Annotated in this window: 91 protein-coding genes (2 of these 91 only partly in view); 52 read left to right on the top strand and 39 right to left on the bottom strand. The window is 37.1% G+C overall.

Translation table 11 applies throughout. From position 1 onward, the window contains the following. Nucleotides 1-181: the beginning of a DUF1599 domain-containing protein gene (locus FB551_RS01210; protein WP_142014204.1), read on the bottom strand. The gene continues 386 nt to the left of window position 1, outside the view; only the first 181 of its 567 coding nucleotides appear in the window; its start codon is at nucleotides 179-181; the stop codon falls past the left edge of the window. Between the two features lie 355 nt (nucleotides 182-536). Here FB551_RS01210 and folP point away from each other — a divergent pair, with 355 nt between their 5' ends. The 7 genes from folP (at nucleotide 537) to ilvA (ending at nucleotide 8903) form a co-directional block, all read left to right on the top strand. After that, a complete protein-coding gene (gene folP / locus FB551_RS01215) occupies nucleotides 537-1403 on the top strand; it encodes a dihydropteroate synthase (RefSeq protein ID WP_445343845.1) in 867 nt (288 codons plus the stop codon). A 370-nt stretch (nucleotides 1404-1773) separates the two neighbouring features. Then, nucleotides 1774-2646 carry a branched-chain-amino-acid transaminase gene (gene ilvE / locus FB551_RS01220; protein ID WP_142014206.1) on the top strand — a complete coding sequence of 291 codons (873 nt, stop codon included), beginning with the start codon at nucleotides 1774-1776 and terminating at the stop codon, nucleotides 2644-2646. A 180-nt stretch (nucleotides 2647-2826) separates the two neighbouring features. After that, nucleotides 2827-4509: a dihydroxy-acid dehydratase gene (gene ilvD, locus FB551_RS01225; RefSeq protein ID WP_142014209.1), complete on the top strand. Its 1683-nt coding sequence runs from the start codon at nucleotides 2827-2829 to the stop codon at nucleotides 4507-4509. 4 nt (nucleotides 4510-4513) lie between these two features. Then, nucleotides 4514-6235, top strand: a complete 1722-nt coding sequence (gene ilvB / locus FB551_RS01230) for a biosynthetic-type acetolactate synthase large subunit (protein ID WP_047432557.1) — start codon at nucleotides 4514-4516, stop codon at nucleotides 6233-6235. Between the two features lie 18 nt (nucleotides 6236-6253). Continuing rightward, nucleotides 6254-6535, top strand: a complete 282-nt coding sequence (locus FB551_RS01235; protein ID WP_052187012.1) for an ACT domain-containing protein — start codon at nucleotides 6254-6256, stop codon at nucleotides 6533-6535. A 47-nt stretch (nucleotides 6536-6582) separates the two neighbouring features. Beyond that, on the top strand, nucleotides 6583-7629 hold the full coding sequence (gene ilvC, locus FB551_RS01240) for a ketol-acid reductoisomerase (RefSeq protein ID WP_047432555.1): 1047 nt from the start codon (nucleotides 6583-6585) through the stop codon (nucleotides 7627-7629). An 11-nt stretch (nucleotides 7630-7640) separates the two neighbouring features. After that, a complete protein-coding gene (ilvA, locus tag FB551_RS01245) occupies nucleotides 7641-8903 on the top strand; it encodes a threonine ammonia-lyase (protein WP_142014212.1) in 1263 nt (420 codons plus the stop codon). A gap of 611 nt (nucleotides 8904-9514) precedes the next feature. On the opposite strand, the gene FB551_RS01250 is transcribed toward ilvA, so the two are convergent. The 4 genes from FB551_RS01250 to alaS form a co-directional block, all read right to left on the bottom strand. Continuing rightward, nucleotides 9515-10984 carry a M20/M25/M40 family metallo-hydrolase gene (locus FB551_RS01250; protein WP_142014215.1) on the bottom strand — a complete coding sequence of 490 codons (1470 nt, stop codon included), beginning with the start codon at nucleotides 10982-10984 and terminating at the stop codon, nucleotides 9515-9517. 8 nt (nucleotides 10985-10992) lie between these two features. Then, the gene (locus FB551_RS01255; protein ID WP_047432550.1) at nucleotides 10993-11229 is read right to left on the bottom strand and encodes a hypothetical protein; all 237 of its coding nucleotides are present in this window, start codon (nucleotides 11227-11229) and stop codon (nucleotides 10993-10995) included. Between the two features lie 75 nt (nucleotides 11230-11304). Then, nucleotides 11305-13632: a hypothetical protein gene (locus tag FB551_RS01260; RefSeq protein ID WP_226798592.1), complete on the bottom strand. Its 2328-nt coding sequence runs from the start codon at nucleotides 13630-13632 to the stop codon at nucleotides 11305-11307. 485 nt (nucleotides 13633-14117) lie between these two features. Continuing rightward, nucleotides 14118-16721, bottom strand: coding sequence for an alanine--tRNA ligase (gene alaS / locus FB551_RS01265; RefSeq protein WP_142014221.1), 2604 nt, complete (start codon nucleotides 16719-16721; stop codon nucleotides 14118-14120). A gap of 254 nt (nucleotides 16722-16975) precedes the next feature. On the opposite strand from alaS, the gene FB551_RS01270 reads away from it, so the two are divergent. From FB551_RS01270 to msrB, 4 genes are all read left to right on the top strand, one after another. Continuing rightward, entirely contained in the window at nucleotides 16976-17530 is a 555-nt protein-coding gene (locus tag FB551_RS01270) for an RNA polymerase sigma factor (RefSeq protein ID WP_142014224.1), read from the top strand. A gap of 5 nt (nucleotides 17531-17535) precedes the next feature. After that, nucleotides 17536-17805: a hypothetical protein gene (locus tag FB551_RS01275; RefSeq protein ID WP_047432542.1), complete on the top strand. Its 270-nt coding sequence runs from the start codon at nucleotides 17536-17538 to the stop codon at nucleotides 17803-17805. Between the two features lie 78 nt (nucleotides 17806-17883). Then, on the top strand, nucleotides 17884-18327 hold the full coding sequence (locus FB551_RS01280; protein WP_142014226.1) for a DUF417 family protein: 444 nt from the start codon (nucleotides 17884-17886) through the stop codon (nucleotides 18325-18327). Nucleotides 18328-18344: 17 nt separating this feature from the next. Continuing rightward, entirely contained in the window at nucleotides 18345-19442 is a 1098-nt protein-coding gene (gene msrB / locus FB551_RS01285) for a peptide-methionine (R)-S-oxide reductase MsrB (RefSeq protein WP_142014229.1), read from the top strand. Nucleotides 19443-19502: 60 nt separating this feature from the next. Here the strand turns inward: msrB and FB551_RS01290 are convergent, their stop codons facing one another. Both FB551_RS01290 and FB551_RS01295 read right to left on the bottom strand, forming a co-directional pair. Next, complete coding sequence (locus FB551_RS01290; protein ID WP_142014232.1) at nucleotides 19503-20348, bottom strand: ABC transporter permease; 846 nt, start codon at nucleotides 20346-20348, stop codon at nucleotides 19503-19505. A 2-nt stretch (nucleotides 20349-20350) separates the two neighbouring features. After that, nucleotides 20351-21253, bottom strand: coding sequence for an ABC transporter ATP-binding protein (locus FB551_RS01295; protein ID WP_142014236.1), 903 nt, complete (start codon nucleotides 21251-21253; stop codon nucleotides 20351-20353). 116 nt (nucleotides 21254-21369) lie between these two features. On the opposite strand from FB551_RS01295, the gene FB551_RS01300 reads away from it, so the two are divergent. From FB551_RS01300 to FB551_RS01310, 3 genes are all read left to right on the top strand, one after another. Further along, complete coding sequence (locus FB551_RS01300; protein ID WP_142014239.1) at nucleotides 21370-22722, top strand: ATP-binding protein; 1353 nt, start codon at nucleotides 21370-21372, stop codon at nucleotides 22720-22722. 85 nt (nucleotides 22723-22807) lie between these two features. Continuing rightward, nucleotides 22808-23911 (top strand): NAD(P)/FAD-dependent oxidoreductase, encoded by a 1104-nt coding sequence (locus FB551_RS01305; protein ID WP_142014241.1) that lies wholly within the window; start codon nucleotides 22808-22810, stop codon nucleotides 23909-23911. 17 nt (nucleotides 23912-23928) lie between these two features. Then, nucleotides 23929-24420 carry a hypothetical protein gene (locus tag FB551_RS01310; RefSeq protein ID WP_142014244.1) on the top strand — a complete coding sequence of 164 codons (492 nt, stop codon included), beginning with the start codon at nucleotides 23929-23931 and terminating at the stop codon, nucleotides 24418-24420. A gap of 1 nt (nucleotide 24421) precedes the next feature. Here the strand turns inward: FB551_RS01310 and FB551_RS01315 are convergent, their stop codons facing one another. Beyond that, a complete protein-coding gene (locus FB551_RS01315; RefSeq protein WP_142014247.1) occupies nucleotides 24422-24694 on the bottom strand; it encodes a hypothetical protein in 273 nt (90 codons plus the stop codon). A 183-nt stretch (nucleotides 24695-24877) separates the two neighbouring features. Between FB551_RS01315 and prfB the strand changes: the two genes are divergently transcribed. Together prfB and FB551_RS01325 are read left to right on the top strand one after the other, a co-directional pair. Continuing rightward, nucleotides 24878-25990, top strand: coding sequence for a peptide chain release factor 2 (prfB, locus tag FB551_RS01320; protein ID WP_142014250.1), 1113 nt, complete (start codon nucleotides 24878-24880; stop codon nucleotides 25988-25990). 86 nt (nucleotides 25991-26076) lie between these two features. Beyond that, entirely contained in the window at nucleotides 26077-26772 is a 696-nt protein-coding gene (locus tag FB551_RS01325) for a DedA family protein (protein WP_047432523.1), read from the top strand. Nucleotides 26773-27109: 337 nt separating this feature from the next. Here the strand turns inward: FB551_RS01325 and FB551_RS01330 are convergent, their stop codons facing one another. From FB551_RS01330 to FB551_RS01340, 3 genes are read right to left on the bottom strand one after another with little or no spacing between them, the layout of a single operon-like run. Beyond that, nucleotides 27110-27979: an alpha/beta hydrolase gene (locus tag FB551_RS01330; RefSeq protein ID WP_142014253.1), complete on the bottom strand. Its 870-nt coding sequence runs from the start codon at nucleotides 27977-27979 to the stop codon at nucleotides 27110-27112. A 50-nt stretch (nucleotides 27980-28029) separates the two neighbouring features. After that, nucleotides 28030-29421 (bottom strand): serine hydrolase, encoded by a 1392-nt coding sequence (locus FB551_RS01335; protein WP_142014256.1) that lies wholly within the window; start codon nucleotides 29419-29421, stop codon nucleotides 28030-28032. Nucleotides 29422-29449: 28 nt separating this feature from the next. Continuing rightward, nucleotides 29450-29932 carry a tetratricopeptide repeat protein gene (locus FB551_RS01340; RefSeq protein WP_142014259.1) on the bottom strand — a complete coding sequence of 161 codons (483 nt, stop codon included), beginning with the start codon at nucleotides 29930-29932 and terminating at the stop codon, nucleotides 29450-29452. Between the two features lie 154 nt (nucleotides 29933-30086). Between FB551_RS01340 and FB551_RS01345 the strand changes: the two genes are divergently transcribed. Beyond that, on the top strand, nucleotides 30087-30971 hold the full coding sequence (locus FB551_RS01345) for a DUF808 domain-containing protein (RefSeq protein ID WP_047432512.1): 885 nt from the start codon (nucleotides 30087-30089) through the stop codon (nucleotides 30969-30971). Nucleotides 30972-31117: 146 nt separating this feature from the next. On the opposite strand, the gene dnaJ is transcribed toward FB551_RS01345, so the two are convergent. The 5 genes from dnaJ to proS form a co-directional block, all read right to left on the bottom strand. Next, nucleotides 31118-32236, bottom strand: coding sequence for a molecular chaperone DnaJ (dnaJ, locus tag FB551_RS01350; RefSeq protein ID WP_047432509.1), 1119 nt, complete (start codon nucleotides 32234-32236; stop codon nucleotides 31118-31120). Between the two features lie 101 nt (nucleotides 32237-32337). After that, nucleotides 32338-32877, bottom strand: coding sequence for a nucleotide exchange factor GrpE (locus FB551_RS01355; protein WP_374709947.1), 540 nt, complete (start codon nucleotides 32875-32877; stop codon nucleotides 32338-32340). Nucleotides 32878-33107: 230 nt separating this feature from the next. After that, entirely contained in the window at nucleotides 33108-34442 is a 1335-nt protein-coding gene (locus FB551_RS01360; protein ID WP_142014262.1) for an Nramp family divalent metal transporter, read from the bottom strand. Nucleotides 34443-34556: 114 nt separating this feature from the next. Then, nucleotides 34557-35888 (bottom strand): OmpA family protein, encoded by a 1332-nt coding sequence (locus FB551_RS01365; RefSeq protein ID WP_047432500.1) that lies wholly within the window; start codon nucleotides 35886-35888, stop codon nucleotides 34557-34559. Between the two features lie 118 nt (nucleotides 35889-36006). Further along, the gene (proS, locus tag FB551_RS01370) at nucleotides 36007-37482 is read right to left on the bottom strand and encodes a proline--tRNA ligase (protein ID WP_047432497.1); all 1476 of its coding nucleotides are present in this window, start codon (nucleotides 37480-37482) and stop codon (nucleotides 36007-36009) included. Between the two features lie 144 nt (nucleotides 37483-37626). On the opposite strand from proS, the gene FB551_RS23145 reads away from it, so the two are divergent. Next, nucleotides 37627-38748: a hypothetical protein gene (locus FB551_RS23145; protein WP_047432495.1), complete on the top strand. Its 1122-nt coding sequence runs from the start codon at nucleotides 37627-37629 to the stop codon at nucleotides 38746-38748. Nucleotides 38749-38802: 54 nt separating this feature from the next. Further along, nucleotides 38803-40188 (top strand): OmpP1/FadL family transporter, encoded by a 1386-nt coding sequence (locus FB551_RS01380; protein ID WP_226798593.1) that lies wholly within the window; start codon nucleotides 38803-38805, stop codon nucleotides 40186-40188. Between the two features lie 118 nt (nucleotides 40189-40306). Here the strand turns inward: FB551_RS01380 and FB551_RS01385 are convergent, their stop codons facing one another. From FB551_RS01385 to FB551_RS01400, 4 genes are all read right to left on the bottom strand, one after another. Then, nucleotides 40307-41959 (bottom strand): RagB/SusD family nutrient uptake outer membrane protein, encoded by a 1653-nt coding sequence (locus tag FB551_RS01385; protein ID WP_142014269.1) that lies wholly within the window; start codon nucleotides 41957-41959, stop codon nucleotides 40307-40309. A 10-nt stretch (nucleotides 41960-41969) separates the two neighbouring features. Next, nucleotides 41970-44708 carry a SusC/RagA family TonB-linked outer membrane protein gene (locus FB551_RS01390; protein ID WP_142014272.1) on the bottom strand — a complete coding sequence of 913 codons (2739 nt, stop codon included), beginning with the start codon at nucleotides 44706-44708 and terminating at the stop codon, nucleotides 41970-41972. A gap of 310 nt (nucleotides 44709-45018) precedes the next feature. Continuing rightward, nucleotides 45019-45747 carry a ZIP family metal transporter gene (locus FB551_RS01395; RefSeq protein ID WP_142014275.1) on the bottom strand — a complete coding sequence of 243 codons (729 nt, stop codon included), beginning with the start codon at nucleotides 45745-45747 and terminating at the stop codon, nucleotides 45019-45021. Next, nucleotides 45747-46472 carry a class I SAM-dependent DNA methyltransferase gene (locus tag FB551_RS01400; protein WP_142014278.1) on the bottom strand — a complete coding sequence of 242 codons (726 nt, stop codon included), beginning with the start codon at nucleotides 46470-46472 and terminating at the stop codon, nucleotides 45747-45749. Before FB551_RS01400 ends, FB551_RS01395 begins: the two co-directional genes overlap by 1 nt. Nucleotides 46473-46609: 137 nt before the next feature. On the opposite strand from FB551_RS01400, the gene FB551_RS01405 reads away from it, so the two are divergent. From FB551_RS01405 to FB551_RS23150, 3 genes are all read left to right on the top strand, one after another. Beyond that, a complete protein-coding gene (locus tag FB551_RS01405) occupies nucleotides 46610-47773 on the top strand; it encodes a THUMP domain-containing class I SAM-dependent RNA methyltransferase (RefSeq protein WP_142014281.1) in 1164 nt (387 codons plus the stop codon). 128 nt (nucleotides 47774-47901) lie between these two features. After that, the gene (locus FB551_RS01410) at nucleotides 47902-49170 is read left to right on the top strand and encodes an NHL domain-containing protein (protein ID WP_142014284.1); all 1269 of its coding nucleotides are present in this window, start codon (nucleotides 47902-47904) and stop codon (nucleotides 49168-49170) included. Nucleotides 49171-49181: 11 nt separating this feature from the next. Beyond that, nucleotides 49182-49349: a hypothetical protein gene (locus FB551_RS23150; protein WP_156121464.1), complete on the top strand. Its 168-nt coding sequence runs from the start codon at nucleotides 49182-49184 to the stop codon at nucleotides 49347-49349. Nucleotides 49350-49418: 69 nt separating this feature from the next. Here the strand turns inward: FB551_RS23150 and FB551_RS01415 are convergent, their stop codons facing one another. Then, nucleotides 49419-50225 carry a helix-turn-helix domain-containing protein gene (locus FB551_RS01415; RefSeq protein WP_142014286.1) on the bottom strand — a complete coding sequence of 269 codons (807 nt, stop codon included), beginning with the start codon at nucleotides 50223-50225 and terminating at the stop codon, nucleotides 49419-49421. A gap of 39 nt (nucleotides 50226-50264) precedes the next feature. After that, nucleotides 50265-51278 (bottom strand): SDR family NAD(P)-dependent oxidoreductase, encoded by a 1014-nt coding sequence (locus tag FB551_RS01420; protein ID WP_142014289.1) that lies wholly within the window; start codon nucleotides 51276-51278, stop codon nucleotides 50265-50267. Nucleotides 51279-51486: 208 nt separating this feature from the next. Here FB551_RS01420 and FB551_RS01425 point away from each other — a divergent pair, with 208 nt between their 5' ends. Then, nucleotides 51487-52491, top strand: coding sequence for a glycosyltransferase (locus FB551_RS01425; protein ID WP_047432473.1), 1005 nt, complete (start codon nucleotides 51487-51489; stop codon nucleotides 52489-52491). A 194-nt stretch (nucleotides 52492-52685) separates the two neighbouring features. Here FB551_RS01425 and FB551_RS01430 read toward each other — a convergent pair whose 3' ends face one another. Further along, nucleotides 52686-53915 (bottom strand): aminotransferase class I/II-fold pyridoxal phosphate-dependent enzyme, encoded by a 1230-nt coding sequence (locus tag FB551_RS01430; protein WP_142014292.1) that lies wholly within the window; start codon nucleotides 53913-53915, stop codon nucleotides 52686-52688. A gap of 157 nt (nucleotides 53916-54072) precedes the next feature. Here FB551_RS01430 and FB551_RS01435 point away from each other — a divergent pair, with 157 nt between their 5' ends. Continuing rightward, nucleotides 54073-54531 carry an Lrp/AsnC family transcriptional regulator gene (locus FB551_RS01435; RefSeq protein WP_142014295.1) on the top strand — a complete coding sequence of 153 codons (459 nt, stop codon included), beginning with the start codon at nucleotides 54073-54075 and terminating at the stop codon, nucleotides 54529-54531. Nucleotides 54532-54568: 37 nt separating this feature from the next. Here FB551_RS01435 and FB551_RS01440 read toward each other — a convergent pair whose 3' ends face one another. The 4 genes from FB551_RS01440 to FB551_RS01455 form a co-directional block, all read right to left on the bottom strand. Then, the gene (locus tag FB551_RS01440; protein WP_142014298.1) at nucleotides 54569-55660 is read right to left on the bottom strand and encodes a serine hydrolase domain-containing protein; all 1092 of its coding nucleotides are present in this window, start codon (nucleotides 55658-55660) and stop codon (nucleotides 54569-54571) included. 189 nt (nucleotides 55661-55849) lie between these two features. Further along, nucleotides 55850-56881 carry a bestrophin family protein gene (locus tag FB551_RS01445; protein ID WP_142014301.1) on the bottom strand — a complete coding sequence of 344 codons (1032 nt, stop codon included), beginning with the start codon at nucleotides 56879-56881 and terminating at the stop codon, nucleotides 55850-55852. A gap of 204 nt (nucleotides 56882-57085) precedes the next feature. Beyond that, nucleotides 57086-59158 (bottom strand): alpha-ketoacid dehydrogenase subunit alpha/beta, encoded by a 2073-nt coding sequence (locus FB551_RS01450; RefSeq protein ID WP_142014304.1) that lies wholly within the window; start codon nucleotides 59156-59158, stop codon nucleotides 57086-57088. Between the two features lie 75 nt (nucleotides 59159-59233). Then, nucleotides 59234-61357 carry a S8 family peptidase gene (locus FB551_RS01455; RefSeq protein WP_142014307.1) on the bottom strand — a complete coding sequence of 708 codons (2124 nt, stop codon included), beginning with the start codon at nucleotides 61355-61357 and terminating at the stop codon, nucleotides 59234-59236. A gap of 264 nt (nucleotides 61358-61621) precedes the next feature. Here FB551_RS01455 and dnaE point away from each other — a divergent pair, with 264 nt between their 5' ends. From dnaE to FB551_RS01470, 3 genes are all read left to right on the top strand, one after another. After that, nucleotides 61622-66289, top strand: coding sequence for a DNA polymerase III subunit alpha (gene dnaE / locus FB551_RS01460; RefSeq protein ID WP_142014310.1), 4668 nt, complete (start codon nucleotides 61622-61624; stop codon nucleotides 66287-66289). A gap of 345 nt (nucleotides 66290-66634) precedes the next feature. Beyond that, the gene (locus FB551_RS01465; RefSeq protein ID WP_142014313.1) at nucleotides 66635-69916 is read left to right on the top strand and encodes a fibronectin type III domain-containing protein; all 3282 of its coding nucleotides are present in this window, start codon (nucleotides 66635-66637) and stop codon (nucleotides 69914-69916) included. 173 nt (nucleotides 69917-70089) lie between these two features. Further along, nucleotides 70090-72414, top strand: a complete 2325-nt coding sequence (locus FB551_RS01470; protein ID WP_142014316.1) for a GEVED domain-containing protein — start codon at nucleotides 70090-70092, stop codon at nucleotides 72412-72414. A gap of 190 nt (nucleotides 72415-72604) precedes the next feature. Here FB551_RS01470 and FB551_RS23155 read toward each other — a convergent pair whose 3' ends face one another. Both FB551_RS23155 and FB551_RS01475 read right to left on the bottom strand, forming a co-directional pair. Continuing rightward, the gene (locus tag FB551_RS23155; RefSeq protein ID WP_156121462.1) at nucleotides 72605-72763 is read right to left on the bottom strand and encodes a hypothetical protein; all 159 of its coding nucleotides are present in this window, start codon (nucleotides 72761-72763) and stop codon (nucleotides 72605-72607) included. 43 nt (nucleotides 72764-72806) lie between these two features. Continuing rightward, complete coding sequence (locus tag FB551_RS01475) at nucleotides 72807-73634, bottom strand: ion transporter (RefSeq protein WP_047432443.1); 828 nt, start codon at nucleotides 73632-73634, stop codon at nucleotides 72807-72809. 250 nt (nucleotides 73635-73884) lie between these two features. Between FB551_RS01475 and FB551_RS01480 the strand changes: the two genes are divergently transcribed. From FB551_RS01480 to FB551_RS01500, 5 genes are all read left to right on the top strand, one after another. After that, complete coding sequence (locus FB551_RS01480; protein ID WP_226798594.1) at nucleotides 73885-74733, top strand: hypothetical protein; 849 nt, start codon at nucleotides 73885-73887, stop codon at nucleotides 74731-74733. Nucleotides 74734-74863: 130 nt separating this feature from the next. Further along, nucleotides 74864-75961, top strand: coding sequence for a Nif3-like dinuclear metal center hexameric protein (locus tag FB551_RS01485; RefSeq protein WP_142014321.1), 1098 nt, complete (start codon nucleotides 74864-74866; stop codon nucleotides 75959-75961). Nucleotides 75962-75963: 2 nt separating this feature from the next. Then, the gene (locus FB551_RS01490; protein ID WP_047432438.1) at nucleotides 75964-76740 is read left to right on the top strand and encodes a zinc ribbon domain-containing protein; all 777 of its coding nucleotides are present in this window, start codon (nucleotides 75964-75966) and stop codon (nucleotides 76738-76740) included. A 393-nt stretch (nucleotides 76741-77133) separates the two neighbouring features. Continuing rightward, the gene (locus FB551_RS01495; RefSeq protein ID WP_142014324.1) at nucleotides 77134-78093 is read left to right on the top strand and encodes a hypothetical protein; all 960 of its coding nucleotides are present in this window, start codon (nucleotides 77134-77136) and stop codon (nucleotides 78091-78093) included. A gap of 505 nt (nucleotides 78094-78598) precedes the next feature. Next, the gene (locus FB551_RS01500) at nucleotides 78599-79558 is read left to right on the top strand and encodes a hypothetical protein (protein WP_142014327.1); all 960 of its coding nucleotides are present in this window, start codon (nucleotides 78599-78601) and stop codon (nucleotides 79556-79558) included. 63 nt (nucleotides 79559-79621) lie between these two features. On the opposite strand, the gene FB551_RS01505 is transcribed toward FB551_RS01500, so the two are convergent. Then, on the bottom strand, nucleotides 79622-81400 hold the full coding sequence (locus FB551_RS01505) for an AMP-dependent synthetase/ligase (RefSeq protein WP_047432429.1): 1779 nt from the start codon (nucleotides 81398-81400) through the stop codon (nucleotides 79622-79624). Between the two features lie 345 nt (nucleotides 81401-81745). Between FB551_RS01505 and FB551_RS01510 the strand changes: the two genes are divergently transcribed. Both FB551_RS01510 and FB551_RS01515 read left to right on the top strand, forming a co-directional pair. Continuing rightward, on the top strand, nucleotides 81746-82885 hold the full coding sequence (locus tag FB551_RS01510; RefSeq protein ID WP_034695304.1) for an acyl-CoA dehydrogenase family protein: 1140 nt from the start codon (nucleotides 81746-81748) through the stop codon (nucleotides 82883-82885). 21 nt (nucleotides 82886-82906) lie between these two features. Further along, entirely contained in the window at nucleotides 82907-83272 is a 366-nt protein-coding gene (locus FB551_RS01515; protein ID WP_034695305.1) for a hypothetical protein, read from the top strand. Nucleotides 83273-83513: 241 nt separating this feature from the next. On the opposite strand, the gene FB551_RS01520 is transcribed toward FB551_RS01515, so the two are convergent. From FB551_RS01520 to FB551_RS01535, 4 genes are all read right to left on the bottom strand, one after another. Beyond that, entirely contained in the window at nucleotides 83514-84458 is a 945-nt protein-coding gene (locus tag FB551_RS01520; protein ID WP_142014330.1) for a DUF4349 domain-containing protein, read from the bottom strand. Nucleotides 84459-84817: 359 nt separating this feature from the next. Next, entirely contained in the window at nucleotides 84818-86413 is a 1596-nt protein-coding gene (locus FB551_RS01525) for a peptide chain release factor 3 (RefSeq protein WP_142014333.1), read from the bottom strand. A gap of 214 nt (nucleotides 86414-86627) precedes the next feature. Continuing rightward, nucleotides 86628-87338 carry a hypothetical protein gene (locus FB551_RS01530; RefSeq protein ID WP_142014336.1) on the bottom strand — a complete coding sequence of 237 codons (711 nt, stop codon included), beginning with the start codon at nucleotides 87336-87338 and terminating at the stop codon, nucleotides 86628-86630. Nucleotide 87339: 1 nt separating this feature from the next. Next, a complete protein-coding gene (locus FB551_RS01535; RefSeq protein ID WP_142014339.1) occupies nucleotides 87340-88044 on the bottom strand; it encodes a hypothetical protein in 705 nt (234 codons plus the stop codon). 108 nt (nucleotides 88045-88152) lie between these two features. Between FB551_RS01535 and FB551_RS01540 the strand changes: the two genes are divergently transcribed. The 8 genes from FB551_RS01540 to FB551_RS01575 all read left to right on the top strand — a co-directional run bounded on the left by FB551_RS01540 (nucleotide 88153) and on the right by FB551_RS01575 (nucleotide 100871). Then, a complete protein-coding gene (locus FB551_RS01540; protein ID WP_142014342.1) occupies nucleotides 88153-88983 on the top strand; it encodes a CPBP family intramembrane glutamic endopeptidase in 831 nt (276 codons plus the stop codon). A 41-nt stretch (nucleotides 88984-89024) separates the two neighbouring features. Beyond that, nucleotides 89025-89600, top strand: coding sequence for an RdgB/HAM1 family non-canonical purine NTP pyrophosphatase (gene rdgB, locus FB551_RS01545; RefSeq protein ID WP_374709945.1), 576 nt, complete (start codon nucleotides 89025-89027; stop codon nucleotides 89598-89600). Nucleotides 89601-89668: 68 nt separating this feature from the next. Beyond that, nucleotides 89669-90583 (top strand): ribonuclease Z, encoded by a 915-nt coding sequence (locus FB551_RS01550; protein WP_047432413.1) that lies wholly within the window; start codon nucleotides 89669-89671, stop codon nucleotides 90581-90583. Nucleotides 90584-90590: 7 nt separating this feature from the next. Then, the gene (locus FB551_RS01555) at nucleotides 90591-91361 is read left to right on the top strand and encodes a TIGR02757 family protein (RefSeq protein WP_374709948.1); all 771 of its coding nucleotides are present in this window, start codon (nucleotides 90591-90593) and stop codon (nucleotides 91359-91361) included. 11 nt (nucleotides 91362-91372) lie between these two features. Further along, nucleotides 91373-91918: a DUF1003 domain-containing protein gene (locus FB551_RS01560; protein ID WP_047432411.1), complete on the top strand. Its 546-nt coding sequence runs from the start codon at nucleotides 91373-91375 to the stop codon at nucleotides 91916-91918. 193 nt (nucleotides 91919-92111) lie between these two features. Then, nucleotides 92112-94472, top strand: a complete 2361-nt coding sequence (locus FB551_RS01565) for a T9SS C-terminal target domain-containing protein (protein ID WP_047432407.1) — start codon at nucleotides 92112-92114, stop codon at nucleotides 94470-94472. 168 nt (nucleotides 94473-94640) lie between these two features. Then, on the top strand, nucleotides 94641-98225 hold the full coding sequence (locus tag FB551_RS01570) for a choice-of-anchor L domain-containing protein (protein WP_142014345.1): 3585 nt from the start codon (nucleotides 94641-94643) through the stop codon (nucleotides 98223-98225). Between the two features lie 288 nt (nucleotides 98226-98513). Then, complete coding sequence (locus FB551_RS01575) at nucleotides 98514-100871, top strand: choice-of-anchor L domain-containing protein (protein ID WP_142014347.1); 2358 nt, start codon at nucleotides 98514-98516, stop codon at nucleotides 100869-100871. Nucleotides 100872-101001: 130 nt separating this feature from the next. On the opposite strand, the gene rsmA is transcribed toward FB551_RS01575, so the two are convergent. Then, a complete protein-coding gene (gene rsmA, locus FB551_RS01580; RefSeq protein WP_142014350.1) occupies nucleotides 101002-101772 on the bottom strand; it encodes a 16S rRNA (adenine(1518)-N(6)/adenine(1519)-N(6))-dimethyltransferase RsmA in 771 nt (256 codons plus the stop codon). A gap of 91 nt (nucleotides 101773-101863) precedes the next feature. On the opposite strand from rsmA, the gene FB551_RS01585 reads away from it, so the two are divergent. The 6 genes from FB551_RS01585 (at nucleotide 101864) to FB551_RS01610 (ending at nucleotide 106843) form a co-directional block, all read left to right on the top strand. Further along, nucleotides 101864-102763, top strand: coding sequence for a cell division protein FtsX (locus tag FB551_RS01585; protein WP_142014352.1), 900 nt, complete (start codon nucleotides 101864-101866; stop codon nucleotides 102761-102763). 2 nt (nucleotides 102764-102765) lie between these two features. Further along, a complete protein-coding gene (locus tag FB551_RS01590; RefSeq protein ID WP_047432399.1) occupies nucleotides 102766-103062 on the top strand; it encodes a DUF3098 domain-containing protein in 297 nt (98 codons plus the stop codon). Between the two features lie 96 nt (nucleotides 103063-103158). Then, complete coding sequence (locus tag FB551_RS01595) at nucleotides 103159-103977, top strand: undecaprenyl-diphosphate phosphatase (RefSeq protein ID WP_142014355.1); 819 nt, start codon at nucleotides 103159-103161, stop codon at nucleotides 103975-103977. A 20-nt stretch (nucleotides 103978-103997) separates the two neighbouring features. Next, on the top strand, nucleotides 103998-104696 hold the full coding sequence (truB, locus tag FB551_RS01600; protein ID WP_129037073.1) for a tRNA pseudouridine(55) synthase TruB: 699 nt from the start codon (nucleotides 103998-104000) through the stop codon (nucleotides 104694-104696). A gap of 33 nt (nucleotides 104697-104729) precedes the next feature. Continuing rightward, on the top strand, nucleotides 104730-105452 hold the full coding sequence (gene rluF, locus FB551_RS01605) for a 23S rRNA pseudouridine(2604) synthase RluF (RefSeq protein ID WP_142014358.1): 723 nt from the start codon (nucleotides 104730-104732) through the stop codon (nucleotides 105450-105452). A 167-nt stretch (nucleotides 105453-105619) separates the two neighbouring features. Further along, nucleotides 105620-106843 carry a YncE family protein gene (locus tag FB551_RS01610; RefSeq protein WP_142014360.1) on the top strand — a complete coding sequence of 408 codons (1224 nt, stop codon included), beginning with the start codon at nucleotides 105620-105622 and terminating at the stop codon, nucleotides 106841-106843. 226 nt (nucleotides 106844-107069) lie between these two features. On the opposite strand, the gene FB551_RS01615 is transcribed toward FB551_RS01610, so the two are convergent. Then, nucleotides 107070-108188 carry a helix-hairpin-helix domain-containing protein gene (locus FB551_RS01615; protein ID WP_226798595.1) on the bottom strand — a complete coding sequence of 373 codons (1119 nt, stop codon included), beginning with the start codon at nucleotides 108186-108188 and terminating at the stop codon, nucleotides 107070-107072. Nucleotides 108189-108604: 416 nt separating this feature from the next. Between FB551_RS01615 and FB551_RS01620 the strand changes: the two genes are divergently transcribed. After that, a complete protein-coding gene (locus FB551_RS01620) occupies nucleotides 108605-108829 on the top strand; it encodes a hypothetical protein (protein ID WP_047432385.1) in 225 nt (74 codons plus the stop codon). Between the two features lie 106 nt (nucleotides 108830-108935). On the opposite strand, the gene FB551_RS01625 is transcribed toward FB551_RS01620, so the two are convergent. Next, nucleotides 108936-109280, bottom strand: coding sequence for a MerR family transcriptional regulator (locus tag FB551_RS01625; RefSeq protein ID WP_142014363.1), 345 nt, complete (start codon nucleotides 109278-109280; stop codon nucleotides 108936-108938). A gap of 209 nt (nucleotides 109281-109489) precedes the next feature. On the opposite strand from FB551_RS01625, the gene FB551_RS01630 reads away from it, so the two are divergent. Beyond that, on the top strand, nucleotides 109490-110371 hold the full coding sequence (locus FB551_RS01630; protein WP_142014366.1) for an AraC family transcriptional regulator: 882 nt from the start codon (nucleotides 109490-109492) through the stop codon (nucleotides 110369-110371). 177 nt (nucleotides 110372-110548) lie between these two features. Here the strand turns inward: FB551_RS01630 and ccoG are convergent, their stop codons facing one another. Continuing rightward, nucleotides 110549-111991 carry a cytochrome c oxidase accessory protein CcoG gene (ccoG, locus tag FB551_RS01635; protein ID WP_052187007.1) on the bottom strand — a complete coding sequence of 481 codons (1443 nt, stop codon included), beginning with the start codon at nucleotides 111989-111991 and terminating at the stop codon, nucleotides 110549-110551. Between the two features lie 253 nt (nucleotides 111992-112244). On the opposite strand from ccoG, the gene FB551_RS01640 reads away from it, so the two are divergent. Then, nucleotides 112245-113138 (top strand): SMP-30/gluconolactonase/LRE family protein, encoded by an 894-nt coding sequence (locus FB551_RS01640; protein ID WP_142014369.1) that lies wholly within the window; start codon nucleotides 112245-112247, stop codon nucleotides 113136-113138. A 78-nt stretch (nucleotides 113139-113216) separates the two neighbouring features. Here the strand turns inward: FB551_RS01640 and FB551_RS01645 are convergent, their stop codons facing one another. After that, nucleotides 113217-114524 (bottom strand): DEAD/DEAH box helicase, encoded by a 1308-nt coding sequence (locus FB551_RS01645; protein WP_142014371.1) that lies wholly within the window; start codon nucleotides 114522-114524, stop codon nucleotides 113217-113219. Between the two features lie 524 nt (nucleotides 114525-115048). Between FB551_RS01645 and rpsA the strand changes: the two genes are divergently transcribed. Continuing rightward, on the top strand, nucleotides 115049-115343 hold the start of the coding sequence (gene rpsA / locus FB551_RS01650; RefSeq protein ID WP_047095475.1) for a 30S ribosomal protein S1. Its footprint extends 1496 nt past the window's final position; the window shows 295 of its 1791 coding nt (coding positions 1-295); its start codon is at nucleotides 115049-115051; the stop codon falls past the right edge of the window.

Consider the following 115343-nt stretch of genomic DNA (forward strand, 5'->3'; position numbering starts at 1 on the left):
CCACCATTTTTTTATCAGTCATCTGCAATGTACGGATCCTGTTGACTTTAATATAAATCTGATCTGTAATGGAACTTGGTCGTAAAACCCTCCATGCCGCACCATAATCCTGCAATTTTTTACCGAAAAGATCACGGCACTGACTGATAATTTTCTCGAACTGTACTGATGTTTTTAGCATAAATTTTCTTAATCTTCCAAATATACGAATTCGGTTTTAGATTTTTGAATTTGACGACGGGAGTTTGTGAGTGAGAGGGTTTGAGGGTGGGAGAGTTTGAGAGTTTCGGGATTCGAGTTGTTGGGTTGGAGGGTTTTAGAGTAAGAGGAGGTTAGGGTTGTAGAGTGGGAGAGTGTGAAAGTGTAGGAGTTAAACTCATAACTTGTAATTCATCATTCATCATTTATTATTAATAACTTCCAGCCTATAATTTCTAATTTCTTCTCATTAAAAACGCATAAATCACTAATTTTGTACTGCAGAAATCAATCATCAATCATCAATCATCAATTATCATTCATCAACTATAAACTCCATGCTCCCCAACCCTCCAACCCTCCAACCCCCAAACTCTGCAGCCTGCTCAATCAACTGCAACGGCCGATTAGTACAGCTGGACACTCCAAAGATCATGGGAATCCTCAATATGACTCCGGATTCTTTCTCTGACGGCGGAAAATTCAATAATGAAAAATCAGCGTTGAATCATGCTGAAAAACTGTTGAAGGACGGAGCCGAAATATTGGATATCGGTCCGCAATCTACACGTCCCAAAGCAGAATTTTTAAACGCTTCTGACGAAATAAACAGGATCGGAAATATCATCTCTCTGATCAAAAAAGAATTTCCGGAAGCCCTCATTTCCTTGGATACTTTTTATGCAGAAACCGTAAGATTCGGGTTTAATGAAGGAATTGATCTGATCAACGATATTTCAGGCGGGCAATATGATGCAGAAATGTTTGATACAGCTGCTGATACCAAGCTTCCTTACATTCTGATGCATGTAAATCCTTCCTACGAAACCATGCATGATAAAATAAAGTTTGAAGATATTACACTGGAAGTAAATCAATATTTTGCTAAAAAAACAAAACAACTTTTAGAAAAAGGAGTGAATGACATTATTCTGGATCCCGGTTTTGGTTTCGGAAAAACTGGAGAAGACCAGATGAAAATGATTAAGGAAGTTGAATATCTCGGGTTTGGAAAATTTCCTCTTTTAATAGGTATTTCCAGAAAGTCATTTATCTACAAACCACTGGGAAAATCACCTTTGGATATCAATGAGGAAACACAGAAACTTCATAGGAAAGTGTTGGAACAGGGGGTAAAGATTTTAAGAGTTCATGATGTGGCTGAAGCAAAGGAAACACTGAACCATTTTTTACGAAAAAAATAAAAAGTGCAAAAAAATTTGTGAGTAATTAAAAAGTTTATACATTTGCAGTATGAATTTTACGAATCAGAAAAATATTATTGTCATTTCTATTATTGCTGTTGTCATTAACAACAGTAAGGAAACGGCATTTTAAATAGATTTTAATTTAAATTATATATAAAACCGTTTCAAATTATGAAACGGTTTTTTTTGTTTTTAATTTTTTATAGTATAAAAATATGTATCAGTTATTATCCGTAATTATTATCGTCATTATTATTCCCTTGCGTTTGTGAGAAGGAACATGTATGACTGTACATATATTGAGCCCTCTCACATTGTGAGAGGGCTTTTTTTATTCCCATTTTTAATTTTTTTAAACCTCTATAACATGTATTACAACGACGACACGACCATCTACTTTGACGGAAAATTTATGAAAGCAAAAGATGCCGGAACAGATCTTTACGGACAATCACTTCACTATGGGTATTCTGTTTTTGAAGGAATTAAATCCTATAGCACAGATCATGGAACTCAAATTTTCAAAGCGAAAGAACATTATGAAAGGTTAAAAAGATCAGCTGAATTAATGCATATTCCCTTCGATTATTCCGTAAACCAGCTTACAGAACTTACCTATGAACTTCTGGACCGTAATGGGTTTACAGATGCTTATATCCGTCCATTGGTTACGTGCTCTCCCAATATGTCACTTTCAAAAGGACAAAAATCTTATCTGTCGCTTCTGGCCTGGGAATGGAACAACGGCTATCTGGCAGATAAAATGAAAATTATGACTTCCCCTTTTCAACGTCCTAATCCTAAGGCTTTCAAGGTTGAAGCCAAAGTAGGAGGACATTATGTAAACTCAATATTAGCCTGTCAGGATGCCAAAGATAAAGGCTATGACGAAGCACTGGTTCTGGACGAAAACGGAAATGTTGCTGAGAGTTCGGGCGCTAATGTGTTCTACGAAAAAGATGGGGTTTTATATACTCCAGCTAAAGGAAGTATCCTTCCGGGAATCACAAGACAAACCGTGATGGAGATTTGTAATGAGCTTAATATCCCTGTGGAAGAAACCTTTTTTAAACCTGAAGAAATGAGGGGTGCTGAAGCTGGTTTTTTCTGTGGTACAGCAGCAGAAATTGTAGCCCTGGATTCACTTGATGATGTTCCCTTTACCAGAAACTGGGAAAATACGGCTAGCAGTAGAGTACAGCAGGCATATTTGAAATTGGTAAGAGTTCTGTCATTGTAGATTTTTAGAATTTAAATATCTGATTATTAAATAAATAGATTCATTCTTTAAACTATTGAATATTGTAATTTTTATAAAAAATGAAAATGAAAAGAATATTACAAAATGTAGTTTTGGATCAAAATTTAGTAAAGAACTCCATTTCAGGAAGAGGAAAAGAATAGAAAATGTAGGAAAAGTATGTTAAATAAATATTCAAAAACATTCACGCAAAACAGTGAACAACCCGCAGCCAAAGCCATGTTGTATGGGATAGGATTTACAGAAGAAGATATGCATAAGGCCCAGGTCGGAATTGCCAGTATGGGCTATGACGGAAATACCTGTAACATGCATTTGAATGATCTGGCTCAGGTGGTAAAAAAAGGAACATGGAATCATGGATTAGCCGGCCTGGTTTTTAATACCATCGGAGTAAGTGACGGAATGAGCAACGGAACAGATGGAATGCGTTACTCTCTGGTAAGCCGTGATGTGATTGCAGACAGCATCGAAGCAATATGCGGAGCGCAATACTATGACGGATTGATTGCGCTGCCAGGCTGCGACAAAAATATGCCGGGAACGATCATCGCAATGGGAAGGCTGAACAGACCCTCAATCATGGTATACGGAGGAACGATAGCTCCGGGATGTTACAAAGGAGAACAGCTTAATATCGTTTCTGCTTTCGAAGCATTAGGGAAAAAGATTGCAGGAGAAATCACAGAAGAAGATTTTGATGGGGTTGTGAAAAACTCTTGTCCCGGCGCTGGCGCATGCGGTGGAATGTATACGGCCAATACAATGGCTTCCGCGATAGAAGCATTAGGAATGAGTCTTCCGTATTCCTCTTCCAATCCGGCTTTAAGCAAGGAAAAACAGGAAGAATGCCTTGAAGCAGGAAAATATTTGAAAGTATTATTAGAAAAAGATATTAAACCTTCGGATATCATGACCCATAAAGCTTTTGAAAATGCACTACGCATGATTGTTATCCTTGGAGGAAGTACCAATGCCGTTCTGCATTTTATTGCCATGGCAAAAAGTGTGGGAGTACCGCTTACTCAGGATGATTTCCAAAAGATGAGTGATAAAACTCCGGTACTGGCAGATTTAAAACCAAGCGGAAAATACCTGATGCAGGATCTGTATGAACACGGAGGAATACCATCCGTAATGAAATACCTGTTACATCAGGGATTATTACATGGCGATTGTTTAACGGTAACCGGAAAAACACTGGCAGAGAATTTAGAAAATGTTCCCGATCTGGATTTTACTACTCAAAAAATTATTAAACCATTATCAGAACCTGTAAAAGAGACCGGACATCTGAGAATATTATACGGAAATCTTGCTGAGAAGGGAAGTGTAGCCAAAATCACAGGAAAAGAAGGGGAACGTTTCGTAGGAAAAGCACGTGTATTTGATGGTGAAAAAAATCTGATCAGAGGAATCCAGGATGGAACTGTGCAGCATGGCGATGTCATTGTTATTCGTCATGAAGGTCCGAAAGGAGCCCCTGGAATGCCGGAAATGCTGAAACCTACAAGTGCTTTGATCGGGGCAGGACTGGGAAGCAGCGTGGCCCTTATTACAGACGGAAGATTTAGCGGCGGAACTCATGGTTTTGTAGTAGGACATATTACCCCTGAAGCTCACGAAGGAGGTCTGATAGCCTTTGTAAACAATGATGACCTGATTGAAATTGATGCCGTAAACAATACCATACAGCTCAAAGTTTCAGAAGAAGAAATTGAAAGAAGAAAAAAAGGATGGCAAAAACCAGCTCTTAAAGTGCAGAAAGGATTGCTTTATAAATATGCATTAACAGTATCATCAGCCGCAGAAGGTTGTGTAACGGACGAAATCACTCAATAAAAATATGGAAAACCCGAATTTATCAACAGAAATACAATTGAGCGGAAGCCGGATCATTCTTGAAGCCTTTCTTCAGGAAGGGGTGAAAACTGTTTTCGGATATCCGGGAGGCGCTATTATTCCTATTTATGATGCTCTTTACGACTATCAGGAAAATCTGAAACATATTCTTGTACGCCACGAGCAGGCAGCAGTACATGCAGCACAAGGTCTGGCAAGAGTCTCAGGAGAAGTAGGGGTTGTACTGGCTACAAGTGGGCCGGGAGCAACCAATCTTGTAACAGGTTTGGCAGACGCCTTATTGGATAATACTCCTTTGGTATGCATTACAGGGCAGGTTTTTGAACACCTTCTCGGAACCGATGCTTTTCAGGAGATAGATGTAATGAATGTCACCAGCCCGGTTACCAAATGGAATTATCAGGTAACCGATGCCAGTGAGCTTCCGGAAGTATTGGCCAAAGCATTTTATATTGCAAAATCCGGTCGTCCCGGTCCTGTACTGATTGATGTGACCAAAAATGCCCAGTTGCAGTCTGTTGATTATAAAGGATATTCTCCATGCCATTCATTGAGAAGTTATAAACCTGATCCTGATCCATGTTTTGATAGCATAGAAAAAGCAGTACAATTGATTAACAATGCGGTAAAACCATTCATCATAGCAGGGCAGGGAATAATGCTTGGGAAAGCAGAAAAAGAATTCTTGCAGTTTGCTGAAAAGTCAGGAATTCCGGTAGCATGGACTGTCTTAGGAATGGGTACTATTCCTACTAACCACCCGCAAGCTGTAGGAATGGTAGGAATGCATGGAAATTATGGTCCCAATATACTAACCAACGAATGTGATGTTTTAATCGCTGTTGGGATGAGGTTCGATGACCGTGTGACCGGAAGGCTGGATCAATATGCAAAACAGGCAAAGATTATTCATCTGGATATTGATAACGCAGAGATCAATAAAAATGTAAAAGTTGATGTTCCTGTTCTTGGAAACTGCAAGCATACGCTCCCTCTCCTTACAGAAAAAATTATAAAAAGAGAATATCATCACTGGCATGAAAGATTTAAAAAATGTCATGAAATTGAAAGCATCAGTCTGATCCATACCGAACTGTATCCTGAGGAAGGAGAGATCACAATGGGGGAAGTTATCCGCCAGTTAAATGAGATGACAGCAGGTGACGCAGTTATTGTAACAGATGTGGGACAGCATCAGATGGCGACATGCCGTTATTCGCAATTTAAACATTCCCGAACCAATGTTACAAGCGGAGGGCTGGGCACCATGGGATTCTGTCTTCCTGCTGCGATAGGAGCTTTTTATGCTGAAACAAACCGTCCTGTTATTGCCGTAATGGGAGACGGAGGAGCTCAGATGAATATTCAGGAACTGGGAACCATTATGCAGTATCATCCGGAGGTGAAGATTTTAATTCTGAATAACTGCTATCTGGGAATGGTAAGGCAATGGCAGGAATTGTTTCACGAAGAAAGGTATTCCTCAGTAGATATCCAAAGCCCTGATTTTGTTCAGGTGGCAAAGGGATACAATATATCTGGAAAAAGAGTATCTGAGAGAGAAGAGCTACAATGGGCACTCCGTGAAATGCTTGATCATAAAGGATCTTTCCTCCTTGAAGTGATGACAGGAAAAGAACATAATGTATTTCCGATGATTCCCCAGGGAAAAAGTGTTTCGGAAATTGTATTAAATAATAAATAAAGTTTAAAAATAAAAAAGATGAAAACAGATCATAAGGAATATACCATTACAGCGTATACAGAAGATTATTTAGGATTGATCAGCCGCATCAATGCTATTTTTTCAAGAAGAAGAATTTCTATGGTGACCTTTAATGTAGGTCCTTCAGAAATGGAAAAAGTAAAAAAGTTTGTTATCGTGATCAGAGAATCTGAAGATTCTGTTCAGAAAATCAGCAAACAAATGGAAAAACAGGTAGATGTTCTGGAAGTACATTACCACAGAAATCCGTACCTGACGGCAGTAGAATATGCCAGTTAAGAACAAGAATTAAACATTACAATCAATAATAAATAAAATCAAGAAAAATGGCAAAATTGAATTTTGGAGGAGTAGAAGAAAATGTAGTAACAAGAGAAGAATTTCCGTTGGAAAAAGCTCAGGAAGCATTAAAAAATGAAGTTGTAGCTGTGATCGGCTATGGAGTACAGGGACCAGGGCAGGCTTTGAATCAGAAAGATAACGGAATTAATGTGATTGTAGGGCAGAGAAAAAACTCCAAATCATGGGATAAAGCAGTTGCAGACGGATTTGTACCGGGAGAAACGTTATTTGAAATCGAAGAAGCATTAGAAAAAGGAACTATTATCTGTTATCTTTTGAGTGATGCCGCACAGATAGAATACTGGCCAAAAGTAAAACAGCATCTTACCCCAGGAAAAGCATTATACTTCTCTCATGGTTTCGGAATTACATTCAGCGAGCGTACAGGAATTGTTCCTCCGGCCGATGTAGATGTATTTCTGGTAGCCCCGAAAGGTTCAGGAACGTCATTGAGAAGAATGTTTTTGCAGAACAGAGGTTTGAATAGCAGTTTTGCCGTATATCAGGATGCTACAGGAAAAGCCAGAGAAAGAGTGACAGCATTAGGTATCGCGATCGGAAGCGGATATCTTTTTGAAACCGATTTTAAAAAAGAAGTATACAGTGATCTTGCCGGAGAACGTGGAACACTGATGGGAGCTGTACAAGGAATATTTGCCGCTCAGTATGATGTATTGAGAAAAAACGGACACAGCCCTTCCGAAGCATTTAACGAAACCGTAGAAGAATTGACCCAGTCGTTAATGCCATTGGTAGCAGAAAACGGAATGGACTGGATGTATGCCAATTGCAGTACAACCGCTCAGAGAGGAGCTTTGGACTGGTGGAAGCGTTTCAGGGATGCTACTTCGCCTTTGTTTGAAGAACTGTATGACAACGTAGCCAAAGGGAACGAAGCACAACGCTCGATTGACAGCAACAGCAAACCGGATTATCGTGAAAAATTGGAAGCCGAACTTACAGAATTAAGAGAAAGCGAAATGTGGAAAGCAGGTAAGACGGTACGAAGCCTGAGACCCGAAAACAATTAATTACCTAACAGATGATGAAAGAGGGAGTAAGTTCCTCCGTTTTAGAGCATGTCTATCAAGCGGAGGAACGATTAAAAGATGTAGTGGTAAAAACACCTTTGGCTGTTAATAATAATCTTTCAGCCATTTATGAGTCGAATATTTTTTTTAAAAGGGAAGACCTTCAAAGGGTAAGATCCTATAAAATAAGGGGAGCCTATAACAAGATGGCAACCATGTCTGAAGAAGAACTCTCAAAAGGTGTTGTGTGTGCCAGTGCCGGAAATCATGCACAGGGAGTCGCATTTGCATGCCAGACTATGAAGGTGAAAGGAACGATTTTCATGCCTTTGCCAACTCCCGGACAAAAACTTGAACAGGTGAAAATGTTCGGAGGAGAATACATAGATGTAATTCTTTACGGAGATACCTTTGATGCAGCAAAAGATGCAGCGATGAGGTTTTGTGAAGACCATAACAGCTCATTTATTCACCCTTTTGATGATCCGGCCATTATTGAAGGGCAGGCCACAACAGCACTGGAGATTCTGGAGCAGGCTGAAGGCGTTGTTGATTATCTTTTTGTCCCGATTGGCGGCGGAGGATTGGCCGCAGGAATTTGTTCCGTATTTCAGCATCTTTCACCACAGACAAAAATCATTGGGGTGGAACCTTCGGCAGCGGCAAGCATGAAAAAGGCCCTTGAAAAGGGAAAACCTGTTCTTCTCGAAAAGATAAGCCGTTTCGTAGATGGTGCCGCCGTACAGCAAGTAGGAGATCTCACTTTCGAATGCTGTAAAAGTATCCTGCACGATATGGCTACAGTAGATGAAGGACTTGTCTGTGAAACCATCCTGTCTTTGTATAATAAAGACGCTATTGTTGTTGAACCAGCGGGAGCGCTTTCAGTAGCAGCATTGGAAAAATACAGAGACGGGATAAAAGGTAAAAATGTTGTATGTATCATCAGCGGAAGTAATAATGATATTACCCGTATGGAAGAAATCAAGGAAAAAGCATTGCTTCATGCAGGATTAAAACATTATTTCCTGGTCAGATTTCCACAGCGCCCCGGAGCATTGAAAACCTTTGTAATGGATGTACTGGGACCTGATGATGACATCACTTATTTTGAATATACCCAGAAAAATTCAAAAGAAAAAGGAATCGCAGTAGTAGGAATTGCTCTGAAACAAAACAAAGATTTTACTCCTTTAATTGATAAAATGAAACAATATGATTTCTTTGTCAACTATCTGAACAATGACCCTTCTCTGATGAATCTGCTTATTTAAAATTTTTAAACCATTAAGAATAATAAAGTTTTTAAGAATAGTGAAGGCAAATATCTTCGGATATTTAATAAGCAAAATACTTCATTCAAATTCATTTGAATCTTAACTTTCCTTATAATCTAAATCCCTCTTAATGGTTTAAAATCATATTCAATATTAAATTATTTCGTACACAAATCAGATTCTAAAAACACAATGATGAAAAAAGCTTCACAATCTGTGAAGCTTTTGTGTTTTGGGTAATATCAAACGACATAAGAAACTGAAGCGTTAAGGAAATGAATTCTGTGAACGTTAAAAAAACTCTACTGTCTGAGTGCGGGACAAAATATGATTCTAAACATAGATTGTTTCCGCACGAGTTTAGAGTTTTTAGAGAACAGATTTCATTTTTAGCGGAAGTTTCTAAGTCTTGAATTTTTGGTTCTTTTGTTTCAAGACAAAAGAAGTATAATGAAAAAAAAGTAAACCATTAAGAGTGATAAAGTTTTTAAGAATAGTGAAGGGAAATATCTTTCGATATTTATTAAGCAAGGCGCTTCATTCAAATGAATTTGAATCTTAACTTTCCTTACAATCTAAATTCCTCTTAATGGTTCAGTTTTTTTATTTTATCTTTCAAGCGAAAAATTAGAAATCACTTTCGGACGTTCTGTTTCATTAGCCACTTTCCAGGATGTTCTGTACATCCATTCCGTCATTTTATACAGCTTTTTATAATTGATATTTTCAGATTCATCCTGTGGGGTATGGTACTGATCATGCAGTACACTGGTGAAAAATATTGCAGGAATACCAATTTTAGCATACGGAAGATGATCACTTCTGAAATAGAAATACTCAGCGTGGCTTGGAGAGTCCCAATCTTTCAGATATTTGAATTTTGTACTTTCATTATTGGCATCTTCAGCCATTTTTACAAGCTCTTCAGAATTTTTATGCGGTGCATTTCCTCCTAATAAAGCGGCTTCATTATTATCATTTCTCCCGATCATATCACCATTCAGAACGGCTACAATTTTTTCTTTTGGGACAACAGGGTGGGCAGCATGCCATCTCGAACCCAGCAAACCTCTTTCTTCAGCACCGTGGAACACAAAAAGAATGCTTCTTTTTCCGGGCTGTTTTTTGTAAGCTCTTGCCATCGCCAGCATCGCAACACAGGTACTTGCATTATCATCAGCACCATTGTAGATGGTATCATTCTTTACAGGATGTCGGATTCCGTCATGATCCTGGTGTCCGCTTAGCAAAACATATTCATTTTTAAGAACAGGATCTGTACCTTCTATTTTTCCGATGATATTCACTGAAGGATATTTGTAAGTTTCAGTGATCAGGTTCAGAGAAGCTTTGGGATTATTTTTTACCCAGCCTGCATTTTCTCTTTTGATCCATAAAACAGGAATATTATTCGTGATTTTTTCTCTTAATCCTTCTACGCCATAACTTCCTCTTGTCATTTGAGGTAGCACTTCTACCCAACTTTGCTCGGAGGTATCATCGGTGATGAAAATAATGGCTTTCGCTCCCAGTTCAGCAGCTTTATTGTAATATTTATTTCTTACGAATCCGGGATATCTTCTTACGAAAAGGGTCATATCCTTAGAAATATTTTTGTCAGATGCGTTTATGGCAAGAACTTTTCCTTTGATATTCAATTTCGCAAGATCTTCAGGCTCTGCATTTCCGGCATATACTATTTCAGCATCTACAGCAGCATTTACAGGTTCAGCAACCAGGAAATCTTTCCATAATTTCAAACTGTTATCTCCAATTTTCAGGCTGCTTTGAGGAATCACCTGATGTCTGTACATATCAAAAAATTGGAAAAATGTTCCGTTATCTCCGGCAGGTTTCATTCCGGCTTCTTTGGCTTTGTCGGCAAGCCACATGGAAACTTTCAGTTCATCCAGAGTTCCGGCTTCTCGTCCCCAGAACTGATCTGCAGCAAGCTGATACATATCGGTACGGAGATCTGCTTCTTTGATGGCAGAAACCAGAGGTTTTTTATAATTCTGAGCATTTCCAATAGTAAAAAGGAAAAGGCTTAACAGAGAAAAAATGTAATTTTTATTCATAACAGTGTTTAATTAAATTCAGCTAATTTTTCTGAAAACTGTTTTGAAAACTCTTTTCTGTCTTCTTCCAGTTTTTCCCTGGTGGAAGGTAGAATATAATTAAAAAGGATCTTGTCTTCGTTGTCTAAAAAGATAATTTCCTTTTCATTTCCATCGATCATCTGTGAGAAAATTTCCCACATCGGAGTGTCTTTTAATTTTAATAATTCAAAAAACTGTTCTGCTTTTATTTCGATTTTCTGCATGTTCTTTTTTATATATTATTGTTGAATATTTCTGAATTCTTATTCAAAAATAAAGATTTTGTATTTTCCGGACGATTAAAACTCCAGAAACTTCAGTTTAAACTGGATGGCAAAATTTTCTCTGAAGTGTGGTGTCGCATAATAACCCACTCTGTAAAATACACCGAGATTGAAATAGCTGGAAAGGAAATTATTCCATTCCACGCCGACTTCCTGATACAGGTGATCCAGTTTTCTGAATTTAAACTGATGGTATTCCGGATGTTTCATATCTCCGATAGTTCCTCTTAAGACAAAATCAAAGCTGGAAACATTGTGTCCGAAACTTTTTAAATACCAGGGAAGTTTGTGTGTGAAGTAATAGGCTACGAATCTGTCATTATAGTATTTTCCTCCCTCCAGTGTTGCAAATCCAAGGTACGATGTAAGGTTAAAATTAAAATCTTTACCTGGCGAAGCCAGTCCGTTCATCGTAAAATTTTTCCAGATCGGCGCTCCACCCAGCACAAGACCTCCATACAATCTGAAACCTGTAGTCCCGATTGGTGTTTTGAAATTATGAACAAACAAGGCGTCAAAGCGGGAATAATTAAAATCTCCCTGCAGGATTTTGTAACTCTGCTCATAATTAAAATAGAGTTCAGGGTATTTCTGATCAATCAGAGATTTTCCCTGTGGAGTCATGATATTGGTAGAATTCGGAGAATATTTTAAGGTGAAAAGAGTATTGAAATTGCGGTATGAAGTACCCCTGTCCCTGAACTGATAGTCAAATTCTGCTTCTTCTGTATTTCTTCTTACAGCAAGAGCAACGGTAAGCCCGTTAGTGACATCGTTGAGGTAAGATAATGACATTCCTTTAAAGTGAAAATACCGGTCGTTATTCAGATTATTCCCGAAGTTCATCATTCTCATCTTGAAATTCCAAAGCTTTCGGTTGAATTCTCCTGAGGCTGTTACATCATCATACACCTCAAATCTGAAAAAGGAGTTCTTTTCCAGAGTGGTTTTCATGTCAAGCCCCATTCCGTACTTCCATTTTCTGTCTTTTACTCCGTAAGCAAAGTAGTAATCCGGTGAAAAGTAAGGGTTGAAATTTTCATTCAGCTTGGCTTTTAAACCTAATCTAAAACCTTCATAAGAGTTATAGTTAACAATTTCATCTACGGCAAAATCCACAGAACCTACTCGGATCTGTCCGTTCAGTAATCCTGATAAAATCTGTGCTTTGCTGTCAATTTTATATTTTTTTCCTAAACTGTCGATCGTTTTATAGGTATTTTGTTCCCTCTCGGTAAGCGGATCCGTTCTATATTGGTCCAGCGAATGGCCGTCAATATTTTTTACAGAAAAAGTATAGCCTTTGAAATCTTTTGGATCTTCTTCAATGGGGGATTCAAAATCAAAATATTTTGAGGTAAGAAAAGCGTAGGTTCCAAAGCTTTTTTTGTCTTTTTTATCATCAGCATGCACTTTGTCATCCATAGCCATTTTACCCATTTTAAGCTTGGCTTTTTCGTGGGCAAGAAACCATTTGTTGTTATAAAACACCCAGGTACTGGTGATAATTCCTTCGTTTTTGTTTTTACTGAAATTTTCAATTTTTTTGACTCCGTAAGTTTCAGTATCTACATAGATTGCACCATTATACTTTCGTTTTCTGTCCGGTTTTTTGTAGTTCACCTCACGGAAACGGATCACAAAGTTTTTTCTTCCATCAAGGCTAATGGTATCCGAAAGGAAGAATCGGTACAGTCCTCTGTTTTCCGGTTTCAACTGCTCGGGAACAACATCCCTGTTACTTTGCTGAAGGGCAATCATTTCGTAGATTGGCTGTTTCAGACCCGAAATCCTGTTGTCCAGAATATTGATTTTCTCCCCATATTTTTTGGAATATAAAAACTCCTGAGCCCTTTCCCACAGGAAGAGTTTGCTTTTTGAAAATATTTTTCTTGCGTTAATATTATTCAGGGAGTCTTTTTCTCTTTTTTTCTTGAAAATGTTTAAATCACTAAAATACTGGTTAAACTGGGAAAGGCTGTCTTCATCAATGTCCAGAGAAATTTTTTCGTAAGATTTATAAGAATAAGAACCTAAGCTTTTCGGGGAATTTTCTTTGTAGAGTTTATTAACTTTTCTAAGAATTTCCAGAGCTCTGGGATCACTTTTATCTTCAATAACAATGGCTTCAATGTTGGTTGTCTTAGATATTTTTTTTAGTAAGGAAACCTCCATACTGCTTTCCACAGTAATGGTTTCTTTCTGATAAGAATCTGCATCAATATCAATGTTTTTACATCCTGTTTTAAACTCCAGAATACCTTGTTCATTGGTGTATCCGATAACTGCATGGTCACAGGATATCTTTGCTTTAAAGACAGGTTTTTGACTGGCGTCATCCACAACCTTAATTTTTGTTTGTGAATACCCCAAAAAGCAGATCATAAAAAATAATAACAGTAAACCCCTTTTCATGTAAAAAAACTACGTCAAAAATAATGATATTTATTATTGTAGAAAAGTTTTTAACAGAGTATAACATTGATTTAATCTAATGTTTTTATGGACTTTTCAAGGGCAAGGTCAAATGAAGAATTGCACCAGATAGTCTTTGTGTATTTTACCGGAATTTCCAAATAAAAACTTCTTAGCAGTTAAGCTTCAGGAGTTTTAATTTGAATGTTTCGAAAAATTGGTGTTTTGTAGTTAGGCATTCTATTCAGTAAAAAATGCAATCATTTCATGGCTGAGTGTAATGTCTTTGCGAACGAAAATATTTATGACGGGTATGTTTTTTTGTGATCATTAGGATTTAATGATTAAAAACGAAAACAGGCTGTCTCAAAATGAAACAGCCTGTTCTAAAATTTATAATAGGTATTCTATTTTTAAATATTTAAAGCTTTTTGGTAAGCATTTTCCAACCCTTCAATGTTTTTACCACCTGCCGTTGCAAAGCCTGGGTTTCCACCGCCGCCACCTTGGATTTCTTTTGCAAGATCCTTTACAATAGCACCAGCCTGATAGTCTGCAGCAAGATCATCAGAAACTCCAACGGTAATCATTGGTTTTCCATCTGCATCAGAAAGGATAATTGTAACTGAAGCCGGGATTTCTCTCTTCAACTGGAATACGATGTCTTTTACAGAACCTGCATCCAGCGACGTTTTCTTTACTAAAAGCTGCTTGTTGCCTTTCTGCTCATAAGCATTCTTCCATTCTCCGATTTCTCCTTTTGCTTTTTCCTTTTTAAGAGCATCTACTTCAGCCTTTAATGAAGTATTTTCTTCGATCAGTTTTTCGATAGATCTTACCACATCTTTAGACTTCAATAATTGAGAAAGTTCAATGATCTGTTTTTCAAGGTTGTTGAAATATTCTTCAGATTTATCTCCTGAAATCGCTTCAATCCTTCTGATTCCCGCAGCAGCAGAACCTTCAGAAGTGATCTTGAAATGACCAATTTCGCTGGTGTTTTTTACGTGAGTTCCTCCGCAAAGTTCTTTTGAACTTCCAAACTGGATCATTCTCACACTGTCACCATATTTTTCACCAAATAAAGCCATTGCCCCTTTCTCCAGAGCTTCCTGGATCGGAATGTTTCTGAATTCCTGTAAAGCAATACTTTCTTTGATCTTTTTATTTACTTTTTCTTCAATTAATGCCAGTTCTTCCTCAGTCATTTTGTTGAAATGAGAGAAGTCGAAACGCAGATAATCAGGACCTACATAAGAACCTTTCTGTTCTACGTGAGTTCCTAAAACATCTCTTAAAGCTTCGTGCAGAAGGTGAGTCACCGAGTGGTTGGCCTGAGAATTTTTTCTCTCTGAAGCGTTTACTTTAGCATAGAAAACAGCACCTGCATCTTTAGGAAGACCGTTGATCAGTGAAATGATCAATCCGTTTTCTTTTTTAGTTTCCAGTACTTCGAAGCTCTCAACTGCATTTTCAAGAACACCTTTGTCTCCAACCTGTCCACCTCCTTCAGGATAGAAAGGAGAACTGCTTAATACCACCTGGTAAAATTCTCCGTCTTTGTTTTCTACCTTTCTGTATCTTGTAATATAGGTTTCGGATTCAATCTGATCGTATCCTACAAAGTTTTCATCTCTTTCCTCTAAAGTAACCCAGTCGTAAACTTTCTGGGCAGAATCAGCTTTTGAACGAAGTTTCTGCTTCTCCATTTCAGCTTTGAATCCTGTTTCATCAATCGTTAACCCTTTTTCTTCAGCAATAATCCTTGTCAAATCATCTGGGAAACCATAGGTATCATACAATTCAAAAACTTCTTCGCTTGGTAATACTTGCTGGTTATTGGCAATAGTCTGCTGGATCAGTTTTTCTACTCTGATCAAACCGTTTTCAATGGTTTTTAAGAATGAATCTTCTTCACTTTTGATCACTTCAGCAACCAGTTTTCCTTGTTTTTCAAGTTCAGGAAAGAAAGCTCCCATTTGTTCCTGAAGTACAGCAACCAGCTTGTAAAGGAAAGGCTCTTTCATATCCAGGAATCGGTAAGAATAAGAAATTCCTCTTCTTAAAATTCTTCTGATAACATAGCCTGCACCACCATTAGAAGGTAACTGTCCGTCTGCAATAGCAAATGAAACGGCTCTGATGTGGTCTACCACAACACGGATTGCAATGTCCTTTTCATCTTCTAGAATCCCGGTGTATTTTTTACCTGAAAGTTCCTCAACTTTAGCAATAAGAGGCGTGAAAACATCCGTATCATAGTTGGAAGACTTCCCTTGCAGCGCCATACAAAGACGTTCAAAGCCCATTCCCGTATCTACGTGCTGAGCAGGAAGCTTTTCTAAAGATTTATCTGCTTTTCTGTTGAATTCCATGAAAACCAGGTTCCATACTTCCACAACTTGTGGATGATCCTGATTCACAAGGGAAATTCCGGGAACGGCTACTTTTTCTGCAGGAGTTCTCAGGTCAATATGGATCTCCGAACACGGTCCGCACGGTCCGCTTTCACCCATTTCCCAGAAGTTATCTTTTTTATTTCCGTTGATGATTCTGTCTTCTGAAATATGAGATTTCCAGAAATCATAAGCATCCTGGTCTCTGTCCAGATTTTCTGAAGCATCACCTTCAAAAATCGTTACGTATAAATTTTCTTTTGGAATTCCGTATACTTCAGTCAGTAATTCCCAGGCAAAAGCAATAGCCTCTTTTTTGAAGTAATCCCCGAAAGACCAGTTTCCCAACATCTCAAACATGGTATGGTGGTAAGTATCTCTACCTACATCATCCAGGTCATTGTGCTTCCCTGAAACTCTCAGACACTTTTGTGTATCGGCAATTCTAGGGGCGGTAGGGGTTTTATAACCAAGGAAAAAATCCTTGAACTGGGTCATTCCTGAGTTGGAAAACATAAGGGTAGGATCGTCTTTCAGCACAATAGGAGCTGAAGGAACAATAAGGTGCCCTTTACTTTTAAAATAGTCTAAAAATTTTTGACGTATTTCTTGTGATGTCATAGTATTGCTTTTGCTTTTTTAAATATCAAATTTTTGATAAGATGCAAATTTAAGATTTTTAAGCGATTTGTAATAATTTTATGCTATGTTTTGAATGGTGCCGGATTTGGGTAATGGATGTGTCGTAAACCTTGTAGGTTTTCAAAACCTATAAGGTTTGAGATGGTTATAATTAATAATAATCTATCTGGTTTTGCAATTTCCGTTTAACTTACTACCTTCGTTGTAATTTGAAATAAGACAAAAATCCTTCAATGACAAAAGATGAAGAGCTGAAAAGCTGGATAGAACAGTATTCAGGGCCGCTTTTGAAGCGGGCGCTGTATGTACTTTCCAATAAAGAGGATGCACAGGATGTGGTTCAGGAAGTTTTTCTTGCTGCCTATACGGGATATGATTCCTTTGAAGGAAAAAGCCAGCCTCTGACATGGCTGATGTCTGTTCTGAACAGGAAAGTGGCAGATTTCTACCGGAAAAAATACAAATCGGAACCCAATATAAGATTGGATCATTTTTTTGATGAAACAGGATCATGGAAAAATAATGATGTTTTGAATGACTGGAACATTTCAGGGGAAGGAGATGAACTTTTAGACAGTACGGATTTTAATAAAACATTGGAAGAATGCATTGAGGAATTACCCTCCAAATGGAAGATTCTGCTGAAAATGTATTATATAGAAGAAAAAAAAGCACCGGAAGTAAGTCAGGAATTGAATGTTTCTACGACTAATCTATGGAAGATTTTGCAGAGAAGCCGGATGCAGCTCAGAGAATGTCTTGAGTTTAACTGGTTTTCAAAATCATAAGGATCATGATACGAAGAATACTACATATATTATTTTTACCATGCAGTGAAGCAACTTTACTGATGGAAAAAAGGAATGCCCAATCTATTTCTGCCAAAGAAAACAGGATGCTGAGCATGCACCTGATGATCTGTAAATGGTGCAGAATGTACAATGAAAAGCTGGCACTTCTGGATAAAGCGTTTAAAAAGACTTTTTCTGAAAAAGAAACTGAAATTAATGATTCTGAAATTCAGGACTTTAAAAATAAAATGATCGATAAATTAAATTTCTGAGAAAATTTTTGTCAGGATTGTAAAATTGCTCCGACTATACTTTTGAAAACGATAAAGTATTAACTAAAATCTTAAAATATGGTCGGAACAGTACAGGAATCAAAAAATCAATTAACCCGAACCGGGTATTATATCTCCCTTTTCGGAGCAGCTCTTATTTTGCTGTGGATTGGCATCTTCAAATTTACCCCTACAGAAGCGGCCGCAATAAAACCCTTGGTGGAAAACCATTTCTTAACTTTTTTCGTATATAAGATTATGAGTGTCCAGGCAGTGTCAAATCTTATCGGAACGATAGAAATTATCATTGCATTACTCCTCATATTTAGTGCGAAATTTGCTGTATTGAAAAAATATGCAGGGATAGGAATGGTCGTAACTTTTCTGGTAACATTAAGCTATTTATTGACAACACCGGGAATGTGGAAAATAGTGGACGGAGTGCCTGTGACAGATTTCTTTATTCTGAAAGACCTTATGTTTTTAGGATTTGGATTAATGATCATTCAAAATAATAAGTAATGAATAAAAAAGTAAAAATGAAGAATATATTAATTGTACTCGGAATCATTCTGGGTATAGCAGTATTTGCTGCTGAATCGGGGCTTTTCAAGAAAACGAGGTCCAATGTAGTGGAAATAAAAAAAGAAAATGAGGAAATTATGGATAACAAAAACGTTAGAGAGATTTACTTTGCAGGTGGATGTTTCTGGGGAACAGAACATTTTTTTCAACAGATTCGTGGAGTTGTAGGAACAGAAGTAGGGTATGCCAACGGAAATACCCAAAACCCTACTTATGAAGAGGTGGTAAGTCATACAACAGGTTTCGCAGAAACCGTAAAAGTAAAATATGATCCTGAACAGGTAGATTTGAAACTGTTGATAGATTTATATTTTAAAACTATTGATCCTACAAGTAAAGATCAGCAGGGAAATGACAGAGGAAATCAATACAGAACAGGAATCTATTTCACCAATAAAACAGATGAAGCTTTGGTAAAAGATGAAGTTCAGAAGCTTGCAAAGAATTATAATAAACCAGTAGTCGTAGAAACGATTCCATTGAAAAATTTTTATAAAGCAGAAGATTATCATCAGGATTATCTGGATAAAAATCCAGGCGGTTACTGTCATATTGAACCGGGACTTTTTGAAATGGCTAAAAAAGCCAATCCACTTCCAAAACCGACTTATCAGAAACAGGATAAAAAAGTTTTAAAAGAAAAACTGACCGCAGAACAATATAATGTTACCCAGGAAAATGGCACGGAAAGACCTTTCCAAAATGAATACTGGAATGAAACCCGCGAAGGAATTTATGTAGATATTACAACAGGAGAACCATTGTTTATCTCTACCGATAAATTTGAATCCGGGTGTGGATGGCCAAGTTTCTCAAAACCTATTACCAAAGGTTTGATTGATGAAAAGCTGGATCGTTCCATTGGTATGGATAGAGTGGAAGTAAGAAGTAAAACGGGGGATGCCCACTTGGGACACGTCTTCACAGACGGACCGCAGGATAAAGGAGGACTTCGTTACTGTATCAACAGTGCTTCTCTGAAATTTATTCCAAAAGCTGAAATGGAAACAAAAGGATACGGAAAATATCTTCCGTTGTTAGATAAAAAGTAATATGAAAGAAGGCTGCCATCTGGCAGCCTTTTTATTTTGAATTAATAGTGAAATTAAATTCTACCAATCTCTTTTTCTCAGAATCCAATATGATCCGAAGATGAAAACAGCACACCATAACAGACAGGCAATAAGACTTTCCGTAGGGTAGTGGAATTCATATTTTAAGCCCATCATTTTAGCCATATTTAATCTCATCATCGGGTTAGGAATCAGGCTGGACATACTTTCCAGCGGTAAAAGATGAGAGATAAAAAAGTCATTCTGAAGAACCTCGTTTCTTTGAGGCCCCTGCATTCCTTTTACTTTTGAATACGTTTCAAGAGCTGTTAAAATTCCTTCGCCAATCCAGAATACGAAAAGAGCAAGAAATACAAAAACAGATTTTCTCAGTAAAATAGAAAGGAACATTAAGAAGCAAAAGAACGTAAATAGCTTCACGAAGTAATTTCCAATGAAGAATATCTCAGCAAAAACCTTTGTAGATTCCGTTGTATTTGAGTATTGATATCCGAGGAAAATAGTAATCCCGAATACAATTGCGGTAGAAACAATAGTGAAAATACTTATCGTCAGCAATTTTGAAGTGATGAACTCTTTTCTGCTCAGTCCGTCGATCGTATTCTGCTTGAACATTCTGTTACTGAATTCCTGAGAAATAGAGAAAACAATGATAAGCCCCAGGAAAATCTTCAATAAGGCAACAATCCATGTGGTGAAATTCCAGATTTCAGGGAAATTATAAATCCCCTGTTCCTTTAAGTTGATTGTTCCTCCAAAAACATCAAAGTCAACCAATCCAATGAAAAGCAAAGCAATAAGAATGGCAAAATATAATATCGTAAAAACTTTGAACGGCTTATAGTTCAGGTTTTTGTAGTATTCAAGTTTTAATAATTTTATCATGATTAATTGGTGTTTTTTACAAGTTCAAGGAATTGAGATTCAAGAGATAGTTTTTTCCTGGTCAAATGGGAAAGATAGATTCCTTTCTCTGCCAGTTTCTGATTCATTGCTGAAGCTGAAATGGAAGCGTCATCACGGATCTGAGCTTTGATGAGATCACCTTCCTGATTGATGGATGAGAACCACTGAAGCTCGTGTAATGCGTTTAATAATAGTGTATTGTTATCGGCTTTCAGTTCAAAATATCCATTGTTGGAAGTCATTTCATCCACTCTTCCACAGTAAATGGAATTTCCTTCCTTTAAAACAATCACGTGACTGCAGATTTTTTCAATTTCATCCAGAAGATGGCTGGCAATGATAATGGTGATTCCCTGCTTGGCAATATCGCTGATAATTTCCCTGATCTGAATAATTCCCTCAGGATCCAATCCATTGGTGGGTTCATCCAATATCATTACTTCAGGGTTGTTCAACATCGCAGAAGCAATGGCAAGACGCTGTTTCATTCCCAAAGAAAAAGTTTTGAACGTATCTTTTCTTCTTTCATACAGATTCACTGTTTTCAGAACTTCATCAATTCTTGAATAGGGTGCATTTTTAATTTCTGCGACAATCTTAAGGTTGGTTTCTGCACTGAGGTAAGGATAAAAGTTAGGCTGTTCGATAATCGCTCCTATTTTTTTTAATGTTTCCGGATCAGTTCCCTTCTTCCCAAACCAAAACCAGTCTCCACTGGTAGGATTGATGGTTGAAAGCAACATTCCGAAAGTTGTAGACTTTCCGCTTCCGTTCGGACCTAAAAGGCCATAAACATTTCCTCTTTCGACATCAAAAGAAATATTGTTGACCACAACTCTTTTGAATTTTTTTGTCAAATTTTTTACTGATAAAATCTTTTCCATGTAATTTGTTTTACATAGTAGTAGTCTATATAAATTAGAGAATGTTACAGAATTATCATAAATCAATATTAATTTATGGACAAATACATTAAATTTGATAGAATTAATCAACAGTTATGAAGCTAATTGAACTGGCAGAAGAATTAAACGTATCTGCAGAAGCCATCAAACAGTTTATTCAGGATTTTGATCTTGAACTGGTAGACTGTGTCAGTACGAATTTTGAGGTAAAAGAAGATTTTGAAAAGTTTGCCCGCGAAAACGTAGATTTTTTAAGGCTATATGAAAAAGATCTAGATAAAAATAAAACTCTGGAGCAGATTGCTGAAGTCATTAAGCAGCCAAAAGATAAGGTTGAAAAAGTGATTAAAGACAATAATCTTAATATTTTCGATAACGGTTTTTTCAAATCTTCCATATCAAGCTATGGAATTGATAATAAACTGGGAGGGAATTACCAGTTTGTATATGATTATTTCGGACATAAAACCAGCCTGCAGCAAAGAGATTTTATAGGATACAGAGACCTGTTCTTTTATACATCCACAGTTCTGGAACCCTTCCTGAATCCACAGCAGATCAAAGACTGGGGCATCAACAAGCCTGCAGGAATTATTCTGTACGGACCTCCCGGAAGCGGTAAGATATTCTGGGCCAACAAAATTGCTGAAATTATCGGATATCAGTTTAAAGAAGTCAAAAAACATTATCTGGGAACTTCGCTCATAGATGGCAATGAGATCAATTTCAGTGATTTTTTGCTGAGCATGATGAAGGAAAACAAAATGCTTCTTTTTATGGATGATTTCGATGAAATTATGATGCAGAGAAGGGCGGAAACAGATGTTGCTTCCTGTAATCTTGAAGCACAGGAACTGATTCTTCATTACATCGGAAAATTTGAAAAAGAAGGCGTTTTGATGGTTGGTTCTGCTAATTCTGTTTCAGAAATTGACGAAGAAATTCTTGCTCCGGGAAGATTTGATGTGATGATTCCAATATTTCCACCCAATGCTTCCGAGCGTTCAGAAATCATTCTGTATGCCATGACCAGAGGATTGGAAGAAGATTCTTTACTCTACAAAATACTTAAAAATAACAAGGCTGATAAAGTTCCTTTCTGGCATGAAATATCTTCAAAGATGAAAGCATTCAGCAATACAATGCTGATAGACTTTACCCAAAGCCTGAAGAAAAGAATCAAAAACCTTTATCAAAGAACCAGAAACGAAAAGCTGAAAATTGATCAGAAACTGTTAGACAGCGCATTGAGAGATGCAGGATCAAAACTTACTGAAGAATACCTTGACCAGGTGGCAAGATTTCTTACAGATGCTATTATCAATAATTTTGATGACTTTCAGTTCAGAATCCAGGCATTGAAAAATGAACTTGAAACCTACAGAGTTGTTGAGGAACCACAAAGAGCCATCGGATTCCAGCATAATGATGAAGGGGATAAGGGATAAACCGTTTAAAGTTCAAGGTTTAAAGTTTAAAGTTTAAAGTCTAAGGTTTTATAAAAAATTACTTATTACTCATTACTCATTATTTATGAACAGCGTCTGGGAACTGGATACTTTCTACAGAAAGCGTGACATTATCATAATCGGTGCCGGATTTTCGGGACTGTGGACCGCTATATCTGTCAAAGAGAAATATCCTGAAAAATCTGTTCTCATTATTGAACGAAACGCAATCCCATTGGGTGCTTCTACGAGAAATGCCGGCTTTGCCTGTTTTGGAAGTCTTACCGAAGTTATTGCAGATTCTGAAAAAATGGGCTGGGAAAAAACACTGGAACTCGTTACAATGAGATATAATGGACTTCAGAAAATCCAACATTATTTCAAAAATAGTGAAATTGATTTCGAACTTAACGGAGGCTATGAAATCGTAAATAATGAAGAACCTTTATCCCGGATTGAAGCAGTCAATGAAAAACTGAAACCAATAACCGGGCTGGATCAGACTTATACTTTAAAACAGAATAAAATACAGGAATTCGGACTTGGGAAATCTGAATTCCTGATTGAAAATCCCTGTGAAGGAAGTCTGCATTCAGGAAAATTATTACAAAAGCTTTTAGAAAAGTGTCATGAACTGAAAATTGAATTTTTATTTGGTACAGAAGTTCAGCATATTAACGAAACAAACCAAGTTGAGGTTCAGCTTTCAACGGATCTTTCTGTAACAGCAGACCAGCTCATCTATTGCACCAATGCATTCACTTCAAAGTTTCTGAAAGAAGAAAATATCGTTCCCGCCCGCGGACAGATTCTCCTGACTGAGCCGATAGAAGGATTGAAGCTTAAAGGTACATTTCATTATGACAAAGGTTACTACTATTTCAGAAATGTAGGAAACCGGATATTGCTCGGTGGCGGAAGAAATCAGGATTTTAAAACCGAAGAAACCACGGCTTTTGAAACCACAGAATTTCTGCAGAATCACTTGGAAAACTTTTTAAGAGAGGTCATCCTTCCTTATAAAGACTTTAAAATTGCCCTTCGTTGGTCAGGAATAATGGCTATGGGCGAAGAAAAGTCACCTATTGTGAAGCAGGTTTCAAAGAGACAGTTTTGTGCCGTAAGACTTTCTGGAATGGGAGTTGCTCTGGCTCCGAAGATAGGGGAAATGGTGGCAGAAATGATATAATTATAACGTTGATAAACATGAAATACTTGCCCTTTGAACGTATTACTTACAAAACAAACTTGTCTGAACAGGAAGTTTTAACAAGACTTTCCGGTTTTGTAGAGCCTAAAAAATTCGGTTTAGGGAGAAATTATATAAAAGAATATGAAGGATCTATCCATAATAATAGCTTTGAAATAAGTAAAGTTATTCAGTACAGAAACTCTTTCCTTCCTCAGATAAACGGTAGAATTCAAAATGAAAATAATGGAGCACAAATACAGGTGACCATGTCCCTACATGCATTTGTCTTCTTTTTTTTAATAGTCTGGTGTTCATTTGCCGTGATTTTCTTCATAGGCGTTTCCATAAGAGCTATAAGAGAAAAAGAAATATCGGTAGAGCTTTTTCTTCCTTTAGGTATGCTTTTGTTTGTCTACGCTTTAACTATGATAGGGTTCAAATCGGAAAGCAAACAAGCAAAAGAATATCTTAAAAGAAGTTTTGACGCTGAAATTATCAACGAGTGATTTAACTGTTTTCCCACCACTTTAAAATATCTCTTGCAATATCTTCAGCAATAAACTCAGATCTGTAAAGACCATAACTGACTCCCAACTCGGTTTCTATAATATTTTCAAGCTTTTCCTGATCAGCCCCTTTTTCCAGCTGTTGAAGAAGTTTTTCTGTTAAGTGATCAAAACTGTTTTTAGAAAGACCGGGCATTAAATTCATTGAAATGATAAGCTTCTTTAACTGAGCAAAATTTCCATTACGCTCATTAATCCAATCATTGATATCCATTTGAACCTGTTTTAAAATATAAATATAAAGGAAAATTTAAATTCCAAAAATTCAAACCTGAACTCTGCACCCTGGAACCCGAATCTCGGATTCAAAACTTTACCCCAAAACTTTAATCCCGAACTTTAAACCCGTATCTCTCCACTCTAAAAGAATTCCTTATTTTTGTAAAAAGAAATATTCGTGATAAACAACGATCAGATAAAAGAAGTTCAATCCAGAATTGAAGACTTACACAGATACCTTCAGATTGAAAAAAAGAAGATTGAAATCGCCAATGATAATGAAAAAACTGCGGCACCCGAATTTTGGGATAACCCGAAAACTGCTGAAGCATTTCTAAAACAGCTTCGTTCCAAGAAAAAATGGGTAGAGGGCTATGACGAAATTCAGACACAGTTTGAAGATCTGCAGGTATTGGCTGATTTTGCTAAAGAAGATCCGGATTCTGAAAAAGAACTGGACGAAACTTTCCCGCAATTGGTGGAGAAAATTGAAGATTTGGAATTCAAAAATATGCTTTCTAACGAAGGTGATGAGCTTTCTGCAGTGCTGCAGATTACCGCAGGAGCCGGAGGAACAGAAAGTTGCGACTGGGCAGCTATGCTGATGAGAATGTATACGATGTGGGCAGAAAAACAAGGATATAAAATCCGTGAACTGAACTACCAGGAAGGTGATGTAGCCGGGGTGAAGACCGTTACGCTGGAAATTGAAGGGGAATTTGCTTTTGGATATTTGAGAGGTGAAAACGGAGTACACAGACTTGTAAGGATTTCCCCTTTTGACAGTAATGCAAAACGCCATACCAGTTTCGTTTCGGTATATGTATATCCTTTGGTGGATGATACTATTGAAATCAACATCAACCCTGCCGATATCAGCTTTGAAACAATGAGAGCTTCCGGAGCAGGAGGACAGAACGTCAACAAGGTAGAAACCGCTGTACGTCTTCGTCACGCTCCTACAGGAATTATCATTGAAAACTCAGAATCCCGTTCTCAGCTTCAGAATAAAGAAAAAGCAATGCAGCTCCTTCGTTCAAGACTCTATGAAATGGAATTGGAAGAACGTATGAAAGCCAGAAATGAGATAGAAGCTAACAAAATGAAAATCGAGTGGGGAAGCCAGATCAGAAACTACGTCATGCATCCATACAAATTGGTAAAAGATGTACGCTCCGGTCATGAAACTTCAGATGTGGATGCTGTAATGAACGGAAATATTACTCCTTTCCTGAAAGCATTCTTAATGGCTGATGGAACTGCGATTTCTGATGATGATATGGACATATAAAAATCATGTTTGAATTTTAGTTAAAATCTTATAATTAATTTTTGTTTCAGACATTTTAGACTTACTTTTGTTGTTCATCGATATTTATGGAAGATTTCAATAGCTGGAAGGATTTATTAAACCCGGAGTTTTATATAAAAATGGGAGGGTTTTGGCTGATTTTGTTTATTGTTTTTGCTGAAACAGGTCTTTTTGTAGGATTTTTTCTACCTGGGGATTCACTACTGTTCGTTTCAGGAATTTATGCTGTTGAAATCATCAAAGAGACTTTTGGATCTACAGGAAGCGATTTCTTAGATACCACATTACTTGCCTCGGGAGTAGCTCTGGCGGCTATTATTGGAAATGAAGTAGGCTACTATTTCGGAAGAAAAGCAGGACCTGCTTTGTATAAACGACCGGATTCAATGCTTTTCAAGAAAAAATACCTTTATCAGGCACACGATTTCTTTGAAAAACATGGAGCATTAGCTGTTATTATGGCAAGATTCTTACCTGTTGTAAGAACTTTTACTCCCATTGTAGCTGGAATTGTAAAGATGGATAAGAAAGAGTTTTTAAGAGATAATATCATTGGCGCGGTATTATGGTCATTCATTTTGATCTTTGCGGGCCATTATCTGGACAAACTTTTCATGGAGCAGTTTGGAATCAACCTAAAGCAAAAGCTGGAATACATCATTATCGTCATTGTATTGGTAACTACACTTCCGGTGATCATCAAGTTTGTTTTTGGGAAAAAAGAAGATCTTTCCAAATATGAAGATCAGGACTTTGAATAAATAAGAATTTCAATCAAAAATATAGAGCCGTCTCAACACTGAGATGGCTTTTTTATATATAGGAGATGTTTTTTACCACGCAAAGCTCGCAAGGTTACTATTATGATCTGTTACTTTTCGTTCTTAGAGACGTTTCACTTAGCTAAGTAACCTGCCTCGCTGAACGAAGTGCCTTTGCGATCGATAGAATATAAGCTTTACAATTTCTTTGCGGACATAGCGTTTTAAATAGATCTATAAGGCAAAAATTGTTTTTGTACTAGATGTTTAAAAGATTCTTAAAAATGATTGTTTAAAATAGTTGTCTAATTATTTATTCTTTGCATTAAAGAGGTAACTATTCTTTAATCCATTCCAGAATATTTGGATAGATAATGCTGTCTCTTTTTCTTTTACTGAAGAATCTTGGGGCATGTCCGGCACCTTTCATGAAAATGAATTTGTGTGGAATGTTCATCTTGGTAAGCGCAGAGTCCATCGCAATTCCCTGATGCTGGTTGACCAGTACATCATTGTTTCCCTGAAACAGCAAGGTAGGAACATTCGTAATATTAGCAATAGGACTGGCTTCTTTGAAGGCTTCAGAAACATTTTTCCGTTCAAACTTAGTTCCTACTACTTTTTGAAAAGTTGGAGAAGTATATTTTGAATAAAAGGATTTAAGATATTCAGAGCTGTAAAAATCTGTCGGTCCACTTAAAGAGATGATTTTTTTGATGTGCTCAGGATGCTGGTATCCGTAAAGTAAGGCGAGATGTCCACCGGCACTTTCTCCCAGAAGAATATAATTGTTGGGTTGAAGCTCTGCTTTTTCCGCCAGGGAATTGAATTTTTCAATGGCGAGCGCAATATCTTCAAGCTGTTGTTTATACGTGATTTTTTTCTTGGAAGAAACCAATCTATAGTTCATATTGATACTTGGAATCTTGTTTTCAAAAAGCATTTTCTGAACCTGGATCATATGTTCCTTTTTGCCTAAAGTCCATGCTCCACCATGAACGATAAGTACTACAGGAGAATCTTCAGCATAATCTTTGGGAAGAAAAACATCCATTTTCTGCCTTTTATGCTCGCCATATTTTAAATTATAGATCTTCTGCTGTCCTCCGGGACCTACCCAAACTCTGAATTTCGTATTACACGACTGCAAAAGGAAACCAATGCATCCCATGACGAAAAAATGATACCGGAGAATGAGTTTTTTCATTATTTAAATTTACGGAAAATTCTATTGATTATGACGTAATCAATGCTTAATTAGAGCTTTTCTGCTGTTTTTGATGAAAGTCCTTTTTTGATGGTAATAACACCCTTTTCACCTTCTTTGAAAATAAAAGAGATCTCAGTGTCATCATCCTGCACAAAAAATGTATCCTCTTTTTCAGCCAGTATTCTTACTTTAGGATCTTTGTTGTTCTGCATAAAAAGCTGTCCGTTTTCGTACAGAATATGGATAATGCTTTCCTCTGAAAGCTGATAATCACCCATGTATTTTTTTAGGATACCGGCACTTAATATGGCTTCTTTCTTCGGTTGTGGAAGACTGTAAGGTTGTTCTAAAAGCGCTGCTAAAATAGTATTTCCCGCTTTCTCAAGTTTTTTACTGGTGATATTGTTCAGAAGAATAATGCAGAGATCATCCTGTGGAAGCATCGCAAAATAACTTGTGGAGCCCTCTATATTTCCGCCATGGTTAATCAGTTTTTTCCCATAAAGATCATCAATGAACCAGCCATAGCCGTAGCCGCTAAGATAAGGAGTGGTTGCTTTTTTAAATGCTTCTTTGGAAACAATTTTATAATCTCTTAATCCGACATAGTAATTGTAAAGATCTTCAACGGTACTGTAAATTTGCCCGGCAGGGCCGGTTAATGTAGAATTCCAGACTTCTGTTTTTTCCTGTTTTGTGTTTGAAATATAGGAATAAGGAACTGTTTTGTAAGGACTTTTCACAGCCATATAGTTAAACCCGGTATGGGTCATTTTTAAAGGAGTTAAAATTTTTTTTTGTATCGCATCCTCATAGGAAAGCCCTGTGATTTTTTCAATGATGATTCCCAATACAATATATCCTGAATTGGTATATGAAAACTGAGTGCCGGGTTCAAAAGCCAGAGGTTCATTTTTAAAAAATGAAAGCTCTTTATCTTTGCTAATACTTTTTCCGGTGTAAAGCAGGCCGAAGTATTCTTTATTTTGTAGTACTTCATAGATTCCTGAAGTGTGGGTAAGAAGATGTTCGATTGTAATTTCATTTCCTCTTGGATAATCAGAAATAAATTTTGAAACAGGATCTTTAACCGAAAGTTTCCCTTCTTCATTTAGCTTTACAATCATCAAGGCTGTGAAAGATTTGGTTAAAGATGCAATCTGATATATACTTTTATCCTGATTGGGTATCTTTTTTTCCGCATCTTGCCAGCCATATGATTTTTCGAAAATGTTTTTATTCTGATAATGGATCAAAGCAGTTCCATTAAATTTATTAATACCAGCAAATGCCTTTATAATCCTGTCTATTTCTTCTTTTTTCTTTTCCTGGTTAATCGTGTTGAAATGATTTTCTGTCTGAGCTTTTAGAGTAGAACAGAATGAACAGAACAGAGAAAACAAACATCCTAAAGCTAAAATATGAAATTGACGTTGCATAGGTATCAGATTTTAAAAACGGTTAAAATTACAGGTTTTCAGCGTAGCAGGATAGAGAATTATTGTATCTGGGTAAATGTTTGGAAAGGGCTTTCAATGCTAAAGACAGCGCCTCTTTGTGCTTTCCCGCTGAAGAAAGGGACAGTGCTAAAAAAGAATCTACCGCATCATCCAGTTCATCAGAATAAGTAGATCTCTCTTCCCTTAAAATCTGAATGCTTTCCTCTATTTTCCCATTATTTCTTAAGGTGCTTGCCAGCTGAATTCTTGCTCTTCTTCTTCGTAAGCCTGTTAATCCTTTATCTAATGCTGACCTGTACAAAGGTTCTGCTTCTTTTTCATGTCCTGTGGAATCAAAAGCACAGGCTCTTTCAAAATCAGCAATAGCCTGGGAATCCGTAATTGTAAGTAATTCTACATGATTTTTGATGAGCAGGATAAACGCTTCATTGCTTATTGTTCCCAGTTTCAGCCATATACTTTGTAATTGGGCTTCCCAGTTTTGATCCATTGAATAGATTTAAGCAAAGATATAAAATATTGAAACTGAAGGACTGTTTAACGATTCTTATAATTTTCAAAATTATTGTTAGATTATGAATCCAAAAACGGAATTAAATAATTATTTTTGCTGAACTTAACAAAGATTAAAAAATTATTAAAATATGGCATCAGGCTTTTTTGCAATTTTGGATGATATTGCAGCATTGATGGATGATGTAGCAGTTACCAGTAAGGTCGCTACACAAAAGACAGCAGGAATTTTAGGAGATGACCTGGCTGTAAATGCAGAAAAAGCTACTGGCTTTCTTTCTTCAAGGGAAATTCCTGTTTTATGGGCAATTACGAAAGGTTCTTTTATCAACAAACTGATCATTCTGCCTATTGTTTTTTTACTCAATTGGTTGTATGCTCCGGCTATTAATTATGTATTGATCCTTGGAGGATTCTATCTGGCTTTTGAAGGCGTTGAAAAAGTAATAGAATTTCTTTTTCACCGTGACAAAAAGGGTCATGAAGTGATAGAGGAAATTGAAGAAGACCAGAAAAGTTCTGAAGAAATTGAAAAAGAGAAAGTAAAATCTGCAATTACAACTGATTTTATTTTATCCATCGAGATCGTTATTATTGCTTTAGGAACGGTATTGGAAGAAAGCCATCCTTTCATTACGCAGATTTTAGTAACGAGCCTGGTTGCATTTATCGCTACTGTTGGAGTTTATGGAATTGTAGCTTTGATTGTAAGAATGGATGATGCAGGGTTTAAATTAATAAAGAAAAGTAAGGATAAAGGCTTTTTCGGAGGTCTTGGACATCTATTAGTGAAGGCTTTACCTATTGTTATTAAAATATTAGGAGTAGTAGGAACCATTGCTTTAATAATGGTTGCTGGTGGAATTTTTCTACATAGAATTGAATTTTTCCATGGGATACTACCAACCTGGCCGGATGTTTTGAAAGAGCTTACACTTGGTGTTGTTGGGGGATTGGTAGCCGTTGCGGTATTTACTTTAGGAAAAGGAATCTATTCCTTAGCCACCAGAAAATAAAACAGAATTAGAATTAAATAACCAAAAGATCCTGTATTCGAGAGAGTGCAGGATTTTTTATGATCAGGTTTAAGATTTAAACCTTGAATTTAAAACTTTGAACTTTAAACAAAAAAAGAGACTTGTAAAAAGTCTCTTTTTTTATATTAATTGAATAAATCTTTTACTTTATCAAAAAAAGTTTTTTCCTTTCCGGAGGGTTCTGCAACCATTTCTCCGCTGGACATTTGCTTTTCAAAGAAGTCTTTCTGATCCTTCGTAAGCTTTTGTGGAGTCCATACATTGATGTGAATAAACATGTCTCCTTTACCATAACTGTCGATGCTTGGAAGCCCTTTTCCAGCCAATCTCAAGATCTTTCCGGATTGAGTTCCCGGATCAACGGTAATTTTTACTTTTCCGCCAACGGTAGGAATTTCTTTTTTCGTTCCTAAAGCAGCTTCAGCAAACGAAACATATAACTCCTGGTGAAGATTATCTCCTTCTCTCTTGATTACCTGATCTATTTCCTCTTCAATGATCACCAATAAATCTCCCGGAACACCTCCAAATGGGGCATCATTTCCTTTTCCTCTTACATTAAGCTGGATACCGTCTCTTGCTCCTGCCGGAATGTTGATCGTGATTTCCTCTTCATCTTTAATAAGACCTTGTGCGTTAGCTCCTGCAGGAATTTTGTCAGCAACTTTTCCTATTCCCTGACAGGTACCGCAGGTAGTTTGCGTCTGCATTTGACCGAACATGGTATTCATTACTTTTAACTGAACACCAGAACCGTTACAGGTAGGACATGTTTTTGAAGTGGCACCTTCCGCCATCTTCATTTTCTTTACTTTGATGGTTTTCTGAGTACCATTTACCATTTCCTCAAGGTTCAGCTTGATTCTGATTCTTAAATTAGAACCTTTCACCTGCTGACGGCCTCCACCGCCACCACCGAATCCTCCGAAACCGCCACCGAAAATATCTCCAAACTGGCTGAAAATATCTTCCATGTTCATTCCGCCTCCGAAGCCTCCGCCTCCAAAACCACCATTTCCACCTACTCCGGCATGACCAAACTGGTCATATCTGGCACGTTTCTGATCGTCGCTCAGAACTTCATAAGCTTCAGCTGCTTCTTTAAACTTTTCTTCAGCCTCTTTATCCCCTGGATTTTTATCCGGGTGAAATTTGATGGCCATTTTACGGTATGCTTTTTTTATTTCGTCGGCAGATGCAGATTTGCTGATCTCAAGAACCTCGTAATAATCTCTTTTTGACATGACAATTTTATAATTGATTGTTGATAAATGATAAAAGATATTGTAAAGCTAATAAGTGAAACATTCATCAATTATCACTCACCATTTATCATTTATGAATTTTAATTTCCTGTTACTACTTTTGCAAAACGGATCACTTTATCATTTAAAGTATATCCTGTTTCAATAACGTCTACGATTTTTCCTTTCAATTCTTCCGATGGAGCAGGAATCTGAGTAATCGCTTCATGGAAATCAACATTAAAGCTGTCACCAGCCTTTACTTCCATTGTTTTTAGTCCTTTTTCGGTAAGTTTATTCTTGAATTTCTGATAGATAAGCTCTACACCCTGCAGGTCTGCTGGATTTCCGTTTTTAGCGATTTCTTTTAAAGCTCTTTCAAAATCATCCAAAACGCCTAACATTGAAACCATCATTTCCTGGTTAGCATACTGGAAGAATTCTATCTTTTCCTTGCTTGTTCTTTTTTTATAATTTTCGAATTCAGCATACAATCTGATGTAACGGTCTTTTTCTTCTGCCAAAAGTTCCTCCGGAGAAGGTGTAGCTGTCACATTGTCCTGAGATGTTGCGTCATTCTGAACATTGTTTTCTTCCTGATTATTGATGCTTTCTTCGTTAATATCCTGGTTTTCCATAATTCAATATTTATTTACTGATTGTTTGACAAAGAGTCTGCCAAATCCAAAATCTGGACATTAAGGCAGAAAAAGAAGTAACGGTGAATCGTGAATACGTCAATGCGCTTCGCATGTGAATTATGAACATGAGTGTAGCTTCAAAAAATTGACTTTACGAAGCAAAAATTGACTATTGACCATTCACTTTAATAATGCCCAATAGTCAATCTGAAAACTATAGTTGTATTTTTTTATTCTCCTGTAAACGTCTGGTACAGCAGGTATAGATTTAAAACAATGATGATGATCGAAATAATCCATACACAGACTTTCAGGAATGGTTTATTGGCAAATTCACCCATTTTAGCTTTGTCATTGGTAAACATTACCAGAGGGACAACGGCAAAACTAAGCTGCATTGATAAAATAACCTGGCTTAAAACCAATAGTTCGGTTGTTCCCTGTTCTCCGTAAAGAATAGCTACAATAAGTGCAGGAATTACAGCAATAAGTCTGGTAATTAATCTTCTCAGCCATGGTTTTAATCTGATATTCAGAAAGCCTTCCATTACGATCTGTCCGGCAAGAGTTCCTGTTAATGTAGAATTTTGTCCGGAAGCCAATAAAGCGATAGCAAACGCAATACTTGCCATAGAAGCGCCTAAAATTGGGGTCAACATTTTATAAGCATCATGAATGTCTGCTACATGTTCATTTCCTGTAGTATGGAATGTAGCAGCAGCCAGAATAAGGATTGCAGCATTGATGAAGAAAGCCAGCATCAATGAAATGGTACTGTCTATGGTGGCAAACTTGATGGCTTCTTTTTTTCCTTCTTTATCACGGGTGTAATCCCTGGTCTGTACAATACTGCTGTGCAGATACAGATTGTGTGGCATTACGGTAGCTCCCAAAATTCCGATTGCAATATAAAGCATGGCAGGATTCTGAATGATTTCCTTTTGTGGAACCAAGCCTCCCAGAATTTCATTGAAAGCAGGTTGCGAAATGACAATTTCATATACGAAACATGCCAGAATAATGAAAATAAGTCCTCCTACAATACTCTCAATCCATCGGAATCCTTTGGACTGAAGCAAAAGAATGATTAAAACATCTACTGTTGTAATGACAATTCCCCAGGTCAGCGGGATATGGAATAACAGATTTAATGCAATAGCTGAACCGATGACTTCAGCGAGGTCACAGGCAGCAATGGCTATTTCACAGAATACCCAGAGAATAAAATTAGTGGTAGGACTGAAGTGGTCTCTGCATGCCTGAGCAAGGTCTCTTTCGGCCACAACTCCCAGTTTCACAGATAAGTGCTGTAAAACCATTGCAAAAATATTGGAAATAAGGATAACTGAAAGGAGAGTATAGCCAAACTGAGCTCCTCCCGCAATATCAGTTGCCCAGTTTCCGGGATCCATATAACCTACTGCAATCATCAGCCCTGGTCCTGCAAATGCAAGATACTTTCTCCAGAATGTTGCATTTTTAGGGACTTTGATTGATGAATAAACCTCTGATAAGGAATGGTTTGTTTTATCTTTTCGCCAGGCGCTTTTTATATTGAAATTCATAAATGTTAGAAATGACTAACAAATTTAATTAAATAAATGTAAACAGAAAAATCATGGCATAAAAAAATCCCGGAAATTGCCTTCCCGGGACCTAATTTTTATTGACTCTAAAGATTATTTCGCAAATCTTACAGCCATTTTTCTATCTGCAGCTCTTTCAGCATCAGAAGCTTTTGCATCTACTTTCGCAAATTTACTTCCGTAGCCTTCAGCTTCCAGAACCTGAGCACCAACACCAGCTTTTACTAAAGCAGCTTTGATAAATTCAGCTCTTGCTTTTGACAATTTTACATTGTTAGCCTCATTTCCTGTTTTATCAGTGTAGCCTCCGATTTTGATTTTTGCATCAGGGAAAGCCTTAAGGATAGCCACTAAGTTATCCAATTGCCCCTGTGAACCTGCTTCAAGTTCAGTAGAACTTCCCATTTTGAAATTGACATGATCGAAATCGTACCACTTATCTTTCAATGCTGCATCATCAGCGGCATTTTTATACGATCCGGATTTCAGGAATGTAATCATCTGATCTTCCATTCCTCCTTTGTAACCTTTTAGCATCACCCCGTTAAGATCAATATCTTCATCGGTTTTAGCTGTTGCAGGAGCAGGGGTTGCGGTTCCTGTCGTAGCAGCAGTATCTGTAGTTGAACTGGTTGCTGCGGAATCAGATGTTGTGGTAGTGGTTGTAGTAGTCTGTTTTTTCTCACACTGTTTCCATAAGAAATAAGCAGCTGCTATTAATAATAAAAGCGGAAGCAACCATTTCCAGATTGAGCCTCCGCCTTGATTATTATTGTTATTATTTTCAAATCTTTCTCTTACTTCTCTGGCTCCTTCTGAAACATTTTCTCTTGCTGTAGCAACGCCTTCAGCGATGTTATCTTTAGCAGTAGAAGTTACAGAAGAAACTGTTTCTTTTGCCTGGCCAAACCAATTTTCAGCTCCTAATCCAAAGGAAGCCAAAGAAAGACCTGCCGGCAATAAAGAAGAAATAACGCCTTTCTGATCATGCAGTAAGCTGGAAATACCTGAAGCACCCAAATTATTGTCTGCTGCATATTTCCCAATAGTGCCTACTGTAGCCCCAGTCACCAGGTTTAACAAAGAACCTGCAGAGGTATTGCTGACTCCTGAAAAACTGGCAATGGAATTCACTAATGCACTTACTTTATCTCCAAAAATAGAAGACAACAAGTTTGAAATGATAGGATTGCTGGACGAACCACCTAATAAATTTCCTAAAATTCCACTTGAAGAGGCTTGTGTAATAGCATCCACAACGCCAGGCTTATCTGCATTATTGGCCAATCCACCTACTACAGCAGGTAATAATCCGCCAATTGCTTTAGAAATACCGGATTCACTTTCTCCAAACTGCGATGCAGCCTGTGAAACCAAAGCGGGACCTAATTGTCCTTTAATTAAATCAATGACATTTAAAGACATAATAATAAATTTTTTTGATTAATGTTGAGATAAATTTAAACAAAAATCCGTCCAAATGTCACTTTTTTTTGAATATTTCTTTGAAAATTAACGATTTTTTTCTAAATCATTAAAAATTTTAATAAGCTTTTGCAAATAACACACGTCTCTTAGATGGTTTTCCTGATATTAGTGAAATTCCTTCTTCTATGTCATTATCCAAAGGAATACATCTGATGGTTGCCTTTGTTTCATCCTTGATTTGCTCCTCTTCTTCAGCTGTGCCATCCCAGTGAGCATAGATGAATCCACCTTTCTCTTCCAGCACTTTTTTGAATTCTTCATAAGTATCCACTTTCGTGATATTATTTTTTCTGAATTCAAATGCTTTGTTATAAATATCCTGTTGGATCGTTTTCAATAGATCCTCGATATAAGAATCAAGTCCTTCAATAGAACGAACTTCCTTAGTCAGGTTATCTCTTCTTGCAATTTCCACAGATTTATTTTCAAGATCTCTAGGTCCCATTGCGATTCTTACAGGAACTCCTTTCAATTCATATTCTGCAAATTTCCATCCTGGTTTGTTCTGAGTATCATTGTCAAATTTCACAGAAATTCCTTTTGCTCTCAGTTTAGCCTGAATATCTAAAGCAACTTCACTGATTTGTTCCAGCTGTTCTTCTCCTTTAAAGATAGGAACAATCACCACCTGAATTGGAGCAAGCGTAGGAGGCAATACCAATCCGAAATCATCAGAGTGCGTCATAATTAAAGCGCCCATCAGACGGGTAGAAGTACCCCATGAAGTAGCCCATGCGTGTTCTATTTTTCCTTCTTTGTTGGTGAATTTTACATCAAATGCCTTGGCGAAATTCTGACCTAAGAAGTGAGATGTTCCGGCCTGTAAAGCTTTTCCGTCCTGCATTAATGCTTCAATACAATAGGTTTCATCAGCTCCTGCAAATCTTTCAGAAGGTGTTTTCAACCCTTGGATAACCGGAATTGCCATAAAGTTTTCTGCAAAATCTGCATATACTTTATTCATTTTTTCAGCTTCTTCAATTGCTTCATCTTTTGTAGCGTGAGCAGTGTGCCCTTCCTGCCATAAGAACTCGGCAGTTCTAAGGAAAAGACGTGTTCTCATTTCCCAACGAACAACATTCGCCCACTGGTTGATTAATATCGGTAGGTCTCTGTAAGACTGAATCCAGTTTTTATAGGTATTCCAGATAATTGCTTCTGAAGTAGGACGAACAATAAGTTCTTCTTCAAGTTTTGCATCCGGATCGACAATCAGTTTGGATGGATTGTCAGGATCGGTTTTTAATCTGTAGTGGGTAACAACAGCACATTCTTTTGCAAAACCTTCTGCATTTTTTTCCTCAGCCTCAAACAAGCTCTTGGGCACAAAAAGCGGGAAGTATGCGTTAACGTGACCTGTTTCTTTGAATTTTTTATCCATTTCATCACGCATTTTTTCCCAGATTGCATAGCCATACGGTTTGATCACCATACATCCACGCACGCCTGAGTTTTCAGCTAAATCAGCTTTTACAACCAGCTCATTATACCATTTGCTGTAATCTTCGCTTCTTGAGGTTAATTTTGCCATTATTTTTTAAAATTTTTTTAACTTTTGTACATTATTGTTATCTAAAAATAAAAATCTATTTTTGATAGATTTTTTTACCAGTATTTTGGTACATTTTTGGTACAGATTGCAAATATAATTTAAATTAAAAATTTTTACGTTATCATGAAAAGAAATATACATAAAAATTTGCTTGGTCTGCTAAGATCCAAAGGGATATTGGCTATATCAGGCGGATTATTACTTGTGTCTTGTGGTGCTCAGATGGGAGGGTATAGCGAGACGGATGGGGTGTATTACGACCCCAATAAGGATACGCTACCTGAAGGAGTTATCATTAATGATAGCGGAAACAGAGTAGGAGAATATTATGACTACTATCAGGATTCCAATGTGATTCAGAATGCACAGACGAATTCCAGAGAGCAGCAAAACAGATATAATGACTGGAGTGGTACCAATACCAACTGGAACTCTAATGCTACAGACTCGGATTGGGGACTTTATGCAGGTTCTCAGACGAACTACTATGATAACTCATGGGGATGGGGATCTCCGTGGGGATGGTATGGTGGTTACAGCCCGTATTGGGGTTGGGGTATGAACCGTGGCTGGGGCTGGGGTGCAAGTATGTCATGGGGTTGGGGCGGATCATTCGGCTGGGGCTGGGGAGGCTCTTACGGATGGGGTAGTCCATACTGGGGATACGGCTATGGAGGATACTATGATCCATTCTGGGGCGGATACTACGGAAACCCATATTGGGGATACGGAGGAGGTTACTGGGGTGGTGGTTACTACAACAGACCTGTTTCCAGAAGAAGCGGTATCAGTGGAGGTGGATTCCAGAATACAGGGGTAGCCAACGCAGTGTACAGAACGAATACTGCTAATTCAGGTTTCAGAAATACTAATGGAGGCTTCAGAAACACTAATAATAACGGTGGTTTCAGAGATTCTAATTCCAATGGTGGTTTCAGAAACAGCAACGGCGGATTCAGAGATAGCAATTCAGGAGGCTTCAGAAACGGTAATTCAGGAGGTTTCAGAAATACACAATCTAATGGTGGATTCCGTAATTCTTCATCACAAACAAGACCCAATTATAATTATCAGCAACCACAACCAAGATATAACAACAATAACGGAGGCTTCAGATCTAATGACTCAGGAGGTTTCAGATCCAGTGGTGGTTTTAACTCCGGTGGAGGCGGCTTCAGAGGTGGCTCTTCAGGAGGCGGTGGCGGAATGAGATCCGGCGGCGGCGGAAGAGGAGGCTTCAGATAATTTTTCAAATTAATAAACTATTAAAAAATAATGTTAAAAAAATCTTTAGTATTAATGAGCATTTCTGCTGCATTTTATGCACAGGCTCAGGATGTTTCTGTCATAAGAAATACGGTAGAGGTTTATTCAACTACTCCTATGGTGGGATCAGCCAAGTTTAATGCGATGGCTGGAGCTAATGGTGCGCTGGGTGGTGATGCAAACTCTTTGCTTACGAACCCGGCAGGTTTGGGAGTTGCTATTTCAGGAGAGGTTTCAGGAACTTTATCTGTTTTAGGAAATAAAAATAAAAGTTCTTTAGGAGGATCTACAATAGATTATAGCAAAACCAAAGGAGATCTTGGAAATGCAGGAGGAATAATTGCTTTTCCTTTGATGACAGAAACCGGATGGAAGTTTATCAATATTGGTATTAATTTTTCTAACCAGACTTTGGACAATGTAATCCAGTCACCAGGAAATAATAATGTTGTTTATGCTTTTGATAAGGATGATATTACCAAGGATGCGGCGTTGGCAGGACATATGTATGAGAGATACGGTAACTTGTCAAAGATGAGTTTCGGAGTAGGTGCCAACTATAATCATAATTTATATTTAGGAGCAGGTTTCAACTTTTTCAATGCTTCATTGGATCAGTATGATACTTTATTGTACCGAAATATTGCTAATGGTTCTACAGAAGCATTCAGTAAGCAGGATACTCCATATTCAGAGAGATCATCAGGTTTTTCTGCTTCATTAGGGGTAATTGGAAAGCTAAGTCCTAATTTCAGAGTGGGAGCATCTCTTGAAACGCCTACATTCTGGACGATAGACAGAAATTATTATTTCTATAATGATCCTGTTTACGGAGATGATATGGGAGCTGAAAACAGAAAGTTCACTTCACCGCTTAAAGCAACAGTGAGTGCTGCCTTTGTAGCGAGTAAAAACTTCTCATTGAACGTTGACTATACTCTGGGACTTACAAAGCCTGATTATAAGGTCTACGGAGGTGCAGAAAGAGAATTGAATGATTTCTTCAAAGATAACTACAAGAATCTTTCAGAAGTAAGAGTGGGAGCTGAGTACAGAGTACAGCAGTTCAGACTGAGAGGAGGATACTCATACCAGTCAAGTCCTTTTGATGCACTTACAATCAGCAGATTTAATGATGCAGGCACTGTGGGTGATGAGTCTTACAACAATCTTATGTTAAGTGACAGAAATACACTTTCTTTCGGTATTGGATATGATTTCAAATCATTCTATATTGATGCATCTTATCAGAATATTTCTTCCAAATATGCAAATCCTTTTATGAGAGGATATATGGGTGATAATTTTGATTCATCATATTATTCTTCGAGTAAAATTTTTGAAAGTCCGGATTATGCTGTAAGTAATGTGAAAAACAACAGAAATAATTTCTTCCTTACTTTAGGATGGAAATTCTAATCTGATGCTTTAAAAAATATCAAAATATACAAAGAGGCTGTCCAAACTTTCAGGACAGCCTCTTTTTTTGCCGATTTTGTTTCGTGCCTTTATACAATAAAAGTATACATGTCAATTTTTAATCAGGATTCTGCACCAGATTCGGCTGAATCTGGATCTGCTGTTCAGGAATATATTCTACTACCCTGTTATGCGTATAAGTTACCGTATAAAAGACATTATTTCCACTTAAATGGGTGCCGGGATATTGTCTGTCGAGATCAAGTTTGTTCCTGAAGATATCATATCTTCTATGCCCTTCAAAAGCCATTTCCAGCCTTCTTTCCTGTAGAACGACATCCAGTGCAGTCTGTCCTGCAGGAGTTGAATTGTATACAGGTATTCCCGCTCTTGTTCGGATGATATTTACATCTGTGAGTGCTGAAGCAGTATTTCCTTTTTTTGCATAGGCTTCTGCTCTGTTAAGATATATTTCTGCCAGTCGTACAATAACCGGCGACCATAACTGAGGAACTCCTTCCTGTAATGAGCATTTTAAAACATAAAATTTAGGATACCCATTTCTTTTATCCATATCATTATCAAGGTAAACATAAGTTTTCCCACCGGTGGCATTAACAAAATAATAGTTTGTTTTATTAGGTGCTGCCTCAGATTGTACCTGGTAATTGATGTTATTCATAGTAAAGTAAGTATTTCCATTCTGCTGGAAGGTCTTCTGGAATTGATAACTGTAGGTTGCAGTACCGGATGAGCTGGTTCCTTTTTGTACCCAATACGCTACGGGAACTGCCGGGCTGCTGTATTTCGGAGAAATAAACTTCAGCCTTGCATCCTGAGGATTCTGATTGATAAGATCCAGGTAAGAAGATGAAGCGTACATTTCACCCCAGCCTACATTCTGTATGGTGGCATACATAGAACCTACAGTATACCAGCCATCACTATAGTCTCCATCTTTATTATATTTAAATGCAAAAATGGTTTCTGTATTGTTTTCTGGAGTTTTAGTAGCATAAGCAGGCAGTTCTGCTTTGGATAAGAGTGTATGTTTTCCGGAGTTGATGACTTTATCCGCATATTCTATCGCTTTATCATTGTTTTCCATGTAAAGATAGACTCTGGAAAGTAAAGCCTGTGCTGCTTCTTTGGATGCATATATGTTAGTTTTATCCAGTGTCATTAGTTTTTCTGCTTTCAGAAGATCGCTTACCACCTGATTGTATATTTCTCCTACAGTAGCTCTTGCAGGCAAATCATTGACGTCATCAGATAATTTTAGAGGTATTCCAGAATTGCCCGTCCCTTGATTATACGGTCTTCCGAATACATTGACCATAGAAAAGTATACATAAGCTCTCAGGAAATAATTTTCACCTATCAGCTGGTCTGTTTCTGTGTCTTTCCCTTCGGTAACCTTTGATATCACTCTGTTGCACCCAATAATGGCCTTATATCCGGAGTTCCAGATGATATTAGTGCGGTAATTGTTTTTAATGCTTTTATAATTGTAGTAATAAAAGAAAGAATCGCTGGTAGTCCCGCTGATGTCGATATTATCACCACCGTACTCGCTGATCCTGTACAGGTTGTTGTAAAAACCGCCCCCTTCAGCATCTCCTTTGAGCAATGCGTAATTTCCTAAGGTTATGGTCTTCAGTCCTGTTGCGTCCGTAAGAATAACATCAGATTCCTTTGAATCATATGGTGAACGGTCTATGTTGCATGCCGTTAATGATAGTATAAGAATGGGAATAAGTATTTTTTTCATAATTATTTTTTTAAAAAGAAAAGTTTAAACCTAAAGAAAATCTTCTCGGAATAGGGTAGATAGCTCCTGCATTACCTGAATAGACGTTTTGGGTGTCTGCATTACCAATTTCCGGGTCCACGCCGGAGAATTTGGTGATGGTAAATAAATTCTCACCCATAATGTAAATATTCGCCGATTTTATTTTCATCTTTTCTGTTAAAGATGCAGGTAAATTATATCCTATTCTCAGGGATCTTAACTTGACAAAGCTGGCATCCTCAAGATAACGTGATGATGTCTTATTTGTTAATGAATTATTGTTGTACACAGCAGCCGGATGGGTGGCGATATCTCCAGGCTTTTCCCATCTCGTCCAACCATTTTCTAAAACCATCTGGTTGTAATAAGGATAGGCGCCGTCTGAATCATATAATTCTCTGTACGTATTATACACTTGCCCACCTTGCGAGAAATAAAGATTTGCAGCAAGATAGAAGTTTTTGACATTCAGATTGGTACTAACAGAGCCATAATAATCCGGTGTTGTCGCGCCTGTCACCTGTACGGTAGCCAGATTGTATTTTGAGGTTGCACTTCTGCTTCCATCCGGGTTGATTACTTCCCATTGTCCTTCACCATTGTCCGGATTTACGCCCAGCCACTTTCTCATATAGAAAGAGTTAACGTCATATCCTGGTATTGCAACGTGATAATTATCCAATATTTGTGTGCCATTATTTCGGGTGGAAAGTACACTGTTTTTATAAGTGCTGATATTGAATCCAAGCTCCCAGCTGATCTCTTTTGAACGGATAATAGAATAATTTACGTTGAATTCCCAGCCTTTGTTTCTGACATCGCCAATATTAAGGTATTGTCTGTCAACCCCTGTCAATGATGGCAGTGGAACAAGCATAAGCAAGTCTTTCGTTTTGTTATTAAAGTAATCAATATTTAAAGTAAGTCTGTTGTTAAATGCCCTGATATCCGTACCAATATTATTTTGGTAGATAGACTCCCAGGTTAGCGCAGGGTTTCCAAGCTGGTACCATGTTGCCCCTATCTGACCGTTGTATTTTTGTGTCAGTGAATATAAGTCCTGCCATCCGTAATTAGGGCTGGGCGTATTTCCCACAAGTCCTCTGCTTGCTCGTAATTTCCATTCATTAACAGGTTTTACCTTGAAAAAGCTTTCTTTATGAATGTTCCATCCTGCACTATAGGCATAGAATAGGCCATTTCTTTTGTTGGCACCGAATGCAGAAGATGATTCGCTCCTTAAAGACCCCTGTACAAAATATTTTTGATTAAAGATATATTCAGCATTGAACATAAAAGCATTATAAGCTCTGTCTGATTTGGTTCCCGATGGTTTTTGGCCTGTGGTTGCTCCGGTATTAAAAATATCTGTATCAGGTACTACACCGTAAACACCTGCTTGTGATGCCTTATAGAATCTATCGGTATATTCATAAGCAGCTAATGCATTGATGTTATGGTTTCCAAAATCTTTATCAAATCTCAGCATCTGGTTAAAAAACTTGCTGATATCCTTTTGGTATCTCTCTGTTAGCTCACCCTTATTACTTGTCCCGCTGACTGATCTTGGATCGGTATAGTACATATCATCATAATTTTTGTAGGTAACATTGTTGGTCGTGATGAATTTGAGATAATCGGTAAACCGGATTTCAGCATCCAGATTTCCTATGAGGTCCAGCTGATTGCTTTTACCATAGTTCCATTGAAGATCATACAGATAATTACTTTTATCTCTGCCATACCAATCTGTGTAATCCTCATCAACCCGGATCAGGTTTCCGTTAGCGTCCCTTGGATTATCCCATGGCATATTAAGATACATTTGAGAAAGTGAAGCCTGAGTATCTTTTCCCGTAGTGTATGATAAGCTCACTTTGGGTTTCAGGATCAGCCACGGCTTTATGGTCTGTTCATGATTGATTCTGAATGAAAGCCTGTTGTATTCATCTCCCTTTATTGTTCCTGTTTCATTATAATAATTTCCTGAAATATAGGTTTTGGAATGGTCTGATCCACCTCTGAAATCAATAGTGTAATTTTGTACAGTTCCGGTTTGTGTACCGCCTTTCAGCCAGTTGTAACCATCATTTCTAAGGGTTGCAGGGATTTCAGGGGCTCCTTTTAATGAGGTGAAATAGTCATACAGCTGCGTTCCGTTCATAAGTTTGAAACGTCCGTTATTAAACACATTAAAAGAATTATTAAGAGAAACGCTTAATATTCCCTTTCCGGAATTTCCCGATTTGGTAAACACCTGTACAATACCATTGGCTGCTTTGGAACCATACAAGGCTGTAGAAGCAGCATCTTTTAAAATATTGATACTTTCAATCTGGCTGGGATCCAGATTGGGGGCATAGGGCATTACTACGCCATCTACTACCCAAAGGGCAGAGCTGGGACCATTGATAGTAGATGTTCCCCTGATTTTTACAGTGGCTACAGAACCTGCAGAACCTCCGCCAGGTAAGATCTGAACTCCTGCAGCTTTCCCCTGAAGAAGTCCCGATACACTGGGGGTGTTGGAATCCTGAAGTTTTTTGTTGGAAATAACAGAAACAGCAGCTGTAAGGCTGGATTTTTTCTGGGCTTTGTAACCGATAATTACAATGTCATCAATTTTTTTTTCTTCTAAAGAATCTGTTTTCTTTGTAGTCTGGGCCGTTATAAAACCGGTCATTAAAAAAAAGCATACTGATGTTGTTAGGTTCTTTTGTCTTTTCATACATTTTTAAGTGATGGTAATGTGGCTAAAGTACAAAAAACAATGTATGGTTATTAAGTATGTGTTAAAAAATGTTAACTACTGTGTTTTGTTTCATATTTTAGTTTAAATATTTAATTTCTATTTATTTTTTAACGTAAAATATTTTTAAAAAAGCAAATTTTAATTTATTTGTCTAAAATATTATAAGTAAAGATTAATGGTAATGGCCTCGGGAAACATATACTAATTCAATAAGCTAAAATAAAAAATGCCCCTAAAAAGTGTCTATCTTTTTGGGGGCAGTCTGATTCCGAAGCTTTTTTTATACTTAATGAGAATGAGTAACGGGGTGTTGATGGAAAAGATGCATCATCAATGCAAGTGAGACTCCTAAAACAACCAGTCCGATTTTTACCCAATCGATATTGTGATTTTTATTGCTTTCAAAAATGATTACGGATGAAATATGAAGGAAAATTCCCCCTACGATCGCCAGAAAATAAGGCTGAAGATCCGGGTTGAAATAATTTCCTAACAACATTCCCATTGGAGAAGCCAGGGCAAATAAGGCTACAATGAGAATAGAGGGATAGGACGAAGAACTTTTTGATTCTCCTTTTCTGTTAAATAAAAAGGCTCCCAGAATAAATGAAATGGGAAGATTATGAAATACAATTCCCCAAAGGTAAGGCGACATCTCGTGCTGTTCGTTAGCTAAAGGAATCCCCTCAATAAAAGCATGGATAAACAATCCTACCATTAAAGCAACGGGAAGAATATTATGTTCACTATGATGATGGAAGTGTCCGTGTTCAAAACCTTTGGTAAGAGCCTCCAGGATCATCTGAAGCAGAACTCCTGCGATTACAAATATCCCAAGACTGTTGCTCCCTGAAGAGGTATATACCTGCGGAAACACTTCATTAAGACAGATTGTAATCAAAAAACCGGCACTTAATATCAGTAGATTTTTAGCCAGTTTCTCTTTTTTACCAAAGTGTTTTCCCAGAAATACTCCTGTTACGACACTTAAAATCAGTAAAAGTACTGTTGTCATTATTTTTTCTTAAATAAATTGATGCATCGCGGGGAACTTTCTTTCTTAAATTCATTCAGCTGATAATCTCCCCAGATTTTTATTCTTTCAAATCCACATTCAGAAGCATACGCATGAATGGCTTCCAGAGTATGAAGTTTTACTTTTTCAAAGAAATGAAACGGTTTACCGTCGGCTTCAAAACGGATGTCTTTGATGACATGTCTTCCCTCGATTTTCTTTAATATTCTGAATTCAATATCGCCGCGGGTAATGGTAGTTTCAGGAACTAAGGTACTTCTTACAAATTCCTCGTTCAGATAGTCCAGTACAAAATATCCTCCTGGCTTTAAAGCATTGTAAACCGATTGGAATACTTTTTTATCATCACTTTCATTGTCAAAATACCCAAAACTTGTAAATAAATTGAATACAGCATCCATAGGATCAGAATCAATAGGGTTTCTCATATCATGAACTTCAAAAAGAAGCGTTTGATTTTCGTACTGTTTGTTGGATTCAATACTTTGTCTTGAAAGGTCAAGTCCCAAAACATCATACCCTAATTTGTTAAGGAAAACCGAGTGTCTTCCCTTTCCGCAGGCAAGATCTATGATTTTCGACTGAGGCGGCAGCTGAAGGTCCGCTGTGAGCTTTGTAATGAAGTTTTCTGCTTCAGTATAGTCTCTGTTGCTATAAAGCAAATGATAATAAGGGGTATCAAACCAAGATTCAAACCATTCCATAATGCAAAAATAACTAAATTTGTGCGGTTAAAAGCAAAGTATTTTACAACATTAAGAGATTGAAAAATTCAATTGAACAAGGAATTGGATGGCTAATCTTTTAATTATTAAAGCTTTAAATCTTTTAGCAACTACTTATGGATACAGAAAATATTAAAATACAGATAAAGACATTCTTCGGATTGGAGCAGATTCTGGCAGAAGAAATCAAAAAATTGGGTGGAAGAAATGTCGAAATTAAAAACAGAGCGGTAAACTGTGAAGGAGATCTGGGTTTCCTATACAAAATCAATTATTCTGCGAGAACAGCATTGAAAATTTTGGTGCCGATTCATGAGTTCAAGGCCTTTAACCAGCATCAGTTTTATGACAGACTTTTCAAGTTTGAGTGGGAGAATTTCATGGATGTTGATCAGTCTTTCTCTATCGATTCAACGGTGAATTCAGAAACATTCAAACATTCTCAGTTTGTTACTTTAAAAATGAAGGATGCTATCGTAGATTATTTCCAGGAAAAATTCAAAAGACGTCCGAATGTAGAAACGAGAAATCCGGATATTAAATTCCACCTTCATATTGACAGAGAATTGGTGATGATCTCAATGGATTCTTCAGGAGATCCTTTGTTTAAAAGGGGATACAGAAGAGAACAGGGCGAGGCTCCTATCAATGAAGTACTGGCAAGCGGAATGCTCCAGCTGGCAGGTTGGGACGGAAAAGGAAATTTCCTTGATCCGATGTGTGGTTCAGGAACATTATTGATTGAAGCGGCAATGATCGCTATGGATCTTCCGGCTCAGATTTTCAGAAAGAGATTCGGATTCCAGAACTGGAATAATTATGATGCAGAATTGTTTGCAAAAATTAAAGAATTCAGAATCAACAGAGTCAGACAGTTTGATGGAAAAATTGTTGGGTACGATATTGATGCAAGAATGCTGAACGCTGCAAGAATGAATGTAGAAGCGGCAGAAATGGAAGATGTTATTGAGATTAAAAAACAGAATTTCTTTGATTCTAAAAAAGAACTTTTCCCATTATTAATGGTATTCAATCCACCATACGATGAGAGAATCTCCATCAATGATGATGATTTCTACAAGAAAATCGGAGATACCTTTAAAACGCATTATCCGAATACACTGGCCTGGCTGATCTCTTCCGATCTGGAAGCAGTGAAGAAAATCGGTTTGCGTCCTTCAAGAAAAATCAAACTTTTCAACGGAAAGCTGGAAACGAGATTTTTACAATATGAAATGTATGAGGGAACGAAGAAAATCCATAAATTGGAGGATAAATAAAAACTCGGATACAGCCCTTTCAAGTCTGAAAGGGCTTCTTTATATCAATTATCTTTTAAATATTATTGTCTGTGATGTTTTTTTAGGTTATTTGTTATATTTTTATCACAAATTTTTAAAACTAATACATGAAAAAAATCTACGCAGTTATTGTCTCAGTTATACTGCATTCTCAAATTTTTTCACAAGTAATCACGGTTTCTACATTAGCGGGAAATGGGACGGAAGGATATGCGGACGGAAATGTAAATTCAGCAATGTTTAACCGTCCTGCCGGTGTTGCTGTAGACGATGTGGGGAATGTATATGTTGCTGATACGGGGAATTACCGGCTTAGGAAAATAACTCCATCAGGAAATGTATCTACTTTAGCTGGAGATGGTACGCAAGGTTTTGCAGACGGAAGTCCAAACATTGTTAAATTTAATGGTATTAATGATCTTATTGTTGATGCTTTTGGGAACATTTATGTATCAGATTTTTATAATAACAGAATCAGAAAAGTAAGTCCATCAGGAGATGTTTCTACTTTTGCCGGGAATGGTACTGCTGGTTTTGCTGATGGTGACAACGCAACAGCGCAATTCAAAAATCCTGCTGGGATAGCAATCGACAAAGAAGGAATTATATATGTTGCCGATCAAAATAATAACAGAATAAGACGAATAACAGGAGGCCAGGTTACAACAATTGCAGGTGATGGAGTGGCTGGATATATAGATGGCAATGCATTATCAAGCAGGTTTGATTATCCAACAGACATAGAAGTAGTGGGGCAGGATCTATATGTAGTAGATAATTGGAATAATAAAATACGCAAAATATCGTCAGGTCAGGTTTCTACTATTTCGGGAAGTAACTACGGATTTGCAGATGGAACATTGGCTAATGCTAAGTTTTATAATCCACTTAAATTGGTTTCAAATAAATCTGCTGATTTATTTATAACTGATACGATGAACAACAGAATTCGTAAAATTTCAGGAAATCAGGTTTCTACATTATCAGGAAGCATATTAGGATTTGAAGACGGGATTGCTGGTAATGCAAAATTTTATAATCCAAATGGAATAACTATTGACAATCAGGGGAATTTATATATTGCGGATGTAGGTAATCATAGAATTCGTAAAATAATGATGAATAATGTACTTTCTACTAAGGAATTGATGAAAAATAGAGAAATGCTAATTTATCCCAATCCTGCAAAAAATGAATTCAGCTTACAATCTCTTACCAATGAATGGTTACTATTGATGGATATTTCAGGTAAAAAAATTAAAAATATCAATTTGAAATCCGGTAAAACACAAAATGTGGACATATCTTCTTTGCCTAAGGGTGTTTATATTTTAACTGATGGAAAAGCGAAATCTGCGAAAATTATTAAAGAATAATAGAATATAATATGTCCTGGAATTTTTTAGATCTGTTTGATGTGGTTTTGGATGTATTTGGTATGTTGGGTTCTGGATCAAAATCATCACCTTCAAAACCTGAAAGAAAGGCTTTAAATCACAATGTAATATCTCAAAAGAAAGAGCTAAAAGATTCGGATATTCCACAGAAAAAATAACTGCAATAGAATTCAGTTAAATCAAAATAATAAAAACAGGTTGTACATATTAGTACAACCTATTTTGTTTTATTGTGCCAGTGAAGGAGCAAAGCCATACTGTTTTTTAAAGGCATGTGAAAAATGCGAGAGGTCTTCAAAACCTACTTCCAGAAAGACATCAGAAGGCTTTTTGTTTTTTTCGGATAAATGATAATAGGCCAGTTCCAGACGCTTTTGGGTAAGCCACCGCTGTGGAGTGGTTTGAAAGATCTTTCTGAAATCCCGGTTAAAAGTAGATAAACTTCTTCCTGTCAGATACCCGAACCGTTCCAGTGGCATATTGAACATATAATTTTTTTCCATAAAACTGATCAGATCAACTTTTCCCGGCTCATCAAAATCAGCGAGTACAGAATCTATATTCTGATCAATTTCTCTTAAAATACTAATGGCTTCGGTGATCTTTAAATGAGCAATGCTTTCAGGAAACGGACCTTCAATATCAAAATAAGGAATGAGAGAGGCCAGACCGCTGTTCAGAAGCGGATGGCTGCTGAAACTGTGAATGCTGGGTTCCCGAAGACTATTTTTCTTTTGATAATCAACAGCGCTGTAAAATGCTTTCAGACGTTCTGTGGTAAGATGCATCACTACTGCTTTGTGAGGAAGTCCATCCTTCGGATAATTAATGATGGTGGCCAGATGATTTCTCGGAATCAGAAAAATATCTCCTGCTTTGAACAGATAGGTTTTGTCTGCCTGGATAATTTTCGTTTCTCCTGATATAAACCACACCAGCATATGATATTCAAAAACCGTTTCTGTTTTGAACAGCTTATCATCATAACTGGAAAGCTTGATATCCGGTGTCAGGTATTGTATCTGGAAATCCATTGTCAAAAGTTTTTCATTACAAATGTATTTAAAAAACAATTATTTGGTGTCAAAGGTAAATCCCAGCATCTCTTCACTCAGTTTCCATAATTGCTCTGCATTGTTTTTGTCAATGGAATAGGGCTGTACTCCGCGGATCGTAGCCGGTTCATCAAACCTGTGCTCAATTTGCCCTCTGTCGATTTCTGCAATATCGCAATTTTCACAATAAACTCCACCGATTTCGTTAAGCTGAGGGCTTACAGCGCACCAGATTGTAGTAGCAGCTCCTTGTTGAATGGTTTTTAAACGTGCTTCAACTTCCGGTTTGATATTTCCGTTTTCATCATGCGTTCCGAGCTGTTTAAAAAGCTCGATGGGTTCTTCTCTGCCCAGATCAGTGCCATAGACTGAACCTGGATGAAGGGAATATGCTCTGATATTGAACTCTTTTCCTTTTTCATCGAGTTCTACGGAAAATAAATTACAGGCCGTTTTGGATTGTCCGTATCCGGAAAGGGTATCGTAATCTCTTTTTTCAAAATTGGGGTCTTCAAAATTAAACGGAGCCATCTGATGTCCATAAGAAGAAACACTGATAACCCTTGCTCCATTTGCTTTTTTCAGAGCTGGCCATAATTTTGAGGTAAGATGAAACTGTCCAAGGTAATTGGTTGCCAATTGAGATTCTATACCTCTGCTGTCCCTGCGGAGCGGTACCCACATAATGCCTGCATTATTAATGAGAATATCCAGGCTTCTGCCTGACGATACAAATTTTTCTGCAAATGCGTCAATAGATGCCGGATCCATCAGATCCATTTTTTCGAGTTCAATATTTTCAATTCCTGAAAGATTTTTTCCTGCTTTTTCAATATCTCTCGCAGGAATTATGACATGGGCTCCTGCTGAAGCAAGGACTTTTGTAGTTTCAAGACCGATTCCTGCATAGCCGCCGGTTATGATCACTGTTTTTCCGGTAAGATCAATTCCCTTTATTACTTCCTGAGCTGTTGAGAAAGCATTAAAGCCTGATTGAATAGGTTGTTGCATTGTGCTGATAATAGGTTCCATTTTTTATTGTTTTAAATTTCTATAGCAAAATTAGGAGGGATTTTCTGTGTTTATTTTGTTTAAAATGTCAAATAACTTGGCTCAGAATTTCATTTGTAATCTCCATGAAGTAAAGCTGATAAAATTCTCTATCGTTAATTTATCTGAATAAGCTGTTAAACTGTTTGTAGGTTGTCCTGCGAATAAGTAATTTTGAAAAATTTTCAATTTGAAGCCTACTATTTCCATTGTCGTTGCCATTTACAACCGAAAAGACGAACTTTTTGAGCTGCTGACCTCCCTTACTCAACAGACAGATAAGGAGTTTGAGATGATTATTGTGGATGACGGTTCTTTAATCGATCTGAAACCTACTATTAAAAATTTTGATGGAATCCTGGATATTAAATATTTCAGAAAGGATAACTCAGGACCGGGACTGACGAGAAATTATGGGGCAGCAAGAGCCGCTAACGAATGGCTGGTATTTGTAGACAGTGATGTCATTGTTGAAAAAGATTATATTGAACATATCAAAAACGATATTCTTACAATTCCTTGCGATGCATTTGGAGGAGCAGATAAAGCACATAAAGGATTTAATCTGATGCAGAAGGCTATTTCCTATTCCATGACTTCTGTTTTTACAACCGGAGGAATCAGAGGAAGTAAAAAAGCAGTTTCTAAGTTTCAACCCAGAAGTTTTAATATGGGCGTGAAAAAAGAAGTCTTTAAAAAAGTAGGCGGATTTTCAGAACTGAGAATAGGAGAGGATCCTGATCTTTCTATGACCCTTTGGGAAAATGGTTTTACTACTGCTTTTTTTGATGATATTGCCGTATACCATAAGCGCAGGGTTGATTTTGGAAAATTCTCCAAACAGGTCTATCAGTTTGGCTGTGCAAGACCGATTCTTAACCAGAGACACCCGAATTATGTAAAGATCTCCTTTGCTTTTCCTACTTTATTTATGCTGGGATATGTGATGGGCTTTCTGGAGTATTTTATGATGGGTAGAGGAATAATCCTTGCCTTTTATGGATTGTATACTTTTTTGGTATTGTTTCACGCTTTATTGCTGACAAAAAATATAAGTATTGCCGGAATGGCGGTTATTTCCACCTATATTCAGATGTTTTCTTACGGATACGGATTCTTAAAATCCTGGATTTTGCTGAATGTTTTCAGAATGAAACCCGAAGATGCTTTTCCGCATCATTATTATAAAAAGTAATTTAAGTTTTGGCTAAAGCCGATCGAAAGATTTCTTTTTTGATAAATGGGCTAAAGCCCATTCCTATTGATTTTTTTGCTTGTAATTATACACAATCTTTGTCATTCCGCAGGAATCTAAGCGGCTGGAGTTATCAATTAAGAAAATAAAAAAAGGCTGTTTCAAAACGAAACAGCCTTTTTACAATAATAAATTTAGATGATAGAAATGTTTTCATGGTGGTTAAGAACTCCTACTTTCTGCATACATTCTTTCATTTTATGATAAGTTCTTTTGATATCGTGGTCAAGGCCGATGGAGAATCTGATCAGCCCGTCGGAAATACCTATGGAAGCTCTTTCTTCTTCAGGAATTTCAGATGAGGTAGATTTTCCTGAGCATGAGAATAAAGTTTTATAGAACCCTAAACTCACCGCAAGATACCCCAGATTTTCTGTCTGCATCAGCTCCATCAGTTCGTTTGCTTTTTCTGTAGTTCCGGCATCAAGAGTAAGTAATCCTCCATATCCGTACTCTTCATGAATCATGCTTTTCATTAATTCATGATTTTTATGGGATGGTAAACCTGGATAAGATACTTTTAAGCCATCTTTTTCGAATCTTTCAGCCAGATACATAGCATTGTGGCTATGCTGTTTTATTCTGATATGCAATGTTCTCAGGTTCTTTAAGATACTTGAAGATCTTAAGCTGTCCATAGTAGGTCCGAGAAGCATACATGCTCCGGAATTTACATTTTTGGTGTCATCAATAAAGGCCTGTGTGGCACAATATACTCCTCCTACCGTATCACTGCTTCCGTTGATGAACTTTGTTAAACTGTGAATCACCACATCAGCCCCGAATAATGTTGGAGAGATGGAAAGAGGGGAGAAGGTATTGTCTACAATCAGTTTCAGGTTGTGTTTTTTACAGATTTCAGAAAGCTTTCTAAGGTCTGCTACTTCAAGAAGCGGGTTGCTTACACTTTCACAGTAGATTACTTTAGTATTGGGAGTAATAGCATTTTCTATAGACTCAAAATTGTTGATATCAACAAAGCTGGTCGCTACATTAAACTGAGGCATGAAGTTTTTAAGAAAGGCATACGTACCTCCGTAAATGGTTCTGCTCGAAATAATATGGTCTCCACTTTTGCACACCTGCATCAAAACAGAAGTAATAGCTCCCATTCCGGATGCTGTAACGTTGGCAGATTCTGTGTTTTCCATCTTGGCAAGAGCCTGGGCCAGACAAAGATTCATTGGTGATGAATGTCTGGAATACAGGTAGCATCCTTCTGCATTTCCTTCGAAAGTATCAAACATCGTCTTTGCAGAAAGAAATGTATAGGTAGAGCTGTCTGAGATAGAAGGATTCACTCCTCCGAATTCACCAAAATACTGAAGATCCTGGATCTCATTGGCTGCGTTAAAGTTTTCCATAAATATTGTTTTTATTTTATCGTTCCAATTTGCATTAATTTCCTAATAATTACAATATAAATTTGAATTTATAGAATATAAAACTGTAAAATATTGTTTATTTAGAAAAAATATTTAGTATCTTCGATATTATTAAATTTTTACCAAAAAAATATCTATGGACCTTGACGAAACTGATAAGAAACTTTTATTTTTTTTACAGAAAGACTGTAAACAAACCACCAAAGAGCTGTCCGGTAAGCTTGGATTGTCTGTTACAGCAATTTATGAGCGTGTAAAAAAACTTGAAAATGCAGGTGTTATTTCAAAATATGTAGCCTTACTGGACAAGAGTAAAGTTAAGAAAAATTTTATCGTTTTGTGTCATGTGAAACTAAGCCAGCATAAAAAGGAATTTGTCCTTCAATTTGAAAAAGAAGTGATGGATCTTCAGGAAGTTACGGAGTGTTTTCATGTAAGTGGAGATTATGATTATATCCTTAAAATAGGAGTGAAAGACATTGAAGATTACCGTAGTTTTATGCTGACAAAACTTACAACGCTTCAGCATATCGCCAGTACCCACAGCTCTTTTATGATTTCCGAAGTAAAAAATACTACGGCGATTGTGTTGTAGCTTATCACAGCCATTTGATCTAAACTGAATGGAAGATTTAGGGTTGTGAATCTCCTTTGGTCATTTTGTCGATAAAATAATGAAGCCTTTTACTCTCGGTTCTGCCTCTGTTTTTGTCATTCAAAAAGCAGGTTGTTACGATTACTATTTTTAAATCAGGAATGATGCAGATAAGCTGGCCACCATAACCGGTGGCTACATACGCCTGATGTCCGTTGGTCTTTCTTCGCCACCAGTAATAGCCGTATCCGTTGGCATCCGGCATGACATCCCAGGAATTCAGTTTTGCATGTTCCGAAGTAGATTCCTGAATCCATTTTGAGGAAACAATCTGTCTGCCGCTAAGCTTTCCATTGTTCAGAACCATCAAACCAAACTTCAGCATGTCTTCAGGTTTCATAAACATCTCTGAACCTGCAATATTCCTGTTCATGGAGTCTGTATCCCATCGGGGAGTATTCATCTTTAATGGTCTGAAAAGATTTTCTGTGGCAAACTGTTTCAGGTTGGTCTTCACTATTTTTGCCAATGCGGCACCAAAAAGATGAGTTTCACCGCTGTTATAATTGAATACAGTTCCTGGATATTCTTCAAAAGGAAGATCCAGTACAAATTTTACCGGATCACTGGAAAAAGACATGGCTGTTGAAATTTTCGAATTTTCAACCCAGTCAAAACCACCCTGCATAGTCAGCAGATTTTTCAACGTTAATGTATTTCTGATAGAGTCATGGGCTACTTTTCCTTCAATATTGGAAATATTTTTGAAACTGCTTCTTGAGACATTATATTCCGGAAGAATTTTTAAAACCGGAGTATTGAGATTGGGAAGTATATTTTTATCCTGTGCAATGCCTGCCAGAACAGAGACGATACTTTTGGTTACAGATTTTATACTGAAGATGGTCTCTTTGTTGGCTCCGTGGAAATACTCCTCATAAACTACCTTGTTGTTTTGTGAAACAATAAAAGATCCCAAAGAAGGAATACTGTCGTTAATTTCTTTGGTGAATTGGTCTGTAAACTCTTTAGGTAATTCTTTATTAAAGGCCGCCTGCGACTTTACTTTAGAGTAGAATAAGGTAAAACATAACACAGTTATAACCTGCAGGGGTTGCTTGAATTTCATTGTTTAAAAGAAGGGATAAATTATTAGCTGATGAAAAAAGTAAAAGCTAAATCGATTCTGATGAATCAACATAGCTTATGCTTTCAATGCCTCTAAATTATGAAAAACAATGAAGTTTTAAAGTATATTTTACTTCATATTTTTATCGCAAATCTGAAATTTTGTTTTTAACGAAGTAATCCTCAAAAATTACACTAATACTCCGTTTTTGGAAGCAATAGGATCAGGAAGATCTGTTTCTCCACTCATTTGAAGAAGATCTATTTCAATTGTTCTGCATATAGAAAGCATAGGAACGTCAAACATTAATCCCGCAAAAGGATTTTCAGAATAATCACCCACCAGCTCCATAATAATGTAAATCCATCCGATAATGATACAAAACGGAATAGAGGTCCAGATTCCCCAATCACCAAGTTTTGCAAACTCATTTACTAATCCTAGCGGAAGAAGCATGATGAAAAGAATATTGAAAACAAAGGCTGTGCTGGCAAACTGTCTTGGAGAAGGAAATTTTTTGATTCTTTCTGCCTGCCCTTGGAAATTGTAGAATTCATTGAGGCTGTTTTGAAGCTGAGTCTGATTGAACTCCGTAATGGCATTCATGTTTTTCAGCTCATTGATGTCTTTTGCCTGCTGAGCAACCAGATACGTAGCAAAATTTTTATAATCATTTTTAAGCTCATACTCTTCTTCTGACAGATATTTGTGCAGGAAAATAGGAGCTCTTCCATAATCAGGGAAACCCGCTTTAATTAATCTGTTTCTTCTCAGGTTGATATTCCCGAATTTATTATTTTCTGTACTGATGTGTTCCCATTCCGTAGGCACCAAAAGCTGTTCACGGAAAGTATATAACCATGCAATATGACGGTAAACGATTCTTCTTTTGCGGTCTTCAAGGTCAAAAACACCAATTTCTTCATTTTTGGTATCGAAAGCATACACCATAGAAGCAAACGAACGGCTTGAATTCACTATTCCTCCCCAGATTTTTCTGGCTTCCCAAAGTCTGTCATAGGCCTGGTTGTTTTTAAAACCCACAAGGAATGCTTCTGCTGTACCAATCAATGCCACAGGAACCCAAGGAATTGTCATCCACTGCCAATTGAAAAAATAGAACAGGACAGCGATCAGGGTACACCAGATTGAAATCATTATAAGATGAAAACCTGATAGATTGAGAACCTGCTTATAATTGACGTATTTTGTTGTGATCATAAAGATGGATGTGTTTTGCGTGTATAGACAAAATAAATACCAAACTGGGATTACTTGTGTTTCATAATACCTCTCAGATAATGGATAATTGTGTTTTGTTGTTTTGTAATGGGTTAGAATTGAGATTGATAATCTTAAATAAAAGTAGTGAAAAAAATGCATAAAAAAACCTCTAAAAATTTTTAGAGGTTTTTTTATGTAAAATTAATATTTCAGCATTTCTTCAATCTTATTGCTTAGTTTTTCAGCATTCGGAAGCATTTCTTTTTCCAGAATCAGATTGATAGGAACAGCAGGTACATCCAGTGATCCCATCGTTTCTACTGGTGCATCAAGATATTTGAAGCAGTTTTTGGAAATACGGTGTGCAAAAGCTTCTGCAAAAGAATTGTTAAGTTGCTCTTCAGTGAGAACGATACATTTTCCATGGGCTTTCACTCTTTCAAAAACTAATGCTTCATCCAGAGGAATTAATGTTCTTAAGTCAATCACTTCAACTCTTCCGTTGAAATTCTTAGCTGCTTCTTTAGCCCAGTAAACTCCCATTCCATAGGTAACCACGAGTAAAGTTCTGCCTTTTTCGGTTTCTTCTTTATCTGCTTCAATAATTACTTTACCTTTTCCAAACGGAAGAACATAATCTTCAGCTGGCTCTATCGTCTTAGCATCTTCAGTTCCCGGAACTTTACTCCAGTATAATCCTTTATGTTCAAGCATTACCACCGGGTTCGGATCGTAATAAGCTGCTTTTAATAACCCTTTAAAGTCTGCAGCATTACTTGGGTATGCTATTTTAATTCCTTTGATATTGGCTAAAATACTTTCAACACTTCCACTGTGATAAGGACCGCCGCCGCCGTATGCACCGATAGGAACACGGATAATATTACTTACAGGGAATTTTCCGCCACTCAAATAATTGGATTTTGAAATCTCGGTGATTAGCTGGTTGATACCAGGGTAAATATAATCTGCAAACTGAACCTCAACAATTGGTTTTAGTCCAACAGCACTCATTCCCGCTGTGGATCCAATGATGTAGGCCTCCTGAATTGCCGTATTGAAAACTCTTTTACTTCCGAATTTTTTTCCTAAAGTCACCGTTTCACGGAACACCCCACCAATTCTTTCTCCTACATCCTGTCCGTAAAGAAGAGCTTCCGGATGTTTCCACATCAATTCCTGTATCGCGTGGATGGCAGCATCTACCATTACAATTTTTTCTCCGTTGGCAGGTTCACGTGTTCCTGTTTCCTCCGTGATAGGAGTAGGAGCAAAAACGTGCTGCATTACAGTTTCAGGTTTTGGATCTTCTGCATTTTTAGCTTTTTCGAAAGCTTCTTCTGCTTCAAGACGCGCTTTTTTGGTAATTTGTTTTAAAAGATCTTCGTCAACACCAGTTTCCAGTAAGTGTTTTCTAAGTATTTCTCCCGGATCTTTAGCTCTATGTTTTGTTAGATCTTCTTCGTCTCTATAGAATTCTCTTCTTACTCCGGAAGTGTGATGCCCGATCAATACTGTCTTTGCACAGACAACCAAAGGTTTTCTTTCTGTTCTTACAAAGTCTACAGCTTTTTTCATGGCCTCAAAACTTTCCACAAAATCAGTTCCGTCTACTCTCATTCTGCTCAATCCGGTAAACCCGGCTACAAAATCATAAGCGTCACATGTTCTTGCTTCGTCTTTAGTTACAGAAATTCCCCATTCATTATCCTGAACCAGGAAGATGATAGGAAGCTGGTGTAAAGCGGCAAATTGCAAAGCTTCACTCACTTCTCCTTCTGTAACGGAATTATCTCCAAGACTACAAACCACAACAGGATTGTTTTCAAAATTCTGAAGGTTAAAATCCTGAATATATTTGATTCCCTGTGCAACACCTGTTGTAGGAATAGTCTGCATTCCTGTGGCTGAACTCTGGTGAACAATTTTAGGTTTATTTTCATCCCTGCTCGAAGGGTGTGAGTAATAAGATCTTCCTCCCGAAAAAGGATCATCAGCTTTTGCCAGTAATTGAAGCATTAATTGGTAAGGTTCAAAACCAATTCCTAAAAGAATACTTTCGTCTCTGTAATAAGGAGAAACCCAGTCTTCTTTCTTTAACTGATAAGCTGTTGCAAGCTGAATAGCTTCATGACCTCTAGAAGTGCTGTGAACGTATTTGCATACATTTCTGTTTTCTTCGTAAATGTCAGCCATCGCCTTAGCCAGCATCATATGATTATACGCTTTGAGTAATATATCCTGAGAAACTTTTTCGTGAAGTGCATTTTCCATAGGAAGCAAATATACATAAAAAAACAAAATACTAACAACTGTTAGTATTTTGTGAAAAATCTTTGTTTATAAAGGTTATTCCTTGATCACTTTTTTAGAAATAACATCTTTGTCTGTTTTTACTTCAATGATGTAAATTCCTTTTGTGTAAGCGGATAAATCTACTGCTTCTTTATCATTGTTAATGATACCTGTTTGTAGTTTTTTACCTGAAAGATCATAAACATTAAAAGTCGACTTTTTAGGAGCTTTTAATATATTGGTAAAGTCTTTTACGACAGTTGGAGCAACTGTTACCGCGTCCATTGCAAATCCGGTTTCTTTAGCTCCTAATACTTCGGTAAATCCTGTTACAATCACGGAGTAGTTTTGAGGAGAAGTAACACTTGGAGAAGCATTATTTTTTAATGTTCCTTTATGAGAAATTTCAATTCTATAAACAGCTCCTGGTGTAGGATTGTCAATAACTACCTGTTCTACGTTGTCTACTGTGTTATCTCCTTTTGTTGCAGGAGTCATAGGATTGTTTGCATCCAGTTTCCAGGGAAGGTAAGTTGTATTGTTTGCTGTATTGATAATCTTTACATCTAAATCATTAATTAATCTTGAAGTTCTGTTGTTGTATAAATTATCCCATTGATTCGTAATATTGGTATATTCCGGATCAATCCAGGATATTGTTACTTTTAAAGGTTCAGTTCCTGATGCTTTAACTGTTTTTGTGTTAACTGCACCATTGTTTAATGTTTCATCATTAAATATGATGGTGTTGTTGGATTTTCCTACAAGAAGTTCAGCTCCTTTTTTTGCATTGATGTATCCCCAGCCGTACCATGGATCTGGGCCTATCTGACCAGCTTCAAGCGCTGAATGTACCATTAGAGTTTTTGACGCAGAAGCAACAAGCTGAGCATTGTTGAATAAAGATTTATAAATCTGCATCCAAAGCCCAATAATTCCCGCTACCTGAGGAGCTGCCATTGAGGTTCCGCTATTAATTTGCCAGGTTATACTTCCTGTTGTATTTTCTGCTGTAGATGCCATCCACACATCGGTACCCGGGGCAGAAATATCTGGTTTAATACCACCATCATCTCTGGGGCCTGCGCTGCTGTAATCAGACTTTAAAACATCTGTAGCTGCAGTATATCTGCTGTTATTTGTTGTAATAGGATCTGTTGCACCTACTACAATAATGTTTTTAGCTAATGAGCTATACCCTATACAGTCATATCCCTGTGCACAGTTAGCAGGTGGTTCTGTACCTGTTGCATAGGTTGAATATCCTGATCCGTTATAATAATAAGCTGTTGTAGTACTCCCTGAGTATCCTGGTCCAAATCCGAAATAATTTCCGGCAGATTTCACGATAGTATAAGTTGGGTTATTATACACGATAGCATCATATGCACGGTCATTGGTGTAATAGGTTCCCATTAAATCATAATTAGTTCCGGAAATATAATTTCCTCCCCAATACCATCCGTTGGCAGGATATCCGTTGGCTGTGGTTTTATAATCCCAGGCAGCGTTGATACCATAAGAGTGATTGGATATTTTAGGTTGAGCTAACAAGATTTTATCAAATACAGTACTTGTAGTTGAGTTGCCCGGCAGTGTTGTTGTTGCAAATCTGTAAGAATCCATTGTAGAATTTAATGCGATTCCCATTGCATTTCCTGTGATTGTTACTCCATTGCTGGTAGCTGACAAAGGCGAGGATTTCGCACCAATAATACTTGCTACCCCTGTAGAATGGGCGCTGTAAGCATTCGTTGCTGCTTCTTTATTGGAAATTCTGCCTGCAGCATTATTAAATGCGGTATGAGCTTCATAAATTCTGCCTCCATCAAAAATTGCATATACAATACCTTCACCTTTAAATAATCCGGATAGTCCATTAACGCCTCCCGCAGTTGTTAAGGCATCAACATTGTTATTTAAAATCTGAGTTTGATCTTCTGACTGATAAAAGTTCGGAACATTTCCACTAAACCCTGCCAGATTTTCTCTCATTTCCTGAATTATTTTTTGAGTTTCAGGATTTCTATCACTACCAAATCTTCTAGAAACATAAGAGTCAAACTTTTCGTTATTCTCTTTGTTTTGCCTTTCAAATTCTCTCTTTAAACCATCGTTGTTTTGTGCACTTACTAAAGCTATTGCTAATGTGCTTATGAGAAGTAGATGTTTCTTCATTTTAGTTGTTGAAATATTAAAATTGTAATTCTTCAAATATATGGTAAATATTTAGTAATTAATAGTTTTAGATAAATAATTCTAATTTTTTTAATTACTTTTTAATATTTTATTTCAACATTGTTTGAGTTGGTTGTCTTTTTTGTAAAGTAAAACAGTTTGGCTATTCTGAATATTGTACGTTTTGTGTTTTATCGTAAACTAATAATTGGAAAAAATGAAGTAACTTTACATTCTCTTTTTATAAAAAAGTTAGAACATTATATGTATTTAATTTTTGACACAGAAACAACCGGTTTACCAAAAAATTTCAACGCTCCGCTTTCAGACTCGGATAACTGGCCAAGAATGGTTCAGATTGCATGGCAAGTGCACGATGATGATGGGAACCTGATTGAAAACCAGGATTATATAATAAAACCTGAAGGGTATGATATCCCCTTCAACGCAGCACGTATTCACGGAATTACCACCAAGATTGCCAATGAAGAAGGACGGGATCTCCAGGAGATTCTTGAAGAGTTTTCTAAAGTCCTTGAAAGGGTAAGGGTAGTGTCCGGACATAATGTAGAATTCGACTATAATATTGTAGGAGCAGAATTTTACAGGAAAAACCTTAAAGATAATCTTCAGGAAAAGCCTAAAGCGGATACCATGATTTTGGGAACCGATTTCTGCCAGCTTGGCGGAGGACGTGGAGGAAGATTCAAACCTCCGAAGCTTGAAGAATTGTATGAAAAACTTTATGGAAGCAAATTTGATGAAGCCCATAATGCTGCTGCTGACGTAAATGCTACTGCCAGAGCTTTCTTTGAAATGGTAAGAATTGGAGTAGTACCCGCTGAAACCTTAAAGATTTCAGAAGATCAGCTCGCTTATTTCAGAAGTCTTTATCCGGATCCGATCAAACCCTTCAATATTGTTATCAGAAGGCAGGTCGCTGATTTTCATAATAAGAAAAAACAGCAGGATTTTGGAAGTATTGATGAAATTGATTTAGGTAAATATTTCAATTTTGATAATCACAGTGTTTTCTCTACACTTACCGCTACTTCAAGCATTAATGATTTGATTAAAAAAGCTTCTGATGAAAACTTCCCGGCTGTAGGCATGGTGGATCTTGGAAATATGATGGGTGCTTTTAAGTTTGTTTCAGCAGTGGAGAGTGCTAATAGTGACCGAGCAAAGAAGCATAAAGAGTACCTGGCAAAAAAACAGGAAGCTGACGAAAACGGAACAGAATTTAATGAAGTTGAGCCTGTTTCCGAACCGCTTATCCCGGTTGTAGGTTGTGAATTTTATATTTCAGAGCGCTATGAGCAAAAACAGTTTACGAAAGATGATCCGGACAGGAGAACGCAGGTAGTGCTTTTAGCGAAAGACTTTAATGGATATAAAAATCTGGCAAAGCTTTCCAGTATCGGATTCCTGAAAGGGTTCTATTTTGGAGTTCCAAGGGTGAGCAGGGAATTGATAGCCCAATATAAAGAAGGAGTTATTGCTTTGACTTCCGGAATTATGGGAGATATTCCGGATGCAATCTTAAATACCGGAGAGCAGAAAGGGGAAGAGCTTTTCAAATGGTGGAAAGATACTTTTGAAGATGACTTTTATGTTCAGATTCAAAATCATAAACTGCCTGAAGAAGAGCATTTAAATGATGTTTTACTTCATTTTGCAGATAAATATAATGTTAAAATCTTAGCCCAGAACGAAACTTTTTATACCAATAAAGACGATTCCAATATTCAGGATATTGTAAGCTGTATTAAAGATGGTGAAAAACTGACAACACCTGTTGGGAAAGGATTTGGCAAGAGAAGAGGGCTGGCTACAGGCGAATATTACATCAAGAATTCTGATGAAATAAAAGAAGCCTTTTTAGCGTATCCGGATGCTTTTGATGCTTATGAAGAATTTACGGCAAAGTTCAAGCCTTATACCTTAAAAAGAGACGTACTTCTTCCTAAGTTTGATATTCCGGAAGAGTTTATTCATGCAGAAGATGAGGTTGACGGTGGAAAAAGAGGGGAGATGGCTTATCTTACTTATCTTACCTATGAAGGAGCTAAGAAAAGGTATGTGGAAACTGGGATTACTGATGAAATTAAAGAACGTCTTGACTTTGAGCTTGAGGTAATTGCCAATACCGGTTATCCGGGATACTTCCTTATTGTACAGGATTTCTGTAACGAAGCCCGTAATATGGGAGTTTGGGTCGGCCCGGGAAGGGGTTCTGCTGCAGGATCTGCTGTGGCCTATTGTATCGGAATTACCAATGTAGACCCCATTAAATATGATCTCCTTTTTGAGAGATTCCTAAACCCGGAAAGGGTTTCCATGCCTGATATTGATATTGACTTTGATGACGAAGGACGAGATAAAATCATCAAATGGGTAGTTGAAAAGTATGGTAAAACTCAGGTAGCGCAGATTATTACTTACTCAGTATTGGGGGGTAAATCTGCTATTAAAGATGCCGGAAGGGTTTTGGATGTTCCGATTCCTGACACAAATAATATTGCTAAGCTGATTCCTCCAAGTCCCGGAATGAATATCGCAAAAGCTTTAGCAAAATATGATAAATTAAAGCCGGAAGAACAGATGCTTGTTGATGAAATGAGATATGTTCTTGATAGCCCTGATGATGCAAGACATGGAGTTTTGGCAAGTGCTAAAAAGATGGAGGGCTGTATCAGAAATACCGGAATTCATGCCTGTGGAGTAATCATTACGCCAGAAGATGTGAGTAATCTGGTTCCGGTGACAATTGCTGCAAAAGATGCTGATATCCTGGTATCACAGTTTGACAACTCCGTTGCGGAAAGTGCAGGGCTTCTGAAGATGGATTTCCTGGGGTTGAGAACGCTGACCATTATTAAAGATGCATTGAAGCTGGTAAAGGCAAGATATAATATAGATATCGATCCGGATCTGATTCCACTTGATGATGCCAAAACATATCAACTGTTTAAAGAAGGAAGAACGGTAGGGATTTTCCAGTATGAAAGTCCCGGGATGCAAAAATATATGAGGGAGCTTAAGCCAACGGTTTTTGCCGATCTTATTGCCATGAACGCATTGTACCGTCCGGGCCCGATCAAATATATTCCAAACTTCATCAACAGAAAGCATGGAATTGAAGAAATTGTCTACGACTTACCGGAAACAGAAGAATATTTAAAAGAAACATACGGGATTACCGTTTATCAGGAGCAGGTAATGCTTTTATCTCAGAAACTGGCCAATTTTACCAAAGGTGAAGCTGATACTTTGAGAAAAGCAATGGGTAAAAAACAGATCGATGTTCTTAATAAAATGTACCCGAAATTTATTGAAGGAGGTAGAAAAAACAACCTGAATGAAGAGAGGTTAGAGAAAATCTGGAATGACTGGAAAGCCTTTGCGGAATATGCATTTAACAAATCTCACTCAACGTGTTATGCCTTTATTGCTTATCAGACAGCCTTTTTAAAAGCCAATTACCCGGCAGAATATATGGCGAGTGTAATGAGTAATAACATTAACAATACGGATTCAATTACCATGTTTATGGAGGACTGTAAAAGTATAGGGGTTGATGTATTAGGACCGGATGTGAATGAATCTCAATACAAATTCTCCGTAAACGAAAAAGGACAGATCCGTTTCGGACTGGGAGCGATCAAAGGAATTGGGGAAGGACCAAGTGAGGCAATTACAAGAGAAAGAGAAAACGGAAGATTTAAAAATATTTATGATTTCTTTGAAAGAATAATGCCTTCTCAGATGAATAAGAGGGTAGCGGAAAGTTTAGTGCTTGCCGGTGCTTTTGATGAACTTGATAGTTTCCATAGGGGCCAGTATTTTGATATTGACATGGCAGGAAAGACAAATCTTGAAAGATTAATCAGATATGGACAGAGTTTCCAGGAAAGCAAAAATGAGATGGAACATTCTTTATTTGCAGATTTTGCGGAAGAAGTTCAGATTGAGCAGCCAAAACTGGCACCTTGTCCGGAATGGCCTAATATGCATAAGCTTAATAAAGAAAAAGAGATCATAGGTTTCTATCTTTCTGCGCATCCGCTGGATGAGTTTAAATATCAGTTCCAGTTTATGCAGGGGCAGCTTTCTAAAAAATCTGTTCTTGAAAAAAATGATGAGGGTAAAGTTGTTACAGATGAAGCACCTGTTTTGGAACAGGATACGCCGGATGATGCTGTAGATCTTACGGAAATTATCTCAGATGATGTGGTGGCAGGTGAAGAGGAAGTAGTGGAAGAGGTGACTAAAAAAGCAGAGCCAAAAGGAAATTTCTTATTCCTGAATCTGGATGAGGTAGATGCCTACAAAGAGCAGGCTTTTTCCAATAAACAGGAAGAACTTTTTGAGGAGAAAAAGAAAGACTGGAAAACCCTTCAGAAAGAAAGAGAAAATGGAGGCGGCGGAAAAGAATATACTGTAGCAGGCCTTATCACTGAATATAGAGTTCAGGATGGTTTCAGAAGTGGTGAGAAAGTAGCTTTTGTTACGTTGGAAGATTATTCCGGTTCATACTCATTCAGGTTGGGAGACAGGGATTATATGAGGTTGAAAGAAAAACTGGAAGTTCAGAGATTTGTCATTTTTAAAATAAAATTCGCTCAGGTAAAAGATGGAAGAGTCTTCGTTAATGTAAATGATGTAATAGAACTTCAGGAAGCATTTGAACGATTTGCCAAAAGTATATCTTTGGTAATGGATGTAATGGATGTAAGACCTGAAGATCTCGACTTTTTCAGAACGGTCCTCGATAGAAACAAAGGAAATCAGAAATTGAAATTCTTTATCAAAAACCTGGAAGATGATTCTCATATTGAAGTGCAGTCTATGAAACATTCAGTGGATCTCAATGGAGATCTAATTAAAGAAATTCAATTGCTTAATAAATATGAGTTTTATTTAAATTAGAAAAACTATGTTATACTATAAAGAGTGGCTTATGCCACTCTTTTTTTTGTTTATATATTTTCAATATTGATGAAAAATTTTAAATAGTTTTTTATGTTAAATAGAAAAATTTACTGAAGTCTATTTTAATTGTATGGTATTTAAGTATTTGATAATTAGAATTTTAATATTTTTCATCATATTGCGAAATAATTATTTAAATTAAATAAATGTTTAGTTTTGTTATGTTTTAATGGTGATTTTGGTTGTTTTCATGTAAAAAATTATGATAATTTTTAATATTTCGTCTAAAAATTAAATTAATATTTATACATTTACCGCCCAAACTATTATTATTACTATTTTATGAAGAAATTACTACTTTCGTGTTTAGCCTCCCTGAGTATGGGAGTCTATGCACAAACCAATGTTGCCAACTATACTTTTTCAAAAAGTACTGGGGTAGCTTACACCTCGATTACAGGAGGTACAAAATTATTTCCTACCGGAACCAATACTACTTATGACAATGAAGTATCCGCGGCAATTCCTCTGTCTTCTCCTTTTAATTTCGGCGGCGTTTCTATGACTACATGTTATATAAGTGCTAATGGATTTATAACTTTTGGAGCTGCCCCTTCAGGGACAAATTATACTCCAATGTCATCTTTAGGAACAACTACAGGAGCAATTTCCGCTTTTGGACAGGACGGAGGTTTCTCATCATCGGATGCAACACAGCCGCCTGGAAATCATGAAGTAAGATATGAGGATCTGGGAACTGAATTTGTTGTGCAGTGGCAGGATCATGCTAATTATAGTAACCGATCTACCGAAAGATTGAACTTTCAGATCCGTCTGGTGTATGCTACAGGTGAAATCAAAATTATTTATGGAAACTGTACAGACCCGGGAACCAGTACTTCAAATAGTACTCCTCAGGTAGGAATAAGAGGAAACAGTACTACTTACGCATCCAATGTAAATTCTTTGATGATTGGAAATGTACCTAACGGAACTACCTGTGATTGGTCTAAAGCAGTTACTGGTAGTGCTAATAACAGTACTATGCTTTTCTCCAGTACAACCAATGCAAACGTTAAAATTCCGGCTGGTTTACAATATAAATGGACTCCCGGTACTCAGGCGCCTGTAAGAACTTTTGCTGCTGCAACCGCAATCACCAATAGTGCTGCAACTGTAAACTGGACTGCTCCAACCGGGGCAACCGGCTATAATGTTCAGTATAGAGCAGTTGGAAGCTGCGATTGGACAGATCTTGTGGGCAATCCCGTTTCTGCTGCTTCTGCTACAATTACAGGTCTTACTCAGAATACTGCCTACCAGGTTCAGGTACAGGCTTTAAATGGTGCGGTACAATCCGTGTATTCTCATATTCCAAATGCTGCCGGATCCGGAAGCGGATATGCGTCTGCAGGATCTTTTTCAACTACACCGAACTGTGCAAGTACAGTAACCGGCCTTTCTTCTGCTGCTCTGACTCCTGAATCTGCAACGATAAGCTGGACGGCCTCAACAACACCTCCGGGTAATGGATATGAATATTATTATTCTACCAATTCAACTGCTCCGATTTCAACAGTTACTCCTTCGGGTTCTGTAGGTGCAGGGGTAACAACAGCTAACTTATCAGGTTTGACCCCTTCAACTCAGTATTACTATTGGGTGAGAGGAAACTGTAACGGAACAGATAAAGGGGTATGGTCAAGCTCGGCTAACTTTACAACATTAGGTCTTTGTCCTACAGTAACCGCTCCGGCTTCCAGCGCTACAGGAGTAAGTGTAACTCCTACCATTACATGGAATGCCATAAATGGAGCTGCAGGATACAAACTAAAAGTCGGAACCACTTCAGGAGGAAATGATGTTCTAGATGTGGATATCGCGGGTGGAGCTAATAATTCTTATGCAATCACTACACCTCTCAACTATGTTACTACATATTATTACTCTGTTACTGCGTATACTGCCAATATTGCAGGTCCTGCGACAGCATGTACAGTGAGGTCATTCCAGACAGTGTGTAGCTCAACTGGCTTACCATATACTTTAGATTTTGAAAGTGTTACTACTCCGGCTTTACCGACTTGTACAACAGTTATTAATAGCGGTTCCGGGAATTTATGGAAAACAGCAACTGCTCCAACCGGATTTACAGGGAAAGTGCTTAATTATTCATACAACAGTAGTAATGCAGCCAATACATGGTTTTTTACACAAGGTTTAAACCTTACAGCGGGCGTTAGCTATAGAATTAAATATAAATATGCAAACGCAACCGGTACAACACAATATCCTGAGAAAGTAAAAGTGGCGTACGGATCTTCTCCTGCAAGTTCGGCAATGACGAATACCATAGCAGATCATGGTAATATTACCGGTGGAACTGTTACAAATACTTTTACAGACTTTACCCCAAGCGCAACAGGAGTTTATTATATCGGATTCCAGGCATATTCTCTTGCAGATATGAATCAAATCTATGTTGATGATATCAATATAGATGTTACTCCTACTTGTTCAGAGCCATCTGCTGTGACAGTTTCAGCGATTACAACTACTGGAGCAAGTGTTTCATGGACAGCTCCTGCCACAGTACCTGGAAGTGGATATGAGTATTACTATTCTACAAGCAGTACAGCTCCTACCGCTTCTACAACAGCTTTGGGAACCAGTGCTACAACTTCAGCTCCTCTATCCGGACTTTCTCCTTCCACTACCTATTATTTATGGGTGAGATCGGTTTGCAGTTCTTCTGATAAGAGTGCATGGAGTTCTACCGTTGCTGTTTTCAATACACTTTGTGGAACAGTTATGGCACCTTTTGTTCAAAACTTTGACAATGGAGCAGCACCAAGCTGCTGGAACAATGTAAACCCTACAGCAACAGGTACGGATGCGACTCTTTTCTGGAAATTTGCAGGAAGTGCAGATTATGGTGCAAGTCCGGCTAATAACCAAAAAGCAGCTGGTACCTATGCATGGGTGGATGCGAGTTCACCATATGCAGGAGCTGGTGTAAACACTGTACAATTAGTTACTCCTTCTGTAAATTTAACGGGATTAACTGCGCCAATTGTTTCTTTTGACTGGTTTAAAAACCATTCTACGTCAAGTGGTACTACAGTTTCCCCTTCTACTTATGATAATAATAAACTTACGGTAGAGGTAAATGATGGAAACGGTTGGGTAGTGATCTTTAGTGATAATACCAACTTAAATCAATGGAGAACAGTTGCTGTTCCTTTAGCAGCTTCTTATATCGGAGCAACTATTCAGGTGAGGTTTACTGTAGATAAAAATGTGAGTGGTAACGGATACTTCTATGATGATGTTCTTTTAGATAATGTGGAAGTAAAGCAGAACCCTAATTTGGCAACTTCTGAAACTGCAATAAAAGAGAATAAGCTTACTGTATATCCTAATCCGTTTACAGATAGATTAACGATCTCTGATGTATCCAAAGTACAATCTGTTTCAATTGTTGATGTTTCCGGAAGATTGATTAAAACAATAGAAAAACCTTCTTCTGAACTTCAGTTGAGAGATCTTAAAGAAGGATTGTATTTAGTAATCCTGAATATGAAAGACGGATCTAAACAAACCGTTAAAGCAATTAAAAGATAAAATAATTTCTTACTAATAATGAGAGAGAGACTGTTCAATTTGAGCAGTCTCTTTTTTTTACAGACAGAATTATCTTTTGTTGAAAGAAAATTTATATTTGTTGTCATATGATGAAAAAAATATTTTTTTTATTGCTGATTTTCACTAGATTTGAGTAACTAATATTGATTTATATGAAAAATTTTTTACTCGTTGGTTTGTTAATGACTGGCTTTTTATCCTCTGCGCAGACGTATTGTACCCCTGCGTTTGCCAGTGGCTGTAGTGGTGGGGATATGATAGATACTTTTGCAATTCCGGGTGCCGGATTTGATCATTCTAATACAGGATGTTCCGCTAACTCATATGGAGATTATACTTCTATGACGATCAACCTTAGTGCAGGTTTAAGTTATGATTTTAGCGTTAAACATGATTATAGTGATCAGAATGTCCGTATCTGGATAGATTTTAATAATGACGGAACTTTTGATGATGCAGCTCCTGAGCTGGTAGCTTCTGCAAGTAGTACTCTTGTGGGGGCAAACAATATTACTGCGGGACTAATAACAATTCCTTCTACCGTTACTCCTGGTACTTACAGGATGAGAGTAGGAGACAGATTCTCCGGAGATCCTATTCCGTGTAATACAGATGGGTATGGAGAAGCTCATGATTATACGGTAGTAATCGGTGCGGTTCCAACGTGTTTTGCACCTTCTGCTTTAACGGTATCTGCTATTACTGCCAATTCTGCCCAGGTAGGGTGGACGGCTCCTGCTTCTGCACCGGGAAGCGGCTATGAATATTATTATTCCACTTCCAGTACGTATCCTACTGCTGCTACAGTGGTTTCCGGGACAAGCAGTGGATTAACTGCCAATCTGCCTTCACTTGCTCCAGCTACTATTTACCATGTGTGGGTGCGTTCTGCATGCAGTTCTTCCAATAAGAGTGCATGGTCTCAAATGGCAACATTTATGACGTCATGTGTTGCTGTGGGAGTGCCATACGCATTGGATTTTGAAAGTATAACGCCGCCTGATATGCCAAGTTGTACCTCAGTACTTAATGATGGTGCAGGAAATATTTGGGAGACAGGTGATCTGGATGCACAGGGATTCACCGGAAATGTTCTTCAATATTCTTACGACTATGCCGATAATGCTGATACGTGGTTTTTCACCAACGGTATTAATCTTACTGCAGGAGTGACCTACAGAATAAAATATAAATATGCCAACGCAGAAGGAACTGTATATGCTGAAAAGCTTAAAGTGGCCTATGGGACTTCTGCTACTTCAGCGGGAATGACCAATACTTTAGCAGACCACTCGAATATTGTTATCAGTACTGCAACAAGTGCTTTTGTAAACTTTACTCCAACAACTACAGGGGTTTATTATTTTGGATTCCAGGCCTATTCTGAGGCCAATATGAATAAATTATATGTTGATGATATTAATATAGATGTAGCTCCGGCTTGTAGTGAACCTAATGCATTAGCTATTTCAAATATTACTGCTGCGGGAGCTACGGTTTCCTGGGCAGCTGCCAGTCCTGTACCAGCAAGCGGATATGATATTTATTACAGCACAACCAATACAGCACCTACAGCAACAAGCACACCTAATTTTACAGGAGTTACAGCAACCACTTATAATATTCCTGGTTTAGCTGCTTCTACTGCTTATTATGTGTGGGTAAGATCTGCATGTAGTGCAACAAGTAAAAGTATATGGAGTGATCATGCTACCTTTACCACATTGTGTTCAAGCGCGAATCTTCCTTATACTATAGATTTTGAAAATGTGACTGTTCCGGATCTGCCTGGTTGTACAATGAATGTTAATGCTGGAACTGGAAATGATTGGGAAACCACGGATCCTCCTTCTGATAGTCAGGGATTCACTACCAATGTGTTGAAATATCAGTATAACTCTTCCAATTCCGGTAATGCATGGTTCTTTACACAGGGACTGAACTTAACAGCAGGAGTACAGTATACAATCAGTTATAAATATGGTAATAATTCATCAACCTATGTTGAAAAATTAAAAGTTGCCTATGGAACTTCAGCAGATGCAGCTGCTATGACAGGTTCTATCGCAGATTACCCGTCAATCAATGATGAAACTGCCCATACAGAATCTATAACGTTTACCGTTCCTGCAACAGGCGTGTATTTCTTCGGATTTAATGCTTATTCGGATCCGGATCAGTATAATCTGTATATTGATGATATCAGTATTAACAATGCTAACCTGGCAACATCTGAGGTGGCGATAGCGAAAAATAATATTCAGGTGTATCCTAATCCATTTACGGATGTATTGAATATCTCGGATGTGAAGAATGTAAAAAATGTATCTGTGACAGATGCTACAGGAAGATTAGTCAAAACAGTCATCAACCCGGAATCTACGATCCATTTAAGAGAGTTAATGCAGGGAGTTTATTTGGTAACACTTGAAATGAAAGACGGATCTAAGCAGACGATCAAAGTCATTAAAAAATAATTCATCATTTAAATAAAAAAAGGAAGGCGGGTCATCGATGATCCGTCTTTTTTTATGGAGATTGAATACAATTTGATTTAAAAGGAGGTATGAAAAAAGATGAGCGAAATATTCACTCATCTTTTTAATTTTGTCGTATAGTTCTTTTTTGATTAGAAATGATTTTCCATCACTCATTACTCATTACTCATTACTTATTTGGTACAGGCTGTATTTCTCCTTTATTCATAAGGTCAAAAACAGTAGGGAAGAACATTACTAATATAAAGTAGATAATGATCATCAGTACGATAAGTGCAAAAAGAATAATCACTAAGCTATTGGGTCTGTTTTTCTTTTTTGGTTCCATGATTTTGTGGTATTTGGTGATTAAATTTTGTTTATACCAGATATTAAGCTAATTTCTTGCCACATTTCTTACAATACCTTGCGTCATCATCAATGTCTTCATTACCACAGCGTTCACATATCAATTCCAGATTTTGTCTTTTGTTTCTCATTTCCGCTGTTACAATACCGGTAGGAACCGCAATGATGGAATAACCTGCCAGCATCAGAACAACAGCGAAAAACTTCCCTAGCGGTGTAATAGGCGATACATCACCATATCCCACAGTAGTTACTGTAACAACCGCCCAGTAAATAGATTGTGGTATTGTTTCAAAACCCTGCCTTCCGCCTTCTACCATAAACATAAGTGAGCCTACAATAACCGAGAAAATGATCAGGAACAACAGGAAGATGTAAATTTTTCTTGAACTGTTTTTTAAAGCTCTTACAATTAAATATCCATCGTTCATAAAATCCAGCAAATTGAAAATCCTGAAGATTCTCAACATTCTCAGCATCCTGAAAATCAGGAAATACTTAGTAATGGGAAAGAAAAAACTAAGGAAGAAAGGAACAAGAGCCAGAAAATCAATAATTCCGAAAAAACTGAATATATAACTCCGTTTATTCTTTACCACTGCAATACGCATAGAATATTCAACGGTGAAGAAAATTGAGATCACCCATTCAAGAATCAGAAAGGTATAATGGAATCTTTTATCAAGCTTAGGTACACTTTCCATCATAATGATAGCCGTACTTGCAAGAATTAACGACAATAATATGATATCGAACAGTTTTCCAAGCTTCGTATCGGAGCGATAAATTATCCGGTAAAGGAATCTTTTCCAAAGAGTGTCCTCAGGAATCAGATTATGTTCTCTTTCCATTTATATGGGGTTATTTCACAGCGAAGTTAATAATTTATATAAAGTATACGGTAAATATATGATTGTTAAAAGAATCTCGCAAATGTTAATGAAAAATCTATCATTTAAAAGTGAATTATTTTATATTAATTATATGATTTTCAATGTATTATATTAAGTAAAATACGAATAAAATATGACATATAAAAATGTTTTTTTTAACATTTTTAATCATCAAGTTTGTAATTTTATTCTACAAAAGCTTTATATCATGAGAAAAATTTTAACCTTGTTTATTCTGTTTTTCATAAGCAGTTTTGTGTATGCTCAGGTTGGGATTAATACTTCAGCACCGAACGGAGCTTCAGTACTGGATATAGTGTCCAACCAGAAAGGAATTCTTATTCCTCGTCTTACTGATACGGACCGGGATAACAACCTGGCTGATAATGACGTTTCCACAGTACCTCCTGCAGGTGTAGTAAACACTAACCTTACTGCAGGAACCCTTATTTTTAATACGACAACGAATAACTTCCAGTACTGGGATGGTACCCTCTGGAGACAGCTTTTTGTTCCCACATCTTCTCAGGCTGGTAACGACGGTGTCGTTAAAGTAAATTCTGGAAACGCAAATGTAAAACCCTCATTCAGTTTAAGTGCTGCAGGCAGCGGCTATGGACCAAGACAACAGGTGCTTTATAACGCTCCGTTAGTCTTTGCTGCAAGCCCTACCACAAGCTGGCCGGAAACAACCGTTCCCTTTCCAGGTGTTACCAGCAATATCTATATCGCAGCCACCGGTAAATGGAGAGAAAATGAAATTAACGGGCAGGTTCATTTTTGGAGAGCAATCGCTACAATCACTCCAGGTTCCAACTCTTCAGGATCCATAAAAGCTACTTTTAAAAATCCCGATTCCGGTTTTGAAATCAATTCTATCCAGTTGGTTCCAAGCGGCTCCAGTGGAACAGGTAACATTCTTACCTTTTATTTCTATACCATTGCGGACCCTGCGAGTCTTGATCCGGGAAAAGGCTATCAGCTTTTTATGGAATCCGATATCAACTGTGGCGTAGTAGTAGATTCCTTTACAAGAGTATCACTTTTCAAAGATTAACAGTCTATTTAGTTCTTTTTAATATCAAAATGAAACCGGTTGAAGAAAGCCGGTTTTTTTATTGCTGCAGAAATTTTTTAGAAATTTTGGTAAAATTAATATCTTCGCTGTAACCGTAAAATATAAATTAATGAAGCTAAAAACTGTAATTGCAAAGATTGAGGAGGAGATCAGCATCAGACAGGCAGAAGATTTTGATAATGTAGGATTGTTGTGTGGTGTTTATGACCGTGATGTATCAGGAATTCTGGTTTGCCATGATGCGCTGGAAAATGTAGTAGATGAGGCCATTGAGAGAAACTGTAATCTGATTGTATGTTTTCATCCCATCATATTTTCCGGACTAAAATCTTTAACAGGGAAGAACTATGTAGAGAGAGCTGTTTTAAAAGCTATTGAAAACAAAGTAGCCATCTATGCCATCCACACTGCGTTTGATAATGATTTCTATGGGGTGAACTACGGTATATGCAGTCAGTTGGGACTAAAGAATATGAAGATTCTTCAGCCGAAGGAAAATAATTTAAAACAGTTGACTGTTTTTGTTCCCGGAGAGTATTCAGAAAAAGTGAAAGAAGCCATGTTCTCAGCCGGAGCAGGAAATATTGGATTTTATGATGAGTGCAGTTTTACAGTGAATGGTAACGGAACATTCACGCCTAAAGAAGGCTCAAATCCGTTTTCAGGACAGCAGGGAATTCGCGAAAATGCAGATGAAGATATGATCTCTGTGATTTTTGAAGGGTTTAAAAAAGGACAGATTGTGGGAGCCATGAAGGCAGCACATCCGTACGAAGAGGTAGCCTATCAGGTTTATAATCTGGATAATAAAAATCATCATGCCGGATTAGGAATGTATGGTGATCTGGAAGAGGAAATGGATGAAAAAGATTTCCTTGGGTTTGTAAAAGAAAAATTTGGTCTGGAGGTGATAAAACATTCCTCTTTTAACAATAAAAAAATCAAAAGAGTAGGGGTTTTGGGAGGTTCCGGGGCAAGTGGAATAAGATCTGCAGCTGCAAGAAAATGTGATGCTTACCTTACCGGAGATCTTAAATATCACGACTATTTTCTGGCTGAGTCTAAAATGCTGATCTGTGATATAGGACATTATGAATCGGAACAATTGGTTACCCAACAATTATTTGAAATTTTATCACAAAAATTTAGTACATTTGCAATTTCAAAATCTATTGAAAAAACAAACCCAGTAAATTATTTCATTTAAATATGGCAAAAACCAACGATATTTCAGTTGAAGAAAAATTAAGAGCTTTATACGATTTACAGATCATTGATTCAAGATTGGATGAAATCCGAAATACTAGAGGAGAATTGCCAATTGAAGTTGAAGATCTTGAAATTGAAATTGAAGGTCTTGAAAAAAGAGCTGAAAAATTTCATGCTGATATCAAAGATCAGGACGATCAGATCAAAACGAAGCATGAAGTGATTAACCATGCTAAAACTTTAATTGAGAAATACAAATCTCAACAGGATAATGTAAGAAACAATAAAGAGTTTGAAGCATTAGGGAAGGAAATGGAATTCCAGGATCTGGAAATTCAGCTTGCTGAAAAAAGAATTAAAGAATTCGCAGCTAAAATTGCTCACAAAAACGAAACTTTAAGCGAACTGAACGCTAAGATCGATGATTTGAAAAGCCATTTGAAATTCAAGAAAGAAGAATTGGATGGTCTTATTTCTGAAACACAGAAAGAAGAAGAGTATCTTTTAGAGCAGTCTAAAGAATTCGCAGCTAAAATTGATGAGAGATTATTGGCTTCTTACAACAGAATCAGAACCAACTCTATCAACGGACTTGCTGTAGTAGGATTAGAAAGAGGAGCTCCAAAAGGATCTTTCTTCACTATCCCTCCTCAAAAGCAGATGGAAATTGCTCAGAGAAAGAAAATCATTATTGATGAACACTCCGGAAAAATCCTTGTTGATGATGAATTGGTAATGGAAGAAAACGAAAAAATGAAATCTGTAATTAAATTCTAATTATTGATTTTAACTTATACGAAAGCTGTTTCAGAAATGAAACAGCTTTTTTTTGGGATATATGTAGTATATAATTTTTTTAGTTTTTAAATAAAAGATAAAATTATACTTATTTTAACTGTTTATTGTTGATATTTTTCAATCAAACCTTAAAGTGTTAAATTATTGTTAATATAATGTATTTATTTGTATATTTGTTTTAATATCGACTGTTGAGGTGTCGTTTTTAAACAAACAGATTTCAGCAGTAGATAAACAGGCAACTAGATTCTGTAGATTATACCAAAAGTAAATATCTATTAATTATAGCTTCATTAATATAATCAAAAATGATTTTTATAAATAATATCATTGGGATATTCAATTTATATGAAACCAAAAAAATTATATATAATGAAAAAATTATTGATGGGATTTTTATCTCTTTTAAGTTACTGTCTCCTGGGACAGCTGGGTAATGTTGGTATTAATACAGTAACACCCGGAAGTACATTGGAAATTAACGGAAGCCTTGCAGCACAGTACCGGTTAGTATCAGCGGATTACAATATGAGTATTACAGATTATTATGTAGCTTATAATGGTAGTTCTGCCGGAACCATAACACTACCTGGAGCTATTGCTGCCTATCCCGTACAGGGGCATATCAAAGGACGCGTGTATTATATTAAAAACACAGGAAATTTCAATGTCACCATAGCAGCCAATGGAAGTGAACTGATAGATAACCAGCCGGGTGCTGCCGCATCATCTATAGGATTGGGGCAGGGATGGGCTGCAATCCTGATTAGCAATGGTAACGCGGGTGCCGGGGTAACGTGGGAAGCAGTAGTCATCAATCCAAATAATGCCATTAATACCATTATCGGCATGTCATCAAGCTCCACTTACAGCTTACCTTCAACGGCGAACTTCAATTCCGGTATTCCACAGGTGCTGCCTTTTACTGTGTCTGAAGTACAGATTAATCAGGGATCAACTGCTTCCTGGGATGCAGCAAATAACCGCTTTGTCATTAATGAAACAGGGGTTTATGAGCTGGATGCTTTGTCTTATTTCGGGGCAGGAGGAACTACAGGATCAAGTAATTATATTGGCGTTAATCTGGGTATTACAAAAAATGGAACGGCAGCAGCCAATATTATTGCCGGTACCCGTTCAAATATCGGACAGCTTATTGCCGGGGCTGGGAATACACCTATTTCATTTCATTGCCTGGTAAATTTAGTTGCTGGTGACGTTATCTATCTAACAATCTATAGAGGATCGTTTGACACTGCTACAGGAACAGTGCAGTCACAGGCACCTTCGGGAGTGTCTGAATCCCGTCATTTCACTCTTAAAAAATTGTAAAGGAATGAAGAAAAAATATTTTCCAGAGATGAAAAACCGCTTCAAATGAAGCGGTTTTTTTATTCATGATGAGCATATATCTTATTGTATAAAGCAATAAATTTTTCTTTTCTGGCTTTCTCTTCAGTTTTAACGTTGGAGTAAGCAGTCCGCTTTTGGTGTTCTGTGCTTCGGGAGTTTTTGGACAAAAGGTGAAATCATACTTGTTTTTAATCGTATCGTCTGTATTTTTTTAAAGTATTGTAGGTAATATTTAAAATATTATTAACATATTGTATTTATTTGTATATTTGTTTTAATGAGGTATGTGAAGCTTTGTGTATTTTTAAATGAATAGACAAGTTTCAGCAGGAGATAAACAGGCAACTCAGTTTTATAGATTATCACCAGAGAAAAATACTATTAATTATAGTTTCATTCATATAATCAAAAATGATTTTGTATAAAATAATATCATTTGTACATTCTGATATTCAAATTATACACAACCAAAAAATTATATATCATGAAAAAATTATTAATGGGGTTTTTATCTCTTTTAAGTTATTGCCTTCTAGGGCAGTTAGGGAATGTTGGTATTAATACAGTCACTCCCGGAAGTACATTGGAAATTAACGGAAGTCTTTCAGCACATTACCGGTTAGTATCAGCGGATTACAATATGAGTATTACAGATTATTATGTAGCTTATAATGGTAGTTCTGTCGGAACCATAACACTACCGGCAGCTACGGTGGCTTATCCCGCACAAGGTCATATTAAAGGACGGACATATTATATTAAAAACACAGGCAGTTTCAATGTTATCATAACAGCCAATGGAAGTGAGCTGATCGATAATCAGACAGGTTTGCCCGTATCATCCATTGGTTTAGGACAGGGATGGTTTGTCATGTTAATAAGTAACGGAGCTACAGGAGGTGTGGTCACCTGGGAAGCAGTAGTTATAAATCCAACCACTTCTATTAATACTATTATCAGTATGTCATCAAACTCTACTTATAATTTACCTTCGACCGCTAATTTTAATTCTGGTATTCCACAAGTACTGCCTTTTACTGCCGGCGAAGTACAGGTTAATCAAGGCTCAACCGCTTCGTGGGATGCTGCAAACAACCGTTTTGTTATTAATGAAACAGGTATCTATGAACTGGATGCTTTGTCCTATTTCGGAGCTGGAGGTACTACAGGGACCAGCAGTTACATTGGAGTTAACCTGGGTATTACAAAAAATGGAATAGGTGCAGCTAACGTTATTGCTGGTACCCGTGCAAATATAGGACAGGCTGTGGCTGGTGCAGGAAATACACCAGTTTCATTCCATTGTCTGGTAAATTTAACAGCAGGTGATGTTATTCATTTAACGATGTATAGAGGGGCTTTTGATTCTGCTACAGGAACAGTGCAGTCACAGGCGCCTGCCGGTGTTTCTGAGGCCCGTCATTTCAGTCTGAAGAAATTATAAGGATGAAAAAAATATTTTCTGTAAATGAAAAAAACCGCTTCATTTGAAGCGGTTTCTGTTTTTTTACTCATGATGATCATACATCTTATTGTATAAAGCAATAAATTTTTCTTTTACGGCTTTTCTCTTCAGTTTTAACGTTGGAGTAAGCAGTCCGCTTTCGATGCTCCATACTTCAGGAGTAAGCTCAATTTTTTTGATTTTCTCCCAGTTTCCAAGGTGTTCATTGATCCCTTCGATTTCTTTTTCAATTCTTTGTTTTAATTCAGGGCTTTTTGCAATCTCTTCAGGTGTAGCACCGATATTCAGATTATTTCTCATAGCCCAGTTTTTAGCAAACTCAAAATCAGGTTGTACCAAAGCACATGGCATTTTTTCACCATCACCCACAACCATAATCTGCTCTATGAATTTTGAAGCTTTTGCCAGGTTTTCAATAGTCTGAGGGGCAATATATTTTCCGCCGGAAGTTTTGAACATTTCTTTCTTACGGTCAGTGATCTGTAAAAATCCGTCACTGTCAATATGCCCGATATCTCCGGTTTTGAAAAATCCATCTTCAGTAAAGGCTTCTTTTGTCATTTCTTCATTCTGGAAATACCCTTTGAAAACTGATGGCCCTTTTACTGTAATTTCCCCGTCTTCCTGAATTTTAACCTTTAAATTATCCAATGGAATCCCTACCGTTCCCACTTTCATTTTATCAAAGCTGTTTACGGAGATTACAGGAGAGGTTTCTGTTAAACCATAACCTTCCAGAATTGGAATACCGGCATTCTGGAACATCAGGTTAAGCCTTGTAGATAATGCTGCAGATCCTGAAACCAAAGTCACGATTTCACCGCCTAAACCTTCTCTCCATTTAGAAAATACAAGCTTGTCAGCAATAATTTCCTGAAGTCCGGATGGCTTTGAAATGGTTTTCTTTTTGGTGATCAGATTCAGTGCCCAGAAGAAGATTTTTGATTTTAATCCTCCGGCTGAAGATCCTGTATTATAGATTTTATCATATACTTTTTCTACCAGTCTTGGTACTACAGTCATATAATGAGGCTTCACTTCTTTTACGTTTTCACCCATTTTTTCAATGCTCTCAGCAAAATATAGAGAAAAGCCATTGTACTGATAAAGATAGAACAGCATTCTTTCAAAAATATGACAGATAGGAAGGAAACTTAATGCTCTGGCCTCCTTATAATCAAAACTTCTTTTCTTTGGAATTCTTGGAATGGCTCCCAGGACGTTTGAAACAATATTATTATGCGTAAGCATTACTCCTTTCGGTCTTCCTGTCGTTCCGGAAGTATAGATAATCGTTGCAAGATCTTCTGTGTTGATCGCATTAGAAAGGTCATCTACTTCAATTTGGGTAGATTCATCCTTACCCAGATCCAGGATTTCTCTCCAGTTGGCTGCTCCACTGATGCTATCAAAAGTAAAAATTCCCTGTAAACTCGGGATATTATGTTTTACTTTCATTACTTTATTCAACAGCTCTTTATCAGAAACAAAACAATACTGAATTTCAGCATTATTGAAGATAAATTCATAATCTTCAGGGGAAATACTTGGATATACCGGTACTGAAACAACTCCGATCTGAGAAAGCCCGAAATCCATAATTGCCCATTCTGTGCGGGAATTGGTTGTAATCAAAGCAATTTTATCACCTGGCTTTATACCAAGCTTCAATAATCCTCTGGATATCTTATTTCCCTCATTAATAAACTCCTGTGTAGAAGTTTTTTTCCACTCACCATGATACTTTGTGACAAACATATCCGTTTTAGGATATTTTTCTAAAGCATAGTGCGGAATATCGAATAATCTCTTGATCGTCATGATTTTTTACGTAATTTATAAAGAAATTTAAATATAAGCATTTTTTTTAATTGAAACCCTCAGAAGGTAATAATTAGGAATTAGTTAAATGCTTACCATAACAGTTCGATTCAAAAAGGGCGCCGGAAGCCCTGAAATAGAGATTTTATATTTAAAGTTAATCTTTAGTACAGATTCGCTTTTTCTGACATATCTTAAATTGGTTTTATAACTCTTGATCCCGAATCCCGAAACTCGTCTTCATCATCATTAAACCTCCCAAAACCTGCCTTTTTTCCACTTTTAATTTATTTTTTCAGATTTGCTTAAAAAGTGTAAATTTACGGCTATCTAATTATTTTTTTTATGGACTTTAATTTATCGGAAGAACAGCTGATGATTCAGCAGGCAGCAAGAGACTTTGCACAAAACGAACTTTTACCTGGAGTGATTGAAAGAGACCGTGACCAGAAATTCCCTGCAGAACAGGTGAAGAAAATGGGAGAAATGGGACTTTTAGGAATGATGGTAGATCCAAAATACGGAGGTGCAGGGATGGACAGCGTTTCTTACGTGCTTGCCATGGAGGAAATTGCAAAAGTGGATGCTTCTGCAGCTGTTGTAATGTCTGTAAACAACTCATTGGTTTGTGCCGGTCTTGAAAAATTCGCTTCTGAAGAGCAAAAAGTAAAATATCTTACTCCACTGGCTAGCGGACAGGTCATCGGAGCATTTGCATTATCTGAGCCGGAAGCAGGTTCTGATGCAACTTCTCAGAAGACTACTGCTGAAGACAAAGGAGATTACTACCTTTTAAATGGTATCAAAAACTGGATCACTAATGGTGGAACAGCTACTTATTATATTGTAATTGCACAGACAGATCCTGAGAAAAAGCACAAAGGAATCAATGCTTTCATCGTGGAAAGAGGATGGGAAGGATTTGAAATCGGATTAAAAGAAGACAAATTAGGAATCAGAGGAAGTGATACTCACTCTTTGATCTTTAATAACGTAAAAGTTCCAAAAGAAAACAGAATTGGTGCTGACGGATTCGGATTCAACTTTGCTATGGCAGTATTGAACGGAGGAAGAATCGGTATTGCTTCTCAGGCTTTAGGTATTGCTTCAGGTGCTTACGAACTGGCATTGAAATATGCTAAAACAAGAAAAGCTTTCAAAACTGAAATCATCAATCACCAGGCGATTGCATTCAAATTGGCTGATATGGCTACTCAGATTACTGCCGCAAGAATGCTATGTTTCAAAGCAGCTTGTGAAAAAGATGCAGGAAAAGATATTTCTGAAAGTGGAGCTATGGCAAAATTATACTCTTCTCAGGTGGCAATGGATACTACTATTGAAGCAGTACAGATCCACGGTGGATATGGATATGTGAAAGAATACCACGTAGAAAGATTAATGAGAGATGCAAAAATCACTCAGATCTATGAAGGAACTTCTGAAATCCAGAAAATCGTGATCTCCAGAAGTATCGCAAAATAACATTTATAAAACACACTACCTATGAAAAAATCTTTGTGGATCACCCTTGGTGTCGTACTGTTGTTACTGGGCGTGTTTGTCTGGTATAAGTACTATTTCGTTTTCGGAGAAGGAGTAAAATCCGGATACCTGAACTATGCTATGAAAAAAGGTTATGTCTTCAAAACGTATGAAGGTAAGCTGATTCAGGAAGGCTTTGGAAGAGGAAAAACAGGAACTATTACAAGCTATGAGTTTGAATTTTCTGTAGATGACCCCGAAGTTTTCAAACAACTGGAAACCAACAGCGGTAAAACTTTTGACCTGCATTACAAAGAGTACAATGGTGCCCTTCCCTGGAGAGGAAACACAAAGTTTATTGTAGATAAAGTAGTGAATATGAAATAAAACAAATAAGGCTCTCAATATGAGGGCCTTATTTTACACCAAATCACAAAATATTAATATATGAAATAAAATTTCCAAATTGATCTTTGAACCTCGTGTTATCGAAGATTCTTTACATTTTGCTTATACTTAAAGTTAAGAGTAATTTTTATAATAAACAACACTTTCGTTGAATATTTGATAAAATTAAATATAAGAATCGAAAATCAATTCCAAACCTCATTAAAAAAATATTAAAAATCTAATGAGAATCATTATCAACGATGTTTTTATTCTTCTTTTTATAGAAATAATATCCAATACCGGCAATCAGGAATAAAGGCCATAAGGGTAGGATAAACAGGAATATGGAAGTAATAACATCCCAGCCGGATTCAATGGCAGCAAGTGACTTTCCACCGAAAGTTTTAGGCTCTGTTTCTGTTTTAGCTTTTTCACTGATATTTACATTGATCGTACAGATCGCATTGTCCATATAGTTACGCCCTGAAACCTGAATATCTTTTGTATCAATATCTCCAACATTGCTATTGATATCCTCCATTAAGCCATCAAAATGCTGCATAGGAACTTTGATATCCAGACTGTATACTTTTTGGTCTTCTCCATCAGGGCTTGCTGATTCCACATAAGACAGATTTTCACTTTTGATATAACCGTTATTTCTGTTAGCTTCCTCTCGGATAATTTCCTTCACCGTTTCAGCATTTTCAGCTCTTATCACCAAATATCCTGATTTTACCATTTTATCTTTGGACATATTCAGTTTATAGCTGTCATTTTTAGGCTTTTCTCTGTAAATAATTTTGGTTTCTTTAATAACCTTTGGGGCTGGAGCTTTTACTGCAATTTTTTCAGATCTTTTCTCCATAGAATCCTTTTTCTCTATTTTGGATTCCAGTTTTGTAGCAGCTATTTTATCAGATAAAGAGTCCACCATTTTGGAGGTGTGTTCTATCTTTTGCCGGATGTCATTTTTTGTATTTTCAAAATCTTTTATTTTAATACTGGCCGAATCAAGAACTTTGTCTGCTGTTTTACTGACATGATCAATGGTTTCTGTAGCCACTGTGGCAGCACTGTCTGCGGAATAGATTGCTTCATTTATTTTATCCTGTGTAGCTTCTGCTTTTTTACACATAATGAAAGTGCCTGATATGGCAGCGAGTAATATGAACTTTTTCATAACATTAATTTTTTTGATGAAGTAAAATTAGAAGGGAAGTTCTTGTAAAGATTGTAAATAGAATGTATTGTGCTGGTAAAATAGTAACTGTTATATTTTCAGTGTTTTGTATTTGTTTTACAAAAGATTTACAAAGCGTTTTTCTGAATTTGAGGTATTGAAATTATTCTAAAGCTTTGTCTTTTTACTCAATAGTAGTTTGGAAATCTAAAAATTCCCATCCTCTGGAGGGGTGGCGAAAATTCAAAAGAGTTTTAACGGGGTGGTTTCATACTATACAAAAAAAAAATCCGCAGAAAACTTCTGCGGATCTATAGGATAAACAATTTCGACTTTTAGCGATTTTGTCTGTTTACTTTTTAATTTTCTCTGAACTCACTGATGAAGTGTAATTTCACATTCGGGAATTTCTCCTGCGTCATATGAATCGTGAAAGAAGAGTCTGCAAGGAATACCAGTTGATTGTATTTATCTCTCGCCAGGAATCTCTGCTTTAATCTTGCAAATTCTTTGAATTCTTCAGACTTCTCATCAGCTTCTACCCAGCAAGCTTTGTGCATAGATAGCGGTTCATAAGTACATTTTGCACCATATTCATGTTCTAAACGATATTGGATAACTTCATACTGAAGGGCACCTACCGTTCCGATAATCTTTCTTCCATTCATTTCAAGCGTAAACAGCTGTGCAACTCCCTCGTCCATCAGCTGATCAATACCTTTCGCCAATTGCTTAGCTTTTAACGGATCATTGTTATTGATATAACGGAAATGTTCAGGAGAGAAGCTAGGAATACCTTTGAAACTTAGTTTTTCTCCACCAGTCAATGTATCTCCGATTCTGAAACTTCCGGTATCATGTAAACCTACGATGTCACCAGGGAAACTTTCTTCCACCACTTCTTTTTTATCTGCAAAGAACGCGTTAGGAGAGGAGAATTTCATTTTTTTGCCTTCTCTTACCAATAAGTAATTTTCGTTTCTCTTGAAGGTTCCTGAAACAATCTTTACGAAAGCAAGCCTGTCTCTGTGCTTAGGATCCATATTCGCATGGATTTTGAAAACAAATCCTGTGAAAGAGCTTTCTTCAGGTTTTACCAGACGCGTGTCACTTTCTTTGGGCTGTGGCATTGGAGCAATATCAATAAAAGCATCCAATAATTCACGTACCCCAAAGTTATTTAAAGCTGATCCGAAAAATACCGGCTGAAGATCTCCTTTCATATAATCTTCACGGTTAAACTCAGGATAAACAGACTGGATCAGGTCCAGCTCTTCTCTTAAAGTTTTTGCCGCTTTTTCACCAATAACATCATCAATAGAAGTGTCATTGATATCATCAAACTTAATAGAATCTCCAACTTTCTGCTTTTTCTCTTCTAAGAATAACTGAATATTGTCTTCCCAGATATTATAAATTCCCTGGAAATCACTTCCCATACCAATTGGTAAAGAAAGAGGACAAACCGTTAATCCTAATTTTTGTTCTACTTCATCCAAAAGATCGAAGGCATCTTTACCTTCACGGTCCAGTTTATTGATGAATACCAACATCGGGATATTTCTCATTCTACAAACCTGAACCAGTTTTTCAGTTTGTTCCTCAACCCCTTTTGCAACGTCAATCACCACAATTACGGAGTCTACAGCAGTTAATGTTCTGTAGGTATCTTCCGCAAAGTCCTTGTGACCAGGAGTATCGAGAATATTGATTTTGTGGTCTCTGTATTCAAAAGCCAATACGGAAGTTGCTACAGATATTCCTCTCTGTCTTTCAATTTCCATAAAGTCGGAGGTAGCTCCTTTTTTTATTTTGTTGGATTTTACCGCACCCGCTTCCTGAATTGCTCCCCCGAAAAGAAGTAACTTTTCTGTAAGAGTTGTTTTTCCGGCATCCGGGTGGGAAATGATCCCGAAGGTCTTTCTTTTTTGTATTTCTTTGATTAAGTCTGACATATCGTATTTTGAAGTTGCAAAAATCGTGATTTTTTACGAGGTTTTCAAATTTAAATGACAACAATGCTTATCAGGTTGTAGAGTAGGTGAATAAAAGAGTTTTAGAAACAGTGGTTTTCCATTTATAATGACTCATTTTTTCTTCTTAAAAGTTACAGAATCTGAAGTATACTATACATGGAAAAGTACATGGATTAAGGATGAATTTCTCACTCTAAATCAAAATCTTTATGACTAAAGTAAAAACGTAAATCAAACCTGCTGCAGCAAGGATAAAAATAGCAGACATGACATATTCAAATATCCCAAATTCGGTTTTTTGCGGTTCTGAACTAAGATTGTACTGCTCAATAGTCTGCAGACTTATTTTCAGATCGGGACGAAAATGCTGAATGCCTTTAAGAAAATGACGGTACAGCTCATATTGGTTACTTACAATAACCAGTTGCAAATTAAGATCTACAGGGGCTTGTATAATTTTACCTGTTCTGTCTTTCTGGTAAATTTGCAATGTCGTTTTGCCGTACTTTACGGTCTGAGTGTTGAGGACAAATACATCGTCAGAAGAACTTTGAGTAGACTGAAGTTCCTCATATAATAGGGTGTCAATGATTGTATTCTGATTGTTATAGAAAGTAACTCCTTTTTCATCCACAACTGCTTTTCGGATTCTTTGTTTTTTTCTGTACGTTAAAGCCATTATCAAAGCGATAGCACAAAATATAAGAAGAAGCAAGGCAATAATTAATGTGAAAAAAATCCCGGGATCATTTTCCAAATATTGTCTGAAATGATTGTAAATATGACCGAAAATGACCCCGATTACCACAATAATCAGAATGATAGCGATCCAGATAATCCCCATTAAAAAATAGGTAACAGGTTTATTGATTTTGGATTCTATGGCCTGGAATTTTTCTGTCATTTTAATTTTTGGTTTCAGATAATAAAAAAACAAAACCGCATATAAGCGCAGTAATAACAAGGGTAGCGAGAAATAAAAGCCAGCCTCCCGGAGAAATCCCTTTGCTGTTCACTTTCCATGTTTCCGTATCAATAGAATAGCTCCGGAAAACAAAAGGATCTATCGTTAAATCAGGGCGGAAAGTAACAATACCCTGCAGGAAATGGGCATACAAAGTCGATTTATTTCTTACCACCTTCAAAGGAAGATTCATATCAATACGTCTGGTAGTTTCTTCCTTTTTCTCTGATAAGATTGTTATTTCCAGTAAAGGAGCAATACCTGATCCTACCGGATTGACTGTATAAATATCAAAATTCTGTCTTGAAGGCCGGAGATCTGTATAGAGGATCTGATCCACAATTTCATTTCCTGAATTATAAAATAAAAGTCCGGTTTCGTCAACTACAATTTTTTGGGCTGGCTTTTTCCGTTTGATCATAAAATAGCGGATAACAGGAATCAGAATCAGAAATGAAAGCCCCCAGCCGATCAGAGCAGGGTACAGCATAGCTTCAAATCCTCTTTTATAAATTCCGTAAGCAGGACCTGCAACGAAAATCAAAGCGAAAGGAATAAAGATTACAAAGAAAAGCCCATTCAGAACAACAGTCATTAATCTGTTGGTTGTAGACTCAATTCTTTGAAAAGGAGATTCTGTATTCATTTTGTGATGTTCATGGATAAAGGAACGAAAATAAGAAAATCCTTTTTTAGTTGCCTGTAGCAGTCAAAAAAATTATCTTTGTTTCTCATAAACTTTTACAGAGAAAGGATGGAAAATAGCAAATATCCGAAGTTTACGTTTACTTGGTTGGGCGGTGTTGTCTTGGTAGTTGGATTATTCGTGGGAACAATGGCTGTTTCTTTATTCAGTACTTTTTGGAAAGTGGTTTTCAGGGAAAATATTGAATTGAAAGACTGGTTTCTGATGGTGGCGAATTCTGTAGGATTCCTTACTGCCATTGCCTTTTTTGACTTTTTCATTGTAAGACGTACTACGCAAAAGAGACTTAACTTTAACTTATCATCAGTTAATTTTTCAACCTATCTCCTCATATTTCCAATGATGGCGGGAATGATGTTTATTTCCGAATTTGTAGCCGCTCAGATCCCAACTACAGGGCCTTTTTTCGGCGATTTTTATGAATATTTTACCCAGCTGATGAGCCAATTGACAGATAATCCTGTTGTCATGATTATCATGACCGTAATCATGGCTCCGATTTTTGAGGAAATTATATTCAGGGGAATTATTCAGAAAGGATTGATTAATAAGGGAGTAGAACCCTGGAAAGCGATTCTGTATGCTTCCATTATTTTTGGAGTAGTTCACGGAAATCCATGGCAGTTTATCAGCGCTGTAATGTTGGGCTGTGTACTGGGATTGGTCTATCATAAAACAAAATCTTTACTGATGCCGATATTGCTGCATGCATTTAATAATTTAACACTGTCGTTATTGGTTCTGTATGGTAAAGATGAGAGTTTTGCAAAAGTGCTTCATGTTTCGGAATGGCTTGTATTAGCTGTTGGAATTGTACTTTTCTCTCTGTTCTATTATCTCTTTATGAAAAAGTATAAAGTGCATTATGCTGAGATGTAAGTAATCTGATTAAAAAAGTAAAATTGAAAATGAATATAGAAATGGAATTATTAGTAGCTACACACAACGAACACAAAAAAGAAGAAATTCAACAGATCCTTGGAAGTGATTGCGTGGTGAAAAGCCTTACCGATTATAATATTCACGAAGAAATTGTGGAAGATGGCGATTCTTTTCATGCTAATGCCCTGATCAAAGCGAAATATTGCTTTGAAAAGACCGGAATTCCAAGTCTGGGAGATGATAGCGGCTTGGTAGTAGAAGCTTTGGACGGAAGACCCGGGATTTTTTCTGCCCGTTATGCCGGAGATCATGATTTTGCAAAAAATATCGAAAAGGTATTGGAAGAAATGCAGGGCATTGAAAACAGAAAAGCTTATTTTGTGACGGTTCTGTGTTACTATGATGAAAATGGCGCTCAATATTTTGAAGGCAGAGTTCACGGAAATTTACTGACAGAAAATAAAGGTTTCAAAGGCTTCGGTTATGATCCGATTTTTGTTCCTGAAGGTTATGAAAGAACTTTTGCTGAAATGGATCCCGAAGACAAAAATAAAATCAGTCACCGTAAACAGGCATTAGACCTATTTATGGATTTTTTAAAAGTAACTGATTAAATTTTAATATCAGGGTGAAATCCCTATTTATATTTTCTGTTGTACATTTGTTATCATAAATTATTGATTTGAGTACTTATTTAACAATATTAGGCTTTAACTCTGCGATTCCGACCATCAACACATCACCCACAGCACAGCTGCTGGAAATGGAAGAAAGACTCTTCCTGATCGATTGTGGAGAAGGCACTCAGGTACAGTTGAGAAAGGCAAAAGCACGATTTTCAAAAATCAATCATATTTTTATCTCCCATCTTCATGGAGACCATTGTTTCGGGCTTCCGGGACTTATAGCTTCTTTCAGACTTTTAGGAAGAGATATGCCTTTGCATGTGTATGGTCCTAAAGGAATTAAGAAGATGATGGAAACCATTTTTCAGATTACAGAAACCCATCGTGGTTTTGAAGTGGTTTATCATGAACTGGATAAAGATTATTCTGAAAAAATATATGAAGACAACAGAATAGAAGTATATACTATTCCGTTGGATCACAGGATTTACTGTAATGGGTATCTTTTTAAAGAAAAACCAAAAGACAGGCATCTTAATATGAAAGAGATTGCGAAGTACAGTGAAATTGAAACCTGTGATTATCACAATATCAAAGCAGGGAAGGACTTTGTATTAAGCGATGGCTATGTTCTTAAAAATGAAATTCTGACTGTTGACCCGGCTCCGTCGGTATCATATGCGTTTTGCAGTGATACCCGTTATCTGGAAAGTGTGATTCCTATTATTAAAAATGTAACGGTTCTTTATCATGAATCCACATTCCTGCATGATCTGAAAGAAATGGCAGATTATACCGGTCACACTACGGCTTTGGAAGCTGCTACCATTGCTCAGAAAGCTCAGGTTGGAAAGTTGATTTTAGGTCATTTTTCCAATAGATATGGAGATCTGACAGTATTTACGGATGAAGCGAGAGAAATATTTCCCAACACATTTTTACCAAAAGCATTGGAGAGTGTAAAGATTTAGAATGAATATGTTGAAATTTGAAGAACTCAGAGATTTTCTCAACGAAAAAGCAGATCAGTATAACGCTCCTGATTTTATTGAAAATGACCCGATACAGATTCCACATCGTTTTTCCTTAAAACAGGATATTGAGATTGCTGGATTTCTGGCCGCCACAATTTCCTGGGGAAACAGAAAGTCGATCATTAATTCTGCAGATAAAATGCTTGATATTATGGGCAATTCTCCCTATGATTTTGTAATGAATTATGGTGAAAAAGATCTGGAAATGCTTCAGGATAAAAGTATTCACAGAACGTTTAATGGGCAGGATTTTTCTTATTTTATCAGACAGTTTAACAGAATTTATAAAGAAAATGAAAGTCTGGAAAGTTTATTTAAAGTGAAACAATCTGAGAATAATTTTCTCCACGCCATAGAAAGATTCAGAAGTGATTTCCTGGAAACGGAAAAACACAGAAGTCATAAACATATCAGTTCACCTTATAAAAATTCTTCTGCTAAAAGAATTATTATGTTTTTAAGATGGATGGTGCGTAAAGATAAACGGGGAGTAGATTTTGGAATATGGGAAAATATAGATCAGAAATATCTTTCCATTCCTCTGGATGTGCATACCGGAAATATCTCCAGAAAATTAGGGTTGGTTTCGCGAACACAGAATGACTGGAAAACGGTAGAGGAACTGGATATCGCCATCAGAAAATTTGATGAAAAAGACCCTGCAAAATATGACTTTGCATTGTTTGGATTAGGAGTGACAAAGGAACTGTTGTAAAAATATAAAGGATGAAAAAATATAATGAAAAAACAGAAGTTCTTGAGAAGATAGCCGACAGCATTACCTCATGGATAGGATCTATTCAGTCCCTGATTGTCCATACATTGCTGTTCGTTACTTCGTTTTTACTTCCGATGCTGGATATCGTTGATTTTGATAAAATGCTTCTTATTCTGACTACGGTACTTTCTCTGGAAGCTATTTATCTTGCGATCTTCATTCAGATGTCTGTGAATAAAAGCCACGAGAAAATTGAAGATATTCAGGAGGATATTGAGGAGATCAGTGAAGATATCGAAGATATTCAGGAAGATCTTGAAGAAATCAGCGAAGACATTGAAGAGATCAACGAAGATATAGAAGATATCCAGGAAGATATTGAGGAAATCAACGAAGACGAAGATGAAGAAGATCATAATGAAAGAGCAAAAAATGTAATACTCAAAAGCAATGTAAGCTCGAACAAAAACGAAATAAAAGCCTTAAAAGATATTATCTCTCAGTTGCAGAATGAAATAGACCAGTTGAAAAAAGATGATAAAGAACCGGAATAATGGCAGTTAAAGTTTAAACAGATCAATACGTTGGTCTGTTTTTTTATGGGTTAATTTCTGTTCAAAATGATTTGCGGAAAATGTAATAATAAGAAAAAAATGTTGTGAATCTACCTGTCAGATTATAAAATAGTAATGTTAAAGGCTGATTTAGTATAATTATTTTTGCTACATTTGAACAAATGAAAACAAAATGTTAATCTATAGACTAAAAAACTATTTTTTCCTTTTTTCTTTTTTATTGATTTCCGTTTCTGCATTTTCTCAAACGAGGCCTGTCAGAAAATCAGAAAGAATAAAACCTTCTGCTGCGGCGCTTAGGGCTGGAGCATTTATAGATGTGAATGTACCACCTTACACCCCTTCAAATTATACTCCCGAGCAATTGGTAAAGAATATTTTGATCAATGGAGGTACCAACTGTACAACAGCCAATGTCACCAACGTTACGGTATCTCCTAATCATGATGTAACAAACAGCAACAGATTCTGGGGTTATTTTCATAAAGGAACAACCAATTTTCCTTTTACGGATGGGATTGTCCTTACTACAGGATACGCTTCAGAAGCTGGTAATAACTATGTATCAGCTGTAGGACAATCAGTAGGAACAGGAAGTGATGCTGATCTTGTAGCCGCTACCGGAGCCAATGTAAGCTTAACCGATGCGGTAGCCCTTGAGTTTGATTTCGTTCCAAATTCAAACCAGGTGAAATTTAATTACATATTCGTTTCTGATGAATATACTTCGGATTATCCTTGTCTGGGGTATTCTGATGCCTTTGCTCTTTTATTAAAGAAAGTTGGAGATCCTACCTATACTAACCTGGCAGTATTGCCGGGAGGTGCCGGACCTGTAAGTGCAACCAATATTGTTCCTGCAGGAAATGGATTCAGCTGTGGGCCAATCAATGCAGCTTTTTTTGGAGCACTGGCAAATCCGCATTTAGTAATCAATTATTTTGGAAGAACAACTCCTTTAACAGCTGTAGCAGATGTAATCCCAGGACAAACGTATCATTTCAAAATGGTATTGGCAGATGCCAAAGACCCGTCTCATGACTCTGCAGTTTTCTTAGAAGGAGGATCTTTCGACGTAGGAATTAAAATTGTAGACGAAACAGGAGTTGTGTTACCAGGTACTATCAACATGTGTGATAATACACCAAAGCAGTTAAAGGCACAGGTCGCAGCAATTCCGGGAATGACTTATCAGTGGTATAAAGATGGAGTGGCTATTCCAGGAGCAACCAGCGCTGTTTATGTAGCTACCCAGGCAGGAGTTTATACTGTAAAAGTGATGGTTCCGGGGAATCAGTGTCCAAGTGAAGCCTCTATTACCATTATTGGAGGAACGAGTCCTACCGTGCAGAATGCTGAACTTAAACTCTGTACGACACCGGCCATTACCAGTTTTAATCTGGAAACAGCAAAACCTCTGATCAGTACAACACAAGGAGCAGTATTCCGTTTTTATGCGAATCAGGCCGATGCACAGGCTCAAAATAACAGTTATATCACCAATCTTACCAACTATCCCGGAACAGATGGTCAGATATTATATGTATTGGTTTCCAATGGCGCTTTCTGTAGTAAAATTGCGACCTTAACATTAAGAAAAGAAGAAACACCAACAGCGCTGGTTACAGCACCGAGATTGAAAATCTGTGCCGGTGAATCCGTAGTGTTAACAGCTACCGGCGGTGTAACGTATGAATGGAGTGATTCAGCGGCCACTACCGGAGGAATCAGAACGGTAAGCCCGACTCAGACAACTACATACACGGTATATGCTATTGGAGCACAGGGATGTAAATCTCTTCAGCCGGCACGTATTACCATTGAAGTAGTTCCGGCTATCGTTTCCAACTTAAAAGGAGGACATATCTGTCAGGGTGATAAAATCATTCTGGATGCAGGTTCAGGCCCCGGATATACGTATCAGTGGAGTTCTGGTGAAACCAGTCAGAGTATTACAGTAGCTACTCCGGGAGTCTATTCGGTAACGATCAGTAACGGAGTTTGTTCAAAAGAATTCAAAACCGAAGTTATTAAAGCTGTAATCCCTGAAGTGATAAAAGTGGATTATAATGAGAGTGGAACAATGATCATTACAGCAAGCAATCCAAGTAATGGTATCCTGGAATATTCAGTAGATAACGGAGTTACATGGCAGTCTTCCAATGTGTTTAATAATGTACCTAAAAATAAAATCATTTCGATCAGAGTTAGGGTCAAATTTACCAGCTGTGTAGGTTTCCTTGAATTCTTTACATTCGTGATGAAAAATGTAATTACTCCAAACGGTGATAATATTAATGATACCATTGATTTCAGCGGGGTGGTTAACTATAAAGATTTCAGCGGACAGGTTTTCGACCGTTACGGAAGAGAAGTGTTCAAAGCAGCGAAGATCAATCCATATTGGGACGGATATTTCCAGGGCAAAAAGCTTCCTACTTCTACCTATTGGTATCAGGTAACCTTCGAAGATCCTGCAAGTAAAGAACTTACTGTAAAAACAGGATGGATATTACTTAAAAATATAGAATAATTTAAACTATAACTGAAAGACTGACTATTTTGTCAGTCTTTTTTTATTATTTTAAAATAAACAGAGTTGATATTCTAATATAAATAAATTTGCGTTAGTAATAATGTAAATTGTGTTAACTTGAATTTCAATCAAAAAAAATAGTATTTTTGTTCAAAATAATATAAAATGTTAAATAGGAGGAGAGGAAATTTATTTTTAGCGTTATTTTTAGCTTTCATGGGAAACTTTGTTTTGGCTCAAAATAAAGGAAGGGTAGAAATTGCTGCAAAACCTAAAGCTGCTTCTTTAAGGGCAGGTGTTTTTATAGATGTAAATGCACCAAGCTACCCGGAATCCGGCTATCCTATAACTCAGCTGATCAATGATGTTCTTATATCAGGAGGTAGCACTTGTACGAGTTCAACGGTAAGCAATGTAACCGTTTCTCCCAACGTGTCTGCTACCAATCAGAACCGAAGCTGGGGATATTTTAATAAATCAAATACTAATTTTCCTTTCAGTAAGGGAATTATACTTTCAACAGGTTATGCCAATAAAGCCGGGAATACTTTTCAGGGAACTTTAAGTGATGATCTGGGAACAGGAGGAGATGTAGATCTGGCGAATGCCTTATCAATCGGTAATAATAACCTAACCAACGCTACTTCTATAGAATTCGACTTTGTCGCTGCTTCTACTGAAATTACTTTCAGATATTTGTTTGCTTCTAAAGAATATCAGCAAAACTTTCCATGTACTATTACAGACGGTTTTGCCTTACTGTTAAAAAAAGCATCTGATCCTACGTATACCAATCTTGCAGTGCTTCCGGGAGGAGCAGGGCCTGTAAGTGTAACCAATATCCACCCTCAATATCAAAACTGCGGACCTAAAAATGAAGCTTATTACGGAGGTACCAATACCGCTCAGATCGAAACCAATTTTAATGGACGCACCATTCCGCTTACAGCAAAAGCAACTGTAATTCCTGGAGAAACCTATCATTTTAAAATTGTACTTGCAGATTATCAGGATCCGAACTTTGATTCAGCCGTATTTCTTGAAGCAGGATCATTTGATATCGGAGTGAAAATTCTGGATCCGGCAGGCGTGCAGCTTCCTGACTCTGTTAATATGTGTGATAATACACCACAGACTTTTACAGCTTCTGTACAGGGGCCTAATATAACGTATCAGTGGTATCAGGGGACCACTCCGATTGCAGGAGCTACCAATGTAAGTTACACGGCAACAGCACCAGGGGTATACACCGTTAAGGTTTTCATCCAGGGAAATACCTGTCCGGGAGAGGCTACTATCACTGTGGTAGGCGGAACATCTCCTACAGTCCAGAATGCTACACTGACAGCCTGTTATACTGCCGGAAATGCAACGTTTAATTTAACATCTGCACAAGCTTCCATAAGTACTACTCCGGGAGCCGTGTTTTCATATTATACTACTTTGGCAGATGCCAATGCAGGAAATGCCAATACAATTCCTAATCCAACAGCTCATCAGAGTGCGGGTGGAACGGTGTATGTAAGAGTAGCCAATGGTTTCTGTGCAAAAGTAGCACAACTCCAACTGGTAAAAGCTCCACAGATGGTACCTACCATTGCCCCTCCGGCAGTGCTTACCTGTAACAACTCTCAGACTACATTGGATGCATCAGCCTCCGTTTATCCGGCAGGAGCTACTTTCAACTGGACTACTACAGGAGGAAATATTGTTTCAGGAGGTACTACTTTAAATCCTGTGATTAATGCTGCCGGAACCTATACTTTAACAATAACAAAAGTTTATCAGCCTGGAAATATCAGCTGTACAGCGGTAGGAACTGTCACCGTAACAGGAAACAGCGCTCCGCCAGTTACCGGCCTTACAGCCAGCAAAATAAAAATCTGTAAAGGAAATTCTACAACACTTACCGCTTCAGGCGGGGCTACCTATAACTGGGGTAATGGTCTTACAGGAAACGGAAGTACACAAGTTGTTTCACCTACTGTCACCACTACTTACACGGTAACAGCAGTGGGCGCCAATGGTTGTATCTCTCAAAACCCTGCAACGATAACAATAGAAGTTTCGGAACCTTTTACAGCACAAAATGCAATACTTCATAAGTGTTATCAGCCAGGATTAACTTATAATCTTACTGAAGCTCAGCCTCAGATCACAACTACTGCAGGAGTAACTTTTACTTACTATATCAGTCAGGCTGATGCCAACGCGGCTAACGGAAACTTTATTGTAACGCCTACAACGTATACACCTCCGGGAGGAAGTCAGACTATTTATGTATTAGTAAGTAATGGAGGCTGCAGCTATGTAGTATCTCTTCAATTATTAAGTACGGCTCAAACGACTCTTACCATAGCAGCACCACAGACAATTACATGTACAACTCCACAGATTACGATCAATGCTTCAACATCTGTTGTACCTGCAGGGTCTACCATTGCATGGACAACGGCAGGAGGAACTATTGTCTCAGGAGGTAATACACTTACCCCTGTTGTAAGTGCTGGCGGAACATATACTTTAACAGTTACTAATGTATCACAACCAGGAAACCTAAATTGTACATTTACTGCAACAGTAACAGTTCAGGAAGATAAAGTACAACCGGTTGCTGCATTAGTTTCATCACAACCGCGTATTTGTATAGGAGAATCAGTAACATTAACTGCTTCCGGAGGGGTAACCTATAACTGGGGCAATGGTCTTACAGGAAATGGAAATACTCAGGTTGTTTCACCTACTACAACTACTGTGTATACAGTATTTGCTGTCGGAGCAAACGGATGTATTTCTGCAACACCGGCAACTGTTACAGTTCAGGTTGGTCCGCCAATAGCAGGCCTTACCGCATCTAAATTAAAAATTTGTGAAGGTGAATCTGTGACATTAACTGCGACCGGAGGAATTACTTATAACTGGGTAGGTCTTACAGGAAACGGAAACACACAGGTTGTTACTCCTACAGTAACCACAGAGTATTCCGTATATGCATTAGGAGGAAACGGATGTAGCTCTGTGAATCCGGCTAAGGTTACCATTGAAGTAGTTCCGGCAATTGTTTCTACATTAAAAGATGTATTTGTCTGTGCCGGAGATAAAGGAACTCTGGATGCCGGGGCAGGACCGAACTATACTTATGTATGGAGTACAGGAGCAACCACTCAAACCATAACCACTAATATTCCCGGAACATATTCTGTAATAATCAGTAATGGAGTCTGTTCTAAAACTTTCTCTGCACAACTGATCAATCCGGATCTACCACAGTTTACCAATATTGTTTATGACAACCATATTCTTACGCTTACTGCAAGTAATCCTACAGGTGGAACTTTAGAATATTCTATAGACGGAGGGTTAACATGGCAGGCATCCAATGTGTTTACAGGTGTTTTGAATAACACGATGTATTCTGTAATGGTAAGAGTGAAAGGTGCCAAATGTGGTACTTCACTGGATTACTTTACATTCATTATCAGTAATGCCATTACGCCTAATATGGATGGAGTAAATGATACAATTGACTTCACCGGAATAAGCGGATACAAAGATTTCGCAGCCTCTATTTTCGACAGATACGGAGCCGAAGTATTCAAAGCCAGTAAGGGTAATGTTATATGGACAGGATCTTTAAAAGGAATTAATCTTCCTACTGCTACTTATTGGTACAGGGTACAGTGGGAAAATCCTGCAAGCAAAAAAATGGAACAGCGCTCCGGTTGGATTCTTTTAAAGAACAGAAACTAAATATTTATCAGAATAAAAAATTAACAACAAAATCTTTCAGTAATGAAAGATTTTGTTGTTTTTAATAATAAACACTATGGTGTTTTGTGAATTATTTAAAATATGCATGCACTATGGTAAAATAAATTATAATACAATGCTACCACACTATTTAGGGTTGCTTAGAATATCAATAGATTAATGAAAATTTGCTTTAAGACGTTCTTATTTTGTTTTTTTATGGTAAAAAATATAAATATGTATGTGAGATATTTAAAAAAAAATTAAATTTGTTGAAACAAAAATATTATGAGAAGATATCTACCGCTTTGTTTATTTTTTTTAGTCATCTCGACTTTTTTATTTTCACAAAATCTGCCGCCACGAAAACATGCAAAAGAAACACCTTCAAATCTGTCCGCAAGAGCTGGTGCTTTTATTGATGTGAATGCTCCGCAGTATCCTGAAACCGCTTACACAATTGAAAAGATGGTTAAAGATGTATTGATCTCATCCGGGACGAATACCTGTCTTACTCCCAATGTGTCCAATGTGAAGATTACGCCTAACCACGCTCCAAGTGATGCAGACAGAGCATGGGGATATTTTCATAAGGCTGCAACCAACTTTCCCTTTAAAGACGGGCTTATTCTTTCTACAGGGTATGCAAGAAGAGCTGGTAATACCTTTGAAGGTGGCCTTAGTGACGTCAACGGTGGAGGATCAGATGCTGACCTTGCGCAGGTGATTGGAGTAGTGGAAAGCAGATTGAATGATGCTGTACTTTTGGAGTTTGACTTCGTTCCAACAACCTCTCAGATTAAGTTTAATTATCTGATTGCCTCAGAAGAATATACAGGCTCGTTCCCTTGTACCTTTGCAGATGCATTTGCCATCTTATTGAGACCTACTTCAGGTGGGCCTTATGTAAATATGGCTGTACTTCCGGGAGGAGCAGGACCTGTAAGTATTACCAATATTCACCCTGCAATTGCAGGTAGTTGCGGTGCCGTAAACGAACAATATTTTGCAGGATATAACACCGGGAATGTTGAAACAAATTTTAATGGGAGAACGATTCCATTGACTGCTACAGCAACTGTAGTAGCAGGACAGCAATACCACTTCAAAATGGTAATTGCCGATTATAGTGACCACAGTTATGACTCTGCAGTATTTCTTGAAGGAGGATCTTTCAATATCGGGGTAGACCTTTTAGACCCTGCAGGAACAAAATTACCTTCAGATATCAATGTATGTGATAATGTACCTCAGGTAATTACAGCGTCTGTAAATGATCCTAACCTTGTTTATCAGTGGTTTTTTAACGGTACTCCAATACCTAATGCAACAACAAATACAATTACTGCAATACAGCCTGGTACCTATACCATTGAAGTAAGTGTTCCCGGTAACCCATGTCCGGGTAAAGCTTCCATCCAGATTCACGGAGGCACAACACCTCAGGCTCAGGATGCAACATTGCTGCTTTGTACTACACCGGATATTACTACTTTTGATTTAAGTACAATTATGCCTACCATCAGCCCAACGCCTGGAGCTATCTTTAAATTCTATGAAAATCAGGCGGATGCCATTGCACAGAATAACAGCTATATTCAGACTCCTTTAAATTATAATGGTAATGATGGGCAGATTCTGTATGTGCTTGTTTCCAATGGAGGATTCTGTAGTAAAATTGTAGAATTGACATTGCAGAAAGAAGCAACACCAACTGCTAAATTGAAAGCTTCCAGAATAAAAATATGTCCGGGGGAATCTGTAACGCTTACTGCTGAAGGAGGGGATACTTATCTTTGGAGCAATTTCATGGGAACAGGGAATATGCAGACCGTTACACTATATCAGACTACAACATTTACAGTATACGCACTGGGTGCAAAAGGATGTAAATCTCTTAATCCTGCAACGATTAGAATTGAAGTAACACCGGAAATCACTTCTCCATTAAAAGATGTTGAAATGTGTATAGGTGATACCGTAACGCTTGATGCAGGAGCTGGTGATGGTTATAAATATCTTTGGAGCACAGGTGCTACAACGCAGAAAATTAATGTCAACCAATGGGGCATCTACTCAGTGGAAATTGATAACGGTATCTGTAAGAAAGTTTTTGAAGCTAAAGTAATGGGCGCTGCAACTCCTTTTGTTACCGCTTTAAATTATGAAAGTATCAAAAAGTCAGTAACGATTACAGCCGAAAACCCGCCAATGAACAATACCCCAAGTACTTTGGAATATTCTCTTGACGGTGGTATTACATGGCAGGCTTCCAATGTATTTACGAATCTTTTGGATAATACCAACTATACTGTTCTAGTAAGAAGAGTAGGAACACATTGTGTGGGATCTCTTGAATTCTTTACATTACAGATCAACAATATCATTACTCCGAACGAAGACGGAATCAATGATGTACTGGATCTTAAAGCTCTTGGAGACTTTAAAAACTTTACCGGTTCTATATATGACAGATATGGAGTGGAAATGTTCAGATTCTCGAAAGAAAATCCTATCTGGGACGGAACAGTAGGAGGTAAGAGACTTCCTACAGCTACATACTGGTATAAGTTCAACTTTGAGTATCCAAAATCAAAAGCTCAGATGAACTGGTCTGGATGGATCATGCTGAAGAACAGAAACTAAAATTGATAATGTGATATAAAAGAAAGCCTTTCAGATTTATTTGAAAGGCTTTCTACTTTTAACGAATAAGGTTGTCGTAATTTCTTCAAGAAAAAAAGCTCCCGGTAAAGGAGCTTTATAGTGATTGTTTTTATTGATTTTCTTTCCAAAGATTCGCGAAGTGTATAAAATCTGCTACACTGAGTTCTTCCGCTCTCTTATCTAAAAATTCATGTCCTTTTAAGGCTTCAGGAATATTAAGTGATTTTAAAGCATTAGACAGCTTTTTTCTTCTTTGATTGAAGCCTGTTTTTACAATCTGTTTAAACAGAACTTCATTGCCTGCAAGCCCTTCCTTTGGATTTCTTGTAAGCCTGATCACTCCTGATTTTACTTTTGGCGGAGGGTTGAAGACATTCTCATGTACCGTAAACATGTAAGATACATCATAATAAGCCTGTATCAGAACAGAAAGAATACCGTAATCTTTAGTTCTGGGAACAGCAGCCGTTCTTTCAGCAACCTCTTTCTGGAACATTCCTACCATTTCCGGGATCAATTGATAATGATCTACAATCTGAAACAAAATCTGTGACGAGATGTTATAAGGGAAATTACCAATGATAGCAATCTGATCGTCTTTGATAAAACTGAAATCCTGCTTCAGGAAATCGCCTACAAAAGTTTCTTCAGTTACCTTTGTATAGTTGTTTTTCAGATATTCGATAGACTCTGTGTCTATTTCAGCAAGATAAATCTTCTGATCCTTTTCAAGAAGATATTTGGTAAGAACGCCCATTCCGGGACCTACTTCCATAATGTTATTATAGTTCTCAAAACTAAGACCTTCTACGATTTTTCTTGCGATATTTTCATCTGTCAGGAAGTGCTGTCCAAGATGTTTTTTTGCTTTTACACTCAAAGTTTTTTATGATTTTATTAACAGTGATTTTCTTTATTTCGTCCCAAATTTCGGAAGATTTTTTCTATTTTAGCCAAAAATTTTAATATTAATGGCTAAATCTGTAGATGAATTTAATAAGAAAAGGCTTCGGTCCAGCAATATTACAGTAGTGATAAGTATTGCCTTAGTGTTATTTTTGTTAGGATTAATGGGGCTTATTCTGATTAATGCCCAGAAGTATTCTGACTATATCAAAGAACAGTTGGTGGTGAACGCCTACTTTGATGAAAACTATGATGCTAAAGATTCTGTAAAAATTGCAAAACTTGAGGAAGAAACTTTTAAAAAGGTACAGTTATTAGCTCCTGTAAAAAAAGCGACTTATATTTCAAGGGATATGGCGGCTAAAGAAGCCAAAAAGACTATGGGAATCGACAGTGATGCATTGTTCGAAGAAAATATCTTCCCTTCCTCTATTGAAGTGGCTTTAAAACCGGAATTCGTGGATCCTGCAAAGATTGATGAAGCAATTAAAGAGATCAAGTCCGTTCCCGGAATTATCGATGTTAAAAATGACAGTACTTTAATGGTGGACGTCTACAATAACCTGAGCAGAATTCTGAAATGGATCTTAGGATTTTCAGTTCTGTTCCTGATATTGGCGGTTGTATTGATCAACAACTCTATCCGTCTGAAAATATTCTCGAAGAGATTTATTATTAAAACTATGCAGCTTGTAGGAGCGAAGAGAAGATTTATCCTTAAACCTTTTATCGTAGAAGCCATTATTTTAGGAGCTATCGGTTCTTTAATAGGTCTTATTGCGTTAGGTGGAGTGTGGTATTATTTCACTAGCCAGATTGGTTCAGCTTTCGTACAGGACAATAACCAGTATTTCTGGTTGGTTATCCTGGTACTTGGTGTTGGAATTTTTATTTCTGTCTTAAGTACGATTTTCGCTACATGGAGATTCTTAAAATCAAACGTTGACGATTTATATTACTCTTAATAATGAGCAAAAAAACAAATAAATTTTCCGCTTCAGACTTTGGACATGAAGCTGAAGTACCACAGGAAAACGCTTTCTATTTCGGACAGCAGAATTTCAAATGGATGCTGATCGGATTAGCATTTATTGTAGTAGGATTTCTACTGATGATGGGACACGATGCCAATACTGTAGATGGGAAATTTGATCCTAATTCATGGAATGACGATATCTTTTCTATCAGAAGAATCAGAATAGCACCACTATTTGTTGTGATAGGATTTGTGATAGAAGTGTACGCGATCTTAAAAAGAAAATAAATAAATTTTTATATTTTGAGATTAAGAGATTAAGAAATTGAGAATTATGCATTCTGAGTTTCCGGATCTCTTAATCTTTTAATTTTTTAAAGGAATATGGATTTAATTAAAGCAATTATTATTGCCATTGTAGAAGGATTAACAGAATATCTTCCGATTTCTTCTACCGCACACATGGGATTTACTGCAAATCTTATGGGGCTGGAGGAAACAGAATTTTTAAAAATGTTTCAGGTGTCTATTCAGTTTGGAGCTATTTTATCTGTGGTAGTAGCCTACTGGAAAAAGTTTTTTGACTTAAATAATATTCAGTTTTATTTCAAACTTGCATTTGCTGTCGTTCCGGCTTTGGTGCTGGGATATTTATTCGATGATAAAATTGAAGCCGTTCTTGGAAATCAGATTGCAATTTCTTCAGTATTGGTTTTAGGTGGTATTGTTTTACTGTTTGCCGATAAATGGTTCAAGAACCCTAAGATTGATGATGAAAAAGGAATTACCATAAGAAATGCTGTTACCATCGGTTTCTGGCAGTGTCTAGCGATGATGCCGGGGACAAGCCGTAGTGCAGCCTCTATTATTGGGGGAATGGCACAAGGTCTTACCAGAAAAGCAGCAGCAGAGTTCTCTTTCTTCCTTGCAGTTCCTACCATGCTTGCAGTAACGGTGTATTCCGTTTTCGTAAAAACCTGGGGAAAAGAAACCCCCAATCCGCAGAAAGGATATGAAATGATTATGGCTTCACAGGATCACATTATGATCTTCATCGTAGGAAATGTTGTAGCATTTATTGTAGCACTTATTGCAATCAAAGCATTCATTGGAGTGCTTAATAAGTATGGATTTAAACCTTGGGGCTGGTACCGTATTTTTGTTGGAGTTGCCCTGTTGATTTATTTTTATTTCTTTAAATAGGAAATCTTTTATACCCATTCATGACTGCTGAAGAACTGAAATCAGGATACATTTTTTTATTGGATAAGCCTTTGGACTGGACTTCCTTCCAGGCTGTCAATAAAATGAAATATAAACTTAAAAGGGAGTTTGACCTTCCTAAAAAATTTAAAATCGGACACGCCGGAACTTTAGATCCCAGAGCAACGGGGCTTCTTATTGTTTGTTGTGGAAAATTCACAAAGAAAATTCCTGAAATCCAAGATGCTCCCAAAGAATATTGGACAGAGATCAAGATTGGTGTACAGACGGAATCCTACGATACCGAAAAACCTGAAATTCTTCAACAGGAAATTTCCCATATTACTGAAGAACAGGTAATAGAAGTTCTGGAAAAATTTGTTGGAGAAATTGAACAGAAGCCACCTGTTTATTCAGCGATTAAAATTGATGGCGAAAGAGCTTACAACCTTGCCAGAGCTGGTGAAGAAGTGGAAATGAAAGCAAGAAAAACAACGATCCATTACATTAAAGATATTAAAATTGATTTTCCTTTGGTGAGTTTCATGGTAGGCTGTTCAAAAGGAACATACATCAGAAGTCTTGCCCATGATATCGGACAGGAGTTGGGAGTAGGAGCTTATCTGACCCAATTAAGACGTACTAAAATCGGAGACTATGCTATTGAAGATGCTACAGATCAGTTTTTGAATAACGAGTACAGATTTGAAGGCCTATAAAAATAAAAACTATCCCGGTTACGGAAAAGACTAATGGAAAAAACGCGTATCAATAAATATTTATCAGAAGTGGGATACTGTTCAAGAAGAGCAGCAGATAAACTTTTGGAAGAAGGTAGAATCAAGATAAACGGGAAAATTCCTGAGTTAGGAACCAAAGTTTCTGATGAAGATCTGGTAGAAGTAGACGGAAAACCGATCAGAGAACCACAGGAAAAGCCGGTGTATATTGTTTTTAATAAACCGGTGGGAATCGTTTGTACTACAGATACAAAACGTGAAAAAAATAATATCGTAGATTATATCAACCATCCCAAAAGAATTTTTCCTATCGGAAGATTGGATAAACCAAGTGAAGGACTTATTCTCTTAACAAGTGATGGTGATATTGTCAATAAAATTCTGAGAGCGCGCAATAATCACGAAAAAGAATATCTTGTTCGCGTAGACAAGCCTATCACTCCAAGGTTTCTGGAAAAAATGAGAAACGGTGTTCCAATCCTTGATACGGTGACTAAAAAATGTGAGGTAGAGAAGATTGATGAAATGAATTTCAGAATTATCCTTACTCAGGGACTCAACAGACAGATCCGTAGAATGTGTGAATATCTCGGATATGAAGTGAAAAAACTGAAACGAATCCGTATCATGAATATCAAACTTGATCTGCCAATTGGGAAATGGAGAGATATGACGGATGAGGAACTTAATACACTCAACTCCTTGCTGGCAGATTCCAGTAAAACAATTGATTAGAAATACCTAAAATACTTTAACGATTTTAATTTCATGCTTCCTGATAGTAACTCATGGAAGCATTACCTGCTATTGCTATATTGTTTTTCACATATTGGTGTAATATATTTTATTTTTCATTGAAAATGTTTTATATTTATAATACCAACAATAATAACCTGAAAATCATGAAATTAAAATTTAATTCAGTTCTAGTATTTATTACTTTGGTAATAGTAATGAGTTGTCAAAATGATAATCATTATCCGGATCACCCGCATGATTCTTCGTTTTACATTGATTACAGAAGTTTAAAAGGATTTCCAGACGGAATCGCCGTTATTGAACTTGATCCTGAAGCTCCCAATTTTGGAAATATCAGCAGCAAACTTGAATTAGGTGTCGGTGTATTGCCTCACCATATTTATTACAATCAAAATGCCAATAAAATGTTCACAACCGCTCTGGGAGGCAGCTACCTTTATGAAGTGAAAGCAGGAAAAGATAAAAACGGACAGCCCATATTAATCAATGCAACGCCTATTGATACCGGGGAAAATACCGTTGGTGAAAATTTATTCTTTACGAATGATGGCAGATATTTTATGACCTTTATGGGTGGAGCAGGAGGTCCAAAAGACGGCAGCATAGGTGTTTTTAACGCGGCTAATAATCAGCTTATCAAAACGATTAAAGCTCCGATTCAAGCCAATCCCAACAAATTTATCATGTATCCGCATGGTATTTCAATTAATGAGGAAAAAGGATTAATGATGGTGTCATCCACTATTCACCCGGATCTCACTACCGGAATGGGGAATACATGCACCTTATTAGACCTGAACACTTACGAAATAAAAGAAACTTATCAGGTAGCAGACTCTCCAACGGATTTATCTGCTCCTGTAGAAGTATTGTTACTACGCGGAAAGTTTCCACAATATGCACTTGCTACAACAATGCTTGGCGGAGATATCTGGATTGCTCCCTATAATACTACAACCAAAAAATATGATGCTTTTACTAAGATCTTTGACGGAAGTACAAAAGGTTTAGGCTGGGCACTTGAAATGTATATTGATGATTCCAACAAATTGTATGTCAGTTTTGCTGAACCTGGAAAAGTACTTGTCTTTGATATTAATAATCTTCCCCAACTAAAGCTTTTGAAGACTCTTGATGCAGATAAGGGTGCACATCATATGGCTTTCTTTAAAACCAAATCTGGAAAAGACGTTGTGGCAGTACAGAATAATTTATTGGATCTACCCAATCTAAATTCCGGTACCATTAGTATAATTGACATTAATACGGGAAAAAAACTAGGCACAGTAGATTTACGGGATAAATATGGAATACTACCAGAGTCCATCGAAGGAACTAACGGGCCAAGCAATTATATGCATCACTAAAATGCAGGATATTATTTACAGCACATCACTCTTCCAGAATATGATTTGGAAGAGTGTAATCTAATTTTAGGCTTTATATTATTTTACGTATAACTTCATTCTTTCTTCATATTCAGGTTTGAGCTTTAAAAGTTTCCATATTTTTTTATCATCAGGATTACTGATGCGGTAGAATATGATTTTGTCTGCCGAGTATTTGAAATAAGGATGATTTTTAAGCCATTCCTCAGGTGCTTCTACTAATGAATACCGAGGAACACCCTGAAGTGTTCAATGGTGCAATTGAAATCAGTTTCTGAACAAGATCCTGATCTATGTTGTAAGTGCTTAGAATTTGCTGCTTATTCATAAAACCTCCCAGTTTTTTTCTGAAACCAATGATTGAACCGGCACTTCTTTCATCCAGTCCGAACTCAATAAGCTGTTTGAAGGTAATGGTATTAAGGTCTGTTTTTGAAAAGTCTGTTTTTTCCTGTTGCTTTTCCTGTAACCTGATATAAGGTTTCATTTCGTGAAATTTCTCTGCAGAAATCACAAAACATTTTTGCAGATCATCTAAGCTTTTAAAACTTCCCCGTAAATTTCTGTCCCTATAACTGATGATAGTGATGGCTTGTTTTTCGGAAAATCCAAATGCTTTCCAACCCTCTAAGTCCAGCTGATTAGGATCAAACGGATGATATTGAATCTTGGATTTTACAGTATTGGTCTTTCCGAAATTCCTGATGTTTTCCGGAGTTTTTTCCGGAAGTAAAAGATAAGGAGCAAGTTTGCTGTAGTTTTCCGGAGAGATGATGAAGCATTCTTTAAACTTTTCTTTACTGATAAAACTTCCCCCGAGATAATTTCTATACTTTATAATAGCCTCGGCCTGCTTTTCACTGAAACCGATCTTAAGCCAGTCATTGGCAGAAAACTGATCAGGATTGAATTTTCCTGAAATCATAATTCCTTTCTTTCCATATGAATTAGTGAATCCTTTTGAATTTCCTTTTTCACCTATCTCAGGAAGCAAAATGAAAGAGGCCAGTTCACTGAATTTCTCTTCAGAAATAGCGTAGCATTTTTTCAACTGCTCTTTTGAAGTAAATTTTCCTCCTACAATATCTTTATACTTGAGAATGGTGGCAGTTTGTTTCTCTGAAAATCCAAGTTTCTGCCACTGGTCTTTGTCCAGCGTATTAGGATCAAAATCTGATAAGTTTGCTGGCATTGCAGCATTTGTAATGAACCTGACTTCAGGAAACGGTTCTTTTTTACGGCTGGTATATTTCTGAAATGCCAGTAAAACAGTCAGCAATGTGACCATCAATGCTAATTTTCGGTAATAGTTTTTTCTCATCATGCAGTAAACTTATTGATAAAAATAAATTGCAGCAATAGTTGATAATGAAATAGTTAAATATGATATAGAGAAAGTGTTTTATTATGTATAAGCCAATGAGAATATTGCCTTTTGGGCGATATAATTTCGTAATTGATACTGAATACTCTGATTGGATTTTTATTTTTAACACTACAGATTTTGTCGCTGTAGATAGATGTTTTTGCATCATAATAATACTAATTGCAATACAATATAGAGGAAATTTGATTATTAATAGTATGATTTATAGTATATAGAAATATGGTGATTGTCGTGTCTTAAAAAAAATTAAATTCGTTTCGTTTTAATAAACTAATTATTAGTATTTTCCTTCAAACGGCTTGGTTTTTGTAATTTTTTTATCATACCTATTAACCTTATTAATCGATAGAAATATGAATTACACTGAAGCATTGAAATACAAGGAAGAAGCATTGAAAAAAGCTGACAATACAGTGGTTGACAATTACCATATCGTTATAGTTCCGGCTGATACAACTGAAAGTGCAAGGTATATAGAAGAGTATACCAAAAAACCTGAAAACTTTAAAGATGATAGCTGTAAGAAATATTGTTCAAACGGAGAATATCTGGTGGTGAGTTTTAAGAAAGAAGAGTAGTTTTGAACAAAAATAATAATAAGTTATTGTCTTCCAAAGGTATATCCATCAATAAAACCTCCGCTGCAAATTAATTGCAGCGGAGGTTTCTATATGTTCAAAGAAATTAGTCTTCTTCTCTTTCTCCTAAAGATTCTTTCAGTTTGATCAACTCAGCTTTTACAAACTCCAGGCGGTCAATCAGAGTAATCGTTTCGGAAATTTTACTGTTGGTGGTCAGAGCGACACGGGCTCCGTCAAGGGTATATCCTTTTTCTTTCACGAGATGGTAGATCATCTGAAGATTTTTGATGTCTTCAGGAGTGAAATATCGGTTTCCTTTTCTGTTTTTTTTAGGCTTGATAATCGGGAATTCCTGTTCCCAGTAACGTATTAATGAAGTGTTTACATCGAATGCTTTCGCAACTTCTCCTATAGAATAATACAGCTTATCAGGTAAATTTATTTTCATTTTACAACTCCTAAACCTCAAAGATAAAAATTTTTTAAAGTTTAATCCAAAATATATTGTAAAATGTGCGGTCATACTTTGTTTCAAAGGTATTGATGTGGTTTAATTCATGATTCAAAAGCAATGTTTGTTGTCGCAGATATAAAGGATCATGATATACTGGATCTTTTTTGTCTAAATTTGTAAATTCTTATGATATATAAATATAGATGAATCCAATCTCCGTTCTTCATATCGACCTTTTTCAGGCGGGTAAAAACACTTCAGATTTTTATTTTAACACGATGAAGAATCATTTGGTGGTGGGACATCGCCATATAGAAAAACCTCATAGACATGATTTCTATGCAGCTGTTCTTTTTACTCAGGGAACAGGAGTACATGAGATCGATTTTCAGAGGTATGAAGTTTCGGAAGGAAGTCTTTTCTTTCTGTCGCCGGGACAGATTCACAGCTGGGAACTTTCCGAAGATATTGATGGGTACATTTTCTTTTGTTCACAGGAATTCTATGAAATGCATTATGTAAATCAGAAACTGAGAAATTTTCCCTTTTTTGGATCTGTATCTTTTCCCAGAAAACTACAGTTGGATGCTGAGGAGCTTGTGAAAAATATCAGTTTATTTATGGAACTCGGAGAAGAATATCAGACTAAAAATATCATGAAAGAAGGGTTGATTTTATCATTGATGTCTCAGATTTTTATCAATGCTAGCAGATTGTTTTCAAGGGACTTTGATACAACGGATTCTGCTGCCGGACTTTCTTATTTTAAACATTATCAGGATTTTGAAAACCTTATCGAGCAAAATTTCACAAAACATAAATCTATTACCTATTACGCTTCTTTATTAGGTATTTCATCCAAACATCTGAACAGGATTGCCCAGACTGTTGTTCAAAAAACGGCCACTGATGTAATTACAGAAAGGGTAGTGCTGGAAGCCAAAAGAATGCTTATGTATCTGGACGAAAGCCTCGTAGAAATTGCTTTTCGTTTAGGATATGAAGAATATTCCTACTTTGTAAGAGTATTCCGGAAAAGCTCCGGAATGACTCCTACGCAGTTCATGAGGAAATATAAGGCTTAATGAGTGTAAAATTTAAAGTGTAAGGTTCAAAGTTTGGAGAGAGACTGTTGAGAACCACCCCGTCAAAAATTCTTTGAATTTTCGCCACCCCTCCGGAGGATGGGAATTAGGGAAATATCAACTACTATTCTTATCCCTGTCACCTATGTCTGCAACCTGCCACCTGCCATCTGCAACCTAAAGCGCCAGCTTAAACGGTCCTTCAAAAGTTGTTTCAAACGAATCTACAAGTTTTCCTTTTTCATCAAATACGCCGATGACCATGTTTTGTTTTGAGAATTTAATTTCATCTTCGGGGAAGGAAATGTTGATGTTTCCTTTCAGAATCTGATCTCCTTTCAAAATAATTTTTTCAGAACCGAAATAAGTGATTTCCGCATTCGTTGGAGTGATCACTTTAATGGTAAGGATCTTTTTCTCGTTTGATTTATTCAGAAGAGTATAAATAAAAGTATTGGTGATTTTACCGTTCTTAATGAAAAATGTAGAACCAGCGGGTTTAATGAATTTGGCTTCCATAGAACCACGGTCATACATTAAAAATCCAAGGAATCCAATTAGCAAGGCGAGGATAACGGTTGTTGCTTTCATTCTTGGGGTGAATCTGAATGTATCACGGTTTTCAATCTCAGCTTCTGTAGCATAACGTACCAACCCTTTAGGTAAGCCGACCTTTTCCATGACTTCATCACAGGCATCGATACAGGCTGTACAGTTCACACATTCCAGTTGCTGTCCGTTTCTGATATCAATTCCTGTAGGACATACTACAACACATTGGTTACAGTCGATACAATCTCCTTTTCCTGCCGCTTTTCTGTCTTCGTTATTTCTCCATTTTGCGCGGCCTTCACCTCTTTTAAAATCATAGTATACATTGATGGTCTGTTTGTCAATCAATACACCCTGCAGTCTCCCGTAAGGACAAACTAACGTGCAAACCTGCTCACGAAGCCATGCAAAAACAAAATAAAATGTCATCGTAAAGAAGATCATAACGATAAACTTCAGTGAGTTGGCTTCAGGTCCTTCACTCATAATACGGAAAACCTCTTCGTAGCCCACAATATACATGAACATAAAGTGAGAGATAATCAATGAAATTAAAAGGAAAACAGACCATTTCGTCAGTCTTTTCCGAATTTTCTCTGCATCCCATTCCTGTCTGTCCAGCTTCATCTGTTTATTCCGGTCTCCTTCAATCCAGTATTCGATTTTGCGGAAGACCATTTCCATAAAGAGAGTCTGCGGGCACAGCCAGCCACAGAATATCCTTCCAAAAACCACAGTAAAGAGCATCACAAAAATGACTGAGGTGACTGCCCCTAAAGCAAGAATGAAAAAGTCCTGCAGGTAAAACGGTTGTCCGAGAATAAAGAATTTCCTGTCGATGACATTGATCAGCAGAAAAGGATTATTATTGATCTTTACAAACGGCAATCCAAAAAATAAAGCAAGAAGAAAATAGCTGGTGTAATTCCTGTAGTTGGTATATTTTCCTTTGGGTTTTCTGGGAAAAATCCACTTCCTTTTACCGGTTTCATCCATGGTTCCCACTGAATTTCTGAAATCTTCATTTTCAATTTCCAAAGACTTGATATTGTTGGACTCTGCGCTCATTGTTGTATGCTATAAAGTATTTTGGTACAATTTTCATCCTGACCGGTCTTGTTTTCATATTGATGTTGCCATGAAAAAGTGATCGATTCTGGTACTGCAAAGCTCCGGATTATATCTTTTTATTACTAATATGATCTACTTCCAAAATAGGACAATTGGGACATTTTGTGTCTGATGTTTTTATTGTATCAAAACGGGAAAATATTTTGAAACCTGTGGACCATATCGTAAATTGCAGCCTTAAAAATGAAGCATGAAGAATATATTTAAAATAGGTATGATTGGTTTGGTTTTCGCATTGGTAAACTGTCAATCAGTAAATTATAATAAAATGTTTTATGAGGGAGTGCAGCCGGAAAAGGTTTCAGATAAGTTCAGTTTCACAGAAGGTCCATCAGCAGATAAAGAAGGAAACGTTTACTTCACCGATCAGCCTAATGATAAGATTTATTATTGGGACTGGAAAAGCAATCAGGTGATAGAGTTTTTAAATAAAACAGGAAGGGCAAACGGAACTCACTTTGACAAAGATGGATATTTGATTACCTGTTCAGACGATCAGGGTGAGATATGGAAGATATCCAAAGATAAAAAAGTAGAAGTTCTGCTAAAAGGTTTTGAAGGGAAAAGGCTGAACGGCCCCAATGATGTCTGGAATGATGAATTTGGCGGAATGTATTTTACAGACCCTTTGTATGAAAGAGATTACTGGGTTGGTTTTAAACAGGAGATTCAACATAAAAGTCTTTATTACAGAGATAAGTCAGGAAAAGTTACAAAACTGGAAACCTTCACACAGCCCAATGGAATTGTAGGAAGTGAGAAATTAAAGAAATTGTATTTATCTGATATTGATGCCGGAAAAACCTATGTGTATGATATTTTGGGTGAAGGAAAACTGTCTGAGAAAAAACTTTTCTGTGAAATGGGTTCAGACGGAATGACGATGGATAAACACGGAAATCTGTACCTGACAGGAGATGGAGTGCATGTTTTCAACAGTTCCGGGAAGAAGATTTATCATATTCCGATTCCTGAAGACTGGACATCCAATGTTACTTTTGGTGGTAAAAATAATGATATTCTGTTCATTACTGCCTCTAAGTCAGTGTATACTTTCCCTCTGAGAGTAAGAGGAATTAAATAATATTATGTCATTGCGGGGAGTGCAGATTGCTTCGGCACTATGCTCCTCGCAATGACAATAAAGGATAAAGTGGAGGGTTTAATAAGCTACCTCCATTTTCACTTTCTTACCTTTCAGTTTTTCGTTCTGAAGTTTTCTTAAAAGGGCGTTTACTTTATTTCTGGAGACAGCAACATATGATGTCGTGTCTTTTACTTCGATGATTCCTACATCTTCTTTTTGAAGCTCGCCTTTCTTTAGCAGATATCCTACAATATCCACCTTGTTCACTTTATCTTTTTTTCCTGCACTGATGTAAACAGTCTGGAAAGGAGTTTTCTGCGGAACTTTGGTAAATCCGGCCACACTTTCTTCAGGAGTATTATTTTTAATGAACGGGAAATTTTCTTCTTCAGTCATGATCAGGTATACAAAACCTTTTGCATTCATTCTTGCGGTACGTCCGTTTCTGTGAATGAAGGCATCTTCTTTTGGAGGAAGCTGGTAATGAACGATAGATTCTACTTCAGGAATATCAAGTCCGCGGGCTGCAAGATCTGTAGTAATAAGAATTCTTGCGGAATCATTTCTGAATTTTAATAAAGCACGTTCCCTCTCATCCTGTTCCATCCCGCCGTGGAAGGTTTCTCTGTCGATTCCCATCTGATGAAGCAGTTCAGAGATACGGTCTACAGCATCACGGTGATTACAGAAAATTAACGTTCTTTTATTTCCTATTTTACAAACCAGATTAAAAAGCGTATCCAGTTTTTCCTCAGGAATAGTCATTACTTTTCTCAGTTGGAGATCTGGTTTTACATCATTTTCTTTAAGGAAACTGATTACTTTTTCATCTTTTAAGCCTGTAAAAGCCGGAATTTCATCCATGGCTGTGGCAGAGGTTAAAATTCTTTGAGAAAGCCCTTTTAAAGAATTGGAAATGAATTCCATATCATCCTGGAAACCCAATTCCAGAGCTTTGTCGAATTCATCAAGAACCAGAGTCTTGATCGTTTTCGGATCAAAATTGTTATTTCTTAAGTGGTAAACAACTCTTCCCGGAGTTCCGATCAATACAGCCGGAGCTTCAATTAAATTATTAACCTCAATTTTTTTGTCATGCCCACCATAGCAGACAGAAACTTTAAAATCTGTCCCCATGGATTTAAAAACCTGCTCAATCTGTAAAGCAAGCTCCCTTGCTGGAACGAGTATCAATGCCTGAACTCCCTGAACATTTTTTTTCAGATTTCTGAGAACAGGAAATAAAAAAGCAAGAGTCTTCCCGGATCCTGTGGGAGAGAGTAAAACAATGTCCGTATTGTTTTCAGATGCATTATAAGTAGATTTCTGCATTTGATTCATATCCTGAATCTGCAGTTTTTGATAAATCGGCTGTAATTCCATGCTGCAAAGGTAATGAATTTAAGCGGGTGATGGGTGGGAGAGTTTGAGAGTGTTAGGGTTTTAGAGTAGGAGCGTTTGAGAGGGAGAGGGATAGAAAGAACTGTTTTTTTTAATTCTGAATTACTGTCATTCTGAATGAAGCTCAGCGAAATGAAGAATCTCATTTTGTCTTCTATTTATTATATGATAGATACTTCGTGGACTGCCTTTCGTAAACTTTCATTGTATGCTCAGCATGACAGTGGATATTGCTTTATTCTAAGATTAAAACAGTTCATATCGGAATGTCATGCTGGGCGGAGTCGAAACATTCTTTTAATAAAATATTGATTTTTAAATATATAACTTAAATAATAGCATATTAGAATCTATTGTTTATCTTAAATAAAATTCATATCTTTGCACCCACTTTTGTGGCGAAAAGGTTTGACGAGTAAATTACTTAAAATTAATTACTTCCGTATTTTTTAATCCGCATTTATTCAAACCGTTAAAAAAGAAGGAATACAAATTTTTATTAGAAAATGTCAAAAGAGACAAATTCAGCAGAGGTTTTATTAAACCAAAACGTAGCACCAGAACAATTTGATTGGGATTCATTCGAATCAGGTCTTGATGCAGATGCGAGAAAAGAAAAAAGCGATTTAGAAGAAATTTACAACGGATCTTTAAACAACCTTGACGATAACGACGTTTTAGTTGGTAAAGTTGTAAGATTAACTGATAAAGAAGCAATCGTAGACATCAACTTCAAATCTGAAGGTGTTATCTCTCTAAACGAATTCCGTTACAACCAAGGCCTTAAAGTAGGTGATGAGG

Source organism: Chryseobacterium aquifrigidense (assembly GCF_006716485.1).
Taxonomy (GTDB): Bacteria; Bacteroidota; Bacteroidia; order Flavobacteriales; family Weeksellaceae; genus Chryseobacterium; species Chryseobacterium vietnamense.

Bases quoted from the DNA above. Each gene is read 5' to 3' on its own strand.
- FB551_RS01540 (WP_142014342.1), top strand. From the start codon at position 88,153: ATGGAAAATAGCAAATATCCGAAGTTTACGTTTACTTGGTTGGGCGGT.
- FB551_RS01640 (WP_142014369.1), top strand. From the start codon at position 112,245: ATGAAGAATATATTTAAAATAGGTATGATTGGTTTGGTTTTCGCATTG.
- ccoG (WP_052187007.1), bottom strand. From the start codon at position 111,991: ATGAGCGCAGAGTCCAACAATATCAAGTCTTTGGAAATTGAAAATGAA.
- truB (WP_129037073.1), top strand. From the start codon at position 103,998: ATGACTGCTGAAGAACTGAAATCAGGATACATTTTTTTATTGGATAAG.
- ilvD (WP_142014209.1), top strand. From the start codon at position 2,827: ATGTTAAATAAATATTCAAAAACATTCACGCAAAACAGTGAACAACCC.
- FB551_RS23145 (WP_047432495.1), top strand. From the start codon at position 37,627: ATGAAAAGAAATATACATAAAAATTTGCTTGGTCTGCTAAGATCCAAA.
- FB551_RS01525 (WP_142014333.1), bottom strand. From the start codon at position 86,413: ATGTCAGACTTAATCAAAGAAATACAAAAAAGAAAGACCTTCGGGATC.
- folP (WP_445343845.1), top strand. From the start codon at position 537: ATGCTCCCCAACCCTCCAACCCTCCAACCCCCAAACTCTGCAGCCTGC.
- rdgB (WP_374709945.1), top strand. From the start codon at position 89,025: ATGGAATTATTAGTAGCTACACACAACGAACACAAAAAAGAAGAAATT.
- FB551_RS01415 (WP_142014286.1), bottom strand. From the start codon at position 50,225: ATGGATTTCCAGATACAATACCTGACACCGGATATCAAGCTTTCCAGT.
- FB551_RS01380 (WP_226798593.1), top strand. From the start codon at position 38,803: ATGAGCATTTCTGCTGCATTTTATGCACAGGCTCAGGATGTTTCTGTC.
- ilvA (WP_142014212.1), top strand. From the start codon at position 7,641: ATGATGAAAGAGGGAGTAAGTTCCTCCGTTTTAGAGCATGTCTATCAA.
- FB551_RS01610 (WP_142014360.1), top strand. From the start codon at position 105,620: ATGAAATTAAAATTTAATTCAGTTCTAGTATTTATTACTTTGGTAATA.
- FB551_RS01365 (WP_047432500.1), bottom strand. From the start codon at position 35,888: ATGTCTTTAAATGTCATTGATTTAATTAAAGGACAATTAGGTCCCGCT.
- FB551_RS01255 (WP_047432550.1), bottom strand. From the start codon at position 11,229: ATGCAGAAAATCGAAATAAAAGCAGAACAGTTTTTTGAATTATTAAAA.
- FB551_RS01420 (WP_142014289.1), bottom strand. From the start codon at position 51,278: ATGGAACCTATTATCAGCACAATGCAACAACCTATTCAATCAGGCTTT.
- FB551_RS01305 (WP_142014241.1), top strand. From the start codon at position 22,808: ATGAACAGCGTCTGGGAACTGGATACTTTCTACAGAAAGCGTGACATT.
- FB551_RS01335 (WP_142014256.1), bottom strand. From the start codon at position 29,421: ATGCAACGTCAATTTCATATTTTAGCTTTAGGATGTTTGTTTTCTCTG.
- FB551_RS01520 (WP_142014330.1), bottom strand. From the start codon at position 84,458: ATGAAAAAGTTCATATTACTCGCTGCCATATCAGGCACTTTCATTATG.
- FB551_RS01390 (WP_142014272.1), bottom strand. From the start codon at position 44,708: ATGAAAAGACAAAAGAACCTAACAACATCAGTATGCTTTTTTTTAATG.
- FB551_RS01470 (WP_142014316.1), top strand. From the start codon at position 70,090: ATGAAAAATTTTTTACTCGTTGGTTTGTTAATGACTGGCTTTTTATCC.
- rluF (WP_142014358.1), top strand. From the start codon at position 104,730: ATGGAAAAAACGCGTATCAATAAATATTTATCAGAAGTGGGATACTGT.
- FB551_RS01250 (WP_142014215.1), bottom strand. From the start codon at position 10,984: ATGAATAAAAATTACATTTTTTCTCTGTTAAGCCTTTTCCTTTTTACT.
- FB551_RS01430 (WP_142014292.1), bottom strand. From the start codon at position 53,915: ATGGAAAACTTTAACGCAGCCAATGAGATCCAGGATCTTCAGTATTTT.
- FB551_RS01310 (WP_142014244.1), top strand. From the start codon at position 23,929: ATGAAATACTTGCCCTTTGAACGTATTACTTACAAAACAAACTTGTCT.
- FB551_RS01570 (WP_142014345.1), top strand. From the start codon at position 94,641: ATGTTAAATAGGAGGAGAGGAAATTTATTTTTAGCGTTATTTTTAGCT.
- FB551_RS01400 (WP_142014278.1), bottom strand. From the start codon at position 46,472: ATGGAATGGTTTGAATCTTGGTTTGATACCCCTTATTATCATTTGCTT.
- ilvE (WP_142014206.1), top strand. From the start codon at position 1,774: ATGTATTACAACGACGACACGACCATCTACTTTGACGGAAAATTTATG.
- FB551_RS01345 (WP_047432512.1), top strand. From the start codon at position 30,087: ATGGCATCAGGCTTTTTTGCAATTTTGGATGATATTGCAGCATTGATG.
- alaS (WP_142014221.1), bottom strand. From the start codon at position 16,721: ATGACATCACAAGAAATACGTCAAAAATTTTTAGACTATTTTAAAAGT.
- FB551_RS01410 (WP_142014284.1), top strand. From the start codon at position 47,902: ATGAAAAAAATCTACGCAGTTATTGTCTCAGTTATACTGCATTCTCAA.
- FB551_RS23150 (WP_156121464.1), top strand. From the start codon at position 49,182: ATGTCCTGGAATTTTTTAGATCTGTTTGATGTGGTTTTGGATGTATTT.
- FB551_RS01535 (WP_142014339.1), bottom strand. From the start codon at position 88,044: ATGAATACAGAATCTCCTTTTCAAAGAATTGAGTCTACAACCAACAGA.
- FB551_RS01475 (WP_047432443.1), bottom strand. From the start codon at position 73,634: ATGGAAAGAGAACATAATCTGATTCCTGAGGACACTCTTTGGAAAAGA.
- ilvC (WP_047432555.1), top strand. From the start codon at position 6,583: ATGGCAAAATTGAATTTTGGAGGAGTAGAAGAAAATGTAGTAACAAGA.
- FB551_RS01505 (WP_047432429.1), bottom strand. From the start codon at position 81,400: ATGACGATCAAGAGATTATTCGATATTCCGCACTATGCTTTAGAAAAA.
- FB551_RS01560 (WP_047432411.1), top strand. From the start codon at position 91,373: ATGAAAAAATATAATGAAAAAACAGAAGTTCTTGAGAAGATAGCCGAC.
- FB551_RS01455 (WP_142014307.1), bottom strand. From the start codon at position 61,357: ATGAAGAAACATCTACTTCTCATAAGCACATTAGCAATAGCTTTAGTA.
- proS (WP_047432497.1), bottom strand. From the start codon at position 37,482: ATGGCAAAATTAACCTCAAGAAGCGAAGATTACAGCAAATGGTATAAT.
- FB551_RS01440 (WP_142014298.1), bottom strand. From the start codon at position 55,660: ATGAAATTCAAGCAACCCCTGCAGGTTATAACTGTGTTATGTTTTACC.
- FB551_RS23155 (WP_156121462.1), bottom strand. From the start codon at position 72,763: ATGGAACCAAAAAAGAAAAACAGACCCAATAGCTTAGTGATTATTCTT.
- FB551_RS01295 (WP_142014236.1), bottom strand. From the start codon at position 21,253: ATGGAAAAGATTTTATCAGTAAAAAATTTGACAAAAAAATTCAAAAGA.
- FB551_RS01645 (WP_142014371.1), bottom strand. From the start codon at position 114,524: ATGGAATTACAGCCGATTTATCAAAAACTGCAGATTCAGGATATGAAT.
- FB551_RS01450 (WP_142014304.1), bottom strand. From the start codon at position 59,158: ATGGAAAATGCACTTCACGAAAAAGTTTCTCAGGATATATTACTCAAA.
- FB551_RS01595 (WP_142014355.1), top strand. From the start codon at position 103,159: ATGGATTTAATTAAAGCAATTATTATTGCCATTGTAGAAGGATTAACA.
- FB551_RS01620 (WP_047432385.1), top strand. From the start codon at position 108,605: ATGAATTACACTGAAGCATTGAAATACAAGGAAGAAGCATTGAAAAAA.
- FB551_RS01490 (WP_047432438.1), top strand. From the start codon at position 75,964: ATGGCAAAAACCAACGATATTTCAGTTGAAGAAAAATTAAGAGCTTTA.
- FB551_RS01280 (WP_142014226.1), top strand. From the start codon at position 17,884: ATGGTCGGAACAGTACAGGAATCAAAAAATCAATTAACCCGAACCGGG.
- FB551_RS01325 (WP_047432523.1), top strand. From the start codon at position 26,077: ATGGAAGATTTCAATAGCTGGAAGGATTTATTAAACCCGGAGTTTTAT.
- FB551_RS01275 (WP_047432542.1), top strand. From the start codon at position 17,536: ATGATACGAAGAATACTACATATATTATTTTTACCATGCAGTGAAGCA.
- FB551_RS01270 (WP_142014224.1), top strand. From the start codon at position 16,976: ATGACAAAAGATGAAGAGCTGAAAAGCTGGATAGAACAGTATTCAGGG.
- FB551_RS01435 (WP_142014295.1), top strand. From the start codon at position 54,073: ATGGACCTTGACGAAACTGATAAGAAACTTTTATTTTTTTTACAGAAA.
- FB551_RS01590 (WP_047432399.1), top strand. From the start codon at position 102,766: ATGAGCAAAAAAACAAATAAATTTTCCGCTTCAGACTTTGGACATGAA.
- FB551_RS01405 (WP_142014281.1), top strand. From the start codon at position 46,610: ATGGATACAGAAAATATTAAAATACAGATAAAGACATTCTTCGGATTG.
- FB551_RS01625 (WP_142014363.1), bottom strand. From the start codon at position 109,280: ATGAAAATAAATTTACCTGATAAGCTGTATTATTCTATAGGAGAAGTT.
- FB551_RS01445 (WP_142014301.1), bottom strand. From the start codon at position 56,881: ATGATCACAACAAAATACGTCAATTATAAGCAGGTTCTCAATCTATCA.
- FB551_RS01465 (WP_142014313.1), top strand. From the start codon at position 66,635: ATGAAGAAATTACTACTTTCGTGTTTAGCCTCCCTGAGTATGGGAGTC.
- FB551_RS01395 (WP_142014275.1), bottom strand. From the start codon at position 45,747: ATGACAACAGTACTTTTACTGATTTTAAGTGTCGTAACAGGAGTATTT.
- FB551_RS01485 (WP_142014321.1), top strand. From the start codon at position 74,864: ATGAAGCTAAAAACTGTAATTGCAAAGATTGAGGAGGAGATCAGCATC.
- FB551_RS01235 (WP_052187012.1), top strand. From the start codon at position 6,254: ATGAAAACAGATCATAAGGAATATACCATTACAGCGTATACAGAAGAT.
- FB551_RS01565 (WP_047432407.1), top strand. From the start codon at position 92,112: ATGTTAATCTATAGACTAAAAAACTATTTTTTCCTTTTTTCTTTTTTA.
- FB551_RS01330 (WP_142014253.1), bottom strand. From the start codon at position 27,979: ATGAAAAAACTCATTCTCCGGTATCATTTTTTCGTCATGGGATGCATT.
- FB551_RS01510 (WP_034695304.1), top strand. From the start codon at position 81,746: ATGGACTTTAATTTATCGGAAGAACAGCTGATGATTCAGCAGGCAGCA.
- FB551_RS01290 (WP_142014232.1), bottom strand. From the start codon at position 20,348: ATGATAAAATTATTAAAACTTGAATACTACAAAAACCTGAACTATAAG.
- FB551_RS01495 (WP_142014324.1), top strand. From the start codon at position 77,134: ATGAAAAAATTATTGATGGGATTTTTATCTCTTTTAAGTTACTGTCTC.
- FB551_RS01530 (WP_142014336.1), bottom strand. From the start codon at position 87,338: ATGACAGAAAAATTCCAGGCCATAGAATCCAAAATCAATAAACCTGTT.
- msrB (WP_142014229.1), top strand. From the start codon at position 18,345: ATGAAGAATATATTAATTGTACTCGGAATCATTCTGGGTATAGCAGTA.
- FB551_RS01575 (WP_142014347.1), top strand. From the start codon at position 98,514: ATGAGAAGATATCTACCGCTTTGTTTATTTTTTTTAGTCATCTCGACT.
- FB551_RS01315 (WP_142014247.1), bottom strand. From the start codon at position 24,694: ATGGATATCAATGATTGGATTAATGAGCGTAATGGAAATTTTGCTCAG.
- dnaE (WP_142014310.1), top strand. From the start codon at position 61,622: ATGTATTTAATTTTTGACACAGAAACAACCGGTTTACCAAAAAATTTC.
- FB551_RS01500 (WP_142014327.1), top strand. From the start codon at position 78,599: ATGAAAAAATTATTAATGGGGTTTTTATCTCTTTTAAGTTATTGCCTT.
- FB551_RS01360 (WP_142014262.1), bottom strand. From the start codon at position 34,442: ATGAATTTCAATATAAAAAGCGCCTGGCGAAAAGATAAAACAAACCAT.
- FB551_RS01480 (WP_226798594.1), top strand. From the start codon at position 73,885: ATGAGAAAAATTTTAACCTTGTTTATTCTGTTTTTCATAAGCAGTTTT.
- FB551_RS01630 (WP_142014366.1), top strand. From the start codon at position 109,490: ATGAATCCAATCTCCGTTCTTCATATCGACCTTTTTCAGGCGGGTAAA.
- FB551_RS01340 (WP_142014259.1), bottom strand. From the start codon at position 29,932: ATGGATCAAAACTGGGAAGCCCAATTACAAAGTATATGGCTGAAACTG.
- FB551_RS01555 (WP_374709948.1), top strand. From the start codon at position 90,591: ATGTTGAAATTTGAAGAACTCAGAGATTTTCTCAACGAAAAAGCAGAT.
- FB551_RS01385 (WP_142014269.1), bottom strand. From the start codon at position 41,959: ATGAAAAAAATACTTATTCCCATTCTTATACTATCATTAACGGCATGC.
- FB551_RS01615 (WP_226798595.1), bottom strand. From the start codon at position 108,188: ATGATGAGAAAAAACTATTACCGAAAATTAGCATTGATGGTCACATTG.
- ilvB (WP_047432557.1), top strand. From the start codon at position 4,514: ATGGAAAACCCGAATTTATCAACAGAAATACAATTGAGCGGAAGCCGG.
- FB551_RS01515 (WP_034695305.1), top strand. From the start codon at position 82,907: ATGAAAAAATCTTTGTGGATCACCCTTGGTGTCGTACTGTTGTTACTG.
- FB551_RS01585 (WP_142014352.1), top strand. From the start codon at position 101,864: ATGGCTAAATCTGTAGATGAATTTAATAAGAAAAGGCTTCGGTCCAGC.
- dnaJ (WP_047432509.1), bottom strand. From the start codon at position 32,236: ATGTCAAAAAGAGATTATTACGAGGTTCTTGAGATCAGCAAATCTGCA.
- FB551_RS01300 (WP_142014239.1), top strand. From the start codon at position 21,370: ATGAAGCTAATTGAACTGGCAGAAGAATTAAACGTATCTGCAGAAGCC.